Annotated in this window: 111 protein-coding genes and 5 tRNA genes (1 of these 116 only partly in view); 28 read left to right on the forward strand and 88 right to left on the reverse strand. The window is 67.8% G+C overall.

Annotation, left to right across the window (positions count from 1 at the left end; all coding sequences use genetic code 11):
* Positions 1-592, reverse strand: a 592-nt coding sequence (gene eno, locus DS837_RS19925) for a phosphopyruvate hydratase (RefSeq protein ID WP_425599263.1), incomplete at its 3' end; no start/stop codon positions are given.
* Complete coding sequence (locus DS837_RS19930; protein ID WP_149166366.1) at positions 589-816, reverse strand: hypothetical protein; 228 nt, start codon at positions 814-816, stop codon at positions 589-591. The genes eno and DS837_RS19930, both read right to left, overlap by 4 nt.
* Before the next feature lie 87 nt (positions 817-903).
* On the opposite strand from DS837_RS19930, the gene pqqA reads away from it, so the two are divergent.
* The 5 genes from pqqA (at position 904) to pqqE (ending at position 4,157) form a co-directional block, all read left to right on the forward strand.
* A complete protein-coding gene (pqqA, locus tag DS837_RS19935; protein WP_014240199.1) occupies positions 904-984 on the forward strand; it encodes a pyrroloquinoline quinone precursor peptide PqqA in 81 nt (26 codons plus the stop codon).
* A 68-nt stretch (positions 985-1,052) separates the two neighbouring features.
* On the forward strand, positions 1,053-1,982 hold the full coding sequence (gene pqqB / locus DS837_RS19940; RefSeq protein WP_149166367.1) for a pyrroloquinoline quinone biosynthesis protein PqqB: 930 nt from the start codon (positions 1,053-1,055) through the stop codon (positions 1,980-1,982).
* Complete coding sequence (gene pqqC / locus DS837_RS19945) at positions 1,979-2,755, forward strand: pyrroloquinoline-quinone synthase PqqC (protein ID WP_149166368.1); 777 nt, start codon at positions 1,979-1,981, stop codon at positions 2,753-2,755. The genes pqqB and pqqC overlap by 4 nt, the downstream gene beginning before the upstream one ends.
* Positions 2,752-3,054, forward strand: coding sequence for a PqqD family peptide modification chaperone (locus tag DS837_RS19950; protein ID WP_149166369.1), 303 nt, complete (start codon positions 2,752-2,754; stop codon positions 3,052-3,054). The genes pqqC and DS837_RS19950 overlap by 4 nt, the downstream gene beginning before the upstream one ends.
* Entirely contained in the window at positions 3,051-4,157 is a 1,107-nt protein-coding gene (gene pqqE / locus DS837_RS19955) for a pyrroloquinoline quinone biosynthesis protein PqqE (protein WP_149166370.1), read from the forward strand. Before DS837_RS19950 ends, pqqE begins: the two co-directional genes overlap by 4 nt.
* A 147-nt stretch (positions 4,158-4,304) precedes the next feature.
* Here pqqE and DS837_RS19960 read toward each other — a convergent pair whose 3' ends face one another.
* The 6 genes from DS837_RS19960 to tpiA all read right to left on the reverse strand — a co-directional run bounded on the left by DS837_RS19960 (position 4,305) and on the right by tpiA (position 9,648).
* Positions 4,305-4,751, reverse strand: a complete 447-nt coding sequence (locus DS837_RS19960; RefSeq protein WP_149166371.1) for a ComEA family DNA-binding protein — start codon at positions 4,749-4,751, stop codon at positions 4,305-4,307.
* A gap of 119 nt (positions 4,752-4,870) precedes the next feature.
* On the reverse strand, positions 4,871-5,698 hold the full coding sequence (gene kdsA / locus DS837_RS19965) for a 3-deoxy-8-phosphooctulonate synthase (RefSeq protein WP_145678189.1): 828 nt from the start codon (positions 5,696-5,698) through the stop codon (positions 4,871-4,873).
* 102 nt (positions 5,699-5,800) lie between these two features.
* Positions 5,801-6,499, reverse strand: coding sequence for a dienelactone hydrolase family protein (locus tag DS837_RS19970; RefSeq protein WP_149166372.1), 699 nt, complete (start codon positions 6,497-6,499; stop codon positions 5,801-5,803).
* Between the two features lie 143 nt (positions 6,500-6,642).
* The gene (gene pyrG / locus DS837_RS19975) at positions 6,643-8,271 is read right to left on the reverse strand and encodes a CTP synthase (protein ID WP_149166373.1); all 1,629 of its coding nucleotides are present in this window, start codon (positions 8,269-8,271) and stop codon (positions 6,643-6,645) included.
* A gap of 160 nt (positions 8,272-8,431) precedes the next feature.
* A complete protein-coding gene (secG, locus tag DS837_RS19980) occupies positions 8,432-8,764 on the reverse strand; it encodes a preprotein translocase subunit SecG (protein ID WP_059398736.1) in 333 nt (110 codons plus the stop codon).
* A 128-nt stretch (positions 8,765-8,892) separates the two neighbouring features.
* Entirely contained in the window at positions 8,893-9,648 is a 756-nt protein-coding gene (tpiA, locus tag DS837_RS19985) for a triose-phosphate isomerase (protein WP_109071900.1), read from the reverse strand.
* A gap of 216 nt (positions 9,649-9,864) precedes the next feature.
* Here tpiA and DS837_RS19990 point away from each other — a divergent pair, with 216 nt between their 5' ends.
* The 3 genes from DS837_RS19990 to DS837_RS20000 are packed head-to-tail and all read left to right on the forward strand — an operon-like array spanning position 9,865 to position 14,111.
* Positions 9,865-11,751, forward strand: coding sequence for a SurA N-terminal domain-containing protein (locus DS837_RS19990; RefSeq protein WP_149166374.1), 1,887 nt, complete (start codon positions 9,865-9,867; stop codon positions 11,749-11,751).
* A 37-nt stretch (positions 11,752-11,788) separates the two neighbouring features.
* Complete coding sequence (gene trpE / locus DS837_RS19995) at positions 11,789-13,300, forward strand: anthranilate synthase component I (protein ID WP_149166375.1); 1,512 nt, start codon at positions 11,789-11,791, stop codon at positions 13,298-13,300.
* 7 nt (positions 13,301-13,307) lie between these two features.
* Positions 13,308-14,111, forward strand: coding sequence for a hypothetical protein (locus tag DS837_RS20000; protein WP_149166376.1), 804 nt, complete (start codon positions 13,308-13,310; stop codon positions 14,109-14,111).
* A gap of 24 nt (positions 14,112-14,135) precedes the next feature.
* Here DS837_RS20000 and DS837_RS20005 read toward each other — a convergent pair whose 3' ends face one another.
* Positions 14,136-14,339: a heavy-metal-associated domain-containing protein gene (locus DS837_RS20005; RefSeq protein WP_149166377.1), complete on the reverse strand. Its 204-nt coding sequence runs from the start codon at positions 14,337-14,339 to the stop codon at positions 14,136-14,138.
* Between the two features lie 27 nt (positions 14,340-14,366).
* A complete protein-coding gene (locus DS837_RS20010) occupies positions 14,367-15,578 on the reverse strand; it encodes a divergent polysaccharide deacetylase family protein (protein WP_247890043.1) in 1,212 nt (403 codons plus the stop codon).
* Positions 15,579-15,697: 119 nt separating this feature from the next.
* Here DS837_RS20010 and DS837_RS20015 point away from each other — a divergent pair, with 119 nt between their 5' ends.
* The 8 genes from DS837_RS20015 (at position 15,698) to lexA (ending at position 21,833) form a co-directional block, all read left to right on the forward strand.
* Positions 15,698-16,162 (forward strand): STY0301 family protein, encoded by a 465-nt coding sequence (locus tag DS837_RS20015; protein ID WP_149166378.1) that lies wholly within the window; start codon positions 15,698-15,700, stop codon positions 16,160-16,162.
* Positions 16,163-16,316: 154 nt separating this feature from the next.
* Positions 16,317-16,907, forward strand: a complete 591-nt coding sequence (locus DS837_RS20020; protein WP_035673146.1) for an anthranilate synthase component II — start codon at positions 16,317-16,319, stop codon at positions 16,905-16,907.
* On the forward strand, positions 16,904-17,977 hold the full coding sequence (gene trpD, locus DS837_RS20025; protein ID WP_149166379.1) for an anthranilate phosphoribosyltransferase: 1,074 nt from the start codon (positions 16,904-16,906) through the stop codon (positions 17,975-17,977). The genes DS837_RS20020 and trpD overlap by 4 nt, the downstream gene beginning before the upstream one ends.
* On the forward strand, positions 17,974-18,762 hold the full coding sequence (gene trpC, locus DS837_RS20030) for an indole-3-glycerol phosphate synthase TrpC (RefSeq protein WP_149166380.1): 789 nt from the start codon (positions 17,974-17,976) through the stop codon (positions 18,760-18,762). The genes trpD and trpC overlap by 4 nt, the downstream gene beginning before the upstream one ends.
* A 34-nt stretch (positions 18,763-18,796) precedes the next feature.
* Complete coding sequence (locus tag DS837_RS20035) at positions 18,797-19,258, forward strand: GNAT family N-acetyltransferase (RefSeq protein WP_149166381.1); 462 nt, start codon at positions 18,797-18,799, stop codon at positions 19,256-19,258.
* Positions 19,255-19,749 (forward strand): cyclic pyranopterin monophosphate synthase MoaC, encoded by a 495-nt coding sequence (gene moaC, locus DS837_RS20040; RefSeq protein WP_137114364.1) that lies wholly within the window; start codon positions 19,255-19,257, stop codon positions 19,747-19,749. Before DS837_RS20035 ends, moaC begins: the two co-directional genes overlap by 4 nt.
* Positions 19,749-20,966, forward strand: coding sequence for a molybdopterin molybdotransferase MoeA (locus DS837_RS20045; protein WP_149166382.1), 1,218 nt, complete (start codon positions 19,749-19,751; stop codon positions 20,964-20,966). Before moaC ends, DS837_RS20045 begins: the two co-directional genes overlap by 1 nt.
* Positions 20,967-21,134: 168 nt before the next feature.
* Positions 21,135-21,833: a transcriptional repressor LexA gene (lexA, locus tag DS837_RS20050; protein ID WP_149166383.1), complete on the forward strand. Its 699-nt coding sequence runs from the start codon at positions 21,135-21,137 to the stop codon at positions 21,831-21,833.
* 25 nt (positions 21,834-21,858) lie between these two features.
* Here the strand turns inward: lexA and DS837_RS20055 are convergent, their stop codons facing one another.
* Positions 21,859-24,036: a ComEC/Rec2 family competence protein gene (locus DS837_RS20055; RefSeq protein WP_149166384.1), complete on the reverse strand. Its 2,178-nt coding sequence runs from the start codon at positions 24,034-24,036 to the stop codon at positions 21,859-21,861.
* Positions 24,037-24,200: 164 nt separating this feature from the next.
* Between DS837_RS20055 and gltX the strand changes: the two genes are divergently transcribed.
* From gltX to DS837_RS20070, 3 genes are all read left to right on the forward strand, one after another.
* Entirely contained in the window at positions 24,201-25,613 is a 1,413-nt protein-coding gene (gene gltX, locus DS837_RS20060) for a glutamate--tRNA ligase (protein ID WP_149166385.1), read from the forward strand.
* A 94-nt stretch (positions 25,614-25,707) separates the two neighbouring features.
* Positions 25,708-27,021: a citrate synthase gene (gltA, locus tag DS837_RS20065; protein ID WP_059398731.1), complete on the forward strand. Its 1,314-nt coding sequence runs from the start codon at positions 25,708-25,710 to the stop codon at positions 27,019-27,021.
* The gene (locus tag DS837_RS20070) at positions 27,014-27,220 is read left to right on the forward strand and encodes a hypothetical protein (RefSeq protein WP_149166386.1); all 207 of its coding nucleotides are present in this window, start codon (positions 27,014-27,016) and stop codon (positions 27,218-27,220) included. The genes gltA and DS837_RS20070 overlap by 8 nt, the downstream gene beginning before the upstream one ends.
* A gap of 4 nt (positions 27,221-27,224) precedes the next feature.
* On the opposite strand, the gene DS837_RS20075 is transcribed toward DS837_RS20070, so the two are convergent.
* Positions 27,225-27,833 (reverse strand): glutathione S-transferase family protein, encoded by a 609-nt coding sequence (locus DS837_RS20075; RefSeq protein ID WP_149166387.1) that lies wholly within the window; start codon positions 27,831-27,833, stop codon positions 27,225-27,227.
* 56 nt (positions 27,834-27,889) lie between these two features.
* On the reverse strand, positions 27,890-28,810 hold the full coding sequence (locus tag DS837_RS20080; protein ID WP_149166388.1) for a LysR substrate-binding domain-containing protein: 921 nt from the start codon (positions 28,808-28,810) through the stop codon (positions 27,890-27,892).
* A 122-nt stretch (positions 28,811-28,932) separates the two neighbouring features.
* Between DS837_RS20080 and DS837_RS20085 the strand changes: the two genes are divergently transcribed.
* Positions 28,933-29,460, forward strand: a complete 528-nt coding sequence (locus DS837_RS20085) for a GNAT family N-acetyltransferase (protein WP_149166389.1) — start codon at positions 28,933-28,935, stop codon at positions 29,458-29,460.
* A 6-nt stretch (positions 29,461-29,466) separates the two neighbouring features.
* On the opposite strand, the gene gloA is transcribed toward DS837_RS20085, so the two are convergent.
* The 18 genes from gloA to dnaE all read right to left on the reverse strand — a co-directional run bounded on the left by gloA (position 29,467) and on the right by dnaE (position 47,750).
* Positions 29,467-29,862, reverse strand: coding sequence for a lactoylglutathione lyase (gene gloA, locus DS837_RS20090; protein ID WP_149166390.1), 396 nt, complete (start codon positions 29,860-29,862; stop codon positions 29,467-29,469).
* Positions 29,859-31,079 (reverse strand): lipid-A-disaccharide synthase, encoded by a 1,221-nt coding sequence (gene lpxB / locus DS837_RS20095; RefSeq protein ID WP_149166391.1) that lies wholly within the window; start codon positions 31,077-31,079, stop codon positions 29,859-29,861. The genes gloA and lpxB overlap by 4 nt, the downstream gene beginning before the upstream one ends.
* Positions 31,076-31,918, reverse strand: coding sequence for an LpxI family protein (locus tag DS837_RS20100; RefSeq protein WP_149166392.1), 843 nt, complete (start codon positions 31,916-31,918; stop codon positions 31,076-31,078). Before DS837_RS20100 ends, lpxB begins: the two co-directional genes overlap by 4 nt.
* A 51-nt stretch (positions 31,919-31,969) precedes the next feature.
* Entirely contained in the window at positions 31,970-32,758 is a 789-nt protein-coding gene (gene lpxA, locus DS837_RS20105) for an acyl-ACP--UDP-N-acetylglucosamine O-acyltransferase (protein ID WP_149166393.1), read from the reverse strand.
* Complete coding sequence (gene fabZ, locus DS837_RS20110) at positions 32,755-33,225, reverse strand: 3-hydroxyacyl-ACP dehydratase FabZ (RefSeq protein ID WP_035673111.1); 471 nt, start codon at positions 33,223-33,225, stop codon at positions 32,755-32,757. The genes lpxA and fabZ overlap by 4 nt, the downstream gene beginning before the upstream one ends.
* A gap of 220 nt (positions 33,226-33,445) precedes the next feature.
* Positions 33,446-34,024 (reverse strand): OmpH/Skp family outer membrane protein, encoded by a 579-nt coding sequence (locus tag DS837_RS20115; RefSeq protein WP_149166394.1) that lies wholly within the window; start codon positions 34,022-34,024, stop codon positions 33,446-33,448.
* 1 nt (position 34,025) lies between these two features.
* Positions 34,026-36,389: an outer membrane protein assembly factor BamA gene (bamA, locus tag DS837_RS20120; RefSeq protein WP_425599266.1), complete on the reverse strand. Its 2,364-nt coding sequence runs from the start codon at positions 36,387-36,389 to the stop codon at positions 34,026-34,028.
* A 35-nt stretch (positions 36,390-36,424) separates the two neighbouring features.
* The gene (gene rseP, locus DS837_RS20125) at positions 36,425-37,558 is read right to left on the reverse strand and encodes an RIP metalloprotease RseP (protein ID WP_149166396.1); all 1,134 of its coding nucleotides are present in this window, start codon (positions 37,556-37,558) and stop codon (positions 36,425-36,427) included.
* A 54-nt stretch (positions 37,559-37,612) separates the two neighbouring features.
* Positions 37,613-38,803 (reverse strand): 1-deoxy-D-xylulose-5-phosphate reductoisomerase, encoded by a 1,191-nt coding sequence (locus DS837_RS20130; RefSeq protein ID WP_149166397.1) that lies wholly within the window; start codon positions 38,801-38,803, stop codon positions 37,613-37,615.
* A gap of 7 nt (positions 38,804-38,810) precedes the next feature.
* Positions 38,811-39,659 (reverse strand): phosphatidate cytidylyltransferase, encoded by an 849-nt coding sequence (locus DS837_RS20135; protein ID WP_149166398.1) that lies wholly within the window; start codon positions 39,657-39,659, stop codon positions 38,811-38,813.
* Positions 39,604-40,341: an isoprenyl transferase gene (locus tag DS837_RS20140; protein ID WP_149166399.1), complete on the reverse strand. Its 738-nt coding sequence runs from the start codon at positions 40,339-40,341 to the stop codon at positions 39,604-39,606. The genes DS837_RS20135 and DS837_RS20140 overlap by 56 nt, the downstream gene beginning before the upstream one ends.
* Before the next feature lie 4 nt (positions 40,342-40,345).
* Positions 40,346-40,915 (reverse strand): ribosome recycling factor, encoded by a 570-nt coding sequence (gene frr / locus DS837_RS20145; protein WP_114858465.1) that lies wholly within the window; start codon positions 40,913-40,915, stop codon positions 40,346-40,348.
* 3 nt (positions 40,916-40,918) lie between these two features.
* Positions 40,919-41,674 (reverse strand): UMP kinase, encoded by a 756-nt coding sequence (gene pyrH / locus DS837_RS20150; protein ID WP_145678217.1) that lies wholly within the window; start codon positions 41,672-41,674, stop codon positions 40,919-40,921.
* 54 nt (positions 41,675-41,728) lie between these two features.
* Positions 41,729-42,658, reverse strand: a complete 930-nt coding sequence (tsf, locus tag DS837_RS20155) for a translation elongation factor Ts (protein WP_035673097.1) — start codon at positions 42,656-42,658, stop codon at positions 41,729-41,731.
* Between the two features lie 115 nt (positions 42,659-42,773).
* Positions 42,774-43,568: a 30S ribosomal protein S2 gene (gene rpsB, locus DS837_RS20160; protein ID WP_035673095.1), complete on the reverse strand. Its 795-nt coding sequence runs from the start codon at positions 43,566-43,568 to the stop codon at positions 42,774-42,776.
* A gap of 199 nt (positions 43,569-43,767) precedes the next feature.
* Positions 43,768-44,043 (reverse strand): type II toxin-antitoxin system RelE/ParE family toxin, encoded by a 276-nt coding sequence (locus DS837_RS20165; protein ID WP_149166400.1) that lies wholly within the window; start codon positions 44,041-44,043, stop codon positions 43,768-43,770.
* Positions 44,040-44,219 carry a hypothetical protein gene (locus DS837_RS20170; protein ID WP_149166401.1) on the reverse strand — a complete coding sequence of 60 codons (180 nt, stop codon included), beginning with the start codon at positions 44,217-44,219 and terminating at the stop codon, positions 44,040-44,042. The genes DS837_RS20165 and DS837_RS20170 overlap by 4 nt, the downstream gene beginning before the upstream one ends.
* A 48-nt stretch (positions 44,220-44,267) precedes the next feature.
* The gene (gene dnaE / locus DS837_RS20175) at positions 44,268-47,750 is read right to left on the reverse strand and encodes a DNA polymerase III subunit alpha (protein WP_149166494.1); all 3,483 of its coding nucleotides are present in this window, start codon (positions 47,748-47,750) and stop codon (positions 44,268-44,270) included.
* Positions 47,751-47,940: 190 nt separating this feature from the next.
* Here dnaE and DS837_RS20180 point away from each other — a divergent pair, with 190 nt between their 5' ends.
* Together DS837_RS20180 and DS837_RS20185 are read left to right on the forward strand one after the other, a co-directional pair.
* Entirely contained in the window at positions 47,941-48,543 is a 603-nt protein-coding gene (locus DS837_RS20180; RefSeq protein WP_149166402.1) for a hypothetical protein, read from the forward strand.
* 81 nt (positions 48,544-48,624) lie between these two features.
* Positions 48,625-49,512: an EamA family transporter gene (locus DS837_RS20185; RefSeq protein WP_149166403.1), complete on the forward strand. Its 888-nt coding sequence runs from the start codon at positions 48,625-48,627 to the stop codon at positions 49,510-49,512.
* A gap of 28 nt (positions 49,513-49,540) precedes the next feature.
* Here DS837_RS20185 and DS837_RS20190 read toward each other — a convergent pair whose 3' ends face one another.
* The 40 genes from DS837_RS20190 to DS837_RS20385 all read right to left on the reverse strand — a co-directional run bounded on the left by DS837_RS20190 (position 49,541) and on the right by DS837_RS20385 (position 87,123).
* Complete coding sequence (locus DS837_RS20190; protein ID WP_149166404.1) at positions 49,541-50,398, reverse strand: dienelactone hydrolase family protein; 858 nt, start codon at positions 50,396-50,398, stop codon at positions 49,541-49,543.
* Between the two features lie 126 nt (positions 50,399-50,524).
* On the reverse strand, positions 50,525-51,214 hold the full coding sequence (locus tag DS837_RS20195) for an ABC transporter ATP-binding protein (protein WP_170295923.1): 690 nt from the start codon (positions 51,212-51,214) through the stop codon (positions 50,525-50,527).
* Positions 51,207-52,454, reverse strand: a complete 1,248-nt coding sequence (locus DS837_RS20200) for a lipoprotein-releasing ABC transporter permease subunit (RefSeq protein WP_149166405.1) — start codon at positions 52,452-52,454, stop codon at positions 51,207-51,209. Before DS837_RS20200 ends, DS837_RS20195 begins: the two co-directional genes overlap by 8 nt.
* A 106-nt stretch (positions 52,455-52,560) precedes the next feature.
* Positions 52,561-53,001 carry a hypothetical protein gene (locus tag DS837_RS20205; protein WP_149166406.1) on the reverse strand — a complete coding sequence of 147 codons (441 nt, stop codon included), beginning with the start codon at positions 52,999-53,001 and terminating at the stop codon, positions 52,561-52,563.
* 1 nt (position 53,002) lies between these two features.
* Positions 53,003-53,290 carry a hypothetical protein gene (locus tag DS837_RS20210; RefSeq protein ID WP_149166407.1) on the reverse strand — a complete coding sequence of 96 codons (288 nt, stop codon included), beginning with the start codon at positions 53,288-53,290 and terminating at the stop codon, positions 53,003-53,005.
* Positions 53,291-53,618: 328 nt separating this feature from the next.
* Complete coding sequence (gene proS / locus DS837_RS20215; protein ID WP_149166408.1) at positions 53,619-54,932, reverse strand: proline--tRNA ligase; 1,314 nt, start codon at positions 54,930-54,932, stop codon at positions 53,619-53,621.
* 124 nt (positions 54,933-55,056) lie between these two features.
* A complete protein-coding gene (locus DS837_RS20220; protein ID WP_149166409.1) occupies positions 55,057-55,455 on the reverse strand; it encodes a hypothetical protein in 399 nt (132 codons plus the stop codon).
* Positions 55,456-55,464: 9 nt separating this feature from the next.
* Positions 55,465-56,346 carry a hypothetical protein gene (locus tag DS837_RS20225; RefSeq protein ID WP_149166410.1) on the reverse strand — a complete coding sequence of 294 codons (882 nt, stop codon included), beginning with the start codon at positions 56,344-56,346 and terminating at the stop codon, positions 55,465-55,467.
* A 416-nt stretch (positions 56,347-56,762) separates the two neighbouring features.
* The gene (locus DS837_RS20230) at positions 56,763-57,362 is read right to left on the reverse strand and encodes a DNA-3-methyladenine glycosylase I (protein ID WP_149166411.1); all 600 of its coding nucleotides are present in this window, start codon (positions 57,360-57,362) and stop codon (positions 56,763-56,765) included.
* A gap of 25 nt (positions 57,363-57,387) precedes the next feature.
* The gene (locus tag DS837_RS20235; RefSeq protein ID WP_149166412.1) at positions 57,388-57,636 is read right to left on the reverse strand and encodes a DUF1467 family protein; all 249 of its coding nucleotides are present in this window, start codon (positions 57,634-57,636) and stop codon (positions 57,388-57,390) included.
* An 18-nt stretch (positions 57,637-57,654) separates the two neighbouring features.
* Complete coding sequence (mce, locus tag DS837_RS20240; protein WP_149166413.1) at positions 57,655-58,059, reverse strand: methylmalonyl-CoA epimerase; 405 nt, start codon at positions 58,057-58,059, stop codon at positions 57,655-57,657.
* A 33-nt stretch (positions 58,060-58,092) separates the two neighbouring features.
* Positions 58,093-59,811 carry a ribonuclease J gene (locus tag DS837_RS20245; RefSeq protein ID WP_211102352.1) on the reverse strand — a complete coding sequence of 573 codons (1,719 nt, stop codon included), beginning with the start codon at positions 59,809-59,811 and terminating at the stop codon, positions 58,093-58,095.
* Positions 59,808-60,581, reverse strand: a complete 774-nt coding sequence (locus tag DS837_RS20250; protein WP_149166414.1) for a type III pantothenate kinase — start codon at positions 60,579-60,581, stop codon at positions 59,808-59,810. Before DS837_RS20250 ends, DS837_RS20245 begins: the two co-directional genes overlap by 4 nt.
* Before the next feature lie 3 nt (positions 60,582-60,584).
* The gene (locus tag DS837_RS20255) at positions 60,585-61,379 is read right to left on the reverse strand and encodes a biotin--[acetyl-CoA-carboxylase] ligase (RefSeq protein WP_149166415.1); all 795 of its coding nucleotides are present in this window, start codon (positions 61,377-61,379) and stop codon (positions 60,585-60,587) included.
* The gene (nuoN, locus tag DS837_RS20260) at positions 61,376-62,824 is read right to left on the reverse strand and encodes an NADH-quinone oxidoreductase subunit NuoN (protein ID WP_014240133.1); all 1,449 of its coding nucleotides are present in this window, start codon (positions 62,822-62,824) and stop codon (positions 61,376-61,378) included. Before nuoN ends, DS837_RS20255 begins: the two co-directional genes overlap by 4 nt.
* 10 nt (positions 62,825-62,834) lie before the next feature.
* Positions 62,835-64,361: an NADH-quinone oxidoreductase subunit M gene (locus tag DS837_RS20265; RefSeq protein ID WP_094306018.1), complete on the reverse strand. Its 1,527-nt coding sequence runs from the start codon at positions 64,359-64,361 to the stop codon at positions 62,835-62,837.
* Positions 64,362-64,385: 24 nt separating this feature from the next.
* The gene (nuoL, locus tag DS837_RS20270; RefSeq protein ID WP_149166416.1) at positions 64,386-66,467 is read right to left on the reverse strand and encodes an NADH-quinone oxidoreductase subunit L; all 2,082 of its coding nucleotides are present in this window, start codon (positions 66,465-66,467) and stop codon (positions 64,386-64,388) included.
* A gap of 9 nt (positions 66,468-66,476) precedes the next feature.
* Positions 66,477-66,785 carry an NADH-quinone oxidoreductase subunit NuoK gene (gene nuoK, locus DS837_RS20275; protein WP_014240130.1) on the reverse strand — a complete coding sequence of 103 codons (309 nt, stop codon included), beginning with the start codon at positions 66,783-66,785 and terminating at the stop codon, positions 66,477-66,479.
* 2 nt (positions 66,786-66,787) lie between these two features.
* The gene (locus tag DS837_RS20280) at positions 66,788-67,402 is read right to left on the reverse strand and encodes an NADH-quinone oxidoreductase subunit J (RefSeq protein ID WP_149166417.1); all 615 of its coding nucleotides are present in this window, start codon (positions 67,400-67,402) and stop codon (positions 66,788-66,790) included.
* Between the two features lie 36 nt (positions 67,403-67,438).
* A complete protein-coding gene (gene nuoI, locus DS837_RS20285; protein ID WP_014240128.1) occupies positions 67,439-67,927 on the reverse strand; it encodes an NADH-quinone oxidoreductase subunit NuoI in 489 nt (162 codons plus the stop codon).
* A 94-nt stretch (positions 67,928-68,021) separates the two neighbouring features.
* Complete coding sequence (gene nuoH / locus DS837_RS20290) at positions 68,022-69,032, reverse strand: NADH-quinone oxidoreductase subunit NuoH (RefSeq protein ID WP_149166418.1); 1,011 nt, start codon at positions 69,030-69,032, stop codon at positions 68,022-68,024.
* A complete protein-coding gene (nuoG, locus tag DS837_RS20295) occupies positions 69,025-71,109 on the reverse strand; it encodes an NADH-quinone oxidoreductase subunit NuoG (protein ID WP_149166419.1) in 2,085 nt (694 codons plus the stop codon). The genes nuoH and nuoG overlap by 8 nt, the downstream gene beginning before the upstream one ends.
* A gap of 15 nt (positions 71,110-71,124) precedes the next feature.
* Positions 71,125-72,417 (reverse strand): NADH-quinone oxidoreductase subunit NuoF, encoded by a 1,293-nt coding sequence (gene nuoF, locus DS837_RS20300; protein WP_014240125.1) that lies wholly within the window; start codon positions 72,415-72,417, stop codon positions 71,125-71,127.
* A gap of 10 nt (positions 72,418-72,427) precedes the next feature.
* Positions 72,428-73,045, reverse strand: coding sequence for an NADH-quinone oxidoreductase subunit NuoE (gene nuoE / locus DS837_RS20305; protein ID WP_149166420.1), 618 nt, complete (start codon positions 73,043-73,045; stop codon positions 72,428-72,430).
* On the reverse strand, positions 73,042-74,190 hold the full coding sequence (locus DS837_RS20310) for an NADH-quinone oxidoreductase subunit D (protein WP_247890049.1): 1,149 nt from the start codon (positions 74,188-74,190) through the stop codon (positions 73,042-73,044). The genes nuoE and DS837_RS20310 overlap by 4 nt, the downstream gene beginning before the upstream one ends.
* Positions 74,191-74,258: 68 nt before the next feature.
* The gene (locus DS837_RS20315; protein ID WP_149166421.1) at positions 74,259-74,888 is read right to left on the reverse strand and encodes an NADH-quinone oxidoreductase subunit C; all 630 of its coding nucleotides are present in this window, start codon (positions 74,886-74,888) and stop codon (positions 74,259-74,261) included.
* Positions 74,889-74,912: 24 nt separating this feature from the next.
* Complete coding sequence (locus tag DS837_RS20320) at positions 74,913-75,455, reverse strand: NuoB/complex I 20 kDa subunit family protein (RefSeq protein ID WP_014240121.1); 543 nt, start codon at positions 75,453-75,455, stop codon at positions 74,913-74,915.
* Complete coding sequence (locus DS837_RS20325) at positions 75,446-75,814, reverse strand: NADH-quinone oxidoreductase subunit A (RefSeq protein ID WP_014240120.1); 369 nt, start codon at positions 75,812-75,814, stop codon at positions 75,446-75,448. The genes DS837_RS20320 and DS837_RS20325 overlap by 10 nt, the downstream gene beginning before the upstream one ends.
* A gap of 343 nt (positions 75,815-76,157) precedes the next feature.
* A tRNA-Asp gene (locus DS837_RS20330) sits at positions 76,158-76,234 on the reverse strand.
* Between the two features lie 162 nt (positions 76,235-76,396).
* A tRNA-Val gene (locus DS837_RS20335) sits at positions 76,397-76,471 on the reverse strand.
* Between the two features lie 106 nt (positions 76,472-76,577).
* The gene (locus DS837_RS20340) at positions 76,578-76,850 is read right to left on the reverse strand and encodes an HU family DNA-binding protein (RefSeq protein ID WP_149166422.1); all 273 of its coding nucleotides are present in this window, start codon (positions 76,848-76,850) and stop codon (positions 76,578-76,580) included.
* Positions 76,851-77,014: 164 nt separating this feature from the next.
* Positions 77,015-79,429, reverse strand: coding sequence for an endopeptidase La (gene lon / locus DS837_RS20345; RefSeq protein ID WP_149166423.1), 2,415 nt, complete (start codon positions 79,427-79,429; stop codon positions 77,015-77,017).
* A 285-nt stretch (positions 79,430-79,714) separates the two neighbouring features.
* Positions 79,715-80,983: an ATP-dependent Clp protease ATP-binding subunit ClpX gene (clpX, locus tag DS837_RS20350; protein WP_145625755.1), complete on the reverse strand. Its 1,269-nt coding sequence runs from the start codon at positions 80,981-80,983 to the stop codon at positions 79,715-79,717.
* 216 nt (positions 80,984-81,199) lie between these two features.
* Entirely contained in the window at positions 81,200-81,835 is a 636-nt protein-coding gene (clpP, locus tag DS837_RS20355) for an ATP-dependent Clp endopeptidase proteolytic subunit ClpP (RefSeq protein WP_149166424.1), read from the reverse strand.
* A gap of 102 nt (positions 81,836-81,937) precedes the next feature.
* Positions 81,938-83,272, reverse strand: a complete 1,335-nt coding sequence (gene tig / locus DS837_RS20360) for a trigger factor (RefSeq protein WP_149166425.1) — start codon at positions 83,270-83,272, stop codon at positions 81,938-81,940.
* A 91-nt stretch (positions 83,273-83,363) separates the two neighbouring features.
* Positions 83,364-83,448: transfer RNA gene (locus DS837_RS20365), tRNA-Leu, on the reverse strand.
* 161 nt (positions 83,449-83,609) lie between these two features.
* Positions 83,610-85,160, reverse strand: a complete 1,551-nt coding sequence (locus tag DS837_RS20370) for a malonyl-CoA decarboxylase (protein ID WP_149166426.1) — start codon at positions 85,158-85,160, stop codon at positions 83,610-83,612.
* Between the two features lie 106 nt (positions 85,161-85,266).
* On the reverse strand, positions 85,267-86,733 hold the full coding sequence (locus tag DS837_RS20375) for an NAD(P)H-hydrate dehydratase (RefSeq protein WP_149166427.1): 1,467 nt from the start codon (positions 86,731-86,733) through the stop codon (positions 85,267-85,269).
* A 129-nt stretch (positions 86,734-86,862) separates the two neighbouring features.
* Positions 86,863-86,938, reverse strand: a tRNA-His gene (locus DS837_RS20380).
* A 109-nt stretch (positions 86,939-87,047) separates the two neighbouring features.
* A tRNA-His gene (locus DS837_RS20385) sits at positions 87,048-87,123 on the reverse strand.
* Positions 87,124-87,449: 326 nt separating this feature from the next.
* Here DS837_RS20385 and DS837_RS20390 point away from each other — a divergent pair.
* Both DS837_RS20390 and glnA read left to right on the forward strand, forming a co-directional pair.
* Entirely contained in the window at positions 87,450-87,788 is a 339-nt protein-coding gene (locus DS837_RS20390; protein ID WP_014240107.1) for a P-II family nitrogen regulator, read from the forward strand.
* Between the two features lie 287 nt (positions 87,789-88,075).
* Positions 88,076-89,485, forward strand: a complete 1,410-nt coding sequence (glnA, locus tag DS837_RS20395; RefSeq protein ID WP_149166428.1) for a type I glutamate--ammonia ligase — start codon at positions 88,076-88,078, stop codon at positions 89,483-89,485.
* A 154-nt stretch (positions 89,486-89,639) separates the two neighbouring features.
* Here the strand turns inward: glnA and DS837_RS20400 are convergent, their stop codons facing one another.
* From DS837_RS20400 to DS837_RS20425, 6 genes are all read right to left on the reverse strand, one after another.
* A complete protein-coding gene (locus DS837_RS20400) occupies positions 89,640-90,923 on the reverse strand; it encodes an Hsp70 family protein (RefSeq protein WP_149166429.1) in 1,284 nt (427 codons plus the stop codon).
* Between the two features lie 92 nt (positions 90,924-91,015).
* Positions 91,016-91,471, reverse strand: coding sequence for a MaoC family dehydratase (locus DS837_RS20405; RefSeq protein WP_149166430.1), 456 nt, complete (start codon positions 91,469-91,471; stop codon positions 91,016-91,018).
* A gap of 42 nt (positions 91,472-91,513) precedes the next feature.
* Positions 91,514-92,308 carry a PhzF family phenazine biosynthesis protein gene (locus tag DS837_RS20410; protein WP_149166431.1) on the reverse strand — a complete coding sequence of 265 codons (795 nt, stop codon included), beginning with the start codon at positions 92,306-92,308 and terminating at the stop codon, positions 91,514-91,516.
* A gap of 9 nt (positions 92,309-92,317) precedes the next feature.
* Positions 92,318-92,710 (reverse strand): GNAT family N-acetyltransferase, encoded by a 393-nt coding sequence (locus tag DS837_RS20415; protein WP_247890044.1) that lies wholly within the window; start codon positions 92,708-92,710, stop codon positions 92,318-92,320.
* A gap of 186 nt (positions 92,711-92,896) precedes the next feature.
* Entirely contained in the window at positions 92,897-94,189 is a 1,293-nt protein-coding gene (locus DS837_RS20420; protein WP_170295924.1) for a DUF2254 domain-containing protein, read from the reverse strand.
* A gap of 197 nt (positions 94,190-94,386) precedes the next feature.
* On the reverse strand, positions 94,387-95,112 hold the full coding sequence (locus DS837_RS20425; protein WP_149166433.1) for a Bax inhibitor-1/YccA family protein: 726 nt from the start codon (positions 95,110-95,112) through the stop codon (positions 94,387-94,389).
* A 426-nt stretch (positions 95,113-95,538) separates the two neighbouring features.
* Here DS837_RS20425 and DS837_RS20430 point away from each other — a divergent pair, with 426 nt between their 5' ends.
* Positions 95,539-95,862: a hypothetical protein gene (locus tag DS837_RS20430; protein ID WP_247890045.1), complete on the forward strand. Its 324-nt coding sequence runs from the start codon at positions 95,539-95,541 to the stop codon at positions 95,860-95,862.
* 13 nt (positions 95,863-95,875) lie between these two features.
* On the opposite strand, the gene DS837_RS20435 is transcribed toward DS837_RS20430, so the two are convergent.
* Positions 95,876-96,202 (reverse strand): YgaP family membrane protein, encoded by a 327-nt coding sequence (locus tag DS837_RS20435; RefSeq protein WP_149166435.1) that lies wholly within the window; start codon positions 96,200-96,202, stop codon positions 95,876-95,878.
* A gap of 180 nt (positions 96,203-96,382) precedes the next feature.
* Between DS837_RS20435 and DS837_RS20440 the strand changes: the two genes are divergently transcribed.
* Positions 96,383-97,777 (forward strand): aminotransferase-like domain-containing protein, encoded by a 1,395-nt coding sequence (locus DS837_RS20440; protein WP_149166436.1) that lies wholly within the window; start codon positions 96,383-96,385, stop codon positions 97,775-97,777.
* Positions 97,778-97,798: 21 nt separating this feature from the next.
* Here the strand turns inward: DS837_RS20440 and thiD are convergent, their stop codons facing one another.
* The 6 genes from thiD to egtB form a co-directional block, all read right to left on the reverse strand.
* Positions 97,799-98,614, reverse strand: a complete 816-nt coding sequence (thiD, locus tag DS837_RS20445; RefSeq protein ID WP_211102356.1) for a bifunctional hydroxymethylpyrimidine kinase/phosphomethylpyrimidine kinase — start codon at positions 98,612-98,614, stop codon at positions 97,799-97,801.
* Positions 98,615-98,654: 40 nt separating this feature from the next.
* A complete protein-coding gene (glmM, locus tag DS837_RS20450) occupies positions 98,655-100,022 on the reverse strand; it encodes a phosphoglucosamine mutase (RefSeq protein ID WP_149166437.1) in 1,368 nt (455 codons plus the stop codon).
* 129 nt (positions 100,023-100,151) lie between these two features.
* The gene (folP, locus tag DS837_RS20455) at positions 100,152-101,297 is read right to left on the reverse strand and encodes a dihydropteroate synthase (RefSeq protein WP_149166438.1); all 1,146 of its coding nucleotides are present in this window, start codon (positions 101,295-101,297) and stop codon (positions 100,152-100,154) included.
* 119 nt (positions 101,298-101,416) lie between these two features.
* Positions 101,417-101,875 (reverse strand): hemerythrin domain-containing protein, encoded by a 459-nt coding sequence (locus DS837_RS20460; protein ID WP_014240091.1) that lies wholly within the window; start codon positions 101,873-101,875, stop codon positions 101,417-101,419.
* A 79-nt stretch (positions 101,876-101,954) separates the two neighbouring features.
* Entirely contained in the window at positions 101,955-102,929 is a 975-nt protein-coding gene (gene egtD / locus DS837_RS20465; RefSeq protein ID WP_149166439.1) for an L-histidine N(alpha)-methyltransferase, read from the reverse strand.
* Positions 102,929-104,185: an ergothioneine biosynthesis protein EgtB gene (gene egtB / locus DS837_RS20470; RefSeq protein ID WP_149166440.1), complete on the reverse strand. Its 1,257-nt coding sequence runs from the start codon at positions 104,183-104,185 to the stop codon at positions 102,929-102,931. The genes egtD and egtB overlap by 1 nt, the downstream gene beginning before the upstream one ends.
* Before the next feature lie 180 nt (positions 104,186-104,365).
* Between egtB and DS837_RS20475 the strand changes: the two genes are divergently transcribed.
* The gene (locus tag DS837_RS20475; protein ID WP_149166441.1) at positions 104,366-105,535 is read left to right on the forward strand and encodes an SDR family oxidoreductase; all 1,170 of its coding nucleotides are present in this window, start codon (positions 104,366-104,368) and stop codon (positions 105,533-105,535) included.
* Positions 105,536-105,541: 6 nt separating this feature from the next.
* Here the strand turns inward: DS837_RS20475 and DS837_RS20480 are convergent, their stop codons facing one another.
* The 4 genes from DS837_RS20480 to DS837_RS20495 form a co-directional block, all read right to left on the reverse strand.
* Positions 105,542-108,328 (reverse strand): bifunctional diguanylate cyclase/phosphodiesterase, encoded by a 2,787-nt coding sequence (locus tag DS837_RS20480; RefSeq protein ID WP_149166442.1) that lies wholly within the window; start codon positions 108,326-108,328, stop codon positions 105,542-105,544.
* Between the two features lie 177 nt (positions 108,329-108,505).
* A complete protein-coding gene (locus DS837_RS20485; RefSeq protein ID WP_145625715.1) occupies positions 108,506-109,012 on the reverse strand; it encodes a hypothetical protein in 507 nt (168 codons plus the stop codon).
* 86 nt (positions 109,013-109,098) lie between these two features.
* Entirely contained in the window at positions 109,099-110,706 is a 1,608-nt protein-coding gene (locus DS837_RS20490; protein WP_149166443.1) for an MBL fold metallo-hydrolase RNA specificity domain-containing protein, read from the reverse strand.
* Between the two features lie 91 nt (positions 110,707-110,797).
* A complete protein-coding gene (locus tag DS837_RS20495) occupies positions 110,798-111,691 on the reverse strand; it encodes a ribose-phosphate diphosphokinase (protein WP_149166444.1) in 894 nt (297 codons plus the stop codon).
* Positions 111,692-111,896: 205 nt separating this feature from the next.
* On the opposite strand from DS837_RS20495, the gene DS837_RS20500 reads away from it, so the two are divergent.
* Positions 111,897-111,936, forward strand: the 5' portion of a protein-coding gene (locus tag DS837_RS20500; protein WP_170295925.1) for a GGDEF domain-containing response regulator. 845 nt of this gene lie beyond the right edge of the window; the window shows 40 of its 885 coding nt (coding positions 1-40); the start codon lies at positions 111,897-111,899; its stop codon lies beyond the right edge, outside the window.

The following is a 111,936-nucleotide window of genomic DNA, read 5'->3' on the forward strand; positions in this document are numbered from 1 at the left end:
GGCCGGCGTCCTTGAGCTTCTTCTTGAGCGCCTGGAAGATCTCCGACCCCATGCGGATGGCCTCGGCGGCGCTCTCCGCGCCGACCGGCATGACCATGAACTCCTGGATGTCGATCGGGTTGTCGGCGTGGGCGCCGCCGTTGATGATGTTCATCATCGGCACCGGCAGCAGGTTGGCGAACGCGCCGCCGACGTAGCGGAACAGCGGCAGGGCAGCCTCTTCCGCCGCGGCCTTGGCGACGGCGAGCGAGACGCCGAGGATGGCGTTGGCGCCGAGCCGGCCCTTGTTGGGGGTGCCGTCCAGCTCGATCATGGCGAGGTCGAGGGCGCGCTGGTTGGAGCCGTCGAGGCCGGCGATGGCGTCGTAGATCTCGCCGTTGACCGATTCCACGGCCTTCAGCACGCCCTTGCCGCCGTAGCGGCCCTTGTCGCCGTCGCGCAGTTCCACCGCCTCGTGCGCGCCGGTCGAGGCGCCGGACGGAACGGCGGCGCGGCCGAAGGCGCCGGATTCGAGCAGGACGTCCACCTCGACGGTCGGGTTCCCACGGCTGTCGAGGATCTCGCGGGCGTGGATTTCGGTAATGGCGCTCATGTTTGTCCTTCCTCCGCGTTGCGCGCGTCCACCGGATGATCTTTCCAGGCGGATGATCTTTCCAGGCGAAAAAGAAGCGCGCGGGCTTGATAGCCTTGCGTGAGGGGGGATGCAAGGCCGCTGGGGCGCAAACACTCGGGGAAAGACGCCCAGACGGCGAAGCACCCTATCCGGTTGTGCAGCGCACCTGCTTCCAAAGTCGCATAGACCATCTTGTCCAGCACTCGTAGCGTTCTAACGTTCGCTAGCGGGGACCGCCCGCTGCGGGCGGGACACACCCCAAGGCCAATCCAAGTGCGGAGGACCCATCCATGAAGACCTGGCGCAAGCCCCAGATCGTCGAAATCGCCGTCGGCACCGAAATCAACGCCTACGCCTGCGCCCGCCTCTGAGCGCTGGCCAATTTCCATGCGTGACGACCGCCGCCTGATTCGGGCCGCCTAATTAGGAAGGGCACACCATGCTGACGATCCTTGTCCTTGGCTCCGCGGCAGGCGGCGGTTTTCCGCAATGGAACTGCAACTGCGACGGCTGCCGCCGTGCCCGCTCCGGCGACCCGGCGGCCCGCCCGCGCACCCAGTCGTCGCTCGCCGTCAGCGGCGGCGACGGACGTTGGCTGCTGCTGAACGCATCGCCGGACATCGGTCAGCAGATCCTCGCCAACCCGGCGCTGCACCCGCAGACCGCTGTGCGCCACAGTCCCATCGCTGCGGCGGTGCTGACCAACGCCGACATCGACCATGTGGCGGGCCTGCTGACGCTGCGCGAATCCCAGCCGCTGGCCGTCTACGCCACCGACCGGGTGCACGGCGTGCTGGAGGCGAACGCCGTCTTCCGCGTGGTCAATCCGGAGCTTGCGCCGCGCCGCGCCATGGCGCTGGACCGGCCCTGGGTTCCCGCCGACGCCACCGGCACGCCCTTCCCCTTCGAGATCGAAGCCTTTGCCGTGCCCGGCAAGGTCGCGCTCTATCTGGAAGACCCGTCCGCAGCCGGCTTCGGGTCGGTGGCGGAGGACACGGTGGCGCTGCGCATCCGCGACCGCAACGGCGACGGGGAGTTCTTCTACATCCCCGGCTGCTCGGCCATGCCCGATTGGCTGGCCGACCGGCTGCGCGGGGCGCCGCTGGTGCTGTTCGACGGCACCACCTGGACCGACGACGAGATGATCCGCGCCGGCACCGGCAGCAAGACCGGCCAGCGCATGGGCCACATGGCCATGTCCGGCCCTGACGGCTCCATTGCTTCCTTCGTGGGGCTGGGCGTGCGGCGCAAGGTCTTCGTCCACATCAACAACACCAACCCGGCCTTGCTGGACGACTCGCCCGAACGGGCCGCCGCCGAGGCCGAAGGTTGGGAGATCGCCCACGACGGGATGGAGTTCACGCTATGACGTCAGCGCTGTCGCGCGAGGACCTGGAACGCGAGTTGCGCGCCATCGGCGAGCGCCAGTACCACGACCTCCACCCCTTCCACAAACTGCTGCACGGCGGGAAGCTGAAGCGCGGGCAGGTCCAGGCCTGGGCGCTGAACCGCTTCTACTATCAGGTCTGCATCCCCAAGAAGGATCTGGCCCTGATGGCGCGGATGGACGATCCGGCCCTGCGCCGCATCTGGATTCAGCGCGTGCTCGACCATGACGGCTTCGGCGAGAGCCGCCAGCGCGAGGAGGGCAAGGTCGGCGGGATCGAGCGCTGGCTGCGTCTGACCGACGGGCTGGGGCTGGACCGCGACTATGTGACCTCGCTGACGGGCATCCTGCCGGCGACCCGCTACGCCGTGGATTCCTACGTTAACTTCGTGTCGAGCAAATCGACGCTGGAGGCCGTCGCCTCGTCCCTGACCGAGCTGTTCGCCCCGGCCATCCACCGCGAGCGCATCGCCGGGTTCGAGGCCTATTACGCCTTTGCCAACGACGCCACCCTGTCCTATTTCCGCAAGAGGCTGGACGAGGCGCCGCGCGACGTCGAGTTCGGGCTCGAATACGTGCTCGACAACGCCCGCACGCCGGAGCAGCAGCAGCAGGTGATCGCCGCGCTGCGCCACAAGGCGGAGCTTCTCTGGGCACAGCTGGACGCGCTTCACCACGCCTATGTGTCCCCCGGCCTGATCCCGCCCGGCGCCTTCGTGCCGGACGACATGGAACCGCCGGTCTACGCGCGATGACGGACGGCGTGCGCGAGGAGGACCGGGTTCGGCTGGCCCCCGGCGTCATGCTCCGCCAGGACCGGGTGCGCGGCCACTGGCAGCTTCTGGGACCGGAGCGCGTGCTGATCCTGGATGAGGTGGCGCTGGAGGTGGTGCGGGCCGTCACTGCACAGTCTCCGGAAGGACAGCCTCCGGTGACGGTGGGCGCAGCCATCGCGACGCTGGCCGTGCAATTCGACGCGCCGCGTGAGGAGATCGCCGCGGACGTGTTGGAACTGTTGGGCGACATGATCACGAAGGGGTTCCTGAACCGATGACCTTCTGTGGCGCCACGACCGCACTCGAACCGCCGCTGGCCCTGCTGGCGGAACTGACGCACCGTTGCCCGCTGCGCTGCGCCTACTGCTCCAACCCGCTGGCGCTCGACCCGGCCAGCCGCGAGCTGGACACCGCCGCATGGTGCCGCGTGCTCGACGAGGCGGCCGACCTCGGCATCATCCAGGTGCATTTCTCCGGTGGCGAGCCGACGGCACGCAAGGACCTGGAAGCGCTGATCACCCACGCCACCGGAGTTGGGCTCTACGCCAACCTCATCACCTCGGCGGTTCTGCTCGACCGGGCACGGCTGGAGCGGCTGCGCGACGCCGGGCTCCAGCATGTGCAGATCGGCTTTCAGGACACGGTGCCGGCCAAGGCCGAACTGATCAGCGGCTTCCCCGGCGGCCAACCGAAGAAGCTGGAGGTGGCGCGCGCGGTCACCGACGCCGGCATGGCGCTGACCGTCAACGCCATCGTGCAGCGCCACAACATCGACCGGGTGGACGACTTCTTCGACATGGCGCTGGAGCTGAAGGCCGGCCGGATCGAAATCGCCAACGTCCAGTATTATGGCTGGGCGCTGAAGAACCGCGCCGCCCTGATGCCGACCCGTGACCAGCTGATCCGCATGGACGAGCGCGTGCGCGCCCGCCTGCCGGAGCTGAAGGGCCGGCTGGTCGTCGATTACGTGGTGCCTGACTATTACGCCAAGCGCCCCAAGGCCTGCATGGGCGGCTGGGGCCGCAAATTCCTGAACGTCACGCCCAGCGGTTCGGTTCTGCCCTGCCACGCCGCCGAGACGATCCCCGGCATGAGTTTCGACCGGGTGACGGAGCGCCCGCTGGCCGACATCTGGGCCAACTCCGCCGCCTTCCAGCGCTACCGCGGCACCGACTGGATGCCGCAACCCTGCCGGAGCTGCGACCAGAAGGAGATCGACTGGGGCGGCTGCCGCTGTCAGGCGCTGGCGCTGACTGGAAACGCCGACAACACCGACCCGGTGTGCGACCTGTCCGAGCATCACGGCTTGCTAGCCAACATCGCCGCCGAGGATGGCGGCACGGCCGAGGCACCGATCACCTACCGGAGCTTCAGCCTGTAGAACCATCCCTGTAGAGCCATCGTAGCCCTCTCCCCTCCGGGGAGAGGGTGGCCCGGAGGGCCGGTGAGGGGGATGCGCGTGGCGATGCGTCCGGCAAAAGCGCACCCCCTCACCCTGACCCTCTCCCCAGAGGGGAGAGGGGATTGCTCATTTCTTCGGGGCCGTTGCCGCCGAGGCGCTGGTTTTCGAACCGCCGACCGCGGCTATGTGGCCCTTGATGTCGTCGTAGACGTTCTGCGGGACGATCTTCTTGCTGACCAGTTCGTCCTTGGAGCGGTAGGGGCGGTTCTTCACAATGGCCTCGGACCGCGCCTCTCCGATTCCCGGCAAGGTCTGAAGCTCATCCTTGCCGGCGGTGTTGAGGTCGATGACCTTGGCCTTCGCCGCCCCCGTGGACGAGGACGCCCCGCTGCCCATCGGCGGAGCCGTGGTGCTGCCGCTGGTGCCCGGCGGCATGGCCGGCTTGGCCTGCGGCATCGGCGTGGTCGAGTGGGTGGATGAGGACGGCGCGGTCGATTGCGCGAGGGCGGGAACGGCGATCATCGCGCCGACGCTGGCGAAAGCGGCGATGGCGCACAGGCGGATCGGCTTCATGGCGTTGCTCCATGGCTTTATCCGCAGGCGCTCCACCATAAGCGCGGCGCCCGCGGTGCCTGGGCAACGCCGGGACCGGCACGCCGTTCCCGAACCTGTCCTTTCGTCAAGCCCTCTCGTCAGGCCTTCGCCAGACGGTCGAAGGCCTGGAGGCGCGCCAGCAGGGCCGGCATGTCCTTCAGCGGGACCATGTTCGGGCCGTCGCTGGGGGCGCAGTCCGGATTCTCGTGGGTCTCCATGAAGACCGCGGCGACGCCCACGGCGATGGCGGCGCGGGCCAGCACCGGAACGAACTCCCGCTGGCCGCCGGAGGTGGTGCCCTGCCCGCCCGGCTGCTGCACGGAATGGGTGGCGTCGAAGACCACCGGGAAGCCGGTCTCCGCCATGATCGGCAGGGACCGCATGTCCGACACCAGCGTGTTGTAGCCGAAGCTGGCGCCGCGCTCGCACAGCAGCACCTTGTCGTTGCCCGACGCCACCAGCTTCGCCGCGACATTCTTCATGTCCCAGGGGGCGAGGAACTGGCCCTTCTTCACATTGACCGCCCGGCCCGTCTTGGCGGCGGCGATCAGCAGGTCGGTCTGGCGGCACAGGAAGGCGGGGATCTGAAGGACGTCCATCACCTCGGCCACGGCGGCACACTGGTCGGCCTCGTGAACGTCGGTGATCACCGGGCAGCCGAAGCGCTCCTTGATCTCGGCGAAGATCGGCAGCGCCTTGTCCATGCCGAGGCCGCGCGCCGTGCTGATGGAGGTGCGGTTGGCCTTGTCGAAGGACGACTTGTAGATCAGCCCGATGCCCAGCGCGCCGGTCATCTCCACCAGCGCCGCCGCCGTCTCCAGCGCGTGGTCGCGGCTTTCCATCTGGCACGGGCCGGCGATCAGGGTGAAGGGCCGGTCGTTGGCGATGGTCAGGGTGCCGATCTGGACGGTCTTGGCGGTGGTCATCCCGTGCTCTCCAAAAAGCAATGCGAGGGGACGCATGCCAATGCCCCCTCGCGCTGCTCCTTCCTTCCCAGATATCGGCGATCCCGGTCAACCGGAATGGCGTCAACCCAGATGCTGCTTGAAGAAGGCTGCCGTGCGTCCGTTGGCGAGATTCGCTGCCTCGGCGTCGAAATGGGCGCCGCCGGCGCGGGCGAAGGCGTGGTCCACATCCGGATAGACGTGGGCGGTGACGTTCGGGTTGCCCTTCACCGCGGCCAGAATCTTCTCCCGAGCCTCCGCCGGGACGAACTGGTCCTTTTCGGCGATGTGCATCAGCAGCGGCTTGGTGATGCTCGCCGCCTCGCCGGCCAGCCCGTCGAGCCCGACGCCGTAATAGCTGACATTGGCGTCGGAATCGGAGCGCGCCGCCATCATGTAGGCCAGCCGGCCGCCCAGGCAGTAGCCGACCGACCCGGCCTTGCCGGTGCAATCCGGATTCTGGCGCAGCCACGCGAGCGTGGCCTTGAGGTCGTCCACCGCCTTGTCCTGGTCCATGCCGTTCATCAGGGCGAAGGCGCGGTTCCATTCCTCCTGGGTCTTGTCGGTGATCTGGACGCCCGGCTCCTGCCGCCAGAACAGGTCCGGACAGACGGCCAGCCAGCCCTGGGCGGCGAAGCCGTCGCACAGGTCGCGCATGACCTGATTGACCCCGAAGATTTCCTGGATGACGACGAGTCCCGGCGCCGGCCCGCCGCCCGCCGGCTTGGCCACATAGGCGGAAAAGCTGCCGCCGTCGCCGGCGGGAATGCTGATGTCGGTCATGGTTGTGTCCCTTCCCTTGGTTTCTTTCCTGGCCCGTAACGCAAAAGCGGCGGCCGTTGGCTCGGCCGCCGCTCTCACTATACCCACGGGAAACCCGGAACCGGAACACGCGGGGGAGGAATGCCCTCCCCCGTATGGTCACATCACACCAGACGGCTCTGCTCGATCGCCGCCTTGATGAAGGAGGTGAAGAGCGGGTGCGGGTCGAAGGGCTTGGACTTCAATTCCGGGTGGAACTGCACGCCGATGAACCAGGGATGGTCCGGGATCTCGACGATCTCGGGCAGTTCGCCGTCCGGCGACAGGCCGGAGAACAGCAGGCCGACCTTCTCCAGACGGTCCTTGTAATAGACGTTCACCTCGTAGCGGTGGCGATGGCGCTCGGTGATGTCGGTGGTGCCGTAGACCTCCGCCACCTTGCTGCCGGGGACCAGCTTCGCCGGGTAGGTGCCGAGCCGCATGGTGCCACCCAGGTCGGTGCCTTCCGTGCGCTTCTCCAGGCTGTTGCCACGCATCCACTCGGTCATCAGGCCGACCACCGGGTTGCCGGGCTTGCCCAGCTCGGTCGAGCCGGCGTCGACGATCCCGGCCATGTTGCGGGCTGATTCGATCACCGCCATCTGCATGCCGAAGCAGATGCCGAAATACGGCACCTTGCGCTCACGGGCGAACTGGGCGGCGCGGATCTTGCCCTCCGTGCCGCGCGAGCCGAAGCCGCCCGGCACCAGGATGCCGTGGACGTTCTCCAGCCGCTGCACCGCGCTGTCGTCCTCGAAGATCTCCGAGTCGATCCAGTCGAGCTTGACCTTCACGTTGTTGGCGATGCCGCCGTGGGTCAGCGCCTCGGCCAGCGACTTGTAGCTGTCGAGCAGGCTGGTGTACTTGCCGACGACGGCGATGGTCACCTCGCCCTGCGGCTTGCGCACGCGCTCGACGATGCTGGTCCAGCGCGACAGGTCCGGCTTGCCCTCGGTCGGCAGGCCGAAATAGGCCAGAACCTGGGTGTCGAAGCCTTCCTCGTGATAGCTGACCGGCACCTGATAGATCGAATCGACGTCCAGGGCGGCGATGACGCGCTCCGGACGGATGTTGCAGAACAGCGCGATCTTGCGGCGCTCGTTGTCCGGGATCGGGCGGTCGGCGCGGCAGAGCAGGATGTTGGCCTGGATGCCCATGCCCAGCAGCTCCTTCACGGAATGCTGGGTCGGCTTGGTCTTCAGCTCGCCCGCCGTCGGGATGTAGGGCAGCAGGGTCAGGTGGATGAACAGGGCGTTCTCCGGACCGACCTCATTGCCGAACTGGCGGATGGCTTCCAGGAAGGGGGTCGACTCGATGTCGCCCACCGTGCCGCCGATCTCGCAGAGAATGAAGTCCTCGTCGGTCGTCTCGGCGCCGATGAAGTCCTTGATCTGGTCGGTGACGTGCGGAATCACCTGCACGGTCGCGCCCAGATAGTCGCCGCGGCGCTCCTTGGCGATCACGTTCGAATAGATGCGGCCCGTGGTGATGTTGTCGCCACGGCGCGCGGCCACGCCGGTGAAGCGCTCGTAATGGCCGAGGTCGAGGTCGGTCTCAGCGCCGTCGTCGGTCACATAGACCTCGCCGTGCTGGTACGGGCTCATCGTGCCGGGGTCCACGTTCAGGTACGGGTCCAGCTTGCGCAGCCGCACCTTGTAGCCGCGCGCCTGGAGAAGCGCCCCAAGCGCCGCCGACGCCAGACCTTTGCCCAGCGAGGAAACGACGCCACCGGTGATGAAGATGTAGCGAGTCATGTCCGTCCGAAGACCTTCAGAGCCTGATCCGTTCCCCGAGTTCGGACCGTCTCCCGGGCGCTGCCCAGATCGACGATCCTCAAAAGAAAGAGGCGGCTTCGGGGGAGGCCGCCTCACGTCAGACCCGGCCGGAGCCGCGTCGCGTTGTGCCGGGCCGCTGTTACTGGGCGACCGGCGGAGCGGGCTGCGCCGGCGTGGCCGGCTGGGCGGGAGCCGCCGGGGCCACGGGCTGGGCCGGCATCGTGTCGATGATCGAGGTCGGCGCCCGGTGCGCGCCCGCCAGGACCGCCAGGACCAGGCTGGTCGCCATGAAGCAACCCGCCAGGATGCCGGTGGTCCGCGTCAGCAGATTGGCGGTGCCGCGGGTGGACATCATGCCCCCCATGTTGCCGCCGCCGATGCCGAGACCGCCGCCTTCCGACCGCTGGATCAGGATGACCCCGACCAGCGCCAGGGCGATCAGCAGGTGAATGACCAGAAGCACCGATTCCATGCAGCCCGTTCCCTTGATCCCTTCCCGGAGCGGTCCGCAGGGACCGCCCAAACCAACAGCGCGCCACGGACCTTGGCAAGGGCCCGTGGCGCGCGCCCACTGTTTTTAACGCGGTCCTGCGCGATATGCTAGCGGCAACTGGTGGCGATCGCCCAGAAATCGTCCGCCTTCAGCGCGGCGCCGCCGACCAGCGCGCCGTCCACATTCTCCACCGCCATCAGTTCCGCCGCGTTGCCCGGCTTGACCGAGCCGCCGTAGAGCACGCGCACCGCGTCGGGATCGGCGGTCTTGCCGGCCAGCTCCGCCCGGATGTGGGCGTGCATCGCCTTGACGTCGTCGGGAGTCGCGGTCTTGCCGGTGCCGATGGCCCAGACCGGCTCGTAGGCGATGACGGTGTTCGCCGCGGTGGCGCCCTCCGGGATCGAGCCCTTGAGCTGGCTGGCGACGACGGCGTTGGCCTGCCCGGCGTCGCGCTGGGCCTCCGTCTCGCCGACGCAGATGATGGCGATCAGCCCCGCCTTGTGGGCGGCGGCCGCCTTGGCGGCGACCTGCGCGTCGGATTCGGCGTGGTCGGCGCGGCGCTCCGAATGGCCGAGGATGACGTAGCGGCAGCCGGCGTCGGTCAGCATGGCCGGGCTGACGTCGCCGGTGTGCGCGCCGGAGGTCTTGGCGTGGCAGTCCTGCGCGCCGAGCGCCAGCGGGCTGCCGGAGATGGCGTCGCCCACCGGGAACAGCAGCGGGAAGGGCGGGCACACCAGCATGTCGAAGGCGACCGTCCCGGCCCCCGTCAGGCGCCCGGCGAGGTCGGAGGCGAGATCCAGCCCGTCGGCCTTCAGCCCGTTCATCTTCCAGTTCCCGGCAATCAGTTTGCGGCGTGCGGCCATGGCGTTTTCGTCCTCCGGCTCTCGTTTGTTGGTGTGGGTGTTCGTTTTCAAAGTGCGCCCCCTGTCTAGCAAGGAGCGACTGGCATTTCCACCCGTCCAACGGGTTCTTTCCGATGGGGAATCGCGGGGGAAATGGGGTGTTGCCGGGCTTTCGCGGGGTGCCTATGATGCCGCCCCGGCCGCAGGGCCGCCCATTGCGCACTCACTTCGGGTCCCATGCTTCAGTTCATCCGCACTTACGCCGGTTCGTGGGTCGTCAAGATCCTGTTCGTGCTCCTCATCGTCAGCTTCGCGGCCTGGGGCATCGGCGACATGATCCGCACAGGCGGGATCTCCAGCACCGTCGCCTCCGTCGGCAAGGTGGAGATCGACCGGGCGGAGCTGGACCAGGAGTTTCGCCGCCAGATGGAGCGGCTGCGCCCGATGGTCGGTGGCAACCTGACGACGGAACAGGCGCGCCAGTTCGGCCTGCTCGACCAGTCGCTGTCGGCGCTGGTGCAGCGCGCGCTCTACGATCAGGCCGCGCGCGACGCCGGGATCTCGGTCGGCCCGGACGTGGTGCGCCAGCGCATCGCCGAGGAGCCGGCCTTCCGCAACGCGCAGAACCAGTTCGACGCGGCCCAGTTCCGCAGCGTGCTGCGCAACAACCAGCTGACCGAGGACGGCTACGTCGCCCTGCTGCGCCGCGAGACCGCGCGCGAGCTGGTCGCCGGTGCGGTCGGCGCCGGGGTGACCCCGCCGAAGCCGCTGGTCCAGGACCTCTACCGCTTCCGCGGGGAGCGCCGCGTGGCCGAGGTGGTCACCCTGCCCAACGCCGCCATCGGCGATGTCGGCGTGCCCGACGAGGCGGAGCTGACCCGCTATTACGAGGACCATCAGGTCCGCTTCACCGCTCCGGAATACCGCGCGCTGAGCATCGCCCAGCTTTCCGCCGACGAGATCGCCAAGGACATCCAGATCCCCGACAACGAACTCCGTGCCGCCTACGACGAGCGCGCCGACGAACTCGGCACGCCGGAGCGCCGCACGGTGGGGATGGTCCTGGCCGACGACGAAGCGAAGGCGAAGCAGATCGCCGAGGCCGCCAAGACGAAGGGCCTGACCGCCGCCGCCAAGGACGCCGGGACCGACGTCATCACGCTCGACAACGTCACCCGCAACGAGCTGCCGGAGATCGGCGACGCCGCTTTCGCGCTGGCCCAGGGTGCGGTCAGCGACGCGGTGCGCAGCGGGCTGGGCTGGCATGTGCTGACGGTCACCGCCATCCAGCCGGGCGCCACCAAGACCTTCGAGGAGGCCCGCGACCAGCTCCTGGCCGAGCTGCGCAAGGAGAAGGCGATGGACTCGCTCTACTCCATCGCCAACCGGGTCGAGGACCAGCTCGCCAGCGGCGCTCCGCTGGAGGAGGTCGCCCAGGCCCAGTCGCTGCCCATCGCCAAGATCGCCGCGGTCGACAGCAGCGGCAAGGCGCCGGACGGCAAGGACGCCGCCCCGGGCCGCCCGAACTTCGCCGCCATGGTGCAGACCGCCTTCCAGCTCGCCTCCGGCGCCACCTCGAACCTGACCGAGGCCCCCAACAACGTCTTCTACGCCGTGCGCGTCGACGGCGTGACGCCGGCCGCGCCCAAGCCGCTGGCCGAGGTGCGCGATCAGGCCGTCGCCGGCTGGCAGGACGACAAGCGCGCCAAGCTGGCCGCCGAGAAGGCCCAGGACATCGCCGCCAAGCTGAAGCAGGGCTCGGAGGCCGCGGCGCAGGACGTCGCCAGCCAGTCCGGCGCCAGCTTCGCCATGACCACGCCCTTCACCCGCGACGCCCGTTCGGTCGAGGGCCTGCCGGGCGATCTGGTGCGCAAGCTGTTCGAGGGGAAGCCCGGCGAGACGGTGACCGGCGCCACCGCCGACAGCCAGGTCGTCGCCCGCCTGAAGGAGATCATCCCGGCGGACCCGGCGGCCAGCGACGCCACGCTGGCGACCGTGGAGAGCACCGTCGCCCAGGGGCTGGAAAGCGACATCATGGCCCAGTTCGGCAACGCGCTGCGCAACAGCTACCCGGTCGAGGTTCACCGCAACCGCATCGACCAGTTCTTCGCCAGCGGCAACTAACCCCACTCAATCGCCCCACTCAGCCGAGGCCCGTCCCGTGAAGGTTCAGCCGGAATTCGCCGCCTTCCACACCGCTTATGAGGCCGGCAAGCCGCAGGTGGTGTGGACCACGCTGGTCAGCGATCTGGAGACCCCGGTCTCCGCCTACATGAAGCTGGCCGACGGGCGCCCCTACGGCTTCCTCTTCGAATCGGCGGAGCGCGGGGCGGGATCGCGGCGCGACCGCTACTCGGTGATCGGCTTCAAGCCCGATCTGGTGTGGCGCTGCCGCCGCGACCGGGCGGAGGTGAACCGCAACGCCCTGCACGACCGCGACGCTTACGAGCCCATCGACACCGCCCCGCTGGAGTCGCTGCGCGCCCTCATCAACGAGAGCCGAATCGACCTGCCGGACGCCCTGCCGCCGATGGCCGCCGGCCTGTTCGGCTACCTGACCTACGACATGGTCCGGCTGATGGAGCGGCTGCCGGACGACAACCCGGACGAGCTGGGCATCCCCGACGCCATCCTGTCCCGTCCCAGCATCGTCGCCATCTTCGACAGCCACACCGATTCGGTGACGCTGGTCACCCCCGTCTGGCCGAAGCCGGGCGTCGATGGCAACGCCGCCTATGGCGACGCCCGCGAGCGTCTGATGGACGCGGTGGCCGATCTGGAGCGCCCCCTGCCCTACCGGCGGGAGCCGCGGACCAAGGACGGGTTGCCGCTCGCCTGGACCTCCAACACGACGCGCGAGGAGTATCACGCGATCGTGGAGCGGGCGAAGGAGTACATCCGGGCCGGCGACATCTTCCAGGTCGTGCCGTCCCAGCGCATCCGCTTCCCCTTCAAGCCGTCGCCGCTGGCGCTGTACCGCACGCTGCGCCGCCTGAACCCGTCGCCCTTCCTGTTCCACTGCGACTTCGGCGAGCTGTCGGTCGTCGGCTCCAGCCCGGAAATCCTGGTGCGCGTGCGCGACGGCAAGGTGACCGTCCGTCCCATCGCCGGCACCCGCAAGCGCGGCGCCACGGCGGCGGAGGACCAGGCGCTGGCCGAGGATCTGCTGAGCGATCCCAAGGAACTGGCCGAGCATCTGATGCTGCTCGACCTGGGGCGCAACGACGTGGGCCGAGTGGCGCGCACCGGCACCGTCAAGGTGACGCAGAAGATGATCGTGGAGCTGTACAGCCACGTCATGCACATCGTCTCCAACGTCGAGGGCGATCTCGACCCGAAGCACGACGCGCTGGACGCCCTGATCGCCGGCTTCCCGGCCGGAACCGTGTCGGGGGCGCCGAAGGTCCGCGCCATGCAGATCATCGACGAGCTGGAAAAGGCCCGCCGCGGGGTCTATGCCGGCTGCGTCGGCTATTTCGGCGCGTCGGGCGCCATGGACACCTGCATCGCGCTGCGCACCGCCGTGCTGAAGGACGGCATGATGTACGTGCAGGCCGGCGGCGGCGTGGTCGCCGACAGCGATCCGGAGGCCGAGTATCAGGAGACCGTCAACAAGTCGATGGCCCTGATCCGCGCCGCGGAGGAAACCGTCCGCGAGACCTCTGCCCGGTAAGGACCGCATGCCCCTCGATGCGCTGCTGCTGCCGCTGATCGTCAAGATCGTGGCGGCGGCCCTGGTCGTCGTCGCCGCCTCGCTGGCGGCGGAGAAGGCCGGCCCCTTCTACGGCGGCATGATCACCGCCCTGCCCGTCTCCACCGGACCGGCCTTCGTAATGCTCGCGATGGAGCATGGCGATCCCTTCGTCGCGGACGCCGCCCTGTCGGGAATGGTCGGCAACGCGACCATCGTCCTCTATCTGGCGCTTCTGGTGCGGATCGCCCCGCTCTGGAGCATGCCCGCGACGGTCGTCTCCAGTTCGGCCTTCTGGATCGCCGTGGCGGCCACCCTGCGCTCCGCCGTCGATTGGACTCTGCCGCTGGCGCTGCTGCTGACGCTGGCCTGCTACGGGATCGCCGCCTGGGCGGTGTCCGCGCCGATCCCGCAGGACAAGACGGTCCGGGTGGCGCGGTCGCGCTGGTACGACATCCCGGCCCGCGCCGGCCTGGTCGGCCTTCTGGTCGCCACCGTGACCACGCTCAGCCACAGCATCGGGCCGGCGGCCACCGGCATCGCCGCTGTGTTCCCCATCGCCCTCACCAGCCTGACGGTGATCCTGCACGGCCGCCTGGGCGGCGGCGTGGTCGCCGCGGCGATGCGCAGCGCGCTGCTGACCAACCCCGGCCTCGCCCTGGCGCTGACCACCGCCCATCTGCTGGCCGAACCCGCCGGACGGTTCGTCGCGCTCGGCGTCGCCCTGGTGGTGTCGCTGTCCTGGGCCGGCGGCCTGCTGGTGTGGCGGCTGCGCCGTCCTCCGGCGGCCTAAGTCTTTCTCAGGCCTAAGTCTTCCTCACGCTTGGCCGCTGAAGTCGAAGCCGGCGCCTTCCACGGCCTTCCTCACCGTTTCCGGGGCGACTCCGCCCTCCACCGCCACGGTGCCGGCGTCCAGGTCCACCGTCACGGCGGCGCCCGGCGCCAGCTTGCCGATGGCGTTGGTGACGGAGCGGGCGCAGCCGCCGCAGGTCATGCCGCCGACCTTGTAGGTGTCAGCCATGGAACTCTCCTCAAGCGGGACCGGCGGTCACCCGCCGGCGTGATGGGCGCGCACGACGGCGCTGACCGGAACCAGGACGAAGCCGCGTTTCTGCACCTCCGGCATCCAGGAGGCGAGTGCGTCGATTGTCGCATCGTGCGGGTGGCCGATGGCGATGGCGTAGCCCTGCTTGCGCGCCACCTGCTCCGTCTTGGCGAGCTGGCCGCGCACCGCGGACACGGTCATCTCGTTGTCCAGAAAGATGTCGCGTCCGGCGAAGGGCATCTGAAGTTCCCGCGCGAGGGTCAGGCCGGCGCTCTTCGCGGTGGTCCGGCTGTCCAGCCACAACAGGCCGCGCCGCGCGATCTCCCCCAGCACGGGCGCCATGGCCGCGGAATCGGCGGTGAAGCGGCTGCCCATGTGGTTGTTCACCCCGACATAACCGTCGAAGCTGTCCAGCGCCGCCTTGGTCCGACGCAGGATCTCCCCCTTGTCGAGCGACACGCGCAGCGCCAGCGGCCCCGGATCGGCGGAGCCGCTGGGTTCCATGGGAAGATGCAGCATCAGCTCGTGTCCGGCGGCGCGGGCGGCGCGGGCCTGGGCCGGCAGCTCGTGGGCGTAGGGCAGCCAGGCCAGCGTCAGCGGCGCCGGCAGCGACACCGTGCGGTTCGAGCGCTTGCGGTCCACGCCCATGTCGTCGATGACGATGGCGATGGCCGGCTTGCCCGGCGGGGCCCGGAAGGGCAGCGCGTTCTTCTTCCACAATGGTGAGCCGGGAGCCACCTTGGGCGGTTCCGCCGGGACCATGGGAGGCGGCAGCATCGCCACCACCGGCTTCGGCGTCAGGACCGGCGGCGGGGGCGGTGCGGGAACCGGAACGGGGGCCAGAGCCGGGGCCTCGGTCACCTGCGGAGCCGGAGTCGGCGCGGGAACCGGCGCCGGAGCGGGTTCGGCCTCGCGAACCGGAGGCGGGGGCGGTGCCTCCGCGACCTTGGGGGGTAGGGGCGCCTTGATCGGCGCGGCCGGGGCGATGACCGGCGCCTCCCGCTCCACGACGGTCTCCGTCTCCGGCGCGTCGCGCCCGATGATGAAGCGCGCGCCGAGCGCCACCGCGAAGACCGCGATCACACCGGCCAGCGCCAGCAGGACCGGCGAGATGGCACGCCCCGATGCCGTCCGTCCCGATGCAGCGGCCGGTGTTTTCGGTGATGGCTTCCGTGCCGCGGCTTTCTGGGGCTTGCGCGGCGATTTTCTGGCCATGGAAAGGAATCTCGAACCCTGGTTTCCGGTTTGCGCGCAAGGTGGCACCCCCGCACCGTCCCTGCAACAGCGGAGCGGGGTGGAGGTCTCCGCCGGCTGGGACTATGCTGTGACCCGCCATGCTTCGCGCCCTACCCCTCCTGGCCGTCCTCACCGCCGCCGCCGCGCCGCCGGCCCTCGCCGACGAGGTCCGCTGCCCGCCCAGCCTGACCGTGCAGGCCCAGCCGGAGGCGCCCGGCGGCTGGTCGCCCTACCCGGCGAAGGACCAGCACGCCTTCGCCGGCGTCGCTCTGGTCGAGGGCGACCGGACGGCGCAGATGACGCCTCCCTCCCTGCCCGCCGCCCCGGCGGGGCTGGAGCCGGACCGCAGCCTGCGGCGGGGCCGCTCGGAAATCCGACAATGGGACTTCCCCGCCGCGCGGCGCGACAACGTCTTCCTGATCTGCCGTTACAATGGAACGCAGGCCACGCTGGCCATCGACCTGCCGCGCACCGTGCGGCGCTGCCAGATCACCGAGGAGACCGACGCGCGCGGCATGGTCCTGGACAAGCCCGCAATGGCGCCACAGTTCCTCTGCCGCTGATTCTCCGCCAAGTCGAGGTTCGGACGGGCTGGAAATCCATGGCCTCAGCCGCTAGGGTACCCGCCTTGGAACAAGGCCGGAACGCTATTCCGGGACGATTGGACCGTGACCAACGGACCGGAAACGACAGGCCGGAAGGATGCCGGGGCGCCCCATGCTGCTGCTCATCGATAACTACGACAGCTTCACCTACAACCTCGTCCACTATCTGGGCGAACTGGGCGCCGAGCTGGACGTCCGCCGCAACGACAGCCTGACGGTGGAGGAGGCCATGGCGCTCCGCCCCGAGGGCATCGTGCTGTCGCCCGGCCCCTGCGACCCGGACAAGGCGGGCATCTGCCTGCCGCTGATCGACGCCGCCGCCAAGGCCGGCGTTCCGCTGATGGGCGTGTGCCTGGGCCATCAGGCCATCGGGCAGGCTTTCGGCGGCACGGTGCTGCGCGCGCCGGTGCCGATGCACGGCAAGGTCGACCGCATGTTCCACCAGGGGCGCGGCGTCCTGAAGGACCTGCCCTCGCCCTTCCGGGCCACCCGCTACCACTCGCTGATCGTCGAGCGCGCCACCCTGCCCGCCTGCCTGGAAGTGACGGGCGAGACGGAGGACGGCTTGATTATGGCGTTGTCCCACCGCGAGTTGCCGATCCACGGCGTGCAGTTCCACCCGGAAAGCATCGAGAGCGAGCACGGGCACAAGATCCTGGAAAACTTCCTGAACACGACCCGCCGGCTGGAGACCGCCGCATGAGCACGCCGTCCGCGCCGCACGGCGACCTGGCCGACATGAAGGCGATCCTGGCCAAGGTCGCCGCCGGCAACGCCCTGAACGAGCAAGAGGCCTCGCTGGCCTTCGACATCATCATGTCGGGCAACGCCACCCCGTCGCAGATGGGCGGCTTCCTGATGGCGCTGCGCGTGCGCGGCGAGACGGTGGACGAGATCACCGGCGCCGCCCGCGTCATGCGCGCCAAGGCGATCCCGGTGGAGGCGCCCGAGGGCACCATCGATACCTGCGGCACCGGCGGCGACGGCTCCGGCACCTACAACATCTCCACCGCCGCCGCGGTCGTCATCGCCGCCTGCGGCGTGCCGGTGGCCAAGCACGGCAACCGCGCCATGTCGTCCAAGTCGGGCGCCGCCGACGTGCTGGGCGCGCTGGGCGTCAATCTTGACTGCGACATGGGTCTGGTGCGCAAGGCCCTGTGGGATGCCCACATCGGCTTCCTGATGGCGCCGCGCCACCACCTCGCCATGCGCAACGTCGGCCCGACCCGCGTCGAGCTGGGCACCCGCACCATCTTCAACCTGCTGGGACCGCTGTCCAACCCGGCCAGCGCCAAGCGCCAGCTTCTCGGTGTCTATGCCAGGCAGTGGGTGGAGCCGCTGGCCCATGTGCTGAAGCGCCTGGGGTCGGAGGCCGCCTGGATCGTCCATGGCTCCGATGGGCTGGACGAGATCACCACCACCGGCCCGACCACCGTCGCCCAGTTGAAGGACGGCGAGGTCACGGTGTTCGAGATCGAGCCGGAGCAGGCCGGCATCTTCCGCGCCCGGCCGGAGCTTCTTAAGGGCGGCGACGCCCATGTGAACGCGGAGGCCATCCGCGCGCTGTTCGACGGTGCCCAGGGCGCCTACCGCGACATCGTGCTGCTGAACGCCGCCGCCGCGCTGCATGTGGCGGGCAAGGCCGGCGACCTCAAGGAAGGCGTCGAGCAGGCCCGCCACGCCATCGACAGCGGCGGCGCCCGCGCCGTGCTCCAGCGCCTTGTGTCCATCACCAATTCGTCCGCCACCAACGAACCGGTTGCCGCGCCATGAGCGACGTCCTGACCCGCATCTGCGACGACAAGCGCGCGCTGGTCCAAGCCCGCAAGTCTGCCCGCCCGCTGTCCGTGGTGGAGGATGCCGCCCGCGCCGCCGACCCGGCGCGCGGCTTCATCCGTGCGCTGCGCCGCACGGTCGACGGCGGCCGCTACGGCCTGATCGCCGAGATCAAGAAGGCGAGCCCGTCCAAGGGCCTGATCCGCCCGGATTTCGACCCGCCGTCGCTGGCCCGCGCCTACCGCGAGGGCGGCGCCACCTGCCTGTCGGTGCTGACCGACGAGCCCTATTTCCAGGGCTGCGACGACTATCTGCTGGCCGCCCGCGCCGCGGTGGACCTGCCGGTGCTGCGCAAGGACTTCATGGTCGATCCCTACCAGATCGCCGAATCCCGCGCGCTCGGCGCCGACTGCATCCTCATCATCATGGCGGCGCTGAGCGACGCGCAGGCCACGGAGATCGAGGACGCCGCCATCGCCTGGGGCCTGGACGTGCTGGTCGAGGTGCACAACCGCGAGGAGCTGGACCGCGCGCTGGCGCTGAAGACCCCGCTTCTCGGCGTGAACAACCGGAACCTGAAGACTCTGGCGGTCGACATCGCCACGACCGAGGAACTGGCCGCCCATGTGCCCGCCGACCGCATGCTGGTCGCCGAGAGCGGCCTCTACAGCCCGGCGGACCTGTCGCGCATGGCGGCGGTGGGCGCGCGTTGCTTCCTGGTCGGTGAATCGCTGATGCGGCAGGAGGATGTGACCGCGGCCACCCGCGCCCTGCTCGCCTGATACCAAATAAAAAGCAATGGGGAGGAGCGACGCCGTGCCGAACGTGACCATTGCCCGTGAAAGCCCGCTCCAGGACGAAGTGGTCCAGCTCATCGAGGAGTTGGACCGCTATCTGGGCGACTTATATCCGGCCGAGAGCAACCATCTGCTCGACCTGCAATCGCTGGCCAAGCCGGACATCCGCTTCCTGGTCGCCCGGCGTTCCGGAACCGTGGTCGGCTGCGGCGCCGTGCGCATCGATATCGAGGGCGGCTATGGCGAGGTCAAGCGGATGTTCGTCCAGCCGACCGCGCGCGGCGGTCAGATCGGGCGCCGCCTGCTGGAACGCATCGAGGACGAGGCCCGCAGCGCCGGCCTGTCCCTGCTGCGGCTGGAGACCGGCGTCTATCAGGACGAAGCCATCGCACTCTACCGCAAGCAGGGCTTCACCGACCGCGGCCCGTTCGGCCCCTACGCCCCGGACCCGCTGAGCCTGTTCCTGGAGAAACCCCTATGACCGACCAGCCCGCAAGCGGCTTCACCCATTTCGACGCCGAAGGCCGCGCGGTGATGGTGGACGTGTCCGACAAGGCCGACACCGAGCGCACGGCGACCGCCCGCGGCTCCGTCCTGATGCAGCCGGAAACGCTGGCGCTCATCCTCCAGGGCGGCGTCAAGAAGGGCGACGTCCTGTCGGTGGCCCGGCTGGCCGGCATCATGGGGGCCAAGCGCACGCCGGACCTAATCCCGCTGTGCCACCCGCTGATGCTGACCTCGGTCAAGGTCGACCTGACCTGTGACCCCGAGCGCAACGCCGTGGACATCACCGCCACCTGCAAGCTCAGGGGCCAGACCGGCGTTGAGATGGAGGCACTGACCGCCGTGTCGGTCGCCGCACTCACCGTCTACGACATGTGCAAGGCGGTGGACCGCGGCATGACCATCACCGAGGTCAAGCTGCTCCACAAGGCCGGCGGCAAGAGCGGCGAATGGGGGAGCGCGGTCTGATGCTGCAGGTCGGTGAAGCCCGCGCCCGCATCCTCGCCGCCTTCACCGTCCTGCCGGCGGAGACGGTGCCGCTGCCCGACGCGCTGGGGCGCGTCCTGGCGGAGCCCGCCGTCGGCCGGTTGACCCAGCCGCCCTTTGCCGCCGCCGCCATGGACGGCTGGGCCGTCCGCGCCGCCGACATCGTCTCGGCTTCGGCGGATGCGCCGGTCACTCTGCGCCGCATCGGCGAGTCCGCGGCCGGCCACGCCTTCGCCGGATCGGTCGGAGCAGGCGAGGCCGTGCGCATCTTCACCGGCGCCCCCCTGCCCGCCGGGGCCGACGCCGTGGTGATGCAGGAGGATTGCGAAGACACCGGGGACCGCGTGCGCGTCGGGCGCGCCGTGCCCACGGGCCGCTTCATCCGCCCCGCCGGTCTGGACTTCACCGCGGGTGAGGAGTTGCTTCCCAAGGGACGGCTGCTCACCGCCCGCGACGTCGCCCTGGCCGCCGCGGCCAATCTGCCCTGGCTGCGCGTCCACCGCCGCCCGCGGGTCGCCGTGCTCGCCACCGGAGACGAGATCGCCCTGCCCGGCGATCCGCTGGGGCCGAGCCAGATCGTCAGTTCCAACGCGATCGGCCTGTGCGCGCTGGTCGCCAGCCAGGGCGGCGTCGCGCACAATCTCGGCGTGGCCAAGGACGATCCGGAGCATCTTGCCGCCATGGCCGCCGGGGCGGCCGGCTGCGACCTGCTGGTGACCACGGGTGGCGCCTCGCAAGGCGAGCACGACCATGTGCGCGACGTGCTGGGCGGGCTGTCGCTGGACTTCTACCGCGTCGCCATGAAGCCCGGCAAACCGTTGATTTTCGGGACGGCGAACGGCGTGCCGCTGCTCGGCCTGCCCGGCAATCCGGTGTCCACCGGGGTGGCCGCCCTGCTGTTCCTGGTGCCGCTGCTCCGCCATTTTCAGGGGCTGCCCGCCGAGAACGCTACGCTCATGGCGCGACTCGGCGCATCGCTGAAGGCCAACGACGACCGCACGGATTTCCTGCGCGCCACGCTGTCCGTCGGACCGGACGGCGAGCCGGTCGCTACCCCTTTCCCGCGCCAGGACAGCGCGATGATGTCCCGGCTGGCCCAAGCCGACGCCCTGATCGTCCGCGAACCGCAGGCCCCCGCCGCAACCGCGGGCGACCGCGTGACGGTGATCCCATTGAGCGGCGGTGTCCTGTCGCTTTAATCCATTCTGCACCCCCAATCCCTTTGGCAATCGCTTTGGGAGTCCTATCCGTCGATTTGCGATTGATTTCATCCGTAGGGCTTGACGGAGGTTAAGAACCAAACTAGAACATAAGGGAACGTTTTGCTTTTGTTCCATATCTAGTGCGGAACCGGTCGGGAGGCACAAATGCTCACGCGCAAGCAGCATGAATTGCTGCTTTTCATCAACGAGCGGCTCGGACAGGGCGGTGTGTCCCCTTCCTTCGATGAAATGAAGGACGCTCTCAACCTGAAGTCCAAGTCGGGTATCCACCGTCTGATCACCGGGCTGGAAGAGCGCGGCTTCATCCGCCGCCTGCCCCACCGCGCCCGCGCGCTGGAGGTGCTGCGGCTGCCGGAGGGGATGGAAACCGCCCGGACCCGGCCGCCGCGCGCCAAGTTCCAGCCCAACGTCATCAAGGGTGACTTCAGCTTCGCGGGACGGGAGGCGAACCCGGCGTCCGAATCGGTGCAGCTTCCGCTCTACGGCCGCATCGCCGCGGGCACGCCCATCGAGGCGCTGCGCGACGGTTCCGCCTTCGTCGACATTCCCGCCGCCATGCTCGGCATGGGCGACCACTACGCGCTGGAGGTCGCCGGCGATTCCATGGTGGAGGCCGGCATCCTCGACCATGACACGGTGGTCATCCAGCGTTGCGACAGCGCGGACAACGGCTCGATCGTCGTCGCTCTGGTCGATGACGCCGAGGTCACGCTGAAGCGCCTGCGCCGCAAGGGCAACACCGTGGCGCTCGAACCGGCCAACGCCGCCTACGAGACCCGCATCTTCGGCGCCGACCGCGTCCGCGTGCAGGGCCGCCTTGTCGGTCTGGTGCGGAAGTACTGACGGCAGGATGCTCCGGGGCGACGGTTCAGCGCGCCCCGGTCTTTCCATCGGGGAGCGTTCTTCCCATCGTCCACGGGCGGTCGCCGCGCTGGTCGCGCACGCTCTCGACGCGGATGCCCTTGTCCGTCAGGGTGAGCGCGTGCGCGCCCTCCCGCCGCAGGCGCCAGCGGTCGATGACCAGCGGCGCCCGGCATCCGCGCGACGGGACCACGGTCACCACCGCATCGGCCAGCGCGCAATCTTCCGGCAAGGCGTCCGGCTGGCGCAGCAGCGCCACCGTCTGTCCCCGCGCGCGGTAGAGGCATCCCAGAGCGTCGCAGCGCAGCCGCCCGTCCAGGCTCACCCCGGCGAGCGGCCAGACGTCCTGACCGGCTTTGTCCTCCGGCTTCTCCATGCCGTCGCGCCGCCTCCAACTGTTCGCCACCCGCCCGTCGCTGGCGGCGGACAGGCTGAGAATCCCCTCCGCGCCGCGCACGGCCATCAGCTTTCCGTCCTCCGACACCAGAATGTCGGGCCGCGACGCAAAGACCGGGGCGACCAGTCCACTGGTCAAGGCGACCAGCCCCAGCCAGCGCCAGCGTCCCGTCCAGATGGCCAGCCACAGCCCGCCCAGCGTGATCGCCGCGATGGCGGCGTCGGGCATGGCCGGCAGAAACGCGGTGGCGCCGGGCAGCGCCGCGGTTCGCTCTGCCGTCTCGATGACCAGCCGGACGCCCCAGCTCATCGCCGTCACCGCCACCCCCTCCAGCCCGAAGGGCAGTAGCAGGTAGGAGAGCAGGCTGAAGGGCATGATCCACACCGTCGTGATGGGGATCGCCACCATGTTGGACAGCACGCCGTAAAAGGCGACCTGCTGGAAATGATAGAGCCCGTATGGCGTCGTCGCGACGGTCGCCACCACGCTGGAAAAAGCGATGCCGCCCAGAGTCATGGCTCCCCGGCCGAGCCAGCCCATCTCGCGCCGTTGCCGCACCGCCCAGGGCGTGAAGCGTTCGAAGGCAGCGATCAGGGCGACGACCGCCGCGAAGGACATCTGGAAGCTCGGCCCCAGCATCCCCTCAGGGTCGTAGAGGACGGTGACGATGCCGGCGAAGGCGACCAGCCGCATGCTGATCGGTGACCGGTCGGCGATGACCGCGCCCATGACAAGGCCGGTCATCAGCACCGACCGCAGCGTCGGCAAGGGCGCGCCCACCAACAGCGTGTACAGGATGGCCGACAGGATGCCGGCCATCGCCGCGATCTTCTTGATCGGCCAGCGCAGGGCCACCCAGGGAACCAGCGCCAGCAGCGCCCGCACCACCCAGAAGACGATCCCCGCGGCAATGCCCACATGCAGGCCGGAAATGGACAGGAGATGCGCGAGGCCACTGTCGCGGAAGGCGTCCATCATCGGTCCTGGAATCGCCGCCGCGTCGCCGTTCAGCAGGGCGGCGGTGACGCTGGCCTCCGCGGAATCGGCCACGACGGCACGAACCCGCTCGGCGATGGCGGCGCGCGCCCGCTCGAAGGCCACGGTCACCCGGCGCCAGCCGCCTGGCAATGGCGCCTCCTGTGCGACGGGGGCGCCCATGACGAAGCCGACCGCGCCGAAGCCTTCGAAATAGGCGCGCCGCTGCAGGTCGAACGCTCCCGGCTCCGCCGGGGCGGCCGGCGGGTGGAGCATGGCGCGCAGCCGGACCACCGTCCCGGCCTCCGGCGGTGTCACCTTGGCCGGCAGATGCAGGCGGACCCGCTCCGGCGTCGCCTCCGGGGCCAGCCGCTCCACCGTCGGTTCACCGATCATCAACCGCGTGCCGGTGGGCTGCCGCTCGACCGCCAGCACCCGCCCGGTCACCTGCACCGGTCCAAGCTCGCGCGTCAGCATCGGCGCCATCGCCGCCACGCTGTGCAGTTGCGCCGCGGCGAAGCCCAGAGCGACGCTCAACAGGCCCAGCAGCAGGACGACCGGCGCCAGACGCCGCCGCGCCAGCCACAACAGAGGCAGACAACCGACCGCAACACCCGGCCCCAGCCAGAGCGGCGGCTCGGCGGGCAGGCCGAAATACAGAGCCACGCCCGCCCCGGTTCCCACCGGCAGCCACAGCGCCCAGCGCTCCCGCTCCGCGGCGAGACATTCCGCCGCCGCCGCGGAAAGGCGCGCGGCGAGGCCGCGACGGACAGGACCGGCATCGCCCTCCTCCGCCGCCAAACCTCCGGCCATGCCCTCTTCAACCCCGTGGGCCATACTGTCGCCTATGCGCGCAAGGCAAATGCCTCCGGCGCCGTTAATGTGTTACACCACCGCACCACCGCAGTCGCACCGCCGCAGCCGCCGCGCGGCCGCCGCAGCACTGTAGCAGCGCCGAACCCGGAATTGAGCCACCCATGACCGTCGTCACCCGTTTCGCCCCGTCGCCCACCGGCTTTCTCCACATCGGCGGTGCCCGCACCGCGTTGTTCAACTGGCTGTATGCCCGCCACCACGGCGGCACGTACCTGTTGCGCATCGAGGACACCGACCGCCAGCGTTCGACGGATGCCGCGGTGGACGCCATCCTCGACGGCCTGTCCTGGCTCGGCCTCGACTGGGACGGCGACGCGGTGAGCCAGTTCGCCCGCAAGGACCGCCACGCCGAGGTGGCGCAGCAGATGCTGGCCGCCGGCCGCGCCTACCACTGCTACGCGAGCCCCGAGGAGCTGGAGGAGATGCGCGCCGCCCAGAAGGCTGCGGGCCAGCCGGTGCGCTACGACGGGCGCTGGCGCGACCGCGACCCCTCCGAGGCGCCGGCCGGCGTGAAGCCGGTGATCCGCCTGAAGGCGCCGCAGGAGGGCGAGACGGTCCTGAAGGACCGCGTCCAGGGCGAGGTGACGGTGCAGAACGCCCAGCTCGACGACCTGATCCTGCTGCGCGCCGACGGCACCCCGACCTATCTTCTGGCGGTGGTGGTGGACGACCACGACATGGGCGTGACCCACGTCATCCGCGGCGACGACCATCTGACCAACACCTTCCGCCAGATCCAGATCTACAACGCCATGGGCTGGGACCTGCCGGAGTTCGGCCACATCCCGCTGATCCACGGGCCGGACGGCGCCAAGCTGTCGAAGCGCCACGGCGCGCTCGGCGTCGACGCCTACCGCGACATGGGCTACCTGCCGGAGGCGATCCGCAACTACCTGCTGCGGCTCGGCTGGGGGCACGGCGACGACGAGATCATTTCGACCGAACAGGCCGTGGAGTGGTTCAACCTGGAGGGCATCGGGCGCTCCCCCTCGCGCTTCGACTTCGCCAAGCTGGAGAACCTGAACGCCCACTACATGCGGCTGGCCGACGACGCCCGCCTCGTGGGTCTGGCCGCTCCGCGACTGGAGGCCGAGCTTGGCCGCGCGCTGACCGAGTCGGAGCGCGATCTGCTGATCCGCGCCATGAACGGGCTGAAGCAGCGCGCCCGCACCGTGGTCGATCTCGCCCAGAGCGCCCGCTTCTACCTCGCCGCCCGTCCGCTGGCGATGGACGAGAAAGCCGCCGCGCTGTTGGACGAGAAGGGCCGCGGCGTCCTGACCGACCTCGCCGCCCGCTTCGAGGCGGAAGCGGACTTCACCGCCGCCGCCCTGGAAGGGCTGGTGCGCGCCTTCGCCGAGGAGCGGGGCGAGAAGCTGGGCAAGATCGCCCAACCGCTGCGCGCGGCGCTCACCGGCTCCACCGTGTCGCCGCCCATCTTCGAGGTGGCCGAGATCCTGGGCCGCGCGGAAACGCTGGCCCGGATGAAGGATGCCGCAACTGCAGCACGGGGATAACTTCCGTGCGTTGATATCCGCCCGGCATAGAACTATGCTGCGCGCATTCGAAAAGGGCGTTAAGCCCCAACCCTAAAGATAAGGACGTGCCGAGATGACCCAAACCGCGGACAAGGCCGATACCTTCACCCTGATCGACAACCGGACTGGCAAGCAGGTCAGCCTGCCCGTGATGAAGGGAAGCACGGGTCCGGACGTGATCGACATCCGCAAGCTCTACGCCGAGACCGGTTGTTTCACCTACGATCCGGGTTTCACTTCGACGGGCAGCTGCGAGTCCAAGATCACCTACATCGACGGTGACGAGGGTATCCTGCTGCACCGCGGTTACGCCATCGACGACCTTGCCGAGCACGCGACCTTCCCGGAGGTCTGCTTCCTTCTCCTCAACAACCACCTGCCGAACGCCGCCGAGAAGGAAGAGTTCGAGGGGATCCTGCGCGGCCACTCGATGGTGCATGAGCAGCTGACCCGCTTCTACAGCGGCTTCCGCCGCGACGCCCACCCGATGGCGGTTCTCTGTGGCGTCGTCGGCGCGCTGTCGGCCTTCTACCACGACTCGACGGACATCGAGGACCCGGTGCAGCGCAAGATCGCCGCGCACCGCCTGATCGCCAAGATCCCGGCGATCGCCGCGATGGCCTACAAGTACTCGGTCGGTCAGCCGTTCATGTACCCGCGCAACGATCTGTCCTACGCCGAGAACTTCCTCTACATGACCTTCGGCACGCCGTGCGAGCCGTACAAGGTCAACCCGGTCCTGTCCAAGGCCATGGACAAGATCTTCATCCTGCACGCCGACCACGAGCAGAACGCTTCCACCTCGACCGTCCGTCTGGCCGGCTCGTCGGGCGCCAACCCGTTCGCCTGCATCGCCGCCGGCATCGCCTCGCTGTGGGGTCCGGCCCACGGCGGCGCCAACGAGGCCGTGCTGAAGATGCTGGAGGAGATCGGCTCCGTCGATCGCATCCCGGAGATCGTCCGCCGCGCCAAGGACAAGAACGACAACTTCCGCCTGATGGGCTTCGGCCACCGGGTCTACAAGAACTACGACCCGCGCGCCCAGGTCATGCGCAAGACCTGCCATGAGGTCCTGGCCGAGCTGGGCATCAAGGACGAGCCGCTCCTCGACATCGCGATGGAGCTGGAGAAGATCGCCCTCGAGGACCCGTACTTCGTCGAGAAGAAGCTGTACCCGAACGTCGACTTCTACTCGGGCATCATCCTGAAGGCGATGGGCTTCCCGACCAGCATGTTCACCGTGCTGTTCGCCGTGGCGCGCACCGTTGGCTGGATCTCCCAGTGGAAGGAGATGATCGAGGACCCGGTCCAGAAGATCGGCCGTCCGCGTCAGCTCTACACCGGCGCGACCAAGCGGGACTTCATCCCGCTGGCCGAGCGTGGCTAACCGGCCGACAGCACACATCGGGACGGGCGGCTCCGACGGAGCCGCCCGCAGCCCGGCTGCGTTCATCGTTCCGGCGCGGCGGGTCCGTCAGGGCCAGCCCGTCGCGAACGACAACAAGCCGCCGCTGTCGCGGCGGCTTCGCCGCATCGTCTTCTATGCGGTGATTGTGGCGATGATCGCCGCGGTGGTGCTGATCTGACCGTTTAGCCCTGGGTGATCGGGATGTGCGGCCCTTCCGCCGCCACACGCTCCATCCATGCGCGCACCGCCGGGTAGCCGGACAGGTCGAACCCACCCTCCTCCGCCACATGCGTGTAGGCGTAGAGCGCGATGTCGGCGATGCTGAAGCGATCGCCCACGAAGAAGCGGCGCTCCGCCAGATGCCCTTCCATGACGCCCAGCGCGTCGTAGCCGAGCCGGCGCTTGGTCACCAGCCCGAGCTTGCGCTCCTCCGTCATCTCCACGTGGTGCGTGATCCAGAAGCGCACGGTCGCGACGTTCGGCTCGTGGCTGTACTGCTCGAAGAACATCCATTGCAGGACCCGCGCACGTCCTTCCCGGTCGTTGGGCAGGTAAGGTGTACCCTCCGCCAGATACCAGAGGATGGCGTTGGATTCCGGCAGATGGCTGCCGTCCTCCAGTTGCAGCGTCGGAATGCGCCCGTTCGGATTCCGCGCCAGGAATTCCGGAGTGCGGGTCTCCGCCCGGTCGATGTCCAGTTCGACCCGTTCATAGGCGATGCCGAGCTTGTGCAGCAGCAGCCGGCACTTGTAGCCGTTTCCGGAAGACAGATTGTCGTATAGGCGCAGCATGGTGGCGTGTCTCCGCTCCGAATACATCCGGTGGCGGATATAACCACGAAACGGAATCAGGCGCCAGCGCGGCCTTGCGGAAGCAGTATGCCGAGCCGCTCCAACCGCGCCCGATCCGCAGCGGCCTCTGCCAGCAGCCAGTGCCGGAAAGCGCGGAGCACACCACGCCCGCGCCCATCGGCCGGCGCCGTCAGCACGTAGCGGTCGCCGCAGGGCACCGCGGGCCCGAAGGGGCAGACGAGCCGTCCCGCCTCCAGCGCCTCCAGCACCAGCGAGGGGCGCCCCAGCGCGATCCCCTGCCCGGCCATGGCCGCCTGGATCACCATCACCGATTCCGAGAAGCTCAGGCCGCCCGCGCCGTCCAGTTCCACCCCGCTGCCGGCGCGCCACAGACTCCAGTCCGGGGATGCCTGATAATGCAGCAGCGTCTGGCGGGACAGGTCGGCCGGTCCGGACAGCCGTTCAGCCAGCGCCGGAGCGCAGACCGGAAACAGCGGCTCTTCCGACAAAAGCGCCCCCGCGGGGCCGGGATCGCCGCCGCGCACGTAGCGGATGACCGCCCAACCCGCCTCGGCCTCCGACGCGCGGTCGGTGTTGCCCCCCTCGATGTCCAGCCGCAGGTCCGACCGGCCGTCCAGGAAGCGCCCCAGGCGGGGCACCAGCCACAAGGCCGCCCAGGTGCGCGGTGCGGCGATGCGCAGCCGTTCCGGCCCTTGTCCGGCGATGCGGTCCCAGCTTTCCTGAACCCGCCCCAGCCCCGCGGTGCAGGCCTGTGCGAGGTCGCGTCCGGCGTCGGTCAGGTGAAGCCCCTGCGGGGTGCGATCGAACAGGCGGACCTTCAGCCGCTTCTCCAGATCGCTCACCTGACGGCTGACCGCGCCGTGAGTCAGGCCAAGCTCGTCGGCGGCGCGCGTCATGCTGCCGTGGCGGGACGCCGCTTCGAAAGCGGCCAGGGCGGTGAAGGGAAGGCGCGGCATCGGCGGCGTCTCTGGAGGTCGATGTGAGGATTCCTCACACCCATGCCCTACGAAGTCAATTGTGGACCGCGGGAGCGGCGGGCAGGCTTGGGCGCAGAAACCGAACCATCCCGGCACCTCACATGACGATGACCTTGTCCATCACCGACATCTCCACTCTCGATGACGGACGCCTGCGCGTTGAACTGGAAGCTCTTCTGGAGGACGCGGTGAACAGCGGCGCTTCGGTGGGCTACCACGCCCCGCTGGCCCCTTACTGGAAGCGGGCCTTCTGGGACGGTGTGGCCGGGCTGCTGTCCGGCGGTGCGCACCGTCTGCTGATCGTGCGAGGACCAGCGGGAGAACTGTTGGGAAGCGTCCAGTTGGCACTGTGCACCAAGCCGAACGGCGCGCACCGCGCCGAGGTACAGAAGCTGCTCGTCTTCACGCGCCACCGGCGGAACGGCGTTGCGCGGCGGCTGATGACGGCGGTGGAGGACACCGCCCGTGGTCTGGGGCGGTCGCTGCTGGTGCTCGATACACTGAAGGGCGACCGCGGCGAGCCCTTATATGAAGCGACAGGCTGGCGTCGCGCCGGGCTGATCCCCGGCTATACGGTGGAAGCGGACGGCGCCTTCCACGACACCGTCCTCTTCTACAAGACGCTGTGAGACCGCTTACTTCGTCTCGATCAGCTCGACCTTGTAGCCGTCCGGGTCCTCGATGAAGGCGATCACGGTGGTGCCGTGCTTCATCGGCCCGGGCGGACGCGGAATTTTGACGCCTTCCTTGGCGAGCTGCTCGCAGGTGCCGTAGATATCGGGAACGCCCAGCGCGATGTGGCCGTAGGCGGTGCCGATGGCGTAAGGCTCGGCCTGGTCCCAGTTGTGGGTCAGTTCCAGGACGGCGGTGTCCTTCTCGTCGCCGTAGCCGACGAAGGCCAGCGTGAAGCGCCCGCCTTCGTAGTCGTTGCGGCGCAGCAGCTTCATGCCGAGCAGGCGGGTGTAGAAGTCCAGCGACTTCTCCAGATCATAGACCCGGAGCATCGTGTGCAGCAGGCGGAATTGGCTCATGGTCTCGTCTCCCAAGCGGGTTCTTGCGCTCTCGTCTTATCCGGCCTCGTCTTATCCGACCGGCCGGCGGCAACCTCCAGCACGACCTGGGCGGCGCGTTCGCTGGGCGGCGTTCCGCCCTGCCCCAACCAGCGCGCCACCTCCGCCACCCCGTCGATCTGCGTCGCGCGGGTTGCGGGATCGTCGAGCAGGCGGCCCAGTTCAGTGGCCAGCCGGTCCGGCCGGCAGTCCTCCTGAAGCAGTTCCGGCACCAGCATGCGGTCGAGCATCAGATTGACCAGATTGACGTATTTGACCCGGATCAGCCGCCGGTACAAGGCCACCGTCACTGGGTTGAGGCGGTAGGCGATCACCGTCGGCAGGCGCGCCAGCGCCAATTCCAGCGCCACAGTCCCGGACGCCGCCAGAGCCGCCTCCGCCGCCGCGAAGGCGTCGTACTTCGGGCCGTCGCCCTCGACGAGGATGGTGGGCATCGGCCAGCCCGCCACCTCCGCCGCCACGCGGTCGCGCACCGTCGCCACGGTCGGCACCACGGCGACCAGCCCCGGATGGTTCGGGAGCAAGCGTTCCAGCGTGGCGCGGAAGTCGGGGAGAAGGCGAGACACCTCCCCCTTCCGGCTGCCCGGCAGAACGGCGACGATGCGCGCATCCGGGGCCAGCCCATGGGCCTCGCGGAAGCGTTGCGCATCGCCATGCCCGGCGCCGCTCTCCACCACCGAATGGCCGACGAAGGTGCAGGGAAGCCCTTCCTTCTCGAAGTAGGGCGGCTCGAAAGGCAGGATGGCCAGCAGATGATCGTAGATCGCCGCGTACTTGGCGGCGCGCTTCGGCTTCCACGCCCAGACAGTGGGCGCCACGTAATGAATCAGCGGGATGCCCGGCGCCTGCGCCTTGACCCGCTTGGACACCCGCACCGTGAAGCCCGGCGAATCGATGCCGACCACCGCGTCGGGCCGCAGCCGCAGGATCTCGGCGACCGTCTGGTCGATGCGGCGCAGCAGGTTCGGCAGATGGGGCAGCAGTTCGAACACGCCGAACAGCGTCAGCTCGCCCATCGGGAACAGGCTGTCCAGCCCTTCCGCGACCATCTTCTCGCCGCCGATGCCGGCGAAGCGCACCCGCCCGCCGGTCAGCCGCTTGCAGGCGGCCATCAGCCGCGCGCCCAGCGCGTCGCCGGAGGGCTCCCCGGCGATCAGGAAAATCAGCGGATCGCTCAAGGCCGATGCTCCGATGAAACGGTGATGCCGACCACGAACAGACCCAGCCGGTCGGCGACCTCGGCCACCGCGGCGCGGTCCACAAGCAGGCTGCCGCCCGCCTCCACCGCGATGCCACGCAGACCGGCGCGGGCAGCGTTCTCCACGGTCGTCACGCCCATGGTGGGCAGGTCGAGGCGGCGGTCCTGCTGCGGCTTCTTCACCTTGACGAGCACGCCGCCCGGCCCGGGCCGCGCCAAGCCGGCGCAGCGGGCCAGCATGGCGTCGGTGCCCTCGATGGCCTCGACGGCGAGCACGATCCCCTGCTGCACCACGGCGCCCTGCCCGACGTCGAGCGTACCTAGTGTGCGGGCGACCTCGACGGCGCGGGCGATGTCGCGCTCCGCCTCGCCGTCTGGACGCAGCCGGCCCACCGGCCCAGCCGGGGTCAGAAGCTCGCCCAGGAGTTCGTGCAGACCGACGACGCGGAATCCCTCACCTTCGAGTTCCCGCGCGACGGAGCGCAGCAGCCCGTCGTCGCCGAGCGCGCGCGTGCCGACCTTGGCGAGGAACTTGGTGGTGTACCAGTCGGGAAGAAGCTCGGTGAAGGACGGCCGGCGCACCGGCCCGGCGAAGACCAGCTCCGCGACCTTCTCCCTCTTCAGCCGGTCGATGATGCTGCCGGCCGCGCCGAAGCGGCTCCACAGATGAGGAAGGCCCTCGACGGTGGCGGGGTCGGTGTGGCCGTCGAAGGCGACGACGAAGACCTCGCGCCCCTGGCCGCGCACCGCGGCGGCGATGCGGGCCGGCAAGGTGCCGCCGCCCGCCAGGATGCCGAGCTTGGGAAGAGGCTGCGACATGGCCGGGACTCTCCCAGACTACGGAACAGAAGAAACCGGAGCGCGACCGCCTCAGCCCTCGCGCGGCTGGCAGAGCGACCGCGAGGCCCGTGCGAAGGTCAGCACGTCGGCGACCAGCGTCTGCTGCCCCATGTCGCGCCCGACCTCCTCCATGCGCTCGGCGAAGGTGCCTTCGTTGCCGAACAGCAGGCGGTAGGCGGCGCGCAGGGCGTGGATCTCGTCCTTCTGGAAGCCGCGACGCTCCAGCCCGACGAGGTTCAGACCGGCCAGACGCGCCCGGTCGCCCATGACGAGGCCATAGGGGATCACGTCCTTCTCCACACCGGACATGCCGCCGATCATGGCGTGCGACCCGATGCGCACGAACTGGCGGACCGCCGACAGCCCGCCGATGGTCACGAAATCGCCGAGTTCCACATGCCCGGCCAGCGTGGCGTTGTTCGCCAGAACCGCGTTGTTGCCGACGACGCAGTCGTGGGCAACATGGACGCCGACCATGAACAGCCCGTTGTCGCCGATCCGCGTGACCATGCCGCCGCCCTCGGTGCCGGGGCTCATGGTGACATGCTCACGGATCTGGTTGTTGCGCCCGATGATCAGTTCGGACGGCTCGCCCTTGAACTTCAGGTCCTGCGGGCGGTGGCCGATGGACGCGAAGGGATAGATGACCGAGTCCTCGCCGATGCGCGTGCGTCCCTCGACCACCACGTGGGAGGTCAGGCGCACGCGGTCGCCGAGTTGGACATCCGGCCCGACCACGCAGAAGGGACCGATGGAAACGTCTTCGCCCAGCGTGGCGGCCGGATCGACGACCGCCGTCGGGTGAATGGAAACGCTCATTTCTCGTCCAGGATCATGGCGGAATAGACGGCTTCGGCGACCAGGACACCGTTGACCTTGGCCTCGCCCTTGAACTTCCACACGTTGGCGCGCTGGCGCTGCTTGGTCACGTGGATGTGGATGGTGTCGCCGGGCGTGACCGGGCGGCGGAAACGCGCCTCGTCCACGGTCATGAAATAGACCAGCTTGCCCTCGGACTCCTTGCCCAGCGTGGCGACCACCAGCACGGCGGAGGTCTGCGCCATCGCCTCGATGATCATCACGCCCGGCATCACCGGTCGCGACGGGAAGTGCCCCTGAAAGAACGGCTCGTTGATGGTGACGTTCTTCACGCCGGTGGCGCTCTCGCCCAGGGTGATGTCAATCACCCGGTCGATCATCAGAATCGGATAGCGATGCGGGATCATTTCCATGATCCGCATGATGTCGAGGTCGGCTATCTTCTTGTTGTCCGCCGTCACATCCATGGTCCGGCCGCCCGCCTTTCAAAATCCACGAAAACGCCCCGCGCCGCGCCTGCGGCGGCACGGGACGAAGCCCCTTGTGCCCCATTTCCAGGGATTTGGCAATCCCGACGCCGCCGGCTTTCCGGCGCCGCCGCGGTCGCGGCACAAACGAAAAGCCGCCACGCCTCCCCGAGAGGAAGCGTGGCGGCTCGTCCGCCGACGCCTTACCGCCGCGCGCGCCTTACTGCTTGGGAACGGTCAGCGCGACCTGGGGCAGCTTCTTGTTCACGCGCTCCAGCACCACGTCGGTGACGTCGAGCTGGGTGTCGACCAGAACGAACTGCTGGCGGGCGAGGACCAGATTGGCACCGCGCTCGCGCGCGACGTCGGCGACAATCTCCACCATGCTCTTGTGGACCACGGCCATCGCCTCGTTCAGCGCGTTCTCCAGGGCGCGCTTGCGGCTCTGCACCGTCTTCTGGACCTCGCCGACCTGCTTCTCGAAGTCGCGGCGCTTGTTGGCCAGCGCATCCGGAGCCAGCACGGTCTGCTGCTTGCGCAATTCCTCCTCGGACTTGCGCAGCTTGTCCTCCAGCGAGGCGATTTCCTTCTGATAGGTCTCGCGCAGCGATTCGAAGGACTTCGAGACGCCCTTGGAGGCGTTCGACTCCTGCATGATCTTCTGAACGTCGACCACGGCGATGACCGGCGCCTTGAGGTTGTCGGTCGGCTTGTCCTGGGCGAAGGACGGCGTCGCCATCGCGACGCCCGCCATCACCGCACCGGCGGCGACCAGCGCCCTGAGCTTGCTGAACTGCATGTTAGAACCTGGTTCCAAAGCTGAAGCGGAAGATCTCTTTCTTGTCGTAATCTTCCTTGAGAATCGGGACCGCAAAGTCAAGGCGGATCGGCCCGAAGGGCGAGCGCCAGGACAAGCCGGTGCCGACCGACAGGCGGACCGATTCGTCGTCGGGAACGAGCGGATCGTTGATGTCGACCTTGCCCAGCGTGCCGACGTCGGTGAAGGCGTGCCCCTTCAACCCGAACTCCTCAGGCAGGCCGACCGGGAAGCTCATCTCGACCGACCCGCGGTAGTAGCGGGTGCCGCCCAGGGCGTCGCCGGTGCGCAAGTCGCGCGGGCCGATGCCGGCGGTGTTGAAACCACGCAGCGTGTCACCGCCGATGAAGAAGCGATCGGACAGGGCGATGCCGTCGTCACCAATGCCGACGATGTAGCCGACCTCGCCGGTGGCGCTGACGACCCAGCTCTCGTCGAACAGTGGCAGGTAATAGCCCGCGCCGAGACGGTTGCGCAGGAAGCGCGCGTCGCCACCCAGGCCCGCGAGATCGTTCGTCAACCGGATATAGTAGCCTTCGGTCGGGTTCAGGCGGCTGTTGCGGCGGTCGTAGGTCAACTCCTGCCCGATCAGCGAGGTCAGGCGCGCGCCCTTCTGGTCCTGGATGTACTGCGACGCGCTGCTGGGGACGCTGGTGATGTCGGTGTTCTGGAGCTGATAATAGACGCGCTGGCGCAGGTTTTCCGTCAGCGGGTAGCCCATGCGCAGGGCCATGCCGGTGCTCTTCTCGTCGAAGGAGCTTTCGTCCTGATAGTCGCGGGTGATGCGGAACAGGTCGAAACCGGCGGACAGGTCGCGGTCGAGGAAGTACGGCTCGGTGAAGGAGACGTCGTATTCCTGGCGGCTGCCCGACACGGTAGCGCCGAAGCGCAGGTCCTGGCCGCGGCCCAGCAGGTTGCGCTCGCGGATCGAGAAGTCGGCCAGCGGACCGTCCGAGGTCGAGTAACCGGCGCCGATGGAAATTTCACCGGTGGACTGCTCGGTCACCTCGACGTTCATCACCGTGCGGTCGGGTGCCGAGCCTTCCGCGGTGGTGATGTTGACGCGCTCGAAGTAGCCGAGATCCTTGATGCGCTGCTCGGAGCGGCGCAGCTTGGTCGTGCTGAACGGGTCGCCTTCGGACAGCAGCATCTCGCGCCGGACCACCTTGTCCAGCGTGCGGACGTTGCCGGTCACGTCGATGCGCTCCACGAAGACGCGCGGTCCCTCGACGATGTCGTAGACGATGTCGATGGTCTGGTTTTCGCGGTTGCGCGAGATGCGCGGCCGGACGTCCACGAAGGCGTATTGCAGGTCGCCGACCGCGTTGGACAGCTTGGTGATGGTGTTCTCCACCTCCTGCGCGTTGTACCAGTCGCCCTCGCGCGTGGTCAGCACGCTGCGCAGCTGCTCCGGGTCCAACGCCTTCAGAGAGGTGCTGATGTCCATCTTGCCGAACTTGTAGCGCTCGCCCTCGTCCACCGTGAAGGTGATGACGAAGTCCTCGCGGTCCGGCGTCAGTTCCGCCACGGCGGAGACGACGCGGAAGTCGGCGTAGCCTTCCTTGAGGTAATAGCGGCGCAGCAGGTCGCGGTCGTAGTTCAGGCGGTCCGGATCGTAGTTGTCGTCCGACGTCATGAAGCGCCACCAGGCGCTTTCCCGCGTCTGGATCGCCTCGCGCAGCGTCCCGTCGGAGAACTTCTCGTTGCCGATGAAGGTGATGCTGCGCACGCCGGTGCGCACACCCTCGTTGATCTCGAACACCAGATCGACGCGGTTCTGGTCGAGCTGGATGATCTTCGGCTCGACGGTCGCGGCGAAGCGGCCCTGGCGGCGGTAGATGTCCAGGATGCGCTGCACGTCGCTTTGAACGCGCGTGCGGGTGTAGACGACGCGGGGACGGAGCTGGATTTCCTTCTCCAGATTCTCCTTCTCGATGCGCCGGTTCCCCTCGAAGGCGATGCGGTTGATGATCGGATTTTCCGCCACCTGCACCACCAGCGCGTCGCCGTCGCGCTTCAGCACGACGTCGGCGAACAGGCCCGTGTTGAACAGGGCCTTCAGCGACTGGTCGATGCGATCGGGATCGAAGGGATCGCCGGGCGCCACCGCGAGGTAGGAGCGGACCGTCGTCGGCTCGATGCGCTGAACGCCCTCCACCCGGATGTCCCGAATGGTGCCGCCCGAGAACATCTGGGCGACCAGCGTCCCGTCACCGAAGGCGGCGGATTTCGCCGCCCCCGAATTGGGCGCGCCCGCCTGGGCCCAGGCTGCGTGGGAAAGGGCAAGAGAAACCGTCGTCATGGCGCAACCGGCCATCAGGCCGAACGCCAGAACCCTGCTCGACACCCGCAAAGCTCGCTCCCTGGCTTTGGGGGCATCCCTCAGGATATCAGCCCCCTAAAGAAATCCACCACGCGAAGCTGAACGAGGTCGTTCCACGTGGCGAAAACCATGAGCGTTAATACCAAAGCAAGCCCGATGCGGAAACCGTATTCTTGTGCTTTAGGTCCGAGAGGACGCCCACGGAGTCCTTCCAGGGCGTAGAACATCAGATGGCCGCCGTCAAGCAGCGGAACCGGAAACAAATTAATCATGCCGAGGTTCACCGACAGGAACGTCATGAACCAGATCAGCGGGTACCAGCCGGATTGGGCGACCTCGCCGGACATCTGGGCGATGCGCAGCGGCCCGCCCAACTCCTCGGTGCCGCGCGATCCCTCGATCATCTGGCCGAGCGCCACGAAGGTGCCGGACACCATGCCGACGACCTCCCGGCCCGCCTGCCACAGGGCGGTGAAGGGGTCGTGGCGCTTCGTTTCCGCTCCGCCGCGCATGATGCCGAGCTGGCCGATGCGGTGGGTGTTGCCGAGTCGGTCGGTGACCTCGCGCACGTCCGGAGTCGCCGTCAGATTGACCGGGCGTCCGTCGCGCTGCACCACCATCTCCAGCGGCGCGCCCGGCTGCATCGAAACGATCTGCCGGATTTCCTCGAATCGCTGGATGCCGCTGCCGTTGATCGAGACGATCAGGTCGCCCGGCTGCAAGCCGGCGCGCTCCGCGGCGCTGCCCGGCTGCACGCCGCCGACGTCCGGCGGGGTGAAGGACTGGCCGGCGGTGGCGAAGAGGATGGTCAGGGCGACGATGGCGAACAGGAAATTCGCGATGGGTCCCGCCGCCACGATGGCCGCCCGCTGGCCGAGCCGCTTGTGGTGGAAGGACACCGCCTGCTCCTCGGCGCTCATGCTCTGCGTGTGGGCGCCGGGCGTGCTCGCCGGGTCGGCGTCGCCGAACATCTTCACATAGCCGCCGAGCGGGATGGCGCTGAACTTCCAGCGCGTTCCGGAGCGGTCGGTCCAGCCGAACAGCTCCGGGCCGAAGCCGATGGAGAAGACCTCGATCCGCACGCCGTTGCGGCGCGCGACGAGGTAGTGACCGAGTTCGTGCACAAACACGAGCACGGTGAGGACCAGCAGAAAAGACAGAAGCGTGGTCCCGAAGCCGCCCATGACGTCCATCACATCCTTTGCATCCCGGAGCGGCTCCTTCGTGGTCCGCGCCCGGAAAAAGACTCAGCGTGCCAGGGCCGCGACCTGGTCCGCCGCCACGCGGCGCGCCTCGGCATCGGTGTCGCGCACCGCGCCCAGGTCGCGGAGCGGCCGGTGCGGCAGCGTGCCCAACACCCCCTCGACGATCCGTTCGATGTCGAGAAAGCCGATCCGGCGGTCGAGAAACGCCTGCACGGCCACCTCGTTGGCGGCACTGAGAATAGTAGGAGCGCCCCCACCGCTTTGCAAGGCGGCCCGGGCGAGCCTCAGGGCCGGGAATCGCTCGGGGTCCGGCGCCTCGAAGGTCAAGGTTGCGGCCTTGACGAGGTCCAGCCGTTCGGCGGGCGTCGGGATGCGCGCCGGCCATCCGAGCGCGTAGGCGATCGGCGTCCGCATGTCCGGCGTGCCGAGCTGCGCCAGGACCGAGCCGTCCACATACTCGACCAGCGAATGCACGACCGATTGAGGGTGGACCAGCACATCGATCTTTTCTTCGGGGATGCCGAAGAGGAAATGCGCCTCGATGATCTCCAGCCCCTTGTTCATCATGGTGGCGCTGTCGATGGAGATCTTGGCGCCCATCTCCCAGGTCGGATGGGCCACCGCCTGCTCACGCGTCGCCGCGGCCATGAAGGCGCGGTCCCTGGTCCGGAAGGGGCCGCCGGACGCCGTCAGGATCAGGCGCTGGACGCTGTCCAGCCGGTCGAAGTCGAAGACTTGGTAGATCGCCGAATGCTCGCTGTCGACCGGCAGCAGGTTGGCGCCGTGGCGGCGCACCTCCTCCATCATCAGGGCGCCGGCGCAAACCAGCACCTCCTTGTTGGCGAAGGCGACGCAGGCGCCGCGGCGCACGGCGGCCAGCGTGGGCTCCAGCCCGGCGGCGCCGACGATGGCGGCCATCACCCAGTCGGACGGACGCTCGGCGGCCTCGGCCACCGCCTGGGGGCCGGCGGCGGCCTCCACGCCGGTACCGGCCAGCGCCGCCTTGAGGTCGGCGTAGGCGGCGGGGTCGGCGACCACAGCCAGCTTCGGGCGGAGCTGCCGCGCCTGTTCGGCGAGAAGGGCGACGTTGCGGTTGGCGGTCAGCGCCTCCACCGCGAAACGCTCAGGATCGCGGGCGACCAAATCCACCGTTTGCGTGCCGACCGACCCGGTCGAACCGAAGATCGTCACGCGGCGCGGCGCATCCCCCGCCCCTTCAGCCTTCACAACCATGACCCAGTCACCACCATGCGATTGCCGTGCCGATGGTCGCGTGGAACAAGGCCAGCACCGGGGCGGCAGACAGCAGCCCGTCGATGCGGTCCAGGATTCCCCCGTGACCAGGAATGAGATGGCCGCTGTCCTTCACGTTGTAACGGCGCTTGACCGCGGATTCGAAGAGGTCGCCCGCTTGCGCCACCACGGCCAGGACGGCGCCCACCGCAAGAGCCAGCAGCGGCCGTTGCGCGCCCGCCGCCAGAGCTACCCCCCACCCCACCAGGGCGGAGGACGCCATGCCGCCGATCAGGCCGGCCCAGGTCTTCTTCGGGCTGATGCGCGGGGCCAGCTTCGGCCCGCCGATGGTGCGTCCGGCGGCGTAGGCGCCGATGTCGGTCGCCCAGACCCCGAGCATGGTGAAGAGGAACAGCGCGAGGCCGGAGTCCGGATCGTCGCGCAGCCACATCAGCCCAGCCAGCCCGGCGACGATGTAGAGGATCCCGCCCCCGGACAGACCGCGGTCCGGCCCGCCCGAGGCCACGGCCACACCAGCGGTGGCCAGGATGGCGACGACGACGGCCGCCCACGGCCCGGCGGCGATCTGCGCCGCCAGCGCCAGCAGGACGCCGGCCACCGATAACGCGATGGCCGCAGCCTTGCGGCGGCAGGGAACGAGGTTGCTCCACTCCACCGCGGAGGCCACGGCGCCGAGCGCGATCAGAACGTGAAACACCCAGCCGCCGGCCCAGACGGCCGCCAGGACAAGCGGAGCCAGGACGAGCGCCGAGATGGCGCGCGTCTTCAGGTCGCCGGATTTAGCGGGTGCCGGTGGTTGCGCCGAAGCGACGTTCCCGTCGGTGGAACTCTTCAATCGCCGCCTCCAGGTCACGCTTGGAAAAGTCAGGCCAGAGCGTGTCCACGAAGACCAGCTCGGCATACGCCGCCTGCCAGAGCAGGAAGTTGCTGATGCGCTTCTCGCCGCTGGTGCGGACGATCAGGTCGGGGTCCGGGATGTCGGCGGTGAACAGGCGTTCGGACAGCCGGTCCTCGGTGATGTCCGCGGGATCGAGCGTCCCCACCTTCACCTCCTCGGCCAGACGCCGCGCCGCCAGCGTGATCTCCTGGCGGGAGCCGTAGCTCAACGCCACCACGAGGGTCAGCTTGCGGTTGTCGCGCGTGAGATTCTCGGCGTTGTCGATCAGGCCGACAATGTCCTTGGACAGGCGGGCCCGGTCACCAATGACGCGCAGGCGCACGCCGTTCCGGTGGAGGTCGGCAATCTCGCTGCGCAGGTAGAAGCGCAGGAGCTGCATGAGGTCGGACACCTCCTCCTCCGGCCGACGCCAATTCTCGGACGAGAAGCTGAAGATCGTCAGATAGCCGATCCCCAGTTCGCCCGCGGCTTCGACCGTCCGGCGGACGGCGTCCACGCCCTTTTTATGGCCGGCGGTGCGGGGCAGCCCTCTGGACTTCGCCCAGCGCCCGTTGCCGTCCATGATCACGGCCACGTGCGCGGGCGGGCGCAGGGGGCGGCTGTCTTCCGCGTCGCGCATGCCGTCAGACCTGCATGATGTCCTTTTCTTTCGCCGCAAGCGCATCGTCGACCAGCTTGATGTACTGGTCGGTGAGCGCTTGGACCTTCTCGCCGAGCCCCTTGTGCTCGTCCTGCGAGATGTCGCCGGCCTTTTCGGCCTTCTTCAGGCCGTCCATGCCGTCGCGGCGAACGTTGCGCACGGCGACGCGGGCCTGCTCGGCGTATTTGTGGGCGACCTTGGCGAGTTCCTTGCGGCGTTCCTGCGTCAGGTCGGGCAGCGGCACGCGGATCGATTGGCCTTCCGTCTGCGGGTTCAGGCCGAGGCCCGAATCGCGGATGCCCTTCTCCACGGCCTTGACCATGCCGCGGTCCCACACCTGCACGACGATCAGGCGCGGCTCCGGCACGCTGACGGTGCCGACCTCCTTGAGGTGCATGCGGGCGCCGTAGGCCTCGATGGTGACGGGCTCAAGCAGGCTGGCGGAGGCACGGCCGGTGCGCAGACCGCTCAATTCCTTGCGAAACGCCTCAAGCGCTCCTTCCATGCGGCGCTTGAGATCCGACTGGAGGTCCGATGTATCAGGCGCAGCCACGGCTCACTCCGTTTCTTCGTTGATGATCGTAAACTTGCCCCGGCCCTGCATCACCTCGGCAAAGGCGCCGGGGGTGTGGATCGAGAACACGAGTATGGGGATGTGGCTCTCACGCGCCAAGGAGATCGCGGAAGCGTCCATCACCTGCAGGTCGTTCGCCAGAACTTCAAGATAGTTCAGGCGCTCGTAACGCTGTGCGTCCTTCACCTTCTTCGGGTCGGCGGTGTAGACGCCGTCCACCTGCGTGCCCTTCAGCAGAGCGTCGCAGCCCATCTCCGACGCGCGCAGAGCGGCCGCGGTGTCGGTGGTGAAGAAGGGGTTGCCGGTGCCGGCGGCGAAGATCACCACGCGGCCTTTCTCCATGTGCCGGATGGCGCGGCGCCGGATGTAGGGCTCGCACACCGACGACATGGGAATGGCCGACTGCACGCGGGTCGCCACACCCATCCGCTCCAGAGCGCTCTGCATCGACAGGGCGTTCATCACGGTGGCGAGCATCCCGATGTAGTCGGCCGAGGCGCGCTCCATGCCGCTCGCCGCACCCTTCACGCCGCGGAAGATGTTGCCCCCGCCGATGACCAGGCTGACCTGGACGCCCAGCTGGATCACCGCCTTCACCTCGTTGGCGACGCGGTTGACCACTTCCGGGTCGAGGCCGTAGTCGCGCTGACCCATCAACGCCTCGCCCGACACCTTCAGCAGGACTCGTTTGAAGCGGATGCCGTCAGCCGGCTCGGTGGTCCCGGTGGTCTGGGCCATGGGGGGCATTCTCCCGGTTGGTGTGAAGAGCGCGTGCGGCGGAACGCCGGGTCCTTACTTCTGGCCGGCGGCGGCGGCGACTTCGGCGGCGAAATCGCTCTCCGCCTTCTCGATGCCCTCGCCCAGCGCGAAGCGGACGAAGCCCGTCACCTTGACCGGGGCGCCGACGTCCTTGGCGGCGTTCTCCACGACCTTGCGGACCTTGGTCTCGCCGTCGATCACGTAGGTCTGCTCCAGCAGCACCACTTCCTCGTAGTACTTGCGGATGCGGCCTTCGAGCATCTTCTCGACGATGTTCTCCGGCTTGCCCGAGGCGCGGGCCTGCTCGGCGAGCACGTTGCGCTCACGCTCCAGGGCGGAGGTGTCAACGTCGGCGATGTCCAGGGCGTCCGGACGGGCGGCGGCGATGTGCATCGCGACCTGCTTGCCCAGCTCGTTCAGCTTGGCGACGTCGCCGGTCGACTCCAGGGCGACCAGAACGCCGATCTTGCCGAGGCCCGGCGCGATGGCCGAGTGGACGTAGGACACGACGACGCCCGCCGGAACCGACAGCTTGGCCGAGCGGCGGATGTTCATGTTCTCGCCGATGGTGGCGATCAGGTTGGTCAGCTCTTCCTGGACCGTGCGGCCGGCGTCCGGATAGGCGGTGCCCTTCAGACCCTCGACGTCGCCCGAACCGGACAGGACCAGCTCGGCGGCCTTCAGGGAGAAGGCCTGGAACTTGTCGTTGCGCGCGACGAAGTCGGTTTCGGCGTTCACCTCGACGACGGCGCCCGCGGTGCCGGCGGTGGCGACGGCGACCAGACCCTCGGCGGCGACGCGGCCGGACTTCTTGGCGGCGGCGGCGAGGCCCTTCTTGCGCAGCCAATCGACGGCGCCCTCGAGGTCGCCCTGGGTCTCGGCCAGCGCCTTCTTGCAGTCCATCATGCCCGCGCCGGTCTTCTCGCGCAGTTCCTTGACGAGCGCGGCGGTAATCTCGGCCATGGTTTCGCCCTCTTCCTTCCGAACAGATCCAAGCGGATCGGGTTGATCCAAACAACTCATAAAAAAGGCAGCCGGGCCATAGGTCATAAGGCCCGGCTGCCCCGTATCACCGGGATCAGGCCTGGGCTTGCTCAGCCGGCGCGGCCTCTTCCGCTTCGGCTTCCGGCAGCTGCTCGGCCGGAGCCTCCTCGCTGGAGCCGACGTCGATGCCGGCGGCGCTCATCTCGGCCTGCAGACCGTCGAGCACGGCGCCATTCACCAGCTCGCAGTACAGGTCGATGGCGCGCAGGGCGTCGTCGTTACCCGGGATCGGGAAGGCCACGCCGTCCGGATCGGAGTTGCTGTCGATCACCGCGATGACCGGAATGCCGAGCTTGTTGGCTTCCTTGACGGCGATCGACTCCTTGTTGGTGTCGATGATGAAGAGGACGTCCGGCAGGCCGCCCATCTCCTTGATGCCGCCCAGCGCGCGCTCCAGCTTGTCGCGCTCGCGGGTCAGTTCGAGGATTTCGCGCTTGGTCAGGCCCGAGGTGTCGCCGCCCAGACGCTCTTCCATCTCGCGCAGGCGCTTGATCGACTGGGAGATGGTCTTCCAGTTGGTCAGCATGCCGCCGAGCCAGCGGTGGTTGACGTAGTACTGGCCGCACTTCGACGCGGCCTCGGCCACCTTCTCCTGGGCCTGGCGCTTGGTGCCGACGAACAGGACGCGGCCGCCGCCGGCGACGACGTCACGGACGGCCTGAAGAGCACGGTGCAGAGCCGGGACGGTCTGCTCCAGGTCGATGATGTGCACGCCGTTGCGCACGCCGAAGATGTACGGACCCATCTTCGGGTTCCAGCGACGGGTGTGGTGACCGAAGTGGACGCCGGCTTCGAGCAGCTGGCGCATGGTGAAAGACGGAATAGCCATTTGGAAAAGTCCTTTTCCGGTTGCTCCGCCGCGGGCACTGTCCGTTTGACAGGACACCGGATCGGGCCATCGGGGTAAAGCCGAGGGACCGCCAGCCCGCGTGAGGTTTTGACGACGGCGCTTACATAGCCCGCCGGAACCGCTTTGGCAACACCGGTTTGGCAATTCGGTCGGGAGCGCGATCCTGTTTTTTCAGCGGCTAACCGCGATCTTGATCGCTGTGCCAAAGCCGCAGGATCGAAACGGTTTCGTCCTCGCCGATGTCGTAGACGATGACATAGGGACGGACGACAACCAGTTCTCGCGTACCCTCGACCAAGCCCCGGCGACCGCGTCGCGGAAAAACCTGCAGGCTATCTCCCGCCAGAACCAACTCCTGGGCCAAGCGCCGCGCGGCGATCGGATTTTCCTGCGAGATGTATTGCAAAATGCGGACGAGATCAGCACGCGCTGCCGCTCGCCAGACGACCGTCACAGGTCGCGAGTTTCCGGTGGCTCCGCACCGAACTCACCCTCGGCCACCCGCAACAGCCATTCCCGCATCCGCTCGTGCGGCACACCGCGCCGGTCTGCGCGCGCCTTTGCCACCGCAGCCTTCAGGGCGTCGGATTCCGCGGCTTCATCGTCGATCTGGCGGGCGAGGTTCGGCATGGCTTGAATATGACATCCCGGCGCGGCCTTTTCCAGCTGTGTACCCGATTACAGTTCCACCACCTCCACCACGCCCGGCACCGCCTTCAGCGCGGCGCGGCTCTGGTTGGTGATGTTGAAGGAACCGGGAAGCTGGATCTCCACCTCCTTCAACGGGTCGATCTCCACCAGCAGGTGGATCTTTCCCTTGCCGCGGGCCAGCCGCTCCAGCATGCCGCGGATGCTCTCCACCGGACCGCCGTCGCGCACCACCACCTTCAAACCGTCGGAGACCTGGGCGACGGCGTCCTCCAGCGGCTTCACCTCCTGGCAGGTCAGGCGGATGTCCTCGCCGTTCATCTGGACGTCCACGGTCATCAAAACCGGGCGCCCGGCCTCCAGCAGGTCGCGGTTGGTCGCCAGCACCTCGGAGAAGACCGTCACCTCGTAGCCGCCGCTGCCGTCGGACAGTTCCACGAAGGCGAAGCGGTTGCCGGACTTCGCGGTCTTCTCCTTGCGGCTGACCACGATGCCGGCGACGCTGCGCCGGGTCGAGCCGCCGCCGGTCACCGCCGTGGCGAGGTCCGCCGAGCGCACCACCCTCATGCGGGCCAGCGGACCGGCGAAGGCGTCCAGCGGGTGGGCGGACAGGTAGAAGCCGATGGCGCCGAACTCGTGCTTCAGCTTCTCCAGCGGCTCCCATTCCTTGACCTTGGGCAGGTCCGGCTCCTTCAGCCCGCCCCCGGCGCCGCCGAACAGGTTGCCGATGCCGCTGTCGCGCTCCGCCGCCTCGGCCTGGGCGTAGCGGATCAGCGTCTCCAGCGCCGCGTGGACCTGGGCGCGGTTCGGGTTGATGCCGTCGAAGGCGCCGGCGCAGGTCAAGTTCTCCAGCTGGCGCTTGTTGATGGTCTTCAGGTCGAGGCGGCGGGCGAAATCGAACAGGCTTTTATAAGGGCCGTTCTTCCGCCGCTCCTCCACCACTGCCTTCATGGCGGGCAGGCCGACGCCCTTCACCGCGGCCAGCGCGTAGCGCACCGCCTTGCCGCCGTCGGGCAGCGCCTCCACCCCGAAGATGCTGTCGGACTTGTTGATGTCCGGCGTCAGCAGCTTGATCTTAAGCCGCACCAGCTCCTGCCGGAAGACGTTCAGCTTGTCGGTGTTGCCGAGGTCGAGCGTCATCGACGCCGCCATGAACTCCACCGGGTGGTTCGCCTTCAGATAGGCGGTGTGGTAGGCGACCAGGGCGTAGGCGGCGGCGTGGCTCTTGTTGAAGCCATAGCCGGCGAACTTGGCCACCTGATCGAAGATCATGCTGGCCTGATCCGGATCGACGCCCTTCCCCTTGGCGCCGACGACGAACTTGTCCCGCTCCTTGTCCATCTCCTCCTTGATCTTCTTGCCCATGGCGCGGCGCAGAAGATCGGCGCCGCCCAGCGAATAGCCGGACAGCACCTGGGCGATCTGCATGACCTGCTCCTGGTAGATCATGATCCCGAAGGTCTCCTTCAGGATCGGCTCCAGGGCGTCGTTCATGTAATCGGCGGGCTCCTCGCCGTTCTTCACCTTGATGTATTTGGGGATGTTGTCCATCGGGCCGGGGCGGTAGAGCGACACCAGCGCGATGATGTCCTCCAGCCGGTTCGGCTTCAGCCGGCGCAGCACGTCGCGCATGCCCGAGCTTTCCAACTGGAACACGCCGGTCGATTCGGCGCGGCCCAGAAGCTCGTAGCTCTTCACGTCGTCCAGCGTGACGGTGGTCAGGTCCGGCTTTTCCGGGATCAGGTCCACCGCCGTCTTCAGCACGGTCAGTGTCTTCAGGCCGAGGAAGTCGAACTTCACCAGCCCGGCCTGCTCGACGAACTTCATGTTGAACTGGGTGACCGGCATGTCCGAGCGCGGATCGCGGTACAGCGGCACCAGATCGTGCAGCGGCCGGTCGCCGATCACCACGCCCGCCGCGTGGGTCGAGGCGTGGCGGTACAGCCCCTCCAGCTTCAGCGCGATGTTGACGAGGCGCGCCACCGTCTCGTCCCCGTCACGGGCCTGGCGCAGCATCTCCTCGCTGTCGAGCGCCTGCTGGAGCGTCACCGGGTTGGCCGGGTTGTTCGGGACCATCTTGCAGATCTTGTCCACCTGCCCGTAAGGCATCTGGAGCACGCGCCCGACGTCGCGCAGCACGGCGCGGGCCTGCAGCTTACCGAAGGTGATGATCTGGGCGACGCGGTCGTAGCCGTACTTGTCCTGGACGTAGCGGATCACCTCTTCGCGGCGGTCCTGGCAGAAGTCCACGTCGAAATCGGGCATCGACACGCGTTCGGGATTCAGGAAGCGCTCGAACAGCAGGCCGAAGCGCAGCGGGTCCAGGTCGGTGATGGTCAGCGCCCAGGCGACGACCGAGCCCGCGCCCGACCCGCGGCCCGGCCCCACCGGGATGTCGTGCGACTTGGCCCATTTGATGAAGTCCGACACGATCAGGAAGTAGCCGGGGAACTTCATCGATACGATGACGTCCAGCTCGAACTCCAGCCGCTCGAAATAGGTCTTGCGGGTTTCCGCGCGCTGCTCCGGCGTCATGTCCAGGCTGTAGACGACGCTGTTCAGCCGCATTTCCAGACCCTCGCGGGACTGGGCGCGCAGTTCCTCCCCCTCGTCGCGGCCGCCCTCGCAGGGGAAGGGCGGCAGGATCGGCTTGATCGGCTTCAGCAGGAAGGAGCAGCGCCGGGCGATGGCGACCGTGTTGTCCACCGCCTCCGGCAGGTCCTTGAACAGGTCCCGCATCTCCTCGGCCGACTTGAAGCGGTGGTCGGGGGTGAGGCGGCGGCGCTCGGTCTGGCTGATGTAGGCGCCCTCGGCGATGCAGAGCAGCGCGTCGTGCGCCTCGTACATGTCCTCGGTCGCGAAGTAACAGTCGTTGGTGGCGACCAGCGGCAGGTCATGGGCGTAGGCGAGGTCGATCAGCGCCGGCTCGATGGCATCCTCGATCACCTGGAAATGATCGCGATGACGCTGGAGCTCGACGTAGAGCCGACCGGGAAACAGCCGCTTCAACCGCTCCAGCACGTCGAGCGCCAGATCCTTCTGCCCCTCCCCCAGCAGCCGCCCGACCGAGCCGGCGGGGCCGCCGGTCAGCGCGATCAGCCCGGCGGAGTGGCCCTCCAGCGCGTCCAGCGGGATTTGCGGCCCGGCCATCGGGTCGGATTCCAGGAAGGCCTTGGAGACCAGCTTCATCAGGTTCCGGTACCCCTCGTCGTTCTGGCAGAGCAGGACGAGCTGGTCGGGGATCGACGCCGTCTTGCCCGGCAGGCCCGGCTTGCCGTTGGCGGGGCCGACTCGGGTGATGCCCAGGACCGTGCCGATGATCGGCTGCACGCCCGAATCCGCGGCGGCCAGCGCGAACTCCAGCGCGCCGAACAGATTGCCGGTGTCGGTCACGGCGACCGCCGGCATGCCCTTCTTCTGGCAGAGCTTGACCAGCTCCTTCACCTTGATGGCGCCCTCGGACAGGGAATAGGCGGAGTGGACGCGCAGGTGGATGAAGTCGGCGTGGGGCATGGCGGAGATGGGCACCGGTTCCAGCGAAGGGGGGAAGTCTCCCCTAGTCGTCGCGCATCCCGCCCGCATCTGCAAGGGACCAAGCGCGGGCCCGGCCATGCGGCAATGCGCCGGCCCTATCGAAGGTAAGGGAAGATTTCCCGATCATGCGTGTTCGTGCTATCGAAAGAGGCAGAGCCACGATCCAAGAATGACCCGTTCCATGCGCCGCATCCGCTCCAGCGCCGTCCTGGCGGTGCTGGCGGCCACACTCCTCACGGCTTGCCAGACCACCGGTGCCCCCGCACCGTCCGCGGAGCAGACCCACCGGCCGCCGCCGCCCGAAACCGCCGCCTCCCCCCTGTCCGATGCGCCGGGGCGCGTCGTCGCGCAGAACAAGGGCTGGGTCGTGCGTGCCCACCCGGCGACCAAGACCGGCTCGGCCTACTGCTATGCCACGCGGACGGACGACTCCTCCCCCCTCTCCTTCCGGGCGACGGCGAAGGGAGCCGCCATGCTGGTCAACGCCGACCAGCACGCCCAGGCCAACACGGACACGGAAAGCCGCCTGACCGCCATCTTCCCCGACGGCGAGACCATGGCGCTGGAGGCCAGCCCCATGCCCGACGGCGGCGTGGTGGTTCCGGTCGAACTACCGAAATACGAGGATCTCTTCGAACCCTTCATGCGGTCGCGCGCGGTGACGCTGCAACGGGACGGCGGCGGGACGGACATCGGCGACGTCAACCTGGGCGGTTCCTCCTGGGCGCTGGCGGCGTTGGACGAGTGCCGCATCCTGCACACGGACAAGTAAAGCGATGCGGACGCTCTCACCCGTGTTGCGTGCCATTGCGCCACGTTGACTGCCGGGTCTTGCGGGTCTAGCCTCGACCCCATGCGCACCGCTCACATTGGCCTTGCCCTCGTCGTTGCGGCGATCTGGGGCCTCAACTTCGTCGCCATCAAGGTCGGTCTGGCGGATTTCCCGCCCATCCTGTTCTGCGCCCTGCGCTTCGCGCTGGCGGCGCTGCCGCTTCTTTTCCTGGGGGTTCGCGGCGGTCCGCCGGTGCCCTGGCGCTTCATCCTGGGCATCGGTATGGTGCTGGGGGTGGTGAAGTTCTCGCTGCTGTTCGTCGGGATGGACATCGGCATGCCGGCAGGGCTGTCGTCGCTGGTGCTGCAATCGCAGGCCTTCTTCACCGCCCTGTTCGCCGCGGCGGTTCTGGGCGAGCGGCCCGGACCGAAGCAGGTGTTGGGCATGGCGGTGGCCTTCTCCGGAATCGGCCTGATCGCGCTGGAGATGCCGGCGGGCGATTCGCTGCTCGGGCTGGGGCTGGTCATCGCCGCCGCTGCGACCTGGGGCGTGGCCAACCTGCTGATGAAGCAGGCCAAGGCGCCGGACCTGTTCCGCATGATGCTGTGGATCAGCGTGGTGCCGCCGATCCCGCTGCTGCTGCTGTCGCTGGGGCTGGAGGGGCCGGACCGGGCATGGCAGGCCCTGACCCATCTGACTCCGCTGGGAGTCGGGGCGGTGGCCTACATCGCCTTCGGAGCGACGCTGTTCGGCTTCGCCGCCTGGGGCTTCCTGCTGCGCCATTACCCGGCGAGCCTGGTGGCGCCCTTCTCCCTGCTGGTGCCGGTCTTCGGCATGAGTTCCAGCGCGCTGTTCCTGGGGGAGAGCTTCACCCCGCTGAAGATGGCCGGCGCGCTTCTCGTCCTCGCCGGGCTGGCGGTGGCCGTGCTGAAGCTGCCCTCCGCACGGCCCGCCACCCATCGGCTCTGACCCGGCCCTACGACTCGGTCATGACCGGTCAGGTCAGTTTCTTCTTCAGGAATTCCACGGACCGGCCCCAGGCGAGGTCCGCCGCTTCCTTGTTGTAGCGCTCCGCCGACGTGTCGTTGTGGAAGGCGTGGTTGACGTTCTCGTACATGAAGAGTTCGTAGGACTTGCCGGCCTTCTTCAGGGCCTCCTCATAGGCCGGGACCTTGGCGTTCACGTTGTTGTCCAGCCCGGCGTAATGGAGCTGGAGCGGCGCCTTGATGGTGGTGACCAGCGCCGGGTCGGGCGACGGACCGTAGAAGACGACGCCCGCCTTGAGGTCCGGCGCCTTGATGGCCAGCCGGTTGGTCATGCCGCCGCCCCAGCAGAAGCCGATGGCCCCCACCTTGGCGTTCGAATAGCGATAGGCCATGAGGTCGCTCATCGACGCGATCAGGTTGTTCACCGCCTTGTCGGGGTCGAGTTGACCGATCATCTCGCGGGCGCGGTCGGGGTCCTGCGGGGTGCCGCCCAGCGGGGACAGCAGGTCCGGGGCCATGGCGACGAAGCCGGCCACCGCCAGCCGCCGCGTCACGTCCTCGATGTAGGGGTTCAGGCCACGGTTCTCGTGGACCACCACCACCGACGGCGCCTGCTCGGCCAGCTTCGGGCGCGCCCGATAGGCTTGAACGTCGCCGGTCGCACCCTGGAAGGTGACGCGGTCCGTGGCGATTCGGCTGTCATCCTCCGGCACCTCGGCGGCCAGGGCGTAGTTCGGCTCGATCTGTGAGAGGATCGCCGGTATGGCCGCCGCGCTGCCCGCCAGCACCGCCAGCCGCTCCAGAAAGACGCGGCGCGGCAGCGGCCGATGGGTGTACTCGTCGTACAAATCGATGATCTTCTGATCCATGGACTCCGGTCCCTCCTTGTTGGGTTGCGCGAAGTCTGCCCCAGGACGCGCCGATCACCAATCCGCCGAACGGCGATGCCACTCTTACGCGGTTTGGCCGGTTGCCCGGCCGCGCCACGACGGCGATCAAACCCGGGCGTGCTCCACGAGAAGACCGTCGCTCATCTCGAACACCCGGTCCATGCGGTTCGCCAGCTCCAGATTGTGGGTGGCGATCAGGGCACCGACACGGGCCTGTCGGACGATGGTGGTCAGCATGGCGAAGACCCCCTCCGCCGTGTGCGGGTCGAGGTTGCCCGTCGGCTCGTCGGCGATCAGCAGGCCCGGTCCGTTGGCCAGCGCGCGGGCGATGGCGACCCGCTGCTGCTCGCCGCCCGACAGGCGGGCCGGACGATGGCCGGCGCGCGGCTCCAGCCCGACCATGCGCAGCAGTTCCAGGGCGCGCTCGCGGGCGGTGCGCTTGGCGACGCCGTTGATCATCTGCGGCAGCACGATGTTCTCCAGCGCGGAGAATTCCGGCAGCAGGTGGTGGAACTGGTAGACGAAGCCGACCGAGCGGCGGCGCACCTCCGTCCGCTTCCCGTCGTCCAGGGCGGACACGTCGGTCCCGGCGATGCGCACGGTGCCGGCGGTGGGGCGCTCCAGCAGGCCGGCGATGTGCAGCAGGGTCGATTTTCCGGCGCCCGACGGGCCGACCAGAGCGACCAGCTCGCCGGCATGGACGGTCAGTTCCGCCCCGCGCAACACCTGAAGCTCCGTCCCCGCCTGCTCGAAGGTGCGGACGATCCCCGACAGTTCCAGCATCGGCTCACTCATAGCGCAGGGCCTCCACCGGATCGAGGCGGGCCGCCCGCCAGGACGGGTAGACGGTGGCGGCGAAGGACAGGCCCAGCGCCATCAGGGTGACCTGGACCACCTCCGACCAGTCGATCTTCGCCGGCAGTTGCGACAGGAAATAAATTTCGGCGTTGAACAGGTTGGTGCCGGTCAGCGCCTGGATGCCCTGTCGGATCGTCTCGATGTTCAGCGCGAAGGACACGCCCAGCGCCACCCCCAGCAGCGTCCCCGCCACCCCCACCGAGGCGCCGGACAGGAAGAAGATGCGCATGATCATGCCGCGGGTGGCGCCCATGGTGCGCAGGATGGCGATGTCCCGCCCCTTGTCCTTCACCAGCATGATCAGGCTGGAGATGATGTTGAAGGCGGCCACGGTGATGATCAGCGACAGGATCAGGAACATCACGTTGCGCTCGACCTGGAGCGCGGTGAAGAAGCTGGCGTTCGACTGCTGCCAGTCGACCACCCGCCCCACCCCGGCCACCACCGCCTGGATGGCGTCGCGCGCCTCCCGTATCCGGGTCGGGTCGCTGACGAAGACCTCCAGCGAGGTCACCGCCTCGCCCGTGCGGAAGAAGGCCTGGGCCTCCGGCAGGGGCAGGAAGATGAAGCTGTTGTCGTATTCGAACATGCCGACGTCGAACACGGCGCCGATGGTGAAGCTGCGCATCCGCGGCACCGTGCCGAAGGCGGTGACGTTGCCCTGCGGCGCGATCAGGGTCAGCTGATCGCCGACCACCAGACCCAGCCGCTGCGCCATGCGGATGCCGATGGCGATGTTGTCCTCGCCGAAGGCTTCCGCCGTGCCGCGCACGATGTTGCGGGACAGCGTCGGACGCACCCGGAAGTCCTCCGGCCGCACGCCGCGCACCACCGCGCCGGAGGCGACCCCGCGCACCGAGACCAGCGCCTGCCCCTCGACCGTCGGCGTCACGCCGACCACGCCGGGCACGCCCTGGAGCCGCTGCACCAGCGGGTCGTAGTCGGGCAGCGGGCCGCCGCGGACGCTGTAGACGTTGAGATGGCCGTTCAAGCCGAGCACGCGGCCCAGAAGCTCCGCCCGGAAGCCGTTCATCACCGACATCACGATGATCAGCGTCGCCACGCCGAGCGCGATGCCCAGCAGCGAGAATCCCGCGATGACGGAGATGAACCCTTCCTGGCGGCGCGCCCGCAGATAGCGCATCGCGACCATGCGTTCGAAAGCGGAGAAGATCATGAGTTGTCCTGGGAGGGCACGGAAACGGCGTTTCTTGCGAAACGCCGCTCCGAACATAAGGCCGTGACCGTGGCAGGAAAAGGGCGACGGCCCCCTGCCCACGGCCTCAGGACATTTCCGTGATGTCCGCGACACCTTCGGCATGAAGCAGCCTCAGCGTTTCCAGCGTCGCGATGCACAGTTGAACCGTGGTTTCGGTCGTCGTGGTTACCACCGCATGGGCTTGCGACTGTCCGGCCGCCGGAGAAGCGCCAGGGCCGGCGGACCCGACGAGCGCGTCCGTGGTGGCAACACTCGCCTCCCCGGTGGTCACGATCCAGCGGAACCGGCCGATGCCCTCGCCCTGGACCTGACAGCGCAAGGAAGCCAACAGTTTGAAGATGCGGCCCGCTGGCAAAAGAATGCCCTGGTCGGACACCGTCAGCCTGCCTCCCAACGGTTTGTCGAACCGCAGGAAATCGCCTTCCGTCAGGGAAGCGCCGGGGCTGGAGACAAGGGAGACGACCACCCAGAGCGGAGGTCGGACGGACACGGCGCGCACCGCCATGTCACTGCCCTTCCCCCGTGGTCACGTCAAGAATCGTGTTTCCGTTATCCCCGGTACCGGTGATGTAGCCATTGGCTTGGCGATCGAAGATTTCAACCGTGCGTGCCAGGATTGTCAGCGTGTTCATGGTGGTCGACGTGAAGGACGCCGTAAACTTGATGCGCGCATCCGACGGACCGAGATTGGCGATGCGCACGTTGCGCCCGACGGAGGGAAGCGCGTGGGTGCTGGTGCTGCCGGCGGTGAGGCTGATGCGATTGGATCCGATCGGGCTGAACGCGAAGCTCATGTTGCTCGTCCTCCCTGGGTTGGGCTCGACATTAGCGATGGAGCTGACCCACCAAGGCCTGTGTTCAGCGCGCCGAACACCCGCAGGAAACGAACTCCATCGAAATCATTGAAACTTCCAGGAGCTGAGTCAAAGCAAAATATGCAATCTCTGAGAGTTTTTCTACTCGATTGTCGGCGACGATAGCAGCTCCAGTCCTCCCCATGCGACCAGGGGGGAAGTACGCCGGGAGTCAACCGGAATGCCGCCATCCGAACGGCGAATCGCGCAAAGCAAAACGCGCCGGCAATTGCTGCCGGCGCGTTTGCGATGGATCGGTGGATCCGGATTACGCCGAGAGCTTCTCCAGCGCGCTCTCCACCGACAGCTCCTGCTTCTCGCCGGTGGCGCGGCGCTTCAATTCGACCACGCCGTTCTTCAGGCCACGCGGCCCGACGACGAGCTGCCACGGCAGGCCGATCAGGTCCATGTCGGCGAACTTCACGCCCGGACGCTCGTCGCGGTCGTCGTACAGCACGTCCAGCCCGTTGGCGCGGAGCTTGTAGTACAGCTCCTGGCAGACGCGGTCGGTCTCGGCGTCGCCGACCTTGAGGTTGACGAGGCCGACGTTGAAGGGTGCCACGGCGTCCGGCCAGACGATGCCGTTGTCGTCATGGCTGGCCTCGATGATGGCGCCCATCAGGCGCGACACGCCGATGCCGTAGGACCCCATCTCCACCGGAACCGGCTCGCCGCCCGGACCGGCGACGACGGCGTTCATCGGCTTCGAATACTTGGTTCCGAAATTGAAGATGTGACCGACCTCGATGCCCCGGGCCGAGACCAGATCCGACTCCGGAACCGGGCAGTTGCCGGGCTCGTGCTTCTCGTCGGTCGCCGCGTAGATCGAGGTGTAGGTGTCGAAGAAGGGCTGGAGATCCTCGTCGAATCCCGGGGCGTTCTGCAGCACGTCCAGGGTCAGCCAGTCCTTGTGGCAGAAGACGCCGCTCTCGCCGGTCTCGGCCAGGATGATGAACTCGTGGCTGAGATCGCCGCCGATGGGGCCGGTGTCGGCGCGCATCGGGATGGCCTTCAGCCCCATGCGGGCGAAGGTCCGCAGATAGGCCAGGAACATCTTCTGGTAGGAGCGCCGGGCGCTGGCCGCGTCGATGTCGAAGCTGTAGGCGTCCTTCATCAGGAACTCACGCCCGCGCATCACGCCGAAGCGGGGACGGATCTCGTCACGGAACTTCCACTGGATGTGATAGAGGTTCAGCGGAAGCTGGCGGTAGCTCTTCACGAAGGCGCGGAAGATGTCGGTGATCATCTCCTCGTTCGTCGGGCCGAACAGCATCTCGCGGTCATGACGGTCGGTGATGCGCAGCATCTCCTTGCCGTAATCGTCGTAGCGGCCGCTTTCCTTCCACAGCTCCGCCGACTGGATGGTCGGCATCAGCAGTTCCTGGGCGCCGGCGGCGTCCTGCTCCTCGCGGACGATCTGCTCGATCTTCTTCAGGACCCGATGGCCCAGCGGCAGCCAGGCGTAGATGCCGGCGCTGGTCTGGCGGATCATCCCGGCCCGCAGCATCAGGCGGTGCGAGACGATCTGCGCCTCGGTCGGGGTCTCCTTGAGGGTCGGCAGGAAGAAGGTGGACAGCCGCATGGCTCTGCTCTCGGTTTCGAGGGGATTCGTCCGGCTGGTCGCCGGGCCGCAACAGGGACAGGGACTTTAGGAAGCCACCGCGCGCTTGTCCATCGTCACGGCATGCAGCGAAGGGCGGACCGGCCTATCGGACGGTGCGGCAATAGGCGTACACCTCCGCCTCGCTCGGCCCACCGATGGGCTGGCCGTTGAAGTAGAGGCGGTTGGCGTACCAGGTCAGATAGCCGACCTCGACGCCCGGCGCCACAGCACCCTGCGGCACCGGGAAGCCCATGCGGCGGGCGAAATCCACGGTCACCGGGATGTCGAACCGCTCCAACGGTGGCGCGGATCCCGCGGAACCCGGCAGGTCGGCGGGGGCCACCGCCTTGCCGTTCACGTCCACACCCGGCGTGTACTCCACCCCCGCCGCCGGACGATGGGCCGTCAGGAATCGGCAGGCGGACAGGTCGACCGGTTGCGCCGCCGCCCCTTCGGACAGCGCTAGAAACGCGACAAGTAGGGGACCGGAGCGGCGGATCATGGCGGTGCCTCAGCCTTGTGCGGCGGCGGACTGGTTCATGGATTTCCAATAGGTGGCGAGGTAGGGCATGCCCTTCTCGGCCTCCTCCTGGGTGCGGGCCGACTGGCGGATGTACTTGCCGATGAAGGGCTTGTTCACGAATTCCATGTCCACCGCCGCCTTCAACACCAGGAATTCGCCGATCCGGTCGGGCAGGTTGTAATGCCATTTCTGCAGGCACTCGGAAGTCACCCCCGGCTTCGCCTGATCCTGCCCCGACAGGTAGAATTCCTGGTGATGATACTGGTTGATTTCCTTCCAGGCCTTGAAGATGCGCGCCGGCTTCACGCGGACCAGCCCCTTCAGCACCTTGATGTCGTCGTGGAACAGCGGCAGGTAGCCCCGCCGCTCGGCCTGTTCGTTCAGCATGGTGTAGAGGCCCGCCATGACGTCCCCCTCCCCGCTTTGCTCCGCGGTCTTCGTCTCCGGCTTGGCCTTCCGCCCGAACAGGGAGGCGAAGAAGCCCTGCTTCTTGGCCGGCGCCGAAGCGCCGCCATCCGCCCCCACCTTCCGCTCGTCCCACAACGCGTCCCAGGCGTAATCCCACGCTGTGAAGACGGCGTTGGAGCGGTCGTCGAGAACCGTCAGCAGATAGTCGCGGCCGTCCCGCGGCCAATCCACGTCGCCGACGATGGCCCGCACCGGGCGGCGGCTGAGCAGGACCGGAAAGATCCCGACACGCACCAGTTCGGCATACATTTCCTGGAAGGACGGGGTCAGGGCAAAGGGGAGCTTGGCCGCCGGCTGCTCCTCGGGGGTCAACAGTTCAAGACTTTTGCGAGTGCGGTCGAGCAGTTCGGCGGTGAGAATGGCCGCGAACTGCTCGAATTTCTCGTTATCACCCGCGGTCATCGGCGCCTCGACATCGTTCTCCCCGCTGACGGCCGCAAATTCTGCCTGCGAACGCCGCCGCGCTTGAATCCAAAGTCGGAACGGACGCTTGCCCGCTTCCTGCACAGCTGGACGAGCTATACCCGATAAAGGGTTAATTCATTCTGTACCGAAGCACAACGCTCCGTCTGCCTACGGACGACGGTGGCTCTGGGCTGCGTGAACCGGGCCGGGACGAAAAAAGGACCGCGCGGCGATCGCGGCGCGGCCCGAGGTTTAGGGAGGAATCGCCACCAGGCGTCGGAAAAGAGGGAAGAACCCCTCTCGTCACACAAAGTACATTGAACCCGACCTCACCCGATGACAAGACGGAATTTGGAGTAAACCAAGTCGTTGCCAAAGAATTCGCAGAATTCGCCCAAGACATAGGCGGGTGATTACGTCGTGGGCTGCGATATGCCCGTTCTATGAGCGTCGTATCCTGCGAACCCCTGCCGGACGGCGATCATCCAGGGGGGATCGAGTGTGGCGACCTCGGACCAGACCGGGCAATGGACCTGATGCGCGCCCGGCAGGTAGCCGAGGCTCATCAGAAACTCTCCGGTGATCTCGCCGCCGGTGAAGCGGAAGGTGCGCTTGAACAGCCGAACCCAGTCCGCTTTGCTCAGGGGGTGATGCGCGCGCAGCCAGCCGTCGAAAGACCCGTGCGAACCACGTAGGGCTATGATCCGCCGGGCGTTCTCGATGGCGGCGTCGATCTTCAACCGGTTGCGGACGATTCCCGGATCGGCGAGCAACCGTTCCCGCTCCGCTTCGCCATAGGCGGCGACGCGGTCGATGTCGAAGCCGTCGAAGGCGGCGCGGAAGGCGTCACGCTTCTTCAGGATGGTCAGCCAGGACAGGCCCGCCTGGTTGATCTCGAGAATCAGCCGTTCGAACAGCACCCGGTCGTCAGCGCTGGGGAACCCGTACTCGGTGTCGTGGTAGGGGCCGTGATGCGCGTGGCCGGGCGCCGCGTCGCAATAGGTCAGGCTCACGCGAAGGCTCCATCCGAGGGTGGGATCAGTGCGGCTTGGCCATTTCGCGGAAGGAAATCAGGTCCGACTGCACGATGGCGAAGATGACCAGCCACACCACCGCCGCGACCAGGGTGGTGGCGGCGAATTTCAGGAGGATGCGCGGGCGCTCCGGCGCGCTGCTCGCCATGCCCGGCTCGGGCTGGGCCGGGGTGCGCACGCCCCAGGGCAACACCGCGAACAGCACCACCCACCAGACGACCACATAGACGCTGATGCCCGTCACCCAGCCCATCCCATGCCTCCCTTCGACTCAGGCCTGCTCGAGTTCGACCAGGGTCCCGCAGAAGTCCTTCGGATGCAGGAACAGAACCGGCTTGTCATGGGCGCCGATCTTCGGCTCGCCGTCGCCCAGCACGCGGGCACCCTGCGCCTTCAGCCGGTCGCGGGCGGCCAGAATGTCGTCGACCTCGTAGCAGATGTGGTGGATGCCGCCCGACGGGTTCTTCTCCAGGAAGCCAGCGATCGGCGACGTCTCGCCGAAGGGATGGAGCAGCTCGATCTTCGTGTTGGGAAGGGTGACGAAGACGACGGTGACGCCGTGCGGCGGCAGGTCCACCGGCTGGGACACCGCGGCACCCAGCGTGTCGCGGTAGAGCGCGGTCGCCGCCGTCAGATCCGGCACGACGATGGCGACGTGGTTCAGCTTCCCGATCATGGGTCCTCCCAAAAGGCGTAAAGTCGGAAACGCTTATACACGGACCAGATGCACGTCCGTCATCGGCTTCTTGCCGTGCGTCGCGTTGAAGCAGCGTCGGACGGCGATTCGGGCGGCGGCGCGCACCTGCTCGTCATCGGCACGGGCCGATTTCGGCATCTCGGCGACGGCCTCGCGCACCGCGTCCACCACGTCGAGCAGCATGTCGCGGTCCGCCGAGTCGTCCAGCAGCCCCATCACCGCGATCTGCGGCGCGGTCACCAGCTCGCCCTTGCCGTTCATCACCAGAGTGACGACGGCGGCGCCGTTGTGGACCATCCGGTGGCGCGCCCGCATCAGACCGGTGTCGAGCGGAATCAGCCGCTTGCCGTCCAGCGCCATGCGGCCGGAGCGGACCTGCGCGACCACCCGCGGCGGCGCGTCGGGCGTCAGCCGGATCAGGTCACCGTTGCCGGGGACCAGGGCTTCCGGCACCTGACAGGCGCGGGCCAGCTTGGCGTGCTCCAACTGGTGGCGCTGCTCGCCGTGGACCGGCATGGCGATGCGCGGGCGCACCCACTGGTACATGCGGACCAACTCGTCCTGCGCCGGGTGGCCGGAGACATGGACCGGCGCCTCGTCGGCGGTGACGATGCGGATGCCCTGCGCAACCAGCAGATTCTGCATGCGGCCGATGGCCCGCTCGTTCCCCGGGATCTCGCGCGAGGAAAAGATCACCACGTCGCCGCGCTGAAGCGACACCTGGGGGTGGTCGTCCGAGGCGATGCGGGCGAGCGCGGAGCGCGGCTCCCCCTGGCTGCCGGTGCAGACCAGAACCAGCTTGTCACGCGGCACGTAGTTGGCGTCATGCTCGGTCAGGAAGGCCGGCACGTCGGCGAGGTAGCCGTTGGAGCGCGCGGCCTCGTTGATCCGCCACATCGACCGCCCGACCAGCGCGACGTGGCGCCCATGCGCCGCCGCCGCGTGGGCGATGCTCTCCAGCCGTGCGACGTTGGTGGCGAAGCAGCTCACCGCGACCCGCACGTCGGGAAACTGCCCGATCAGCTCGGTCAGCGTCTTGCGCACGCTGCCTTCCGACCCGGAGCTGCCGGGCACCAGAGCGTTGGTGCTGTCGCCGATCAGCGCCAGCACGCCCTCGTCGCCAATGGTGCGCAGCCGCTCCTCGTCGGCGGCCTTCCCCACCAGCGGCTCGGGATCGAGCTTCCAGTCGCCGGTGTGCAGCACCGTGCCGGCGCCGGTGCGGATCGCCAGGGCGTTCGGCTCGGGAATGGAATGGGTGACCGTCACATACTCGACGGAGAAGGGGCCGACCTCAATGGTGCTGCCCAGCGCCACCTCGTGCACCGGCACCACCCCGGCCAGCCCGCGCTCGTGCAGCTTGGCGCGCAGCACGGCGGCGGTGAAGGGCGTGCAGTAGACGGGCACGCGGAGCTGCGGCCACAGATACTGGATGGCCCCCAGGTGATCCTCGTGCGCGTGCGTCACCACGATGCCCACGAGGTCGTGCCGGCGCTCCGCGATGAAGGCGGGGTCGGGCATGATGACGTCCAGCCCCGGCATCGTGTCGTCCGCAAAGGAGATGCCGAGATCCACCATCAACCACTTGCCGCGATGGCCGTAGAGGTTGAGGTTCATGCCGATCTCGCCCGAACCGCCCAGCGGCAGGAAGTAGAGCGCGTCGTCCTCGGGAGCGAACAGGTCGCCGTCTCCCTCGACCGGGTGGACGGAGGGAGCGGAGTCGGTTTGGGTCATTGGGCCGTGTTGCGCTTGTGGATCAGGAGGAGGCCGCGCAGCGTGAGTTCGCCGTCGGTGTGTTCGATTACATGGGTTGCCTTGGCGAAAAGCACACCCAGCCCTCCGGTCGCGACCACCGTCATCGGCTCGCCGTACTCCGCCCGGATGCGGTTGACCAGCCCTTCGATCAGGCCGACATAGCCCCAGAAGACGCCGGACTGCATGCATTCGACGGTGTTGGTGCCGATGACGTGGCCCGGCTGCTGGATCTCGACGCGGGGCAGCTTGCTCGCCGCCATCTGCAGCGCCTCCAGCGACAGGTTCAGACCGGGCGCGATGACGCCGCCGCGGTAGTTGCCGTCGCGGTCGACCACGTCGAAGGTCGTCGCCGTGCCGAAGTCGATGACGATCAGCGGCGTCTTGTAGGTGGCCGCCGCCGCCACCGTGTTGACCAGCCGGTCGGCGCCGACCTCGTCGGGGCGATCCACCAGCGCACGCGTACCGAGATCGACCTCCGGCTGGCCGACCACCAGCGGCTCGCAACCGAAATGATCCTTGCACAGGCGCTTCAGGTTGAAGGTCGCTCCAGGCACGACGCTGGCGATGATGGCGCTGTCGATGTCCGCCGGGCCCAGGCCCTTCAGCGCCATCAGGTGGGTCACCCACACCATGTATTCGTCGGCGGTGCGCTTCTTGTCGGTCGCCGTGCGCCACAGGCCGCGCTGTTCGTCGCCCTCATAGATCGCGAACACCACGTTGGTGTTTCCGGCGTCGATGGCGAGCAGCATCTCTCAGGTCTCCACCGCTGGTGGGAAAAACACGTCTCCGGCGGCGATGCGCTGGCGCCCCGCCCCGTCATCCCGATCAAGCAACAGAACGCCGTCGCTGTCCAGATCGGCGAAGGTGCCGGTCAGCGTGCGGTCCGGCAGACGGACGACGATGGGCTCGCCAAGACCCCGCGCCCGCTTCAGCCAGGCGTCGCGCACGGGGCCGAAGCCATGCTCCGCCCAGACGCCATACCAGCGTGCCAATTGCTCCGCGTAGATTTCCAACAGCCCCGCGGGCTGGAGCGCCGGAGCGCCCTCCGCCGCCAGCGAGGTGGCCGCGTAGTCCGTGCCTTCGGGAAAATGCCGCAGGTTGATGCCGACGCCGAGCACCAGCCAGGAGACCCCTCCCCCGGCCGTGGCCTCCGACTCGAGCAGGATGCCGGACAGCTTGCGGCCATGCACCAGCACGTCGTTCGGCCATTTGCAGCGCACGCCCTCCGGATCGGGGAGGACGGCGGCGGCGGTGTCGGCGATGGCGAGCGCCGCCACGAACGAAATCTGCGCCGCCTCGGCCGGTGGGCGCGAGGGGCGCAGAATGGTCGAACTGTAAAGATTGCCTTCCGGCGAGGTCCAGGCCCGGCCACGACGGCCGCGGCCCGAGTCCTGACGCTTCGCCCAGACGATGGTGCCTTCGGCAGCCCCTGAACGCGCGAAGGCCTTCGCCTCGTCGTTCGTGCTGCCGACGGAGTCGAAGGCCATCACCCGGAAGCCCGGAGGCAGGCGCAAGCGCGCCGCCTCCGCTTCGTTGCCTGCCGTCATCCGGCGAACAGCGAGGCCGCCGCCGCCGCCGCGTAGTTCAGGATCGGCGCCGGAACCACGAAGAACAGCAGGGTGAACAGGCCGGTGGCGATCAGGATACCGGTCATCCCGTCGTCGCCGATCTTGTCGAACGCCTCCACCGGCTCATCGAAATACATGATCTTGATGATGCGCAGGTAGTAGTAGGCGCCCACGACGCTGGTCAGCACGCCGATCACCGCCAGCGTGTAGAGCTGCGCCTCGATCGCGGCGAGGAAGACGTAGAGCTTGCTGAAGAAGCCGGCCATCGGCGGGATGCCCGCCATGGAGAACATGAACACCGCCATCGCGCCCGCCAGCAGCGGGTTGGTGCGCGACAGGCCGGCGAGGTCCTTGATCTCCTCGACCATGCGGCCCTGCTGCTTCATGCACAGGATGACCGCGAAGGTGCCGATGTTCATGACGATGTAGACCGCCATGTAGATCAGCACGCCGCGCACGCCTTCCTGGGTGCCGGACGCGAGACCGACCAGGGCGTAGCCAACGTGGCCGATGGAGCTGTAGGCCATCAGACGCTTGATGTTGCTCTGGGTGATCGCCGCGAAGGCGCCGAGCGACATCGACAGGATCGAGCTGACGATGATGATCTGCTGCCACTGGTGGGCCAGATGACCGAACGGTTCGATCAGCAGGCGGGTGACCAGCGCGATGGCGGCGACCTTCGGGGCCGCGGCGAAGAAGGCCGTGACCGGAGTCGGCGCACCCTCGTAGACATCCGGCGTCCACATGTGGAACGGCACGGCGGAGATCTTGAAGGCCAGGCCGGCGACGACGAAGACCAGGCCGATGATGACGCCCACCGACGGGTGCGCGCCGCCGGCGAACAGGGCGGCGATCTTGTCGAAGGAGGTCGTGCCGGCGAAGCCATAGACCATCGAGGCGCCGTACAGCAGCATCCCCGAGGACAGCGAGCCGAGCACGAAGTACTTCAGGCCCGCTTCCGACGACTTGGCGCTGTCGCGGCGGAAGGCCGCGATGACGTAAAGCGCGAGGCTCTGCGTCTCCAACCCGACATACAGCGAGATGAGGTCGTTGGCCGACACCATCATCAGCATGCCGAGCGTGGCGAAGAGCATCAGCACCGGGAACTCGAACCGGGCCATCTTCTCACGCTCGTTGAAACCGAGCGCGAGCAGGACCGACAGCGAGGCGGCGACGAGGATCAGCACCTTCATGAAGACGCCGAAGGCGTCCATCACGAAGAGGCCGTTGAAGGTGACGACCCGGCCGGTGCCGTAGCCCATGGTCAGGATGGCGGCCAGCAGCAGCGCCACCATCGTCATGTAGCCGATGGGGCGCGTGAAGCCGTCGCCGCGGAACACGCCGATCAGCAGCAGAGCCATGCCGGCGCAGGCGAGGAAGATTTCCGGCAGGGCCGGCCAGATGTCGGGAAACACAGCGGTCATGTCGGAACCTCTAGCGCGCGGCGACGGAGACGTCGGCCCCGCCCTGAGCGGCGGCCAGCTTGGTCTGGTAGGTCTGGATCAGCTGCCCGACCGACGCCGAGGTGACGTTCAGGAAGCTGTTCGGGTAGACGCCCATCCACAGCACCACGACGATCAGCGGCAGGAAGATGGCAACCTCGCGGGTGTTCAGGTCGAACATCGCGCGGACGTCCGCCTTGACCAGCTTGCCGTACACGACGCGGCGGAACAGCCACAGCGCGTAGGCCGGGCCCAGGATCAGGCCGGTGGCGGCCAGGAAGGCGACCCAGGTGTTGTCGCGGAAGGCGCCGAGCAGGACCAGGAACTCGCCGACGAAGCCGGAGGTGCCCGGCAGGCCGACCGAGGCCATGGTCATGAACAGGAAGACCACCGCGTATTTCGGCATGTTCTTCACCAGACCGCCGTAGCGGGCGATCTCGCGGGTGTGCAGCCGGTCATAGACGACGCCGACGCAGAGGAAGAGCGCGCCCGAGACGATGCCGTGCGACAGCATCGTGAAGATCGAGCCCTCGATGCCCTGCTGGTTCAGCGCGAACATGCCGATGGTGACGAAGCCCATGTGGGCGACGGACGAGTAGGCGATCAGCTTCTTCATGTCCTCCTGCGCCAGGGCGACGAGGGAGGTGTAGATCACCGCGACGATCGACAGGGCGTAGACCATCGGGGCGAAATACTCGGTCGCCTCGGGCAGCATCGGGATGTTGAAGCGCAGGAAGCCGTAGCCGCCCATCTTCAGCAGGACGCCGGCCAGGATGACCGACCCGGCGGTCGGCGCCTCGACGTGGGCGTCGGGGAGCCAGGTGTGCACCGGCCACATCGGCACCTTCACCGCGAAGGAGGCGAAGAAGGCCAGCCACAGCCAGAGCTGCATGTTGCGCGGGAAATGGGTCGCCGTGATCGTCGGGATGTCCGTCGTGCCGGCCGCGAAGTACATGGCCAGGATGGCCAGCAGCATCAGGACCGAACCGAGCAGCGTGTAGAGGAAGAACTTGAACGCCGCGTAGACGCGCCGCGCACCGCCCCAGACACCGATGATCAGGAACATCGGGATCAGCACGCCCTCGAAGAACATGTAGAAGAGGACGAAGTCCAGCGCGCAGAACATCCCCACCATGAGGGTTTCCAGCACGAGGAAGGCGATCATGTATTCCTTCACCCGGTTCTGCACCGCCTCCCAGGAGGAGAGGATGCAGAGCGGCATCAGGAAGGTGGAGAGGATGACGAACAGCATCGAAATGCCGTCCACACCCATGTGGTAGGAAATCCCGAATTCCGGAATCCACTCCGCCTTCTCCACGAGCTGGTAGCCCGGGTTGCGCGGGTCGAAGTTGAACCAGATGAACAGCGACAGGACGAAGGTGATGACCGTCGTCCAGAGCGCGACGTAACGGACGTTCCGAACCACATCCGGCGTGTTGCCCCTGCAGAAGAGCAGGATCAGCGCCACACCGGCCAGCGGCAGGAAGGTCGTGAACGACAGGAGCGGCCAGCTAGCCATTGTTCTTGTTCCCCTTCAAACCGCTCAACCGAACACCGAGAGCCAGGCGACCAGCAGCACCACGCCGATCACCATCGCGAAGGCGTAGTGATAGACGTAGCCGGACTGGAGGCGGCTGGCGCGCGCCGCGACGTCGCGGGTGGCGGCGGCGATCCCGTCCGGACCGACACCGTCGATCACCGCGCCGTCGCCGGATTTCCACAGGCCGTAGCCCAGATACTTGGCCGAGCGCACGAACAGACGGTCGTACAGCTCGTCGAAGTACCACTTGTTGTACAGGAACTGGTGCACGCCACGGAACGTGGTGGCGACCTTCTCCGGCAGGCCCGGCATCGCCATGTACATGATGTAGGCGAGCGCAATGCCGATCAGGCCGACGACCAGCGGAGCCAGCTTGACCCAGCCCGGGGTGTGGTGGTGGGCCGCCTCGATGCTGTTGTTGTCCGCCAGCACCAGGATGGTCTTGCCCCAGAAATGCTCCATGCTGTGGCCGATGAACAGCTCGTGGAAGCCGAAGCCGGCGAACAGCGCGCCCACCGCAAGCACCGCCAGCGGGATCAGCATGACGATCGGCGATTCATGGGCGTGGTCGAAGACCGACTTCTCCATCCGCGGCTTGCCGTGGAAGGTCATGAACAGCAGGCGCCAGGAGTAGAAGGCGGTCAGCAGAGCCGCGGCGATGCCGAGCGCGAAGGCGAACTTGCCGACCGGGCTGGCCGAGGCGAAGGCCGCCTCCAGGATCATGTCCTTGGAGTAGTAGCCGGCGAAGAAGGGCAGACCGGCGAGCGCGAGGTTGCCGATCCACATCACCGCGTAGGTGAAGGGGATCTTCCGCCAGACGCCGCCCATGTTGCGCATGTCCTGCTCATGGTGCAGGGCGTGGATCACCGAGCCGGCGCCGAGGAACAGCAGGGCCTTGAAGAAGGCGTGCGTGAACAGGTGGAACATCGCGGCGCCGTAGGCGGAGACGCCCGCGGCGAAGAACATGTAGCCGAGCTGGCTCATGGTCGAATAGGCGATGACGCGCTTGATGTCGAACTGGGTGAAGCCGATGGTCGCCGCGACGAAGGCCGTCAGGGCGCCGACCACGGCCACGATCTCCAGCGCCGTCGGGGCGTATTCGAAGACCGGGGACAGGCGGCAGACCATGAACACGCCGGCGGTCACCATGGTCGCCGCGTGGATGAGCGCCGACACCGGGGTCGGGCCTTCCATGGCGTCCGGCAGCCAGGTGTGCAGGCCGAGCTGGGCCGACTTGCCCATGGCGCCGATGAAGAGCAGCAGGCAGGTGACGGTCAGCGCGTCGAAGTTCCAGCTGAGGAAATGCAGCGTCTGGCCGGCCAGCTCAGGCGCCTTGGCGAAGATCGCGTCGAACTGGACGGAGCCCGTCAGGACGAAGATCGCGAAGATGCCGAGCACGAAGCCGAAGTCGCCGACGCGGTTGACCAGGAAGGCCTTGATCGCCGCGTTGTTGGCCGAGGGCTTCTCGTACCAGAAGTTGATGAGCAGGTAGGAGGCGAGACCCACGCCTTCCCAGCCGAAGAAGAGCTGCACGAGGTTGTCGGCCGTCACCAGCATCAGCATGGCGAAGGTGAACAGCGACAGGTAGCCCATGAAGCGCGGCTTCTGCGGGTCCTCGGCCATGTAGCCGATGGAGTAGAGGTGGACCATCGACGACACGGTGTTGACCACCACCAGCATGACCGCGGTGAGCTGGTCGACGCGCAGCGCCCACGACACGTCCAGGCCGCCGCTGCGCATCCAGCTCATCAGCTCGATCGTGCGGGGATGCCCGCCGACGGCGACGTCGAAGAACAGCACCCAGGACAGGACCGCGGAGAGCAGAACGGCACCGGTGGTGACGAACTGCGCGGCGCGGTCGCCCACGGTGGGCGGCCCGGCGACGACGTGATGGTCGTCGTGGCCGTCGTCGTGATGCTCGTCGTGAGCGTGCGCGTCGTGCGCATGGGCATCATGACCGTGGTCATGCCCGTGATGATCGTGGCCGCCGGCGTGCGCCGGCTCCGCCTTCGGCCCGCCGAACAGGGCGATGGAACCCGCGACGAGGAACGCCAGGAGCGGGAGGAATACGACAAGGACTTCCATGGCGCTGCCTTAGCCCCTCATCAGATTGATGTCTTCGACCCGGATGGAGCCGCGGTTGCGGAAATACACCACCAGGATGGCGAGACCGATGGCCGCCTCGGCGGCGGCGACGGTCAGGATGATCATGGAGAAGACCTGCCCGACCAGATCGTTCAGGAAGACCGAGAACGACACCAGATTCAGGTTCACGGCGAGCAGCATCATCTCGATCGACATCAGGATGATGATGACGTTCTTCCGGTTGAGGAAGATGCCGAGGACGCCGAGCGTGAAGATGATGGCCGAGACCGTCAGATAATGCCCGAGACCGATTTCCATGATCACACGCCCTCCCCGGTCGGCACCTTGCGGATGGCGACCACGTCCTCGCGCCGACGGGCGAGCTGGGAGCCGACGTTCTGCTTCCGGACACCCTCACGCTGACGCAGGGTCAGGACGATGGCGCCGATCATGGCGATCAGCAGCACGAGGCCCGACGCCTGGAACAGATAAACGTAGTGGGTGTAGATGAGCTGGCCGAGTTGCTCGGTGTTGGTCGCTCCAGCCATCGCCGCGACCGGCGCCGAGGCGGCCTTCTCGGCGGCCGGGGCGATGATCCAGCCGCCGAGCACGGCGGCCAGCTCGGCCAGCAGGATGAGACCGATCAGCCCGCCGATCGGCAGGTACTGCAACGCACCCGCCCGCAGCTCGCGGAAGTTGATGTCGAGCATCATCACCACGAACAGGAACAGGACCGCGACCGCGCCCACATAGACGATCACCAGGATCATCGCGATGAACTCGGCCCCGAGCAGCACGCACAGGCCGGCGGCCTGGAAAAAGGCCAGGACCAGATAAAGGACCGAATGAACCGGATTCCGCGCCGAGATGACCATCACACCGGAGGCCACCAGCAGCGCGGCAAAGACGTAGAAGGCGATGCCTTGAACAATCATCGTTATCCCCGTTTCCGCTTACCGCACTGCGACGACTTACCGGTACGGCGCCTCGGCCGCGAGGTTCTGGGCGATTTCCGCTTCCCAGCGGTCGCCGTTCGCCAGCAGCTTCTGCTTGTTGTAGAAAAGCTCTTCACGGTTCTCGGTGGAGAACTCGAAGTTCGGACCCATCACGATGGCGTCCACCGGGCAAGCCTCCTGGCAATAGCCGCAGTAGATACACTTCGTCATGTCGATGTCGTAGCGCGTGGTGCGGCGGCTGCCGTCCTCACGCGGTTCGGCCTCGATGGTGATGGCCAGGGCCGGACACACCGCCTCGCACAGCTTGCAGGCGATGCAGCGCTCCTCGCCGCCGGGATACCGGCGCAGGACGTGCTCGCCGCGGAAGCGGGGGCTAATGGGGCCCTTTTCGAACGGGTAGTTCAGGGTCACCTTGGGCTTGAACATGTAGCGCAGGGTGAGCCCGAGGCCGCCCAACAGTTCGGTCAGGAACAGGCTGCGCGCCGCACGATCGAGGAACGCCATGGCCTCTTCGTCTCCTTCCTAGCGGGCGCCCCGTTCCGGGTGGCGCCCGCGCTTTCTCTTTGAAACTCGATCCGATCGTCCGTTCAGGCGCCGATCACTTCGGCAGCCAGCCGAACGTCACCAGCACGCCGGCCGTCAGCACGACCCACAGCAGCGAGAACGGCAGGAACACCTTCCAGCCCAGACGCATCAGCTGGTCGTAGCGGTAGCGCGGCATGGTCGCGCGGACCCACACGTAGACGAACAGGCAGAAGGCGATCTTCAGGGCGAACCAGATCGGACCGGGCACCCAGGTGAAGGGCGCGAACGGCAGCGGCGGCAGCCAGCCTCCCAGGAACAGGATGCTGGTCATCGCGCTCATCAGGATCATGTTGGCGTATTCGCCAAGGAAGAAGAGCGCGAAGGGAGCCGAGCTGTATTCCACCATGAAGCCGGCCACCAGCTCCGACTCGCCTTCCGGCAGGTCGAAGGGAGACCGGTTGGTTTCCGCCAGCGCCGAGATGAAGAAGATGACGAACATCGGCAGCAGCGGGATGGCGAACCAGATCGTCTCCTGCGCCTGCACGATCTTCGTCAGGTTCAGCGAGCCGACGCAGAGCAGGACGGAGATGATGACGAGGCCCATCGAGACCTCGTAGGACACCATCTGCGCCGCCGAGCGCAGCGCGCCGAGGAATGCGTAGCGCGAGTTTGACGCCCAGCCGGCCATCACGATGCCGTACACGCCCAGCGACGAGATCGCGAACAGATACAGGATGCCGACATTGATGTCGGCCAGCACCATGCCGTAGTCGAAGGGAATGACCGCCCAGGCGACCAGCGCCAGGAAGAAGGTCAGCATCGGCGCCAGATAGAACACGAAGCGGTTCGCGCCGACCGGCAGGATCTGCTCCTTCGCGAACAGCTTCAAGCCGTCCGCGAAAGGCTGCAGAAGCCCGAACGGGCCGACGATGTTCGGCCCCTGGCGGAGCTGCATGGCGCCCATGATCTTACGCTCGGCGTAGGTCATGAAGGCCACGGCCACCAGGAGCGGCACGACGATCGCCAGGATCTTGAGGACGATGATGATCAGCGGCAGCAGGAAGCCGCTCCAGAACTCAGCCATGGGTACCGGTCCTCTCCTGAGCGCTCTCGGCGGGCTTCACGGCGGGCTTCACGAACGTCTCGGCGCAACGAGCCATGGTCACCGAGGCGCGGCTGATCGGGTCGGTCATGTAGTAGTTCGCGACCGGCGACTGGAGCGGGGCCGCGTCGAGCGCACCCTCTGAGCCGAACGGCGCCCAAGGGGCCGGCGTGACCGTGCCGACCGCCGCGAAGACCGGGTTGACCTCGGCCAGACGGCGACGGATCTGCGTCAGGCTGTCGTAGGGCAGCTTGTGCCCGAGCTGTTCCGACAAGGCGCGCAGGATCTTCCAGTCCTCCCGCGCCTCGCCGGGCGGGAAGGTGGCGAGACGCGCCTGCTGCGGACGGCCCTCGGTGTTGACGTAGAGGGCGTTCTTCTCGGTGTAGGCGGCACCCGGCAGGATGACGTCGGCGCGGTGGGCGCCCTTGTCGCCGTGGTGGCCCTGGTAGACCACGAAGGCGTTGCCGAGGGCTGCGGTGTCGATCTCGTCGGCGCCCAGCAGGTACACCACGTCGATCTCGCCCTTCCCTGCCCCCTCGACGATGCCGGCGGTGCCGCGACCGCCCTCGCCCGGCAGGAAGCCGACGTCCAGACCGCCGACGCGGGACGCCGCCGTGTGCAGCACGTTGAAGCCGTTCCAGCCGTCCTGGACCACGTTGAAGGTCTCGGCCAGCTTGCGCACCGCGGCCTGGACGGCGGCGCCGTCCTTGCGACGGAAGGCACCGGCGCCGAGGATGACCATCGGGTTCTTGGCGCCGCGCAGCGCATCGGCGAAGGCGTGCGTGCCGTCGACGAGCTGCTGCAGGGCGTCCGTCCCGGTGCCGAGATGGCTGTACGGGTAGGTCAGCTCGCGGGCCTCGCCGATCACCGCCACCTTCAGGCCACCCATCAGGTAGCGCTTGCGGATGCGGGCGTTGACGATGGTGGCTTCCCAACGCGGGTTGGTGCCGACCAGCAGAATGACGTCCGCCCGCTCGATCCCGGCGATGCCGCTGTTGAACAGGTAGCCGGCGCGCGACGACGTGTCGAACAGGGCGCCGTCCTGGCGGCAGTCGATGTTGGCCGAGCCGAGGCCGGCCATCAGCTCCTTGAGCGCCAGCATGGACTCGGTGTCGGCCAGATCGCCGGCGATGGCGGCGATGCGGTTGCCCGGAACACCCTTGACCTTGGCGGCGATGGCCTGGAAGGCCTCGGCCCAGCTCGCCGGCTGGAGCTTGCCGTCCTTGCGGACGTAGGGGCGGTCGAGACGCTGGCGCTTCAGCCCGTCATAGGCGAAGCGGGTCTTGTCAGCGATCCACTCCTCGTTGACGTCCTCGTTGACGCGCGGCAGGACGCGCATCACCTCGGGGCCGCGGGTGTCGACGCGGATGTTCGAGCCGACCGCGTCCAGCACGTCGACCGTCTCGGTCTTGCGCAGCTCCCACGGACGGGCCGTGAAGGCGTAGGGCTTGGACAGCAGCGCGCCCACCGGACAGACGTCGGCGAGGTTGCCCGACAGCTCCGAGCCGATGGCCTTCTCGACGAAGGTGGTGATCTCCATGTGCTCGCCGCGGTTCACCGCGCCGAGGTCGGGAACGCCGGCGATCTCGTTCACGAAGCGGATGCAGCGCGTGCAGTGGATGCAGCGCGTCATCTCGGTCCGGATCAGCGGCCCCATGTACTTGTCCTGGACGGCGCGCTTGTTCTCGCCGTAGCGGCCACGGTCGAAGCCGTAGGCCATCGCCTGGTCCTGGAGATCGCACTCGCCGCCCTGGTCGCAGATCGGACAGTCCAGCGGGTGGTTGATCAGCAGGAATTCCATGACGCCCTTGCGGGCCTTGTGCACGAGGTCGGTGTTGGTCTTGACGACCATCCCGTCGCCGCAGGGCATGGCGCAGGCGGCCACCGGCTTCGGCGCGCGCTCCATCTCCACGAGGCACATGCGGCAGTTCGCCGGCACGCTCAGACGCTCGTGGTAGCAGAAGCGCGGGATCTCGATGCCCAGCTGTTCGCAGGCCTGCAGGATCGAGGTGCCCGGCTCGACTTCGATCTCGATCCCGTCGATGGTGAGTTTCGGCATGGGAAACCGGGCTCCTTACTCGGCCGCCAAGGACTTGGCGGCGTTGCGGTAGTCGAGGATGCGGCGCTCGACCTCCGGCCGGAAATGCCGGAACAGGCCCTGGATCGGCCAGGCCGCGGCATCGCCGAGCGCGCAGATGGTGTGCCCCTCGATCTGCTTGGTGACCTCCAGCAGCATGTCGATTTCCTCGACGCGCGCGTTGCCGGTCACCATGCGCTGCATGATGCGGTTCATCCAGCCGGTGCCCTCGCGGCACGGCGTGCACTGGCCGCAGCTTTCATGGGCGTAGAACTGCGACAGGCGCGCGATGGCCTTCACCACGTCGGTGGACTTGTCCATCACGATCACCGCCGCGGTGCCCAGACCCGACCGCACATCGCGCAGGCTGTCGAAGTCCATCAGGACCGTGTCGCAGATCGACTTCGGCAGCAGCGGCACCGACGAACCGCCGGGAATGATCGCCAGCAGGTTGTCCCACCCGCCGCGCACGCCTCCGGCGTGCTTCTCGATCAGTTCCTTCAGCGGGATGCCCATCTCCTCTTCCACGTTGCACGGCTTGTTGACGTGCCCGGAGATGCAGAAGAGCTTGGTGCCGGTGTTCTTCGGACGGCCGAGACCGGCGAACCACGCCGCACCGCGGCGCAGGATGGTCGGAACCACCGCGATGGATTCGACGTTGTTCACCGTGGTCGGGCAGGAGTAGAGACCGGCCTGGGCGGGGAACGGCGGCTTGTTGCGCGGCTGGCCCTTCTTGCCCTCGATGGACTCGATGAGCGCCGTCTCCTCGCCGCAGATGTACGCGCCCGCGCCGCGGTGGATGTAGATGTCGTAATCGTAGCCGGTGCCGCAGGCGTTCTTGCCGATCAGCCCCGCCTCGTACGCCTCGTCGATGGCGCGCTGGACGTTGGAGCCTTCGTTGTAGAACTCGCCGCGGATGTAGATGTAGCAGGCCGACGCGCCGATGGCGAAACCGGCGATCAGGCAGCCTTCGATCAGCTTGTGCGGATCGTGGCGCAGGATGTCGCGGTCCTTGCAGGTGCCCGGCTCGCCCTCGTCGGCGTTGATGACGAGGTAGACCGGCTTGTCCGTCACATTCTTCGGCATGAAGGACCACTTCATGCCCGTCGAGAAGCCGGCGCCGCCACGCCCGCGCAGGCCGGATTCCTTGACCTGCTCGATGATCCATTCCTTGCCCTGGGCGATCAGGGCCTTGGTGTTGTCCCAGTCACCACGCTTCCGGGCGGCGTCCAGGCCGAAGCTCTGGTAGCCGTACAGGTTGGTGAAAATGCGGTCCTCGTCGCGAAGCATCGCATCCCCCTCAATCGGCCGTGGTGGTGAAGGCCTTCAGAGTCGTCGGGCCGCCCACCGGTTCGGAGGACTGCCGGCCGATCTGCGAGCCATGCTTGGGGATCTCGCCGCTCTTGAGGGCGTCGATGATCGTTTCCATGTGTTCCGGGCTGACGTCTTCATAGTAGTCGTCGCCGATCTGGACCACCGGCGCGTTGACGCAGGCGCCTGAACACTCGACCTCGCGCAGTGTGAACTGGCCGTCCGCGGTCGTCTCGCCGACGCCGATGCCCAGCTTGCGCTCGCAGGTGTGCACGATGTCGTCGGACCCGCGCAGCCAGCACGGCGTGGTCGTGCAGACCTGGATGACGTGCTTACCGACCGGGGTCTTGTTGTACATCGTGTAGAAGGTCGCGACCTCGTACACGCGGATGCGCGGCATGCCGAGCAGGTCGGCCACGGCGTCCATGGCGACGCGCGGCAGCCAGCCCTCGCTCTGGCGCTGGGCCAGATCGAGCAGCGGCATGCAGGCGCTGGCCTGCTTGCCCACCGGGTACTTCGCGATGATGGCCTTCGCCCGTTCCAGATTTTCCGGAGTGAAGGCGAAGGAGGCCGGCTCCTTGGCCGGGTCGTGAGCCGGGGCGCTCATCGGTCAATTTCTCCGAACACGATGTCCATGGACGCGATGTTGGCCACCGCGTCGGCCAGCATGTGGCCCTTCGACATGAAGTCGAGGCCCTGCAGGTGGGCGAAGCCCGGCGCGCGGATCTTGCAGCGGTACGGCTTGTTCGTGCCGTCCGAGACCAGATACACGCCGAACTCGCCCTTCGGCGCCTCGATGGCGGTGTAGGTTTCGCCCGCCGGGACGTGGAAGCCCTCGGTGAAGAGCTTGAAATGGTGGATCAGCGCTTCCATCGACCGCTTCATCTCGCCGCGCGGCGGCGGGGAGACCTTGCGGTCCTCCGCGCGCACCGGGCCGTCGGGAAGCTCCTTCAGGCACTGGCGGATCATGCGGTTGGACTGGCGCATTTCTTCCATGCGGACGAGGTAGCGCGCCCAGCAGTCGCCGGTCAGGCCGACCGGAACGTCGAAGTCCATGCGGTCGTAGACTTCGTAGGGCTGCGACTTGCGCAGGTCCCAGGCGACGCCTGAACCGCGCAGCATCGGGCCGGTGAAGCCCCAGTTGAACGCCTCTTCCTTGGTGACGATGCCGATGTCGACCGTCCGCTGCTTGAAAATGCGATTGTTCGTCAGCAGATTGTCAATGTCGTCAACAAACTTCGGGAAGCGCTCCGTGAACTCCCAGATGTCGTCGGTCAGGCCAGCCGGCAGATCCCACGCGACGCCGCCGGGGCGGAAATAGTTCGCATGCAGGCGCGCGCCGCACACACGCTCGTAGAACTCCATGAGGATTTCGCGTTCCTCGAAGCCCCACAGCGCCGGCGTGATCGCGCCGACGTCGAGCGCGCCGGTGGTGATCGACAGGATGTGGTTCAGGATGCGCGTGATCTCGGAGAAGAGGACGCGGATGTACTGGGCGCGCAGCGGCGCCTTGATCTGCAGCAGGTTCTCGATGCCGAGCACATAGGCGTGCTCCATGCACATCGGGCTGACGTAGTCCAGGCGGTCGAAATAGGGAACGGCCTGCAGGTAGGTCTTGTACTCGATCAGCTTCTCGGTGCCGCGGTGCAGCAGGCCGATGTGCGGGTCGCAGCGCTCGACGACTTCGCCGTTCAGCTCCATCACCAGACGCAGCACGCCGTGGGCCGCAGGGTGCTGCGGCCCGAAGTTCATGGTGTAGGGCTTGATCTGGGTCTTGCCGCCGGACTGGCCGGCGGAGGGGTGTGCGGACGTGGCGATGGTCACGGCTTGCTCCCGGTGTCAGGGGCCTGGGCCTTCTCGTCGCCGGGCAGCATCACGTTCGTCATGCCTTCCCAGGGCGACAGGAAGTCGAAGCTGCGGAAATCCTGCGTCAAGCGGACGGGCTCGTAGACGACTCGCTTCTGGTCCTCGTCGTAGCGGCACTCGACATAGCCCGTCATCGGGAAGTCCTTGCGCAACGGGTGACCTTCGAAGCCGTAGTCGGTCAGGATGCGGCGCAGATCCGGATGGTCGGAGAAGAAGATCCCGAACATGTCCCAGGTTTCACGCTCGAACCAGCCGGCCGCGTTGTACACCGGCACGGCGGAGACCACCGGGGTGTCCTCGTCGGTCGTGACCTTCACGCGGAGGCGCCGATTGTGCTTGTAGCTCAAAAGGATGTAGACGACCTCGAAGCGTTCCTCCCGCTCCGGCCAATCCACAGCGGTGACGTCCAGCAACTGCTCGAACGAGCAGGTCGGATCGTCACGCAGGAAGGTGAGCGACTTGATGAGCGAGGGCCGGCGGACGGTCACCATCAGCTCGCCAAGCTTCAGCTCGACCTTCAGGACGTCATCGCCGAGCGTCGCGGCGATATGGTCCCCAAGTTCCTTCAACGCCTGTTCGGACATGGCCAGGACCTGCCTTTTTCTTATTCAGCGAGCGATGCGGTTGCCGCGCCGGATCTTCTTCTGGAGTTGCAGAATGCCGTAGACCAGCGCTTCCGCGGTCGGAGGACAGCCCGGCACATAGATATCGACCGGAACGATCCGGTCGCAGCCGCGCACCACCGAGTAGGAGTAGTGATAGTAGCCGCCGCCGTTGGCGCAGGAGCCCATCGAGATCACCCAACGCGGTTCCGGCATCTGGTCATAGACCTTGCGCAGCGCGGGGGCCATCTTGTTGGTCAGCGTGCCGGCCACGATCATGCAATCGGACTGGCGCGGGCTGGGGCGCGGAATGACGCCGAAACGGTCCAGGTCGTACCGGCTCATGTAGGCGTGGATCATCTCCACCGCGCAGCAGGCCAGGCCGAAGGTCATCGGCCACAGGGAACCGGTGCGGGCCCAGGCGAGCACGTCCTCGTACTTCGCCGTGATGAAACCCTTCTCCTGGATCTCTTCGGTGACCGCGCGGAGATAGGCGTCCTGTTCCGGTCCGGGCGGAATCGGCGCCAGCTTGGCAGCCTCTACTCCCATTCCAGAGCTCCTTTCTTCCACTCATAGATGAAGCCGATGGTCAGGATCCCGAGGAACACGATCATCGACCAGAAACCGAAGAGGCCGATGTCCCCGAGCGCCACGGCCCACGGGAACAGGAAGGCGACCTCGAGGTCGAAGATGATGAACAGGATGGAGACCAGGTAAAACCGCACGTCGAACTTCGTGCGGGCATCCTCGAACGGCTCGAAGCCGCACTCGTAGGGGGAGAGCTTCTCCGAATCCGGGTTCTTCGGGCTGATGACGTAAGACGCGCCAACCATCACCACGGCCAGCGCGATACCGATCAACAGGAACACCAGGATCGGAAGGTACTCAATGATCAGCGGGTTGGTCACCGCGGTCCTCCCATAAGCCCACGCCACGATCGCCGGTACGGCCGTAATCGGCCGACGCGCGGTGTCGTGGCTGGAATGCCTTGGATTAGCCCATCAGACGGGCCGGAATATATGACGAGAGCGTGATCAAGGAAAGCGCTTTGAATCGCTTTCGGCCAATGAATCCACTCTGCGGAAATGAGCGGATGTCCTTGGTATTACCAAACTTTTTAAATGACCCTTCTCTCTATCCGGCTTATCGGATATGCGGGTCGAGCTAATCGGATATAGGGATTGCGAGCCCGCCGGTAAAGCCGTGAAGGCTTCGTTTTTATTGCAAAAAGGAAAATGGAAAGGGAGAGAATGGCGCGAGTGACGGGACTTGAACCCGCGGCCTCCGGCGTGACAGGCCGGCGCTCTAACCAACTGAGCTACACCCGCGCGATGCGGCGATGTGAAATGCGCAGAACAGACGTCCGTGTCTCGGATCGCAACGCAGTTTCCGGGGCCACGCCCCGTCGCCGATGGGCGGTTTCTAGCCGCCCGACGCATGATCTGTCAATCACGAATTTGAAATGGAGATGCCGGGAGGATCGGGCGCGATGGTGGGCGATGAGGGTTTCGAACCCCCGACCCTCTCGGTGTAAACGAGATGCTCTACCGCTGAGCTAATCGCCCGCGCCGCGTCGTTGACCGGATTGGCATTCCCGACAACGCAAAGCCGGCCAGCCTGTGCTGACCGGCGCGCACTATGCCCGGAATGCCCTGGCCGTTCAAGACGTCATCACTTCAGCCCGTCCTTCAAGGTCTTGCCCGGCTTGAACTTCGGCTGTTTCGACGCGGGAATGGCGATCTTCTCGCCGGTGCGCGGGTTGCGGCCCTCGCTGGCCGCGCGTTCGGAGACCGCAAAGGTGCCGAAGCCGACCAGACGAACCTCCTCCCCGTTCTTGAGCGAGTCGGCGATGCCGTCGAAGACGGCGTCGACCGCCTTGGTCGCATCGGTTCTAGACAAACCCACGGCGTCGGCGACGTGCGCCACCAGATCGTTCTTGTTCACTTGCTTCACCCCTTCTCAATCCGGCAAAGAAAATGGAAGCAAAGCCGCCCAATGACTTCACGCATTAAAACGATAGACGCGACATCGCCCGCCCGTCAATTGAAGACGGGCGGGCGATGCGAAGCACGGTAGGGCTTTAAGAGCGCTTTAAACGCCGGGCGTGATCAGTGACGCAGCACCTCGCCGCCGCCGTCGGGCTGCGGCTTGGCGACCGCCGGCTCGACCGCCTCCGGTTCCTTCCACTCGATGGGTTCGAGTTCCCGAACCAAGGCGTGCTTCAGGACATCGTCCACCGTGCTGACCGGGATGATCTCCAGGCCGCGCTTCACGTTGTCCGGAATCTCGGCAAGGTCCTTCTCGTTGTCCTTCGGGATCAGCACATGCTTCAACCCGCCGCGCAGAGCGGCCAGCAGCTTCTCCTTCAAGCCGCCGATGGGCAGCACCCGGCCGCGCAGCGTGATCTCGCCGGTCATCGCCACGTCCTTGCGGACCGCGATGCCGGTCAGAACCGAGACGATCGAGGTGATCATCGCCACACCCGCCGAGGGGCCGTCCTTCGGGGTGGCGCCTTCGGGCACGTGGACGTGGATGTCCCGCTTCTCGAACAGCGTGGGCTTGATGCCGAAGGCGGTGGCCCGCGACTTGACGTAGCTCTCCGCCGCCTGGACCGACTCCTTCATGACGTCGCCGAGCTTGCCGGTGGTGGTCACCCGCCCCTTGCCGGGAAGGCTGACCGCTTCGATCGACAGCAGTTCGCCGCCGACTTCCGTCCAGGCCAAGCCGGTGGTGACGCCCACCAGATCCTCCAGCTCCGCCTCACCGAAGTGGAAGCGGCGAACGCCGGCGTACTTGTCCAGATTCCGGCGGGTGACCGAGACCTTGGCGCCGGCGGCGCCCTTCATCAGGATCTCCTTCACGGCCTTGCGGCAGAGGTTGGCGATCTCGCGCTCCAGGCTGCGGACACCGGCCTCCCGCGTGTAGTAGCGGATCAGGTCGCGCAGCGCGTCGTCGGAGATGGCGAACTCGCCCTTCTTCAGGCCGTTGGCCTCCACCTGCTTCTCGATCAGGTGGCGCTTGGAAATCTCGACCTTCTCATCCTCGGTGTAGCCGGCGACGCGGATGATCTCCATACGGTCCAGCAGCGGCTGCGGCATGCGCATCGTGTTGGCCGTGCAGACGAACATCACGTCCGACAGGTCGTAGTCGACCTCCAGGTAATGGTCGTTGAAAGTGCCGTTCTGCTCGGGGTCGAGGACCTCCAGCAGGGCCGACGACGGGTCGCCGCGCCAATCGGCGCCGAGCTTGTCGATCTCGTCCAGCAGGAACAGCGGGTTGGACGACTTCGCCTTCTTCATGCCCTGGATGACCTTGCCGGGCATCGAGCCGATGTAGGTGCGCCGGTGGCCGCGGACCTCGGCCTCGTCCCGCACGCCGCCCAGCGACATGCGCACGAAGTTGCGCCCGGTGGACTTGGCGATCGACTTGCCGAGCGAGGTCTTGCCGACACCGGGCGGCCCGACGAGGCAGAGGATCGGCCCCTTCACCTTGTTCATGCGGTTCTGGACCGCGAGATACTCGAGGATGCGTTCCTTGACCTTCTCCAGGCCGTAATGGTCGGCGTCGAGGATCTTCTGCGCGAGCTTCAGGTCCTTCTTCACCTTGGTGCGCTTCTTCCACGGAATGGACAGCATCCAATCCAGGTAGTTGCGCACCACCGTCGCCTCGGCCGACATCGGGCTCATCGAGCGCAGCTTCTTCAGCTCGGCCAGGGCCTTGTCGCGGGCTTCCTTGGAGAAGCGGGTCTTGTTGATCTTCTCTTCCAACTCGGCCGACTCGTCGCGGCCGTCCTCGGTCTCGCCGAGTTCCTTCTGGATCGCCTTGAGCTGTTCGTTGAGGTAGTACTCGCGCTGGGTCTTCTCCATCTGCCGCTTGACGCGGTTGCGGATGCGCTTTTCCACCTGGAGAACGCCGATCTCGCCTTCCATGAAGGCATAGACCCGCTCCAGCCGCTCCGACACCGTGGCGCATTCCAGAAGCTGCTGCTTCTCCGGAATCTTCAGCGCGAGGTGGGACGCCACCGTGTCCGCCAGCTTGCCCGGCTCCTCGATCTGGTTGATCGAGACCAGGACCTCCGGTGGGATCTTCTTGTTCAGCTTGATGTACTGCTCGAATTGCGAAACGACGGCCCGACCCAGCGCCTCAAGCTCCTGGCTTTCCCCGACCTTCTCCTCGACGAGGTCGGCGTGGGCCTGGAAGAAATCCTCGTTCTCGGCGAACTTGGTGATGGACGCGCGCTGGCCGCCCTCCACGAGCACCTTCACCGTTCCGTCGGGCAGCTTCAGCAGCTGCAACACGGTCCCAACGGTGCCGACGCTGTAGATATCGGCCGGCGTCGGATCGTCCTGCGCGGCGTTCTTCTGGGTGACGAGAAGGATCTGCTTGTCGTCCTTCATCACGTCTTCCAGGGCGCGCACGGATTTCTCGCGGCCGACGAAAAGAGGCACGATCATGTGGGGGAAAACCACGATGTCGCGGAGCGGCAGGACCGGATAGAGGGCACCACGAGGGATTTCGAACATTGATTGGGCCTCTTTCATTGGGACGCCGTCAGCCCGGGATGGGCCTGGGAAGACCCCCGCCTCGGGGGATGAGCACAGGGATCGAAAACCGGCACTTTTTCTAACGTGGCACAGCCATAGCCCCCCTTCAAGGGCCAGAACCCCAATTCCGTATGGCGGTGCGGCATGCCGGTCCGACCGCTCCGCGGCCCGGCTGGCGCCCCCGATGTCTGCAAAAGCCGAAAACGACGAAGGGCGCCCAAAGGCGCCCTTCCCCATATCCAACTCTGATCAGCCGCGGCGAATTCAGGCACCCGGTGCCTGTTGCTCCCCGCGGCGTTCGGCGTGAACGTAAAGCGGCTTGGCGCGCCCTTCGACCACTTCCTTGTTGACCAGGATGCTTTCCACCCCCGACAGACCCGGCAGATCAAACATGGGATCGAGCAGGATCGACTCCATGATAGAACGCAGGCCGCGCGCGCCGGTCTTCCGCTGGATCGCCTTGTGGGAGATGGTGCGCAGGGCGTCGTCGGAGAATTCCAGACGGACGTCTTCCATCTCGAACAGGCGCTGGTACTGCTTGACCAGCGCGTTCTTCGGCTTGGTGAGGATTTCGACCAGAGCTGCCTCGTCCAGGTCGGACAGGGTGGCAACCACCGGCAGACGACCGATGAATTCCGGGATGAGACCGAACTTCAGCAGATCCTCGGGCTCGACCTCACGCAGGATGTCGCCCGTCGAGCGCTCATCCGGGCCGCGCACGTCGGCGCCGAAGCCGATCGACGTGCCCTTGCCGCGCTGCGCGATGATCTTGTCCAGCCCGGCGAAGGCGCCGCCGCAGATGAACAGGATGTTGCTGGTGTCGACCTGCAGGAACTCCTGCTGCGGGTGCTTGCGGCCACCCTGCGGAGGCACGGAGGCGACGGTGCCTTCCATGATCTTCAGCAGGGCCTGCTGCACGCCCTCGCCCGACACGTCGCGCGTGATCGAGGGGTTGTCGGACTTGCGGCTGATCTTGTCGACCTCGTCGATGTAGACGATGCCGCGCTGCGCCCGCTCGACGTTGTAGTCGGCGGCCTGGAGCAGCTTGAGAATGATGTTCTCGACGTCCTCGCCGACATAGCCCGCCTCGGTCAGAGTCGTGGCATCGGCCATCGTGAAGGGGACGTCGATGATCCGGGCGAGCGTCTGTGCGAGCAGCGTCTTGCCGCAGCCGGTGGGGCCGACCAGCAGGATGTTGGACTTCGCAAGTTCGACGTCGTTGTGCTTCGTTCCGTGCGCCAACCGCTTATAGTGGTTGTGCACCGCAACAGAAAGGACCCGTTTCGCGTGATGCTGGCCGATCACGTAATCGTCCAGTACCGCATGGATGTCGCGCGGGGTCGGCACGCCGTCGCGGGACTTCACGAGGGTCGTCTTGTTCTCCTCGCGAATGATGTCCATGCACAGCTCGACGCATTCATCGCAGATGAACACCGTCGGACCGGCAATCAGCTTGCGGACCTCGTGCTGGCTCTTGCCGCAAAAGGAGCAGTAGAGCGTGTTCTTCGAATCGCCGCTGCTGGACTTGCTCATCGGTACTCCGTCATCTCGCGGGGGACTGATCCGTATAACCTGTCAACCGCCTGCGGCGTCCCCCGACGCCGGTCCTTTCAAAGGTTGTCCCGGGGAAGGCCCGAGACAAGGTTAACGCATCCACTCACTCATTCATCGAACCCGATCCATCGGACCGGTTCCCCATCATTCAACAACAGGGAACCGGCGCAATCAATCATTAGTTCGCGCGCCCTATCAGGCGGCGTTGCCGTCGCCGATCGAGCCGGGGCGCTTTTCCACCACCTCGTCGATCAGGCCGAAGGCCTTGGCCTCCTCGGGCGACATGAACTTGTCGCGCTCCATGGCCGCCTCGATGGTGTCGAGCGACTGCTCGGTGTGCTTGACGTAGATGTCGTTGAGGCGCGAGCGCAGCTTCAGGATCTCCTGGGCCTGGATCTCGATGTCCGAGGCCTGACCCTGGGCGCCGCCCGACGGCTGGTGGATCATGATCCGGCTGTTCGGCAGCGAGAAGCGCTTGCCCGGCGCACCGGCAGCGAGCAGAAGCGAGCCCATCGAGGCCGCCTGCCCCATGCACACCGTCGACACCTGCGGACGGATGTACTGCATGGTGTCGTAGATGGCGAGGCCGGCCGAAACGTAACCGCCCGGCGAATTGATGTAGAGCGCGATGTCCTTGCTCGGGTTTTCCGATTCCAGGAACAGCAGCTGCGAGCAGATCAGGCTGGCGACGGCGTCGTTCACGCCACCGATCAAGAAGATGATCCGTTCCTTCAGCAGGCGCGAGTAAATATCGTACGCTCGTTCGCCCCGGTTGGTCTGCTCGATGACCATCGGGACCAGAGCATTCATCTTCGGTTCGAAGTCGTACATGGTGGTCTTCCCTGCTCCCGCAGCTCGGTTAGTCGTCTGAGCAGTTTACATATAGGAATGGAAAGGGGCGACCGGTAGGCCGCCCCTCAACCTTTCTAACGATCAGGCCGCCTCGGCCTCCTCGTCGGGATCCTTCATCAGCTCTTCGGCGGACACCGGCTTCTCGCTCACCTTGGCCTGGTCCAGGATGTAGTCGACGACCTTGTCCTCGAAGATCGGGGCGCGGAGGTTTTCCAGCGCTTCCCGGTTCTGCTTGAAGAACTCGAACACCTCACGCTCCTGGCCGGGGAAGCGGCGGGCTTCCGTGATCAGGGCGCGGTTGATCTCGTCCTGGGTCACCTGGATGTCGTTGCGGCGGCCGATCTCCGACAGCAGCAGCCCCAGACGCACGCGGCGCTCGGCGATGCCGCGATACTCGGTCTTCAGCTCCTCTTCCGGCTTGCCGGCGTCGTCACCGGCGGTGCCGTTCTTCAGCTCCTGCTGAAGGCGCTGCCAGATGCCCTCGAACTCGACGTCCACCATGCCCGGCGGGACCTCGAAGGAGTGCGCCTCGGCCAGCTTGTCGAGGAGCTGGCGCTTGACGCGCAGGCGCGACACGTTGGCGTACTCGCTCTTGATGCGGTCGCCGACGGCCTCGCGCAGCTTCTCCAGGCTCTCCATGCCGAACTCCTTGGCGAGGTCGTCGTTGACCTCGGCCGGGACGTTCTTGCGGAGTTCCTTGACGTCCACCTCGAACACGGTGTCCGCGCCCTTCAGGCGGTCGTGCGGGTAGTCGGCCGGGAAGGTGACCTTCACCGTGCGGTGCTCGCCGGCCTTGGCGCCGACCAGCTGGTCCTCGAAGCCCGGAACGAACTGGTTGGCGCCCAGCTCCAGCGGGTAGTCCTTGCCGTCCATGCCCGGCAGGGCCTCGCCATCGACCGAACCGGCGAAGTCGATCACGGCGATGTCGCCCTTCTCGGCCGCGCGGTCCTCGGTGACCGGGGCCTGCACCGAGTGGGCGGAGGCCAGACGGGTCAGCGCCTCGTCGACGGCCGAGTCCTCGACCGTGGCGACCGGCTTCTCAAGCTCCAGGCCGCTGAGATCGCCCGGCTCGATGTCCGGCAGAAGCTCGACGCCCATGGTGTAGGACAGGTCGCCGCCGTCCTCGTACTTCTCGACGTTGATCTTCGGCTGCATGGCGATGCGCAGGCCGCGCTCGTTCAGCGCCTGGCGCGAGCTGTCGGCGATCGCATCCTCCAGAGCCTCGGCCAGCACGCTGCCGCCGTAGCGCTGCTTGATCACGGCAACCGGCACCTTGCCCGGACGGAAGCCGGGGAGCTGCACCGTCCGGCGCAGCTCTTCGAGCCGGCCCTGCACCTTCTGTTCGATATCCTGGGCGGAAATGACGACCTTGTACTCGCGCTTCAGGCCGTCGGCGCTGGTCTCGGTGATGTTCATCGGAACGAAAGCCTATCTCGTTGTCCGGCCCGGCGGCGCCCGTCCGGGCGGCCCGAAACCGTGTGTTCCCATGCGGTCCAAGCTGTTGCCATGGTGCGGGCGAAGGGACTCGAACCCCCACGACCGAAGTCACCGGAACCTAAATCCGGCGCGTCTACCAGTTCCGCCACGCCCGCAATGGCATAGACAGCCCGCGACGGGTGCGGAACACCCGACGGACTGCCGGCGAAGTCCGCTCTATAGCACAGGGTTCGCGCCGCAAACAGGCAAAATGGGCGCCGTTCCGCACGCCATTGGAGGGTGGCCCGGAACGGGCGGCGGCGAAGGGCCGACCGCCTCATGCGCCCCCCTTGCCCAAGGACCGGATCGCGGAGGAGGCGTTGACCTTGCCCTCCCCCCGGTAAGCCTCGTGGTTGGCGTCGATTTCACCCAGCTTGTAGCGGTAGTTGATCATCATGCCGCAGGACTGCCGAACCCCCTTGGGCGACCGGTCGCCCAGCCAGTTCAGCCGCTCCATGCGGGCGCCGTTGCTGAGGTGGAAGTGGGCGACCGGGTCGAGCGCCCGCGCCGGCGCCGTGTCCGCCCGCTCGCTGCGGCGGTCCGATGCGCGCGCCGTCGTCAGGTAATGCGCGCACAGCCGCATCAGCGGGCCGCGCAGCTCCTTCAGAAGCTCGTCGTCGGTGTGCCAGTCGGGCAGAGCCAGGGCGCCGGCAAGCACCGGACGTTCGTCCGCGTCGCCGTCCGTCTCCGATTCGCCGTTTCCCGGATGACTGGTCATGACTTCCGCGATGCGTTCCGCCTCGGGCGGGGTGAGCAGCGAATCGCCGCGCTCGGCCAGTTCCCGATCCAGCCAGCGGCGGAAGCCGGGAATCGGCGACAGGGTGGCGAAGCACTTGATGTTGGGAAACTCCCCGGTCAGGCCGTCGACCACCCGCTTGATCAGGAAGTTGCCGAAGCTGATCCCCGCCAGCCCCACCTGGGCGTTGGAGATGGAATAGAAGATGGCGCTGTCGGCGCTCTTCGGGTCGCAGACCGGGGCGGAGGGGTCGAGCAGCGCCTGCACATTGTCCGACATGCCCTGGACCAGCGCGACCTCGACGAAGATCAGCGGCTCGTTCGGCATGCGCGGGTGGAAGAAGGCGAAGCAGCGGCGGTCGGAGTCGAGGCGGTCCTTCAGGTCGCGCCAACCGCTGATCTCGTGCACCGCCTCATACTTGATGAGCTTCTCCAGGAGCGAGGCCGGGCTGTCCCAGGTGATCCGGCGCATCTCCAGGAAGCCGACGTCGAACCAGTTGCGCAGCAGGCTCTTGAGATCGTCCTCCAGCGCCTGGAGCAGCGGCTCGCCGCGCGCCATCTCCATCAGCTCGGCGCGCAGGTCCACCAGGAACTTCACCCCTTCCGGTAGGCCGTTGAACTGGGTCAGCAGGCGCAGCCGCGGCGGCTCCAGCGCCCGGCGCAAGGCGCGCTCGGCGTGGCCGCGCGACACCGGGTCCCCCGCCGTCTGGAAGGTCGCCATCGCCTGATCGACGGCGGCACGGTCCACGTCGAAATCGCGCGCCAGCATCATCAGGAAATTGCGCCGCCCCTGCCCGTCCAGCGCCAGATAGGTGCGGCCGAGCTGCGCGGCCCGCGCCCGCGCCGACACCTCGCCGCCGCGGCCCTCCAGGCAGGCTTCGATCTGTTCCTTCAGCCGCTCCGCGTCTTCCTTGGGCAGATTGGCGCGCGGCGCCGCGCCGACCACACCACGGGCGGAGGCGGCGATCTCGCGCCAGCCCGCGCGCAGCGTGTCCAGCGTGCGGTCGAGCAGCCCCGGCGGCGCTCCCGCGGCGGTGGCGGGAAGCTGGGACGGAACGGGCTCGGCGGGTTTGATCTCGGGCGTCTCGCTCATACCCAAGAGTCTGGCGTGCGGAGGCGCGCTCGGCAAGCCATAGCTTGAGCCCGGCCTTAAGAGTAAGCCCCCTGTCCAGGCGTATATATGCCCACGGAATCCCGCGTCAGCGCGTCCCCGCCTTCAACCGCTTCAGCACCCCTGGGAGCGCATCCGGCAAATCTTCGGCGATCAGGCCCGGTCCGAACGCGGTCGCCGCTTCGCCGTGCAGCCAGACCGCGGCGCAGGCGGCGTCGAACGTGTCCATTCCCTGAGCGATCAGCCCGAGCGCGACGCCCGCCAGCACGTCTCCCGACCCTGCGGTCGCCAGATCGGCCGGAGCGTTGGCGTTGATGACGGTTCGTCCGTCCGGTGCCGCGACCACCGTGTCGGCACCTTTCAAGAGGACAACGGCGCCGCAGCGCGCCGCCGCGGCGCGGGCGCGCATCAGTTTCCCGCCCTCCACCGCCGCGAGATCCGGAAAGATCCGCGCGAACTCGCCCTCGTGCGGGGTCAGCAGACAGCGTTCGCTCAACCGACCGAGCAGGTCGGCGGGCGACTCGGTGAAACTGGTCAGGGCGTCGGCGTCCAGCACGCACGCCTTTCCGGCTCCCAGAGCGGCGAGAACGAGGTCCCGCGTGTCCGCCCCGACGCCGGCGCCCGGCCCCAGCAGCACGGCGTTCTTGCGCGGGTCCGCCAGAAGAGCCTCGAAGGCGGTGCCATCCGCCACGGCGGTCACGATCAGGCTGGGCGAGCCGGCGGCATAGATGGGCATCGATTCGGGCGGACAGGCCACCGTCACCAGCCCCGCCCCGGCGCGCAGGGCGCCCCGCGCCGACAGGCGCGCCGCTCCGGTCATCCGCGCCCCGCCCAGCACCACCGCGTGCCCCCGCGCGTATTTGTGCGCGTCGAGCCGCGGCCAGGGGTAGCGCTGCCGCCACAGGTCGGGGCCGTTCACCAGGGTTTGCGGCGCGAGGGCGTCAAGCACGGTGTCGGGAATGCCGATGTCGGCGACCACCACCTCCCCGCAGAGGACCCGGCCCGGCAGCAGCAGATGGCCTGGCTTGCGGCGGAAGAAGGTGACGGTCAGCGCCGCCTGCGGGGCGCCCCCCATCACTCGGCCGCTGTCGCCGTGCAGGCCGCTCGGTACGTCGACGGCGACGACGGTGCGCCCGGCCATCGCCTCGACGACCTCTTTCGCCATGCCGTCGAGCGGACGGGCGAGCCCGGCCCCGAACAGCGCGTCGATGACCAGGGGATTGCCCTCCAGCAGCCAGGGATCGGCGGCCTCCACCGGACCGGTCCAGCGCCCGGCCGCCACCGCCGCGTCGCCGCGCAGGGCGGAGCGCGACCCCAGCAGGGCCAGCCGCACCGGCCAGCCCGCTTCGAGAAGAAGACGCGCGATGACGAATCCATCGCCGCCGTTGTTCCCCGGACCGCACAGGACGACGGTCGGGTGCGGCGCCCAGCGCTCGCAGACCGCACGCACCACCGCGGCCCCAGCCGCCTCCATCAGCACGGGCCCCGGCACGCCGCCCGCCATGGTCAGCGCGTCGGCGCGATACATCTCCGCCACGGAAAGCAGTTCGTCCATCGCCTCCACCCGCCGCAATCCCGCATCACCGTTACCCGGCACAATAAGCACCGCGACGGCCGCAGCATAGACGGGCACAGGAGGAATGAAAGATATGGCCTGTTTGGCACTGGAATTGGAAGGAAGGACTGGGGCGATGGATGGGACTCGAACCCACGACCGCTCGGACCACAACCGAGAGCTCTACCAACTGAGCTACCACCGCCACCGGAGGACGGAATGAACCGTCTGTAAAAACCCCACCCGCCGTTTCGATCAATGCAACGCCGACGTGAACTCCTCACGAGGCGAGCGCATCCACCGTCAAGGGGGACTGGGGCGATGGATGGGACTCGAACCCACGACCGCTCGGACCACAACCGAGAGCTCTACCAACTGAGCTACCACCGCCACCGGGGTCGCCTATTTGCCCCAAGGGACGGGTCGGGTCAAGCGCTATTTTTCACCGTGTTCATCAATCTGGAAAGCCGGCCCTAGCCCCTCCGAAAGGGTATGGCTGCGCGGATTGCTTGCAGGTTGTGCACAAATATTGTTCACTTCGCCTCATCCGTCGGCAGCCGCGTGCCGCCCCCGGTGGCATCGGTGCGTTGCGCCCCGGCATCCCACGCTGCCGGACCGCAACCGCTCCGATTGGCACGCAACGTGCTTTACATCGGACCGTCGGCAGAGCCGTGGACGGTGCCTGCCGGCGTTGGCACCTCGTACACGAGAGACCCATGAAGAAGATCGAAGCCATCATTAAGCCGTTCAAGCTCGACGAAGTGAAGGAAGCCCTTCACGAAGTCGGCATCAAGGGCATCACCGTCACCGAGGCCAAGGGCTTCGGCCGTCAGAAAGGGCACACCGAGCTGTACCGCGGCGCGGAGTATGTGGTCGACTTCCTGCCGAAGGTGAAGATCGAGGTGGTGATGGAGGACTCCCTGGTGGAGCGGGCGATCGAGGCGATCCAGCAGGCCGCCCATACCGGCCGGATCGGCGACGGCAAGATCTTCGTCACCCCCGTGGAAGAAGTTGTCCGCATCCGGACCGGCGAGAAGGGAGGCGACGCGATCTGATCGCGTCCCGAGAACCCGACCACCGGCCACCATGAACCAGCCCCGCCCACAACCGACGCAAAGCCGGCCGACGCAAAGCCGGCCGACGCCGAGCCGGCCGACGCAGACCGTCGCAACCGCGAGCGGAACGATCCGTGCGTGGAAGCCCCACCGGGCGCGACTTTTTGTGCTGTCACGTTGTGCGCTTGGGAAAGGCATGACATAACGTCCGCCGCGAGCGCCGTCACCCGCCCCTTGGTCGGTTTGACGCAGCGGGACCCAAACCTCTTAAGCGTGGAAAAAGAGATATGTCCGACATCAGCAAGGTCTTCGACCTGATCAAGGAACACGACGTCAAGTACGTGGACCTCCGCTTCACCGACCCGCGCGGCAAGCTGCACCACACCGCTCAGCACGTCTCGACCATCGACGAGGACGTGTTCGAAGACGGCATCATGTTCGACGGCTCCTCGATCGCCGGTTGGAAGGCGATCAACGAGTCGGACATGATCCTCCAGCTCGACCCGACCACCGCCGTCATGGACCCGTTCTCGGCCCAGCCGACGCTGAACATCCTCTGCGACGTGTACGAGCCGTCGACCGGCCAGCCCTACGCCCGCTGCCCGCGCGGCATCGCGAAGGCCGCCGAGAAGTACATGGCGTCGGCCGGCATCGGCGACACCGCCTACTTCGGCCCGGAAGCCGAGTTCTTCGTCTTCGACGACGTGAAGTTCAAGGTCGAGATGAACAAGGTGTCCTACGAGTTCGACTCGGAGGAAGGCCCGTACACCTCCGACAAGGACTATGAGGACGGCAACCTGGGCCACCGCCCGGGCGTCAAGGGCGGCTACTTCCCGGTCGCTCCGGTCGACAGCGGCTCGGACCTGCGCGCCGAGATGCTGAGCGTGCTCGCCGAGATGGGCGTGCCGGTCGAGAAGCACCACCACGAGGTGGCCGCTTCGCAGCATGAGCTGGGCATCAAGTTCGACACGCTGGTCCGCACCGGCGACAACATGCAGTACTACAAGTACGTCGTGCACAACGTCGCCCACGCCTACGGCAAGACCGCGACCTTCATGCCGAAGCCCGTCTTCGGCGACAACGGCTCGGGCATGCACATGCACCAGTCGATCTGGAAGGAAGGCCAGCCGCTGTTCGCCGGCAACCAGTACGCCGACCTGTCGGAGCTGGCGCTGTACTACATCGGCGGCATCATCAAGCACGCCAAGGCGCTGAACGCCTTCACCAACCCGACGACCAACTCCTACAAGCGTCTGGTCCCGGGCTACGAGGCTCCGGTGCTGCTGGCCTACTCGGCCCGCAACCGTTCGGCCTCCTGCCGCATCCCGTACGTCGCGTCGCCGAAGGGCAAGCGCGTCGAGGTTCGCTTCCCGGACCCGTCGGCCAACCCGTACCTGGCCTTCGCCGCCCTGCTGATGGCCGGTCTGGACGGCATCCAGAACAAGATCCATCCGGGCGATGCGATGGACAAGAACCTGTACGACCTGCCGGCCGAAGAGCTGGCCAAGGTTCCGACGGTTTGCGGCTCGCTGCGCGAGGCCCTGGACAGCCTGAAGGCCGACAGCGCCTTCCTGCAGAAGGGCGACGTGTTCACGAAGGACATGATCGAGTCCTACATCGACCTGCGCACCGAGGAGCTGCTGGCCTTCGAGACCATGCCGCACCCGATCGAGTACAAGATGTACTACTCGGTCTGATCCATCGGACCTCGGTCCGCCGGTTCATGGTGCTCGCCCTGCCCTCGCGGCGCGGCGGGCACCACCGGAGGGCCGAACCGCGGAGCAGAGCAGAAAAAAGCCCACCGACGGCAACGTCGGTGGGCTTTTCCTTGTCCGAGACTTGTAGGGCGCCTCAGGCGGTGCCGCCGAAGCGCCGCGCCGCCTCAATGGTCAGGCCGGTGCCGACCGAACCGAAGATGTTGCCCTCCACCACGCGGGCGCCGGGCAGTTCGGCCAGGATGGCCGCCCGCACCTGCGGCAGCAGCGTCGAGCCGCCGGTCAGGAACACCGCGTCGATCTCCGCCGGCAGCGTGCCGGCCTCGGCCAGACAGGCGCGCACCCGCCCGCCGATGCGGCCGGCCAGGATCGCCGTCGCCTGATTCAACTCGTCCACCGACACCGGGCGCGTCATGCCGCCGCCGCCCCAATCCAGCAGCAGGCCGGCCTCCGGCCCGTCGGACAGGGCGATTTTGGTGCGCTCCACCGCCATGGCCAGGGCATGGCCCAGCCGGTGCTCGACCACGCCGATCAGCCGCTCGATGCGGTCCGGAGTCGCGGAATCGCGCTGAAGGCGCTCCAGGTCAGCCATCGCCTTGGCGGTGTAGAGGAAGTTGATCTTCGACCAGGTCGCCAGATCGAAGAACAGATGCTTGGGGGCCAGCAGACCGGGGCGCTTCATGGCGCTGCCGTGGCCCAGCAGCGGCATGGCCGTCGCCAGCGACAGGTCGCGGTCGAAGTCGGTGCCGCCGACCCGGATGCCGTCGTTGGCCAGAATGTCGGCGCTGCGGTCGGCCCGCCCGCGCCGCTCCGGCCCGATGCGGACGATGGAGAAGTCCGACGTGCCGCCGCCGATGTCGGCGATCAGCGCCAACTCCTCGCGCTCCACCTGCTGCTCGTAGTCGAGCGCGGCGGCGATCGGCTCATATTGAAAGGAGATGCCGCGGAAGCCGACGGAACGGGCGATCTCGCCCAGCACCTCCTCCGCCGCGGCGTCGCCCGCCGGGTCGCCGTCCACGAAATGCACCGGGCGCCCAAGCACCACATCGGTCAGTTCGCCGCCGAGCGCGGTCTCCGCCCGCTCCTTGACCGCGGCCAGAAAGGTGGCGATGACCGCGCGGAACGTGATCCGGCCCTTGCGCAGCGCGGTGTCCGCGTCGATCAGGTCGGTGCCCAGCATCGACTTGATGGAGCGCATCAAGCGCCCCTCGACGCCCGACGCATAGGCGTCGATGGCCGCCTGCCCGACCGTCACCGCGTCGGCTTCGAAATCGAAGAAGACGGCGCTGGGCAGGGTCGTGCGCGCGCCGTCGAGGGCAAGCAAGCCGTAGCCGTCCCCTCCCGTGCCGGCAGCCGCGGACGCCGTCCGCACGCCGAGCGTCGTGTTGGACGTGCCGAAATCGAGGCCGCAAGCCGTCATGGGAACCCCCGCCGTGATGGAAGGGGCGAGGCTATACAGGGGCCGGGCCTGCGGATCAAGACGCGCGACGGAACAGGCCGCGCTTGTCCTTCCTATTCGGCCGGAACGCTGCGGGTGGCCACGATGTGGTTCAAGGTGATGGTCATCACCGCCTCGCCATGCTGGTTCAGCGTTGTGTAGGCCAGCCGGACGGTACCGCGGTCGCCGCGGCGGGACGGGATGGCCTCCACCACCTCGACCCGGACGCGCAGCGTGTCGCCGGGCCGCACCGGGCGCAACCAGCGCAGTTCGTCGCCACCCGAGCCACCCAGGCTGGTGCCGGTGATGGCCCCGGTGTCGCGGAACAGCCGGAAGGTCAGGGACAGGGTGTGGAAGCCGCTGGCGATCAGCCCGCCGAACGGCCCCTCCGCGGCGGCCACCGCGTCCATGTGGAAGGGCTGCGGGTCGAAGCGCTGGGCGAAATCCATGATCTGGCTGTCGGTGACCGTCGCCCCTTCGGTGTCGATCACGTCACCGACACGGAAATCCTCGAAATAACGCCCCACCATGCCCGCTGCCCTCCCGTTCCATTGGTCCTCGTATGGACGGCGCTAAATGTAGATGGCGCCATCCATATAGAGAACCGCTTTCCCGGCGATCTTCACACGGTCGCCCACCAGCTCGCAGGACAGGGAACCGCCGCGGGCCGAGACCTGCCGGGCCTTCAGCCGCTCCTTGCCCAGCCGCCGCGCCCAGTAGGGGATCAGCGTGCAATGGGCGGAGCCGGTCACCGGGTCTTCAGGAATCCCCTGGGCCGGCGCGAAGAAGCGGGAGACGAAATCCACGCCGCCGCTGCCCGACGCCGTCACGATGACCGCGTAGAAATCCTCCAGCCGGGCCAGGGCGCTCATGTCGGGGGTCAGGCCGCGCACCGTCGCCTCGTCGTCATATACGACCACGAGGTCGCGCGCCTTCAGCAGAGCCGTCGGCGGCGGTCCGCCCAGCGCGTCGAGCAGGCCGGCCGGCGGCCCGGCCAGCGGTTCCGGCGGGCGGCTTGGGAAATCCAGCGTGTAAAGGTCGCCGTTGCGGGTGACGCTGAGGGTTCCGGCTTCCCGGGTGGCGAAGTCGATGCGCGGGCAGCCCCACTCCAGCATCGTCGCGATGACGAAGGCCGAGGCCAGCGTGGCGTGACCGCACAGGTCCACCTCGACCGTCGGGGTGAACCAGCGGATCTCGTAACCGTCGCCGCGGCGGACGAGGAAGGCGGTCTCCGCCAGGTTGTTTTCCGCCGCGATGGCTTGGAGAGTCGCGTCGGGAAGCCAGTCCTCCAGCGGCACGACCGCCGCCGGGTTGCCCGCAAACACCGCGTCCGCGAAGGCATCGACCTGATAAAGGGGAAGGCGCACGGTGCCTCCTTAGGGTTTTTCGGTGAACAGGAACGCCTGGGCGTGCCGCTCCATCCCCGCCGCTTCGTAGAAGGTGACCGCCTTGGGCGCGGACAGGAGAAGGCAGGTCACGCCCTCCCCCACCGCGGCGCGGGTGCGGCGCATCAGTTCCTTGCCGATGCCGCGCCCCTGGCAGGCACGATCGACGGCGAGGTCGGACAGGTAGCAGCAGAAGGCGAAATCGGTGACGGACCGGGCGACGCCGACCAGATCGCCATCCGCGTTGCGGGCGGTGACGATCAGGCCGGCTTCCATCACGAACCAGACGGGGCGGATGCCGACGGAAAGGGCGCGCGCGATGACCTTGAAGACGGTCGTGAACGAGGACGATCCGGACGAGCGGGTCGCTTCCGTGGTGCGCATGATGAATCTCCTCCGTCAAAACATTCAGCCCCGAACAATCGAGACAATGGTGATTATGTCCGCGCAACTATGCCGGTTAATGTCATTATTGTCACCATTACATTTCCGATGTCGGATGTATCTCGCGCGCCACACACGTCGCGTCGGAACGGCCCGCGCGAACCTGTGTGCAGCTTCCGATGGGCGTCAGCGCTCCAGACGCTCGGTCGCTTGCCTCCAGCGGGCCCGAAGAATGCTCAGATCCCGGGGAATCGAGATGTTCTGCTCGCCCGCCGCCAGGATCATGTCCAGCTGCTCTCGCAGCGGTTCCCGCTGGGCGTCCGACCGTACGCGCGGAGCCAACCGAAGAATGGCGTCGACGAGCCGGATGAGCACCGCGGCGTTTCCGCTTCCGGCCTGCCGGATCTGATCGAAGCCGGCACCGATGAAGCCATCGTATCCGGTCACGTCCCGCACAACCCGGACAACTCCGCCAGAGTCGCGCAGAACCATCGGCTCGATTGCGCGATCGAAGATGCGCGCCATCGAGGCCGAGAGGTTGTCGATCACCGCCAAGGCAGTGAACACGTCGTTGATCCCCGGCGACAGGGCTCGGGTGGCCATCTCCACCAGTTGGCGGATGCCGAACTCCACATCCTGGGTCGGGGTGCGCTCGGAACCGACGATGAAGGCACCGCGGATCGCCCCGGACAGGTCGGCCGTGCAGGCGCCGACCGTGAACACGGCCACATGCTCGCCGCCGCCGATGACGTAGTGGCCGGGCCGGACGTCCAGGCGGATCACCGCATCCGCTTGGCGGGCCGCGGCGACCAGCCTGTCCAGGTCGATCGCCTGGACGTACCCATCCTGGCCGAGGTCTACCCAGGCAAAATCATTGCCCAGTTCGGGCGGCACTTCCGAAGGGCCGTCGCCGCGCTCGGGCAGCAAGGCCACCGTCACCTCACGCAGATCCGCCGCGACCCGCTGAACCACATTGTCGTAGATGATTGAGCGGGCGAGCTTATGGACATAGACCAGCAACACGAACAGGCACAGCGCGGTCAGTCCGGTCCCCGCGCTGACCGCCAAGTGGGGGACCGTGTCAGCCTGGTTTCCGTCGATGGTCCGGAAGACGACGAGGAGATAGATGATGTCGGCCAGGAAGAGCCCCAGCACCACCTGGGTCGTCCAATCCTGGATGAAGTTGCGGATCAGGCGGGGGCCGATCTGTCCGGCCGCCAGGGTCAGAACGACCATGGTGATCGAAACCACCAGCGACGTCATGGTGATCATGCCGGTCAGCAGGGACGACAACAGTTGGCGCGCGTTACCGGCGTCTCCAGCGTAGAGGAGCCAGTAATCTGTGGCGTCCTCCACAGCGCCGCGCCCCCAGGTGAGCAGCGCGACGGCCAGCACGGCCGCCACTCCCCCCATCACGACCGGAACGAACCACAGGCTGGCGCGGAGAAATGCCCAGTAATGGCGAATCCGGTCCTTCATTGCCGCTCCTGAGGATGTGCCGTTCGAAACGGGAGAACAACGTGCGGCACTGCCATATGGCTCGCGGCCTCGCTGCAGGCGGCAACCCGGAACGCACCATTCCATGAACAAGGCCGGTCCATGAAAAAGGCCGGTCGCGTGAAGCGACCGGCCTAGCCGTAGGATGGCGCCGAGACGCCACCTGTTGTCCGTGCCCGTTACTCGCGGTTGCCCATGAGTTGGAGGAGCATCTGGAAGAGGTTGATGAAGTTGAGGTAGAGCGAGAGGGCGCCCATGACGGCGAGCTTGGTGTTGCCCTCGTGGCCGTAGCCCTCGGCGTACTCCTCCTTGATGCGCTGGGTGTCGTAGGCGGTCAGGCCGGTGAAGATGACCACGCCGATGATCGAGATGGCGAACTGCAGCGCGCTGGAGCCGACGAAGATGTTGACGAGGCTGGCGATGACGATGCCGATCAGGCCCATCATCAGGAACGAGCCCATCTTCGACAGGTCGGCCTTGGTGGTGTAGCCCCACAGGCTCATCGCCGCGAACATCGCCGCGGTGATGAAGAACACCCGCGCCACGCTGGCCCCGGTGAAGACCAGGAAGATCGACGCCATCGACACGCCCATCACCGCGCAGAAGGCCCAGAACAGCCCCTGCAGCGCGCTCGCCGACATCGCGTGGAAACGGAAGGACAGCACCATGATGAAGGCCAGCGGCGCCAGCATCACCACCCACTTCAGCGGGGTCGTGAAGATCGGCACGTACAGCGCCGGCGTGCTCGCCACGAACAGGGCCACCAGGCCCGTCACGGCCAGACCGAGCATCATGAAGTTGTAGACCCGCAGCATGTGCTTGCGCAGGCCCTCGTCGAACGCCGCACGGTCCACGCCCGCGGTGCCGGCGCCCCAACGACTCTGGTTGGGATACTGGTCGAACATTGCGAAAACTCCCTCGTTCAAGCCTTTGACCGGCAAGCCTCTGACCGGCGGCGGACGCATGGCGGCGGGCCGGCCGCGGAAAAGCGGCGGGAAGGGATGGCTGCGCTGTCCATCGAAGAACCCTCCAGATGCGGTCACGCCCGTCGGCGCAAAAGCAGATGAAGAGATCCGACATCGCAGCCCCCAACCTCGTAACCGGCGACTCGGCTGCCAGAGGGGCCCGGACCCTGATTGCCCTAATAGTTGGCCGCGTGGCCGACGCCTTTCAAGATGCCCGCCCGCTCACTGGCTCCACACGAATGGGAGCTTGGAACACGCCCGGCTGTTCCCATATGGCGGCTTGGGAACGGCCGGTCCGCAAAGCCGGGGCGCCGCTTCACCGTCAACAACCACCAGAGCCGGATCAACAAGATGGAGAGTGCCGCGTTGAGCGACCAGCACCACAGACGCCTCGAACGGCGGGTGGATCGCATCCAGGAGAAGCTTCCCGACTCCATGGCGCGGCTGCTGGGCTGGCTCCGCGAGCCGCGGGCGACCTGGGTGCGCGTCCCCGCCGGGCTGCTGCTGATTCTCGGCGGCCTGTTCAGCTTCCTGCCCGTGCTGGGCATTTGGATGCTGCCCCTCGGCCTCGTGCTGCTCGCCTATGACGTTCCCTTCCTTCGTCCACCGATCAACCGCGCGCTGGTGCGCGGCGAGCGGCGCTGGAAGGAGTGGAAGCGGCGCCGCCGTGCCGCTTCCTCGTCATCATGATCGTTCCGTTGCGTCAGGAATAGGACGCCGTACGGGCCGGCGTGCGCTCCAGCGGCCCTTCGCCGGGGCTGTAGCGCTCCGGCCGCGGACCGGACAAACGGTCGTGATCCTGGTCGGACACCATGGCCTTCAGCGGGCAGTGGCCGCTCATGCCGCGGGCCACCAGGGCGGCCCCGGCCAGCCCCATGATAGCGCCCCGCACGTCGGCGCCGCGGCGAACGCCGCCCGCCGCCATGACGAGGCCGAGGCCGGTGGACACGGCGCGTTCCAGCGGCCCGAGATTCCGCGCGCCTCCGAAGAAGCGGTCGTAGGTGTGTCGGATGGCGTTTTCGGCGCTCATGCCTGCTTTCTCCCGGCTGTACCCGGCGCGAGAGGGATGCCGAAGCGGCGCCGGGCGGTCCTGACTGCAACGCCCGCCCGGGCGTCCGGGTTCCCGACGACACAATACACCCGGACACGCACAATAGCGACAATGCGGTGACACTTGCCGAAGGATTGGCACAATGTCATCATTGTCCCCATGACAAATTGGGTTCCTGATCTGGACGGCCGGCAAGGCCCCCGTTACCGCGCCATCGCCGACGCCCTGTCCGACGACATCGCCAGCGGACGGCTTGCCCCCGGCACGCGGCTTCCCACCCACCGCGACCTCGCCTACCGCCTCGGCGTTACCGTCGGCACCATCACCCGCGCCTATACCGAGGCGGAGAAGCGCGGGCTGATCGGCGGCGAGGTCGGGCGCGGCACTTTCGTGCAGGGGCAGCGGCACATGCCTCCCTCCGACCCCTTCACCTGGACACCCCGACCCGAACCGTCGATCATCAACATGACCGTCGTGACGCCGGAGCACCCGATGTCGGTGTCGATGATGGGGGCCACCCTGGCCGCCATCGGCGCCTCGCCGAACCTGGGAGCGCTGCTGGAATACGCACCGCACGCCGGCCTCCCGGCCCACCGCGCCGCCGGAGCGCAATGGCTGGCCCGCCAGCACCGCGTAACAGCCTCCGCCGACACCATCCTGCTGACCACCGGCGCGCAGAACGCCATGGCGGTGGCGCTGGCCGCGGTGGCGCGCCCCGGCGACGTCGTGCTGACGGAACGGCTGACCAACTACGGCATCAAGACTCTGAGCGCGGTGGAGGGTTATCACCTGGAGGGCATCGCCATCGACGAGCATGGCGTGGTCCCGGACAGTTTCGACAGCGCCTGCCGCCGTCTGGCGCCCAAGGCGCTGTATCTGGTGCCGACCATGCACAACCCCACCGCCTCCGTCATGCCGCAGGCCCGGCGCGTGGAGATCGCGGCCATCGCCCGCCGCTACGGGGTGATGCTGGTCGAGGACGATGTCTTCGGCTTCCTGGTCCAAGACGCGAAGCCCATCCAGGCCATCGCCCCGGACGTCACCGTCTACGTCAACAGCCTGTCCAAGAGCGTGTCGGCCGGCCTGCGCGTCGGCTACGTGGTCGCTCCGCCGGCCCTTGTGCAGCGGGTGGAGGCGGTCATCCGCGCCCTGCAATACTCGTCCCCGCCCCTGCCGCCGGAAGTGGCCACGCGCTGGATCCTTGAAGGCAGCGCCGACCGCATCGCCGAGGCCCAGCGCGGGGAAGCGATGGCGCGCCAGCAGATCGCCCGCTCCATCCTGCCCGCCAGCGCCGTCTGCGGGCATCCGGGGGCACAGCATCTCTGGCTGGTCCTGCCCGAGCCCTGGCGGCGCGACGACTTCATCGCGGAGGCGCTGCGACGCGGCGTGAAGGTGACCGGTGGCGACGTGTTCGCCGTGGGCCGGGCCGCCGCCCCCCACGCCGTGCGGCTGGGTCTGTGCCACCCGCACAGCCGGGACGAACTGGCGCGCGGCCTGCGCACGCTGGCGGATCTTCTGGACAACCCGCAGACGGCGATGCTGTCGATCGTTTGAAGAGGCGGAACGGCCGCGCCCTTACGGGAACGGCCGGACCGTGTGCAGGTGGTTCAGGGGGCCGTGGCCGTGCCCGAAACCGGGGGCGGAGCGGATGGCCTCGTCCACATAGGCGCGGGCGCGGGCCACCGAATCACGCACGCCCAAGCCTTGGGCGACACCGGCGGCGATGGCCGAGGCCAGGGTGCAGCCGGTGCCGTGGGTGTGCGGGGTGTGGATGCGCCGCCCCTCGAACACCTCCTCGCCGTCCTCGGTGAGCAGCAGGTCGCACAGCCGCTCGTCCTCCAGATGGCCGCCCTTCAGCAGGACGGCCTTCGGCCCGAAGGTGCGGATCATCTCGGCGGCACGGCGCATGTCGTCCAGGTTGCGCACCGGGATGTCGGTCAGCGCCTCGGCCTCCGGCAGGTTGGGGGTGACCAGTTCCGCGTGGGGCAGCAGGCGCTTGCGCAGGGTCTGCACGGCGTCCGGCTCCAGCAGGAAATGGCCGCTCTTCGAAACCATCACCGGATCGACGACCAGCGGGACGTTGATCGCCCGCTCCTCATACTCGCCAGCCACCGCCTCGATGACGGCGGCGTTGGCGAGCATGCCGATCTTGATGCTGTCGGCCCCGAGATCCTCCAGCACCACCTTCATCTGCAGGGCGACGAAGGCCGGATCAACGGGCAGCACACCATAGACCCCCGTCGTGTTCTGCGCGGTCAGCGCCGCGATGGCGGTCATGGCGAAGGCGTTCAGCGCGCTGACCGCCTTGATGTCCGCCTGAATGCCGGCACCGCCGCCGGAATCGGACCCGGCGACGATGAGAACACGGCCGTTGATCGGGTGGGCCTGCATCGGGATTGCTTCCGTCTGGTCGTCTGGTTGGATGTTGCGCCTAGGATGCGGTCTCCAGCCGGGCGGCGTCCATGATGGCGCCGGCAATATCGGCCACCACCGCGTGCACCAGCCCTTCGTCGTCGCCTTCCGCCATGACGCGGATCACCGGCTCGGTCCCCGACTTGCGGATCAGGATGCGCCCCGATCCGTTCAGCCGCGCCTCGCCATCGCGGATCGCCGCTTGGACGGAGGCGATCTCCAGCGGCTTCGACCCGGCGGCGAAGCGGACGTTGGTCAGCTTCTGCGGCACCGGAGCGAAGACCTGGCAGACCTCGCTGGCCGCCCGGCCACCGGACTGGATCAGCACCGCCAGAACCTGGAGTGCGGCGATCAGCCCGTCGCCGGTCGTGGAGTAATCAGACAGCACGACGTGCCCCGACTGCTCCCCACCGACGTTGTAGCCGTGCTCGCGCATATGTTCCACCACATAGCGGTCGCCGACCGGCGTGCGGACCAGGGCGATGCCCAGCCCCTGGAGGTGCCGCTCCATGCCCAGGTTGGACATGACCGTGGCGACCACGCCGCCGCCCCTCAGAGTCTGCGCCTGCGCCCAGGAGGAGGCGATCAGCGCCATCACCTGGTCGCCGTCGACGACGCGCCCCGCCTCGTCCACCATGATCAGGCGGTCGGCGTCGCCGTCCAGCGCAATGCCCAAATGGGCGCTGTGAGCCACCACCTGCTCCTGCAGGGTCCGGGTGGCGGTGGCGCCGCAATCCTTGTTGATGTTCAGGCCGTCCGGGCTGACCCCGACCGGGATCACGTCGGCCCCCAACTCGTACAGCACCTTCGGGGCGACGCGGTAGGCGGCGCCGTTGGCGCAGTCCACGACGATCTTCAGCCCGTCCAGCCGCAGGCCACGCGGGAAGGTGTTCTTCACATACTCGATGTAGCGGCCCGTCGAGTCCTCCAGGCGGGAGGCGCGGCCGAGATCGGCGGAGCCGGCAAGGTCCGGCGCGAAGGGCTGGCCCATGCGCGTCTCGATGGCGATCTCCACCGCGTCCGACAGCTTGTAGCCGTCCGGCCCGAACAGCTTGATGCCGTTGTCCTGGAACGGGTTGTGCGAGGCGGAGATCATCACGCCGAGGTCGGCGCGGAGCGAGCGCGTCAGCATGGCGACGGCGGGTGTCGGCAGCGGGCCGAGCAGCACCACGTCCATGCCCATCGAAATGAAGCCCGCGGTCAGCGCCGGCTCCAGAAGATAACCCGACAGACGGGTGTCCTTGCCGATCACGACCCGGTGGCGGTGGTCGCCCCGGCGGAACTGCAAGGCGGACGCCATCGCGACGCGCAGGGCGGTTTCCGCCGTCATCGGATCGATGTTTGCGGTGCCACGGATGCCGTCGGTGCCGAACAGGTGTCGCGTCATGAAAATCCTCGGGAATGGCCCAGTCACTGTACCGCAAGTGCGGATGTGTGAAAATGTCATCGCTTGGCACGGGGGGCAGGGTCAAGAACCCTTCCGCGCAGACGCCAAAGGGCTATGCGCGTCATGCGATCACGGCACCCGTGCGGGATGCAGCCCCTCCCAGACGGCGCGCGCCTGGACCGTTTGGGGCACGTCGTGGACACGCAGGATCTGCGCGCCCTGGTTCAGCGTTTCCAGCCCTCCGGCCAGCGAGCCGGGCAATCGCTCCTTCGGCGGCTCGCTCCGCGACAGTTTGCCGATCAGGGTCTTGCGCGACAGCCCGATGAGCAGGGCACAGCCCAGCCCATGATAGAGAGCGGTGTGGCGCAGGATGTCGAGGTTGTGCTCCACCGTCTTGCCGAAGCCGATGCCGGGATCGACGGCGATGCGCTCCAGCGGCACCCCGGCGGCGAGGCAGGCGGCCACCCGTTCCTCCAGCCAATCGAAGACGTCGAGCGCCGCGTCCTCATAAACCGGATTCTGCTGCATGGTGCCGGGTTCGCCCCGCATGTGCATGACGACCACCGGGGCCGCCTTCTCCGCGACCAGCGGCAGCGCACCCGGATCGCGCAGCCCGGCCACGTCGTTGATCAGCGCCGCGCCGGCGTCGAGCGCCGCGCGCATCACCCGCGCGTGCCGCGTGTCCACCGATACCACGGCGCCCTTGGCCGCGAAGTGGCGAACCACCGGCAGGACGCGGGCCTCCTCATCCTCGGGCGACACGGGGGCGGAGCCGGGACGGGTCGATTCGCCGCCGACGTCCAGCAGGTCGGCGCCGGCCTCCAGCATCGCCTCGCCATGGGCGATGGCCGCCGCGGCGTCGAAGAAGTCGCCGCCGTCGGAAAAGCTGTCCGGCGTCACGTTGACGATGGCCATGATCCGCGGGCGTCCGAGGTCCAGCCCGCCGAACGGCGCCCGCCCTCGGGTCAGCGCGCCCAGCCGCCGGTCGAGGCTCTGCGCCACGGCAGTGCCGCGCTCCCACCCCCAGGCCATGATCTCGGTCAGCGGCGCGAAGGCCCGCTCGATCCGCGTGCCCTGCCGGACGATCAGTTCGGCGGTGGCGAAGGAAAAACGCCCGCCGGCCAGTGGCACCGCCGCGCCGGCGCTCCAGGCGGCGATGGGCAGCAGCCCGACCGGCCTCAGATAAACGCGGACGCCGCCCTCCCCCGCCCACGGTGCGAAGGAGGCGAGCGAGCCGGCGGCGGATTTCGGGGCGGGCTTGGCAATCGGGGGCATGGCGACGGTTCGTGCAGCGGAACGGAAGACCGCAGCCTGTCACGGCGGGAAGCCCCGGCGCAAGAGACTGCGGTCCACCGTTTCACTGGAACGCTGTCGCGTTTGGCGTCACGCGCTTGCTATGCGCTCTTGGGCAGCGGGGCCAGGGCGGCCAGCATCTGCTTCTTGCGCTCGCCGTAGATGCTGCCGAGTTCCTCGGCGCGCTTGTCGTCGAGCGCCTTCTTGGCCTCCTCGAACAGCTCCTCCTCTTCCTCGTCGAGGTGGTGGCGGGTGACCTCGCCCAGCACCTGGAGCTTGGCCTTCCAGGCGGTGCTGTCGGCGGGCATGGCGTTCAGCTCGTCGAGGAAGCCGTTGATGATGTGGTGCTCGTTCAGGCCTTCGGTGGTCTCCTGCTTGGTGTTCTTGGCCTTGGACAGCGATTGGTAGAAGACGGCTTCCTCGATCTTGCCATGCGCCCACAGCTCGCGCTGCAAGTCCTCATAGGCGGCGCGCCCGTCGCCGTCCGCCTTCTCGGCCGCGTCGAGCAGGCGGCGGATGGTGTCGTGGTCCTGCTTGATCCGGTCGAAGATGCTGGTCATTGGTCCTGTCCCGTTGTTGCGGTGTCTCGACGGGACTCAACCCCGGCCCCGATCCCGGTGTTCCCGGTGCCAAACGGGGTCAGCCATGCCGAACCATCCAGTGCAGGCTGAACAGCCGGTCCTCGTCGGTCCAGCTCCGCTCGGTGCGCCAGCCGGCGCGGGCGGCGAGGCGGCGGAAGCCGGGTACGGAGTACTTGTAGGAATTCTCGGTGTGGATCGTCTCGCCACGGGCGAAACGGATGGGATGACCGGCGACATGAACGGTCTGGTCGTCCAGGCTGCGCAGATGCATCTCGATGCGCCCGCGCGCGGTGTCGTAGCGGGCGACATGGGCGAAGCGGTCCAGGTCGAAGGTGCCGTCCAGCTCGCGGTTGATGCGGGCCAGCAGGTTCATGTTGAAGGCGGCGGTCACGCCGCGCGAGTCGTCGTAGGCGGCCTCCAGCACCGCCGGGTCCTTGCGCAGGTCCACACCGATCAGCAACCGGGCGCCGGAACCGAGCCGCCGCCCGAGGCCGTTCAGGAAGGTCATCGCCTCGGCGGGCCGGAAGTTGCCGATGGTGCTGCCGGGGAAGAAAGCCATCGTCCGTTCCGCCGCGGCGCCCCGCGGCAGCGCGAAGCCGCGCACATAATCGGCGGCCACCGGCACCACCGTGACCACCGGATAGTCGCCGGCCAGCCGGGCGGCGGCGGCGATCAGATGGTCGCGGCTGATGTCCACCGGCACATACATGGCCGGCGCGTCCAGCGCGTCGAGCAGGATGCGCACCTTGACGCTCGACCCGCTGCCCAGTTCCACCAGGGTGGCGCCGCGCCCGGCGAGAGCGGCGATCTCGTCGGCGCGGTCGTGCAGCAGCGCGGTCTCGGTCCGCGTCGGGTAATACTCGTCGAGTGTGCAGATGGCGTCGAACAGGGCCGAGCCCTCGGCGTCGTAGAAGTACTTGCAGGGCAGGCTTTTGTCCGGGCGGGACAGCCCCTCCAGCACGTCGGCCAGGAACACGTCGTCCTGCGCCGGCCCCTGCGCGAGATGGGCGCGGGCGGCGGAAATAGCGGTCATCAGGCGTCCTCCGCGAGGCGCACGCCGCTGAACATCCAGCGTTGGTGCGGATAGAAGAAATTCCGGTAGGTGGCGCGGGCATGGCCATCCGGCGTGGCGCAGCATCCGCCGCGCAGCACATACTGGTTGGCCATGAACTTGCCGTTGTATTCGCCGACCGCCCCGGCGGCGGGGCGGAAGCCCGGATAGCCGCTGTAGGCGCTGGCTGTCCATTCCCAGACATCCCCGAACATCTGGACCAAGCCATCGCCCGCCGCGGCGGCCACCGGGCGCAGCAACCCGCTGCCCAGCGTGTTGCCGGCAGAGGAGAGTCCGGCGGCGGCGGTTTCCCACTCGGCCTCCGTCGGCAGGCGCTTGCCGGCCCAGCGGGCGAAGGCGTCGGCCTCGTAGAAGCCGATGTGGCAGACCGGGGCGTCCTCGTCCAATGGGTGTTCGCCCAGCAGGGTGAATTCCCGCCAGCCGCCGTCCTCGCCGCGCCGCCAGTAGGCCGGCGCCTCCCACCCCTCCGCGTTGACGGTGGACCAGCCGTCGGACAGCCAGAGCGCCGGGTTGCGGTAGCCGCCGTCCTCGACGAAGGCCCGCCACTCCCCGTTGGTCACCGCGCGGGAGAACAGGCGGAAGGGGCGCAGCAGCACCTCGTGCCGCGGCCCTTCGTTGTCGAAGGCGAAGCCCTCGCCGTCATGCCCCACCGCGACGATCCCGCCGTCCACCGCGATCCAGCGCCCCTCGTGGGCGGGGCCGCGCAAGGCCGGGCGGTAGGGCCGGTAAGCCGGCGCGACCGGGTTGCAGGAAAACAGGTGCAGCAGGTCCATCAGGATCAGTTCCTGATGCTGCTCCTCGTGAGCGAGGCCGAGCGTCACCAGAGGAGCCAGCCGTTCGGCGTCGCCACGTTCCAGCAGGGTCAGCATGGCGGCGTCCACATGGTCGCGGTAGGCCGCCACCTCGGCCACGCCGGGCCGCGTCAACAGGCCGCGCCGGGGCCGCGGATGGCGGGCGCCGACGGCCTCGTAATAGGAATTGAAGAGATAGCCGAAGGTCGGATCGAAGGGCCGGTAGCCCGGCAGATTCGGGTTCAGCAGAAAGGTTTCGAAGAACCACGTCGTGTGGGCCAGATGCCATTTGACCGGGCTGGCGTCCGCCATGGACTGCACCACCTGATCCTCCGGCGACAGCCCGCGGGCCAACTCCGCCGAGGTGGCGCGCACCCGGCGAAATCGGTCGGCGAGCCCGCCGGCTTTGGCGGCTGTTTTGAGCATGGGCGCTGTTTCCTCCCCCGCCTGACAGGTCACGGTAAAGCTGTGCCGCTTCGCTGGCCCGCCAACCCTCCTTTCGGAGTGGCCCGGACGCACCGCCCGGCGGCAACGCTCCGCCGCACCGCCTGTTCACAGCGGATGACGCTCCGATTTCGACAATCGAACGATGGAGGAGGGAGACCCATGCAACCGCGGCTCAAACCCATTGACGAGCAGGTGATCGTCATCACCGGCGCGTCGAGCGGCATCGGGCTGGTCACCGCCCGCATGGCCGCCCGGCAAGGCGCGAAAGTCGTTCTGGTCGCCCGCGACCGCGACGCGCTCGCCCAGGCGGCGGAGGAGATTCGCGCCGCGGGCGGGGACGCGATCCACTGCGTCGCCGACGTGGCCGACCCCGACGCCGTGCGGCGGGTGGCCGACGCGGCGGTCCGCAGCTATGGCCGGATCGACACGTGGGTGAACAACGCCGGCGTGGCGATCATCGGCAAGCTCCTGGACACCGCTCCGGACGACCACCGCCGCCTGTTCGAGACGAATTACTGGGGCGTGGTCAACGGCTCGCAGGCGGCCATCCCCCATCTGAGGCGGAACGGCGGAGCGCTGATCAACATCGGCAGCGTGCTGTCCGACCGCGCCATTCCGCTCCAGGGCGCCTATGTCGCCACCAAGCACGCCGTGAAGGGCTTCACCGACGCGTTGCGCATGGAGCTGGAGGCCGAGGGCGCGCCCATCTCGGTCAGCCTGATCAAGCCGGCGGCCGTCGACAGCCTGTACGAGGATCACGCCCTGAATCTGATGGAGGTGGAGCCGAACAACCCGCCGCCGGTCTACGCGCCGGAGGTCGTGGCGAAGGCCATCCTGCATTGCGCCCGCCGGCCGATGCGCGACCTGTATGTCGGCGGCGGCGCCAAGTTGTTCGCGCTGGCGGAGACCTTCGCGCCCCGGCTCACCGACCGGATCATGGAGCGGACCCTGCCGCGGGTCATCCGTTCCGGCGGCCCGCTCCGCCCGCGCAACGACGCCCTGCACAGCCACGGCGACGACGGACGGGAGCGCGCCGGCCGGCACCGCTTCGTGCGCGAAACCAGCCTCTACACCGAGGCCAGGATGCACCCCTGGATCACCGCCGCGGTGGTTGCCGGCTTCGGTATTCTGGCCGGAACGGCGGTGGCGCGCGGTTGGGTGCGGGACGATGACGGGTCGGGCGACGGCGATGCAGCCGGGCTGAACCGCCACCGCCGATCGATGCAGCGCCATCGCGACCGGATGGACGAGGAGCGGCGCACCATCGGTCACAACGCGAAGCCCGCGTGGCAGGCCGCGGAGGAAGGCGTGGTGACCTTCCCCCGCTGACCGCCGCTACACCGGCTCCCTGGCCATAGGCTCCGCCTTCGAGGCGTGGTGGCCGCGGGCGGCACGCAGCGCCAGGATCGGTTCCAGTTCCTCCGCCAGGACCGGGCGGCTGAACAGATAGCCCTGGAAACTCTCGCATTTGAGGCTGCGCAGAAGCTGGAGTTGCGCCTCCGTCTCCACACCCTCGGCGACCACCGACAGGCCCAGGCTGCGGCCCAGCCCGACGATGGCGCGCGGGATGGAATCGCCCGCCCCGTCCTGCTCGAGATCGTGGATGAAGGACCGGTCGATCTTCAGCTTGTCGATCGGGAAACGGTGCAGATAGTTGAGCGAGGAGTAGCCGGTGCCGAAATCATCCAGCGCGATCAGACACCCGCGCTGTTTCAGCGCGCGCAGCGTCGCGATGGCCGAGGGAACATCGTCGATCAGGGCGCCCTCGGTCACCTCGATCTCCAGCTCCCAGCCCTGGAGGCCGTTGCGGTCGAGCGCCGTGGCCACCTTGGCGGGAAGCTGCCCATCGCGGAACTGCTGGGCGGAGACGTTCACGGCGACCGGCACCGTCAAGCCGATCCGGTCGCGCCAGCGGCGGATCTGGGCGCACACCTCGTCCAGCACCCAGTCGCCGATGGCCTGGATCAGGCCGGTTTCCTCGGCCACGGGCAGGAAGCGGTTGGGCATGATGAGACCGGCTTCCGGATGGCGCCAGCGCAGAAGCGCCTCCACCCCGACCACGAGATCGTCGGAAATGCGCAGCTGCGGCTGATAGACCAGGAACAGCTCCCGGTTCTGCAGGGCGCGGCGGAGCGCCGCCTCCAGATCCAGACGTTCGCGGGACCGCGCGCCCATCTCGCGCGTCACGAAACGGTAGGCGTTCCGCCCGGCGTCCTTGGCGTTGTACATCGCGATGTCGGCGCAGCGGATCAGACCCTCCGCATCCTCCGCGTCGTCGGGAAACAGGCTGATGCCGATGCTGGGCGACACCACGAAGTTCCGCCCGCCGATGGCGAAGGGCGCGGCGAGCTGCGCCAGGACCCTCTCCGCCACCGCGGCGGCCTCCTCCGGCTTGCGGATGGCCGGGACGACGATCAGGAACTCGTCGCCACCCAACCGGCCCACCGTGTCCGTCGGCCGCATCCCGCCGTGCAGCCGCCGCGCCACCGACCGCAGCACCTCGTCGCCGAAGGAATGGCCCAGGCTGTCGTTGATGACCTTGAAACGGTCCAGGTCGATGAACAGAACGGCGACCTTGCCGCCGTCGCGCCGCGCTTCCCGGGCGGCCTGTGCGATGCGGTCGAACAGCAGGACGCGGTTGGGCAGGCCGGTCAAAGGATCGTAATGGGCGAGATAGTGAATGTGCTGCTCGGCCCGCCGCTTGTCGCCAATGTCCTCCACGAAGGCCATGACGAAGGGCGGGTCGCCGGGGGTGGACACCGGCTGGAGGTGAAGGGAGAAATGGCTATGCCGTCCACCGGCCAGAAGCAGCCGGTCGACCTCCAGCCGCACGCTTTCCCCGGCGATGGCGGCGTCGATGGCGGCGACCACCGCCGGGTCCTGGGCGCGCAGCTTCGTGTCGATTCCGATCAGCCCGTCGCGCCCCACCCCGACCGCACGGGCGAAGGCGGGGTTGCAGTCGGTGATCTTGGCGTCCGGCCCGATCAGGGCGATGCCCAGCGGCGCCTGGTTGAACAGCAGGTCCAGCTCCGTCTCGCGACGGCGCAGCGAGGCGGTGATGCGCCCGGCGATCACCAGCGCCCGGTCGCGCGTCGCGGCCAGCGCCCACAGCAGGGTGGACAGCAGCACGCTGAGCGACAGGCCCGTCGCCAGGACCAGCGTCGGCTTCCAGCTGTCCACCCCTTCTTCGAAGCTCGAACGGCTTTCGTACTGGACGGACCAGGCGCGGCTGCCCAGTGTGACGTCCCGGCTCGCCGTCAGCACCGGCTGGTCCGACGGCTCCGGGCGGCTGCGGTAGAGCGGAAACTCCCGCCGCCCTTCGAACACCGTCGCGGCGATGTCGTTCATCCGTCCGAACACGGACTCGGCCAGCGGAGCGACGTGGATCGGGGTCATCACCAGCCCGGCGAAGGTGGCCCGCCGCTGCTCCTGCGTGGCGGGGCTCTGTCCGTCCCGGTAGACGGCCTGGAACACCAGGACGGCGGGCGGCGAGGATTCGCCCTCGTCGAGCCGCAGGGTGACGGCGCGGGTGATCGCCGGTTCGCCGCTGTCCCGCGCTTGCTCGGCGACGGCGCGACGGACCGGCTCCGACAGCAGGTCGTAGCCGAGCGTGCGCAGGGTGCGTTCGTTGACCGGGGCGGCGTAGAGGGTGACGAGCCGGACCGGACCGGTCGCCTCCGGCCAGATTCGGAAGCCTCGCAGCCCATCCATCCGGGCCTCCGTCACCAGCTCCGGCCCCGTCCATTGATCGGCGGCCCGCGCGAAGGCGACGGCGGTGATGCCTGGGAAGCGCTCAGCGAGGTGCAGCCCATCCACGAAGCGGTTCCATTCCGCGCGTTTCACGTCCGGATAGGCGGTGAACAGGGCGGCGGCGGAGCGCGTCACCTGCACATAGACCTGGATCTGGTTCTCGAACCGGCGGTGCAGCTCCTCCACCCGCAGGGCGAATCGGCTTTCGGCGTCCGCAGCGACGCGCTGCCGGGTGTCGTACCAAGCCAGCGCGGTCAGCAGAAGCGCGGCCATCAGGGCCAGCAGGGGAAGGCGCTTCGGGACGGTCACCGAATCCACCGCGGACTCGCCCGGCGCGAGGTCGATCGGATCGGGGCTTGAAGACCTCTGCATGGCCGTACCGAAGCTGCCTGTCACGCCGCCGCCGCGCCCTTCGGGGCGCCTCTGCCGTCCGCCGCCGACCCGGACATTGCCGGATGGAACGACGCGCGCCGGTAGACCTTAACCAGAATGCGCCTTTGCGAAAAGCGTATAAATATTTCCGCAATCGCCCTTCGCGTGCGGCGGTGTTCAAAACTCCTGGAGCACCTTGGGGCTGTTCTCCAGAAGCGTCTCGATCATGCCCAGGATCTGCTCGATCTTCGTGCGGGTGGCGTCCAGCTCGTCGGCGGTCTTGTCGTCGATGCCGGCTTCCATCAGCATCATGTCGAAGGCGTTCAGCGTTTCCGAAAAGGCCTTCTGCTCGGCCTGAAGCACGTCGAAGGCGCCGAGCGAACTGGTCAGCGCCAAGGGCGGGTCGCTGACGAAGGCGTAGCTGATGTCGGTGAAATGGGCGATGGCGGTCAACTTCTGCCGGATCACCCATTGCGGAAAGTTGGAGGGCAGCTCGTTCCCCGCCTCCTGCAATCGTTCCTGGATGGAGAAGACCAGCCCCTGGATATCCAGATACGCGTTCCGGATCTCCCGGAAATGGGGAAAGGTCTTGGGCTTGCCGGCGTTGCGAACACGGCCCAGCCGGGCGTTGTCGTCGGTCAGCTTCCGCGCCATCTGGACCACGATGTTCGCCACCTTCCCCATCGCCCCGCCATCCCTTTGTTTCGCGGCCGTCACCGATCTGCAATCACTGATCTATAGCATGCGCCGCCCGACCGAGGGCAGACCGTTCACTTCGCCGATAGCCCCTCCGCCTGCGGCAGGCGGTCGCCCATCCCGCGGAGCAGCGCCTCGCGCGCCGCATCGTCGGGTGCCGCGTCCAACGCCCGGTGCAGGTCCAGCAGGAAAGCGGCGTAGCGGTTGTGCCAATCCCGCCCTGCGGACACGGCCTCCGGCTCCAGCCGCGGCGGACCGTCCTGGGCCATGGCAGGCGTGCGCGCCGGAGTGGCGGCGGTCAGGTCGGCCACCTCGTCCAGTTCGGGCAGGCGGATCGATGCCGGGTCCCAGCCGCGGCGGACCAGGGCGTCGCGCAGGCCGGCACGGGCCTCCTCCTCGCCATGGACCAGGAACAGGCCGCGCCCCACCCCCTGCCGCGCTGCCACCCAGGCCAGCAGGCTGCTGCGGTCGGCGTGGCCGGAATAGACGTCCAGCGACCGGATGCGGGCGCGCACCGCGATCTCCTCGCCATGGATTCGCACGTTCGCCGCCCCCTGCTGCAACAGGTGGCCCAGCGTTCCCGGCGCCTGATAGCCGACCAGCAGGACGGTGGCCTCCGGGCGCCAGAGATGGTTCTTCAGGTGGTGGCGGATGCGGCCGGCGTCGCACATGCCGCTGGCCGCCATGATGATGGCGCCGCCCTTGATCGCGTTGAGCTTCTGGCTTTCCGCGACGGAGCGCACGCGGTGCAGGTTGGGCCGGGCGAAGGGATCGCCCCCGGTGCCGAGATCGGCCAGATGGCGGCGGAACACCCCGGTGACCGCGTCGGCCAGCGGCGAGTCGAGGAAGACGTCGACCAGGGGAATCTCGCCGCGGTCGAACAGCCGGTGCAGGTCGTAGAGAAGCTCCTGCGTGCGCTCCACCGCGAAGGCGGGGATCAGCAGCGTGCCGCCCGCGGCGAGCGCCGCCCGCACCTCGTCGCGCAGCAGGGCCTGCCGCTCGGCCTCGCCCACCTCCACCCGCTCGCGGTTGCCGTAAGTGGTCTCCAGCACCATCCAGTCCGGCCGCGGCGGCCCCTCCGCGTCGGCGTGGAAGGATTTGCCGCCCGGCCCGAGGTCGCCGGAGAACAGGATCGTCTCCGTCACCCCGCCGCGGGTCACCTCCAGTTCCACCGACGCCGAGCCGAGGATGTGCCCGGCCTGCCAGAAGCGGGCGCGGATGCCGGGCAGCACCTTCACCCATTCCCCGTAATCGACCGCGTGCAGGTGGCGGATGGCGGCCTGGGCGTCGGCCTGGGTGTAGATCGGCTCCACCGCCGGGCGCCCGCGCTGGCGGTTGCGGCGGTTCAGCCGCTCCACCTCCATCTCCTGGATGTAACCGCTGTCGGGCAGCATGTAGGCCAGCAGGTCAGCGGTGCCGGCGGTGGTGTGCACCCGCCCCTTGAAGCCCTGACGGACCAGTTTCGGCAGCAGGCCGGAATGGTCGATGTGCGCGTGGGTCAGAAGCACCGCCTTCACGGCGGACGGCTTGAAGGGGAAAGGCCGGTAGTTCAGCTCCTTGACCGTCTTGGTGCCCTGGAACAGGCCGCAGTCGATCAGCAGGTCGCCGTCGCCGGTGTGGATGCGGAAGCAGGAGCCGGTGACCGTGCCGACGGCGCCGTGGAAGGTGAGGGACAGTGTCATGGCGAAACCCCGCCTTGTTGTGCCCTGTCCCCCTATCCTGCCTGACGAAGGGTTACCGGGCCGTCAACAAGGTGCCATCAACAGGGCGCCGTCAACAGGGGGCTGCCAGCGCGTCGGCGATCAGCCGGGCGAGCGGCAGGGCGTTGCTGGGGTGCGGAACCCCGTCGCAGGACAGCGGCGTGCCGAGCCCTTCCGCCTCGAAACGGGCGGCCACCGCGGCGTCGAACAGGGCATGGACGCCGAACACCCGGACCGACGCCGCCCCGGCGGCCCGCGCCGCCCGCGCGCAGGAGAAGATGGTCTCGCCGGAGCTGATGACGTCGTCGACGATCACCACGGGCCGCCCGGCCAGCGGCGCGCCGTCGGGAAGCGTCACCGTCACGTCGCGGTCGCCGCGCCGCTCCTTCCGCCCGACCAGGGCGGTGAGGTCGAGTGGTCCGGCCACCGCCTCGACCAGCGGGGCGGCCTCCTCGTCCGGGCCGACGATGACGGCGTCGGGCGCGGTCCCGTCACGGCGAAGCCGGTCGGCGATGGCCCCGGCGCCGCTGAGGCAGACGGAGGGGCGCCCGACGAACACCTCATCCAGCGTGTGGGTGCGGTGCAGGTGCGGCTCGACGCAGACGAAGCGGTCGAAGAGCCGGCCCAGCCAGTCCCCCACCACCGCCTGGCTGATCGGCTCGCCGGGGCGGAACACCGCGTCCTGGCGCATGTAGGCCATGTAGGGGGCGACGAGGCACAGCTCCGTGGCGCCCTGGCGGCGCAGGACGGAGGCGGCCAGAGTCAGCTCCACCAGCTTGTCGTTCGGACGGTCGAGCGAACGGTAGACCACGGCCCGCTCCACCGGTTCGGGCAGGCGGACGAGACTTTCCCCGTCGGGGAAGCGGTGCAGTTCGGCGATGTGGCAGGGAACGTTCAAGGCATCGGCCAGACGCCGCGCGCCGTCCGCCGATTCCGGAAATCCGTAGACGCCCGTATAGCGGGCCATGCTGTTCCCTCTTGCGTTGCGCGCCCGGACATGGGCGCCCCGTTCGGCCCGTACTATGCCGCAAGGGCCGCGGCGGGGCGACCACGACCTTAGGCGCAACGTTACCGAGAAGGCGATAGGACGGCAGGGGCAGGCGCCTGAAAATGACACCGCAGACGTCCGCTGCTCATTGACCGCAGACGAAGGTATGAGGCAGTTTTCCGCCATGCGCGTGCTCATTGCCGACGATACGGTCCTGATGCGCA

Origin of the sequence: Azospirillum brasilense, from assembly GCF_008365405.1 — a bacterium.
Lineage (GTDB): Bacteria > Pseudomonadota > Alphaproteobacteria > Azospirillales > Azospirillaceae > Azospirillum > Azospirillum brasilense_D.

Coding starts and splice junctions, on each gene's coding strand:
- pqqA (WP_014240199.1), top strand. CDS start 904: ATGAAGACCTGGCGCAAGCCCCAGATCGTCGAAATCGCCGTCGGCACC.
- pqqB (WP_149166367.1), top strand. CDS start 1,053: ATGCTGACGATCCTTGTCCTTGGCTCCGCGGCAGGCGGCGGTTTTCCG.
- pqqC (WP_149166368.1), top strand. CDS start 1,979: ATGACGTCAGCGCTGTCGCGCGAGGACCTGGAACGCGAGTTGCGCGCC.
- DS837_RS19950 (WP_149166369.1), top strand. CDS start 2,752: ATGACGGACGGCGTGCGCGAGGAGGACCGGGTTCGGCTGGCCCCCGGC.
- pqqE (WP_149166370.1), top strand. CDS start 3,051: ATGACCTTCTGTGGCGCCACGACCGCACTCGAACCGCCGCTGGCCCTG.
- DS837_RS19960 (WP_149166371.1), bottom strand. CDS start 4,751: ATGAAGCCGATCCGCCTGTGCGCCATCGCCGCTTTCGCCAGCGTCGGC.
- kdsA (WP_145678189.1), bottom strand. CDS start 5,698: ATGACCACCGCCAAGACCGTCCAGATCGGCACCCTGACCATCGCCAAC.
- DS837_RS19970 (WP_149166372.1), bottom strand. CDS start 6,499: ATGACCGACATCAGCATTCCCGCCGGCGACGGCGGCAGCTTTTCCGCC.
- pyrG (WP_149166373.1), bottom strand. CDS start 8,271: ATGACTCGCTACATCTTCATCACCGGTGGCGTCGTTTCCTCGCTGGGC.
- secG (WP_059398736.1), bottom strand. CDS start 8,764: ATGGAATCGGTGCTTCTGGTCATTCACCTGCTGATCGCCCTGGCGCTG.
- tpiA (WP_109071900.1), bottom strand. CDS start 9,648: ATGGCCGCACGCCGCAAACTGATTGCCGGGAACTGGAAGATGAACGGG.
- DS837_RS19990 (WP_149166374.1), top strand. CDS start 9,865: ATGCTTCAGTTCATCCGCACTTACGCCGGTTCGTGGGTCGTCAAGATC.
- DS837_RS20000 (WP_149166376.1), top strand. CDS start 13,308: ATGCCCCTCGATGCGCTGCTGCTGCCGCTGATCGTCAAGATCGTGGCG.
- DS837_RS20005 (WP_149166377.1), bottom strand. CDS start 14,339: ATGGCTGACACCTACAAGGTCGGCGGCATGACCTGCGGCGGCTGCGCC.
- DS837_RS20010 (WP_247890043.1), bottom strand. CDS start 15,578: ATGGCCAGAAAATCGCCGCGCAAGCCCCAGAAAGCCGCGGCACGGAAG.
- DS837_RS20015 (WP_149166378.1), top strand. CDS start 15,698: ATGCTTCGCGCCCTACCCCTCCTGGCCGTCCTCACCGCCGCCGCCGCG.
- DS837_RS20020 (WP_035673146.1), top strand. CDS start 16,317: ATGCTGCTGCTCATCGATAACTACGACAGCTTCACCTACAACCTCGTC.
- trpD (WP_149166379.1), top strand. CDS start 16,904: ATGAGCACGCCGTCCGCGCCGCACGGCGACCTGGCCGACATGAAGGCG.
- trpC (WP_149166380.1), top strand. CDS start 17,974: ATGAGCGACGTCCTGACCCGCATCTGCGACGACAAGCGCGCGCTGGTC.
- moaC (WP_137114364.1), top strand. CDS start 19,255: ATGACCGACCAGCCCGCAAGCGGCTTCACCCATTTCGACGCCGAAGGC.
- DS837_RS20045 (WP_149166382.1), top strand. CDS start 19,749: ATGCTGCAGGTCGGTGAAGCCCGCGCCCGCATCCTCGCCGCCTTCACC.
- lexA (WP_149166383.1), top strand. CDS start 21,135: ATGCTCACGCGCAAGCAGCATGAATTGCTGCTTTTCATCAACGAGCGG.
- DS837_RS20055 (WP_149166384.1), bottom strand. CDS start 24,036: ATGGCCGGAGGTTTGGCGGCGGAGGAGGGCGATGCCGGTCCTGTCCGT.
- gltX (WP_149166385.1), top strand. CDS start 24,201: ATGACCGTCGTCACCCGTTTCGCCCCGTCGCCCACCGGCTTTCTCCAC.
- gltA (WP_059398731.1), top strand. CDS start 25,708: ATGACCCAAACCGCGGACAAGGCCGATACCTTCACCCTGATCGACAAC.
- DS837_RS20075 (WP_149166387.1), bottom strand. CDS start 27,833: ATGCTGCGCCTATACGACAATCTGTCTTCCGGAAACGGCTACAAGTGC.
- DS837_RS20080 (WP_149166388.1), bottom strand. CDS start 28,810: ATGCCGCGCCTTCCCTTCACCGCCCTGGCCGCTTTCGAAGCGGCGTCC.
- DS837_RS20085 (WP_149166389.1), top strand. CDS start 28,933: ATGACGATGACCTTGTCCATCACCGACATCTCCACTCTCGATGACGGA.
- gloA (WP_149166390.1), bottom strand. CDS start 29,862: ATGAGCCAATTCCGCCTGCTGCACACGATGCTCCGGGTCTATGATCTG.
- DS837_RS20100 (WP_149166392.1), bottom strand. CDS start 31,918: ATGTCGCAGCCTCTTCCCAAGCTCGGCATCCTGGCGGGCGGCGGCACC.
- lpxA (WP_149166393.1), bottom strand. CDS start 32,758: ATGAGCGTTTCCATTCACCCGACGGCGGTCGTCGATCCGGCCGCCACG.
- fabZ (WP_035673111.1), bottom strand. CDS start 33,225: ATGGATGTGACGGCGGACAACAAGAAGATAGCCGACCTCGACATCATG.
- DS837_RS20115 (WP_149166394.1), bottom strand. CDS start 34,024: ATGCAGTTCAGCAAGCTCAGGGCGCTGGTCGCCGCCGGTGCGGTGATG.
- rseP (WP_149166396.1), bottom strand. CDS start 37,558: ATGGACGTCATGGGCGGCTTCGGGACCACGCTTCTGTCTTTTCTGCTG.
- DS837_RS20130 (WP_149166397.1), bottom strand. CDS start 38,803: ATGGTTGTGAAGGCTGAAGGGGCGGGGGATGCGCCGCGCCGCGTGACG.
- DS837_RS20140 (WP_149166399.1), bottom strand. CDS start 40,341: ATGCGCGACGCGGAAGACAGCCGCCCCCTGCGCCCGCCCGCGCACGTG.
- pyrH (WP_145678217.1), bottom strand. CDS start 41,674: ATGGCCCAGACCACCGGGACCACCGAGCCGGCTGACGGCATCCGCTTC.
- tsf (WP_035673097.1), bottom strand. CDS start 42,658: ATGGCCGAGATTACCGCCGCGCTCGTCAAGGAACTGCGCGAGAAGACC.
- rpsB (WP_035673095.1), bottom strand. CDS start 43,568: ATGGCTATTCCGTCTTTCACCATGCGCCAGCTGCTCGAAGCCGGCGTC.
- DS837_RS20170 (WP_149166401.1), bottom strand. CDS start 44,219: ATGCCGAACCTCGCCCGCCAGATCGACGATGAAGCCGCGGAATCCGAC.
- dnaE (WP_149166494.1), bottom strand. CDS start 47,750: ATGCCCCACGCCGACTTCATCCACCTGCGCGTCCACTCCGCCTATTCC.
- DS837_RS20180 (WP_149166402.1), top strand. CDS start 47,941: ATGACCCGTTCCATGCGCCGCATCCGCTCCAGCGCCGTCCTGGCGGTG.
- DS837_RS20185 (WP_149166403.1), top strand. CDS start 48,625: ATGCGCACCGCTCACATTGGCCTTGCCCTCGTCGTTGCGGCGATCTGG.
- DS837_RS20190 (WP_149166404.1), bottom strand. CDS start 50,398: ATGGATCAGAAGATCATCGATTTGTACGACGAGTACACCCATCGGCCG.
- DS837_RS20195 (WP_170295923.1), bottom strand. CDS start 51,214: ATGAGTGAGCCGATGCTGGAACTGTCGGGGATCGTCCGCACCTTCGAG.
- DS837_RS20200 (WP_149166405.1), bottom strand. CDS start 52,454: ATGATCTTCTCCGCTTTCGAACGCATGGTCGCGATGCGCTATCTGCGG.
- DS837_RS20205 (WP_149166406.1), bottom strand. CDS start 53,001: ATGGCGGTGCGCGCCGTGTCCGTCCGACCTCCGCTCTGGGTGGTCGTC.
- DS837_RS20210 (WP_149166407.1), bottom strand. CDS start 53,290: ATGAGCTTCGCGTTCAGCCCGATCGGATCCAATCGCATCAGCCTCACC.
- proS (WP_149166408.1), bottom strand. CDS start 54,932: ATGCGGCTGTCCACCTTCTTCCTGCCGACCCTCAAGGAGACCCCGACC.
- DS837_RS20220 (WP_149166409.1), bottom strand. CDS start 55,455: ATGATCCGCCGCTCCGGTCCCCTACTTGTCGCGTTTCTAGCGCTGTCC.
- DS837_RS20225 (WP_149166410.1), bottom strand. CDS start 56,346: ATGACCGCGGGTGATAACGAGAAATTCGAGCAGTTCGCGGCCATTCTC.
- DS837_RS20235 (WP_149166412.1), bottom strand. CDS start 57,636: ATGGGCTGGGTGACGGGCATCAGCGTCTATGTGGTCGTCTGGTGGGTG.
- mce (WP_149166413.1), bottom strand. CDS start 58,059: ATGATCGGGAAGCTGAACCACGTCGCCATCGTCGTGCCGGATCTGACG.
- DS837_RS20245 (WP_211102352.1), bottom strand. CDS start 59,811: ATGACCCAAACCGACTCCGCTCCCTCCGTCCACCCGGTCGAGGGAGAC.
- DS837_RS20250 (WP_149166414.1), bottom strand. CDS start 60,581: ATGCTGCTCGCCATCGACGCCGGAAACACCAACGTGGTGTTCGCGATC.
- DS837_RS20255 (WP_149166415.1), bottom strand. CDS start 61,379: ATGACGGCAGGCAACGAAGCGGAGGCGGCGCGCTTGCGCCTGCCTCCG.
- nuoN (WP_014240133.1), bottom strand. CDS start 62,824: ATGACCGCTGTGTTTCCCGACATCTGGCCGGCCCTGCCGGAAATCTTC.
- DS837_RS20265 (WP_094306018.1), bottom strand. CDS start 64,361: ATGGCTAGCTGGCCGCTCCTGTCGTTCACGACCTTCCTGCCGCTGGCC.
- nuoL (WP_149166416.1), bottom strand. CDS start 66,467: ATGGAAGTCCTTGTCGTATTCCTCCCGCTCCTGGCGTTCCTCGTCGCG.
- nuoK (WP_014240130.1), bottom strand. CDS start 66,785: ATGGAAATCGGTCTCGGGCATTATCTGACGGTCTCGGCCATCATCTTC.
- DS837_RS20280 (WP_149166417.1), bottom strand. CDS start 67,402: ATGATTGTTCAAGGCATCGCCTTCTACGTCTTTGCCGCGCTGCTGGTG.
- nuoI (WP_014240128.1), bottom strand. CDS start 67,927: ATGGCGTTCCTCGATCGTGCGGCGCGCAGCCTGTTCCTGACCGAACTG.
- nuoH (WP_149166418.1), bottom strand. CDS start 69,032: ATGGCTGAGTTCTGGAGCGGCTTCCTGCTGCCGCTGATCATCATCGTC.
- nuoG (WP_149166419.1), bottom strand. CDS start 71,109: ATGCCGAAACTCACCATCGACGGGATCGAGATCGAAGTCGAGCCGGGC.
- nuoF (WP_014240125.1), bottom strand. CDS start 72,417: ATGCTTCGCGACGAGGACCGCATTTTCACCAACCTGTACGGCTACCAG.
- nuoE (WP_149166420.1), bottom strand. CDS start 73,045: ATGAGCGCCCCGGCTCACGACCCGGCCAAGGAGCCGGCCTCCTTCGCC.
- DS837_RS20310 (WP_247890049.1), bottom strand. CDS start 74,190: ATGAACTTCGGGCCGCAGCACCCTGCGGCCCACGGCGTGCTGCGTCTG.
- DS837_RS20315 (WP_149166421.1), bottom strand. CDS start 74,888: ATGTCCGAACAGGCGTTGAAGGAACTTGGGGACCATATCGCCGCGACG.
- DS837_RS20320 (WP_014240121.1), bottom strand. CDS start 75,455: ATGGGAGTAGAGGCTGCCAAGCTGGCGCCGATTCCGCCCGGACCGGAA.
- lon (WP_149166423.1), bottom strand. CDS start 79,429: ATGTTCGAAATCCCTCGTGGTGCCCTCTATCCGGTCCTGCCGCTCCGC.
- clpX (WP_145625755.1), bottom strand. CDS start 80,983: ATGAGCAAGTCCAGCAGCGGCGATTCGAAGAACACGCTCTACTGCTCC.
- clpP (WP_149166424.1), bottom strand. CDS start 81,835: ATGTACGACTTCGAACCGAAGATGAATGCTCTGGTCCCGATGGTCATC.
- tig (WP_149166425.1), bottom strand. CDS start 83,272: ATGAACATCACCGAGACCAGCGCCGACGGCCTGAAGCGCGAGTACAAG.
- DS837_RS20370 (WP_149166426.1), bottom strand. CDS start 85,160: ATGAGCGAGACGCCCGAGATCAAACCCGCCGAGCCCGTTCCGTCCCAG.
- DS837_RS20375 (WP_149166427.1), bottom strand. CDS start 86,733: ATGGACGAACTGCTTTCCGTGGCGGAGATGTATCGCGCCGACGCGCTG.
- DS837_RS20390 (WP_014240107.1), top strand. CDS start 87,450: ATGAAGAAGATCGAAGCCATCATTAAGCCGTTCAAGCTCGACGAAGTG.
- glnA (WP_149166428.1), top strand. CDS start 88,076: ATGTCCGACATCAGCAAGGTCTTCGACCTGATCAAGGAACACGACGTC.
- DS837_RS20400 (WP_149166429.1), bottom strand. CDS start 90,923: ATGACGGCTTGCGGCCTCGATTTCGGCACGTCCAACACGACGCTCGGC.
- DS837_RS20405 (WP_149166430.1), bottom strand. CDS start 91,471: ATGGTGGGGCGTTATTTCGAGGATTTCCGTGTCGGTGACGTGATCGAC.
- DS837_RS20415 (WP_247890044.1), bottom strand. CDS start 92,710: ATGCGCACCACGGAAGCGACCCGCTCGTCCGGATCGTCCTCGTTCACG.
- DS837_RS20420 (WP_170295924.1), bottom strand. CDS start 94,189: ATGAAGGACCGGATTCGCCATTACTGGGCATTTCTCCGCGCCAGCCTG.
- DS837_RS20425 (WP_149166433.1), bottom strand. CDS start 95,112: ATGTTCGACCAGTATCCCAACCAGAGTCGTTGGGGCGCCGGCACCGCG.
- DS837_RS20435 (WP_149166435.1), bottom strand. CDS start 96,202: ATGAGCGCCGAAAACGCCATCCGACACACCTACGACCGCTTCTTCGGA.
- DS837_RS20440 (WP_149166436.1), top strand. CDS start 96,383: ATGACAAATTGGGTTCCTGATCTGGACGGCCGGCAAGGCCCCCGTTAC.
- thiD (WP_211102356.1), bottom strand. CDS start 98,614: ATGCAGGCCCACCCGATCAACGGCCGTGTTCTCATCGTCGCCGGGTCC.
- glmM (WP_149166437.1), bottom strand. CDS start 100,022: ATGACGCGACACCTGTTCGGCACCGACGGCATCCGTGGCACCGCAAAC.
- folP (WP_149166438.1), bottom strand. CDS start 101,297: ATGCCCCCGATTGCCAAGCCCGCCCCGAAATCCGCCGCCGGCTCGCTC.
- DS837_RS20460 (WP_014240091.1), bottom strand. CDS start 101,875: ATGACCAGCATCTTCGACCGGATCAAGCAGGACCACGACACCATCCGC.
- egtD (WP_149166439.1), bottom strand. CDS start 102,929: ATGACCGCTATTTCCGCCGCCCGCGCCCATCTCGCGCAGGGGCCGGCG.
- egtB (WP_149166440.1), bottom strand. CDS start 104,185: ATGCTCAAAACAGCCGCCAAAGCCGGCGGGCTCGCCGACCGATTTCGC.
- DS837_RS20475 (WP_149166441.1), top strand. CDS start 104,366: ATGCAACCGCGGCTCAAACCCATTGACGAGCAGGTGATCGTCATCACC.
- DS837_RS20480 (WP_149166442.1), bottom strand. CDS start 108,328: ATGCAGAGGTCTTCAAGCCCCGATCCGATCGACCTCGCGCCGGGCGAG.
- DS837_RS20485 (WP_145625715.1), bottom strand. CDS start 109,012: ATGGGGAAGGTGGCGAACATCGTGGTCCAGATGGCGCGGAAGCTGACC.
- DS837_RS20490 (WP_149166443.1), bottom strand. CDS start 110,706: ATGACACTGTCCCTCACCTTCCACGGCGCCGTCGGCACGGTCACCGGC.
- DS837_RS20495 (WP_149166444.1), bottom strand. CDS start 111,691: ATGGCCCGCTATACGGGCGTCTACGGATTTCCGGAATCGGCGGACGGC.